This is a genomic window from Gemmatimonadota bacterium (assembly GCA_040388625.1).
Classification (GTDB): domain Bacteria; phylum Gemmatimonadota; class Gemmatimonadetes; order Gemmatimonadales; family Gemmatimonadaceae; genus Fen-1247.
Map to the genome: position 1 here is coordinate 1 of JAZKBK010000006.1, position 115,343 is coordinate 115,343.

Genomic DNA, 115,343 nt, shown 5'->3' on the forward strand with positions numbered 1-115,343 from the left:
CAGCTCCCCGGAGCTGCGCACGGATCCTGGCATCAGGGCACGCGGGCACGGGGACCTACCCCTACAGCGTTCACGTGGCACGCTATGTTCGATACGAACCGAACGCCGTCTCCGGTGTTTTAAATGGAACGATGGGCAAGCCCCATCGTTCCAGATTACTCTTTACCTTTCACCTTCATGCCTCCCATATCATCACGTGTCCGCTGGGGAACCGCGGTCGCGGTAGCATTCATCGGCGGCGTTCTTCTGGCGTCCGGCAAGGGATGGACGCGACTTGGCTTCGCTCAGGATGGCTCAACAGTCTCCGCCATCGCCCCAGGCGGGGCGCCGGCAGCCGGTTTCTCCTCGATTGCAGACCACGCCACGCCGGCCGTTGTCTCGATTCAGGTAGACACCAAGAACCGCGCACCCACGCGCGTCCGGCAACAGATTCCGCGCGGCATGCTTCCGCCCGGGATGGAACAGTTCTTCGACTTCGGTCAGCCGCAGGCCCGTCCATCGGTGGAGGAAGCCAGCGGCTCTGGCTTCATCGTTACCAAGGACGGCTACATCCTTACTAACAATCACGTAATCACCGGCGCCGATCACACGACCGTCGCCGATCAGATTCACGTGAAGCTCATGGATGGCCGCGTCTTCGCCGCAAAGGTCATCGGACACGATCCATCGACGGACGTTGCTGTCCTCAAGATCGACGGCAACAACTTCCCGACGATCCCGCTCGGTGATGATACCAAGGCCAAGGTTGGCGAGTGGGTAGTCGCAATTGGAAATCCGCTCGGCGTTCTCGACTTCACCGTCACCGCCGGCATCGTGAGTGCGAAAAATCGCTCACTGCCTGGACTGCTCGGCAGCGATCGCTACGCGATTTCGGATCTCATCCAGACCGACGCCGCAATCAATCCCGGCAACTCCGGCGGCCCGCTCATAAACACGCGCGGCGAAGTAATCGGAATCAACAACGCCATCGCGAGTGAAACCGGCTACTACGCGGGATACGGATTCGCCGTCCCGATCACGCTCGCGAAGAAGGTCATGGACGACCTCATCGCACACGGTCACGTCAGGTTCGGAATTCTCGGCGTTCAGATAAGCGAGGTGGATGCAGATGCAGCCGCCGTCGCGAAACTGGATCACGTGTACGGTGTCCTCGTTCAGGGATTCAATCCTGACACACCGGACAATCCTGCACGCAAGGCAGGATTGCAGGAAGGCGACGTGATCATCAGCGCCGACGGCCAGCCTGCGGATCGCGTGAGCTCGCTGCAGCGTGTAATACGCAACCACGCGCCAGGCGAGACCGTGCATCTCGAGTATGTCCGCTACGGCAAGAAGATGGCTGTAGACGTCAAGCTCGCACCGCGGCCCTCCGACTCGACGACTGCGACGCAGGCGAGCGCCAACCCAACTTCCACCAAGGGTGTCGCGGGCGCCAAGCTCGGCGCCACGATCGCACCACTCCCGCCGCCGGATCAGCGTCCCGCCGGTTTCCCGAACCACGGTGTGCTGGTCACCGACGTTGTCAGTCTGGGCACGTCATACGGCAAACTGCAGCCGGGAATGGTGATCACCGAGGTGCTGTACCCGACACCGCGCAAACAGGTCAACTCGGTCGCTGATCTTCAGGGCGTTCTCAACTCGATGAAGGCTGGCGACTACATCAGCCTCAACGTCGCGCTTCCTGACGGCCGCGGCGGCGTGCAAAACGCTGTGGTGAACATTCGCCTGGGCCAGTAGCCAGGCCATTACCATTGGAAAGCGGCCGGGATGCGTAATCGTATCCCGGCCGCTTATTTTTCGTTTTGCATCACGCGAGGATGGCGAAATTGGTAGACGCACCAGCCTTAGGAGCTGGCGGTTAACACCATGGGGGTTCGAGTCCCCCTCCTCGCACTGATCGGTCCTGCGTGGACTTCGCGTCAACTTTAGTTGCACCCGCCAGACGCGACTCGTACTGTTCGCCTGTGTGCCAGTTCCCGATCGATCAGACCAGAAGACGCACAGCTGCATGCCAGCGTCATCTCCAACACTCCGACGCGGCATGAAACTGCGGGAACGTGTCCTCGTTGCGATGAGCGTGCTTGCGCTCCCTCTCGCCTCCATAAAAGCACAATCGGCAGCCAGCGACAGCATCGCCGCGGCTTCATCGAATTCGTCCGTACCCACCACCGGCGCGCAGGCTGATTCGACCCCGCCCTGGATCACGAAGCGTGAGTTGCTTGGCGGCGGAATATCGGTACTGGCCACCGTTGCGGTCGCCCCTCTGGACAAGCCGGTCTCTGCAGAGTTCCAGGAAGCGGGCTGGCAGAAGGACGAGCCTTTGCACAGCGCCAGTCAGGCGCTCGCGTTCGCCGGCGGCCCGGGACCGTTCCTGCTTGGGGCGGGATTCATCGCGGCCGGTCGCCTGTCAGGGAGTCCGCGACTCTATGGCGCGGGGATGCACCTCACCGCGGCTGTGCTGCTTGCGGCTGGCGTGACAGCCCTGGGAAAGGGGATTGCCGGACGCGCCCTTCCAGGAGTGAAGACATCGGAAAGTTTCGCATGGGCTCGTGGGTTTCACAGAGGGAACGGTCCATTCGTGTCGTTCCCGTCCGGCCACACCGCCGCAGCATTCGCAATGGCCTCGGCGTTGACCGGAGAGACCGCAGCCTGGCGTCCGGGGCTCGCGCGCTACGTCGGCCCGTTTGCCTACGCGACGGCGTCGGCAATTGGATTCGCTCGCCTCTATCAACACGTGCATTGGGTGAGCGATCTGCCGCTGGCAGCTGCCATCGGCACATGGAGCGGGATCTCGGTCGAAAGCCACGTGCATCACAGCGGCCGACGCGGCGTGATAGCCGCCGTCGCGCGCTGCGCAACGCTCCAGCCGAGTCCGGAGGGAGGCGTGTTGGTGGGCGTATCGCTGCCGTTCGTCGCAACCGGCAGATGACGGCTGGGGTGGCACCGGACTGACGCGACGGGATATGCCCCCGCGACCGTTATATTCCAGCGATGGAGATACAGCTCAACCCCAAGACCACCACCGGCGTCGAGCGCGCCGTTGAAGTGACAGTTCCAGCCTCGGAAGTGGCCGCGGCTGAAGAGCGCACCACCAAACGCTATGCCTCCCAGGCACGGCTGCCCGGCTTCCGGCCCGGCAAGGCCCCGGCGGCCGTTGTGCGCAAGAAGTTCGCTGAAGCGATCCGCAACGAGACGATCGAATCGGTCGTGCGCGAGGCCTACAAGGAGATCGTCGAAAAGGACAACATCCAGGTAGCGTCGCAGCCGCACATCCACGATCTCAAGTTCGAGGAGGGCTCGCCGCTCACCTTCGAGTTCCATTACGAGGTCCGGCCAACGGTCGAGCTCGGGCGAACCAGCGGATTCAAGGTGCGCCGCGAACCCGTGACCGTCACCGACGAACAGCTTCAGGAGCAGATCGACCGCCTCCGCGACGAGCACGCCGCATGGGCCCCCGTAGAAGGCAAGCCAGTCGAAGGCGACATGGTGAGCGTCGGTCTCTCCGTCGCTGATGACGAAGGCAAGCTCGCCGAGCCGCGCGACGTATCGCTCGTGCTTGGCGACGGCAAGGCGATCGCCGGAATCGAGGAGCTGATCATGGAAGCGGGTCCGGGCGAGACGGTCGAGCGACCGGTTCGGTGGCCGGAGGATTTCCCTGAAGAAGCGCAGCGCGCGCAGACCAAGACGGTTCGCGCAACCGTGCACGAAGTGAAGCGCAAGTCTCTCCCGACTCTGGACGATGCATTTGCACGCGAGATCGGTGACTTCGATTCCGCCGATGCACTCCGCTCAGCGGTTCGCCAGGACATGGAGAAGTTCGCGCAACGTGAATCGGAAGCGCACGTGCGACAGGGTCTCATCGACCAGGTGATCGCTGCAAATCCATTCGACGTTCCGCGCAGCTGGGTGGGGCAGCTGGTGGATAACTACGCCGAGACGTATCAGGTTCCCGCGGACCAGCGTGCGCAGTTCGACACCGAATTCGCGCAGGTCGCGGAGCGACAGATCAAACGCGACCTGATCGTCGACGCAATTGCAGAACAGGAAAAGCTCACCGCTTCCGAGCGCGATCTCGACGACAGGATCGCGGAGCAGGCGACGGAGCGTGGAGTCGAGCCCGGGCAGCTTTACGCAGCGCTGGAAAAGGGCGGCAGATTGAAGGATCTGGAGCGGACCATTACGGAAGACAAGGTGTTCAAGTGGTTGGTTGAACGAAACGACATTGTGACAGAGGCCTAGTCATGGCGATTTACGCACCATATGTAATCGAGCGATCTTCTCGCGGAGAGCGCACCTACGACGTTTTCTCACGTCTGCTCATGGACCGCATTGTGTTCCTCGGAACGCCGGTCACCGACGACGTAGCGAACGTCATCATCGCGCAGCTGTTGTTCCTGGAATCGGACAATCAGGAGCGCGACATCCACATGTACATCAACTCGCCGGGCGGCTCTGTTTCCGCCGGAATGGCGATCTACGATACGATGCAGTACCTCAAGAGTCCCGTGAACACGACGTGCATGGGAATGGCGGCGAGCATGGGCGCGTTCCTGCTCATGGCAGGCCGGAAGGGCAAGCGGTTTGCGCTTCCCCACTCGCGCATCATGATCCACCAGCCGTCGCAGAACGGTGGCGGCGGATCGGCATCTGACATCGAGATTCAGGCGAAGGAGATTCTATTCCTGCGCGAAAAGCTGAACTCGTTGATGGCCAAGCACACGGGTCAACCGTTGGAGCGCATCGAGCGTGACACGGACCGCGATCGTTTCCTTTCGGCGGAAGAGGCGAAGGAGTACGGCCTGATCGACGCTGTGATAACGCACCGCGGCGAGATGATCGAGACGTCCAGCCAGCCGCAGGTTACAGTCTAGCGGGGATGCATGTAGCCCGTCGTTCCCGCGAAAGCGGACCCGGAGTCGCCATTCCTGCGAAAGCGGGAATGACGACCGATGGACCGGTCCCCGCTTTGGCGCGGGATGACAACCCTTGCTTGTGAATTAATTCACAAGACCGATACCCGTTAAGAATGGTTGACCGCGCCATGCCCGGGTATTTGCTTTCAGACAGATATGTCCACCGATAAACACCTACGCTGCTCCTTCTGCGGCAAGTCCAAGGACTCGGTCCGGAAATTCATCTCCGGTCCATCGGTCTACATCTGCAATGAGTGCATCGCTCTCTGCAACGAGATCCTGCAGGAGGATGAAGAGCGCGAGGTAGCCGATGCGATCACGCAGGTTCCCTCACCCCAGGAAATCAAGGACGTTCTCGACCAGTACGTAATCGGCCAGGAACAGGCGAAGAAGGCGCTGGCGGTCTCGGTGTACAACCACTACAAGCGCATCAACGCAACTGCGGTAAAGGACGACGAGGTCGAGCTCGACAAGTCCAACATTCTGCTCATCGGCCCCACCGGTACGGGCAAGACGTTGCTGGCCCGTACACTGGCGCGAATCCTCGACGTCCCATTCACCATCGCCGACGCAACTACTCTCACCGAAGCTGGCTACGTCGGTGAGGACGTCGAAAACATTCTGGTCCGGCTGCTCCAGGCTGGCGACTTCAACGTCAACGACTGCGAGCGCGGCATCGTCTACATCGACGAGATCGACAAGATCGCGCGCAAGTCGGAGAATCCCAGTATCACGCGCGACGTGTCGGGAGAAGGCGTTCAGCAGGCGCTCCTCAAGATCATCGAGGGCACCGTTGCCTCTGTCCCGCCACAAGGCGGACGCAAGCATCCGCAGCAGGAATACATCCAGATCAACACGAAGGACATTCTGTTCATCTGCGGTGGCGCCTTCGACGGTCTCGAGAAGATCATCGAATCACGCATGGGCCGGCGTCAGATCGGGTTCGGCGACAGCGACGCGAAGCAGGCCGCGTCCAAGAACGCTTTCGCCAACGTCGAGCCTGACGACCTGCTGCGCTTCGGGCTCATCCCTGAGCTGGTCGGCCGTCTTCCGGTAACCGTCGCGCTTGACGCCCTGGACGAAGAGTCGCTCGTGCGGATCCTCAAGGAGCCGAAGAACGCTCTCACCAAGCAGTACCAGCGCCTGTTCGCCCTGGAAGACGTGAAGATATCCTTCGAGGAGAACGCCCTGACAGCCGTCGCTACCAAGGCACTCAAGCGAGGCACCGGCGCCCGCGGCCTTCGCGCCATCCTGGAAGAGGCGCTGATGGATGTCATGTTCGACATTCCGGCGCGCGACGATGTGGTGGAAGTGCGCGTCACGGAGTCGTGCATCACGAACAAGACGCCCCCGTTGTTGGAGTTGAGCCCCGTGAGGCGCAAGAAAGAAGCGTAGTTACGTGGATTATGTAGGGGCAGGCCCCCGTGCCTGCCCCGCCGTACGACGACGATTTCACCCGAAACGATCTGGCGCGCGATTCGATCCCCGGCCCGGTTCAACGCCGCGCGATTCGATCGCCCACGATTCGATCCCCGGCCCGGTTTGACCATGCGCGATACGTTCCCCGGCGCGATTCGACCCCACCCGATACGACCCCCGCCGATGATCCCGATGTGATTTTTGGTGCATGGTGCGCGTGAGACGTCCGCGGCATCAGCGCGGGCAGGCGCGGGGGCCTGCCCCTACGGTGTCGTCATCCATGGGGGGAACGGTGCAGGGCTATACGATGGCGCCCGTGGCGTACCGTCATCACCGGCGCCCCATCCGGCTGCTAGCTTTCCTGTAATGCCACCCACCAAAAGCCGCGCACGCGGCGCCTCCCGCACCACTGCCGAAGCGCCGGCGCCCAGCGAGCCGGCTACGGAGACCTCGCCCGACGCGCGCACCCTTCCCGTGCTCGCGCTCCGCGACGTGGTCTTCTTTCCGAATGTGATCATGCCGCTCCTCATCGGACGGAAGTCATCACTCGGCGCGCTGGACGAGGCGGGGCTCGGCTCGGGCGACGTCCTGCTTGTCGCACAACGCGACGCGTCGGACGAGGAGCCGGGCGGGCCGGATCTGTTCCGCACCGGCGTGATCGCTCGCGTGATTCAGCTGAGCAGACTGCCAAACGGGAGCAGCAAGGTCCTTCTCGAGGGACGCGAGCGCGCCCGCGTGACGAGATTCGTACGCAGACGGCGCGGGATTCTCCACGCAGACGTGCGCTTGGACCCTCTCGTCGCCTCCGGCCACGAAGATGCACGACTCACCGACGCCACCGCGCGGCGCGCAGTCGCCCTGTTCGAGGAATACGTCGAGCTGCAGCGCCGGATTCCGTCCGAGGTAATCGCTCTGGTGCAGAGCGCCATCACACCGGAACGCCAGGCGTACGGCATTGCCGCGCACGTTCCGGCCGCACTGGAAGTGCGCCAGCGGATTCTGGAATCCGCCACACTCGAAGATGCGTTCAGCGCAATCACCGTACTGCTCGCCGGCGAGATCGAAGTGCTGCGCATCGAGCGCAAGCTGGACGACGATACGCGCGGCGCGATGTATCAGACGCAGCGCGAGTTCTATCTGCAGGAACAGCTCAAGCTCATCCACCGCGAGCTTGGCCAGGATGACGCCGATGACGTGAGCGAGCTGGAATCTTCGCTGCAGGCGAAGGCGCTTCCGGAACCGGTGCGAATGCGCGTGCAGCGCGAATTGCGTAAGCTGCGCCGCATGGCCCCCACATCGCCCGAATACACGGTGTCGCGCAACTTCCTTGACTGGATCGGTGCCCTGCCCTGGGATGAGCGCACAACCGAAACCCTGGAGGTGGCGCACGCGCGACGTGTGCTGGATGAGGACCATTACGGCCTGCAGGACGTCAAGGACCGCATTCTCGACTTCATCGCAGTGCTGTCGCTCGTCGGCCGCATCGACGGCCCCATACTCTGCCTCGTCGGGCCGCCCGGCGTCGGCAAGACGTCGCTCGGGCGATCCATCGCGCGTGCGCTTGGCCGCAAGTTCGTCCGCATGTCGCTCGGCGGCGTGCGTGACGAGGCGGAGATTCGTGGACATCGGCGCACCTACATAGGTTCGATGCCGGGCCGGGTGATTCAGGCGATGCGGAAGGCCGAGGTAGTGAATCCTGTGATACTGCTGGACGAGATCGACAAGCTCGGGCTGGATTACAGAGGCGACCCCGCGGCTGCTCTTCTCGAGGTTCTGGATCCGGAGCAGAACTCGGCATTCAACGATCACTATCTCGAAGTCGATTACGATCTATCGCAGGCCCTGTTTGTAACAACGGCGAATTCGCTCGCCACGATCCCCGACGCGCTGCGCGACAGAATGGAGATCATTCGCGTGCCTGGTTATCTCGATCAGGAAAAGCTCGCAATCGCACGCAAGTATCTCGTTCCGCGCCAGTTGGAAGCGAATGGTCTCGACGTGAGTGAGGTGAAGCTCGACGCCGACGTGTTACCGGCGATTCTCCGCTCCTACACACGCGAGGCCGGAGTGCGCGAGCTGGACAGGCAGATCGCGAAGCTTGCGCGCAAGCTGGCGCGTCGTCAGGCGGAAGCGGGCAACCAGTCGATTGCATCGCAGCACGTCGCTGCGTCCGATCTCCATGGCATGCTCGGCGTGGAGCGCTACGACGCGGATCTCGCGAGCCTCGAAGACAAGATCGGCGTCGCTCGCGGGCTGGCATACACAACGGCCGGTGGTGAGACGCTCGAGATCGAGGTGAGCGTCGTGCGCGGTCGTGGCAAGATCTCGCTCACGGGCACGCTGGGCGACGTGATGAAGGAATCAGCATCGGCAGCGATGAGTTATGTGCGCGGCCGCGCCGATGAGCTTGGTGTGGCGGCGGATTTCTATCGCACGCGAGACATCCACATTCACATCCCGGACGGCGCAACGCCGAAGGATGGGCCGAGCGCTGGTATCGCGATCGCGACCGCGGTTGCGAGCGCGCTGACAGGGATTCCGGTGCGCGGCGATCTTGCCATGACGGGTGAGATAACGCTGCGCGGGCGCGTGCTTCCGATCGGGGGTCTCAAGGAGAAGTCGGTCGCAGCACATCGGAATCACGTAGTGGACGTGATAATCCCGCATGCCAATGCGCGTGATCTCGAAGAGCTGCCACAGGAAGTACGCGACGCGATTCGCTTCCATCCAGTGAAGACGATGGACGAGGTACTCAAGCTCGCACTTCGCGGCGCGTCGCCTGACGTTACTGCGCAACGCACACGGAAGCGTCCACGCAGTCAGGCGGTCGCGGCCGTGAGCGCGCATTAGTGTCTGCGATGGCATCCACTGATCCGCTGGTGATTCGCTCGCTCGAGTTCGTGGGAGGACTGGCGAGCGTCGGCGGATGGAGACCGGACCTCGATCTCCCGGAGATTGCGTTTGCGGGCCGATCCAACGTCGGCAAATCATCGCTGTTGAACAAGCTGCTCAAGCGGCGCAGCTTCGTGCGCGTGAGCAAGACGCCGGGCCGCACTCGCGAGATCAATTTCTTCAAGGTGAATGGCACGTTTCTGCTCGCCGATCTTCCCGGTTACGGGTATGCCAAGGTATCGAAGACGAGATCGGCTGAATGGGGTCCGTTGATCGAGTCGTATCTGCGCAGCACCAGACAGCTCCGCGGTGTGGTGCAGTTGCTCGACGTGCGCCACGACCCGACCGAAGACGACCGTCAGATGCTTGATTTTCTTGCCGAGGTCAGCGTCCCCGTCATGTTCGTCGCAACCAAGACCGACAAGTTGTCGCAGGCCGCGGCGACGCGGCGCGTGCAGGAACTCGCAATCATGCTGCAGGTGGACGAGGATCACATCATCCCGTTCAGTGCACAGACAGGCACGGGACGTGATGAGCTCGCGGAGGCGATTTCCGGCTTGCTTGCTCCGGAGCCGGCTGCTTGACGGTCAGCCGGCGGCTCGTCTCCGGGCTGATGGTGCTTGGCGCGGTTCCGTTCACTGCCTGCACCACCGTTCCCAGCTCGGGTCCTCAAGCTTCGGTACCAGTGTCGGGAGTACCGCAGGCCGACACCGCAGGCATCACTCTGCTTCCGCCGGGCTACGGATCGTTGCGGCAGGACGACCTGTCGTTGCACATCGACGCCGGAACGGTTCTCGTGCGCGCGCTGCCACTGGACGAGGCGCTGATTCGGTTGCTGACGCCGGACTCCTATCGTGCGCTGCACGATCTCAAGGAAGGAAGTCGCGCCGAGATCGAAGCGATCGCCCGTCGCTATGGGGGCCGGCCGGTGTCCGTGTGGCTGATATCGTTCTACGGCGTCGAGCCGAATGCGCGATTCACTCCTGGCGACCTCATCGTAACGAGCGGCGGCCGCGACTTCCGTCCGTACGACATTCTCGCACTGACAGTCGGCTTCGGCGAGAACCGCCTGAGGCAGCGCGAAACGCAGAGCGCGTTGTACGTGTACGACGGTGATGTGCAGGTGAACCAGCCCGTGTCCATCGCATATCAGGGTTCAGTCGACAACAGTTGGGATCAGACGCTCCAGGTGATAGAGCGCGAGCGCGCGATGGTGCGTGCGCGGTCCGGAAAACCGAATTAGCTTACCATCCTACCATGGCGATTCTTCCATTACGAAAGCTTGCCGACTCTCCCACTGAACCGCTGAAGCGCGCGTTTCTGGAGGAGATCGAAGATGCACTCGATGCAGCCGTTGATCGCAACGAGCTGTGCAGAAAGGTGCTTTGCTCGTTGAGCTATCCGGAGTACGCAGACGGATGGGAAACGGCGGTTGAAGACGAGTCGCTTCTATCAGCGACCCGGCTGGCTCTGCTGGCGCTGGATCCGCGCAACATCACACTCGAGCCGGAATATTACGCCGAGTGTGACGGAGCAGCATTCGCGCTGACCAAACCGCTACTGTGGTTGTGGTATTCGTTCGATCGCACTCCCCTCGGTGGTCAGAACGTCGATCTCGGTATCAGGTTACGACGGATTCTGGCCCAGCGTATTTTCCGGAAGTGTGGCGAGAACTTCAAGGCGTTTCAGAACGTCGAAGTGTCGTTCGGCTACAATCTCGAAGTCGGCGACAACGTAGTGGTTCATCGCAATGTGCTGCTGGACGACCGCGGCGGCATCGTGCTGGGGGACCGCGTATCGATCAGCGATTTCGCGAACATCTACAGCCACACTCACAGCATCGTCGACCAGCGCGACGTCACCGACGCCGTGACGCGAATCGATAACGACGTGCGCATCACCTACCATGCGACGGTTCTTGCCGGGGTTCATGTGGGAGAGAACGGGATGGTCGGTGCGGGCGCGATCGCCACGAAGGACGTTCGGCCGTACCACGTGCACGTCGGAATTCCCGCCAAGAGCATTCGCGTCAAGCCCAATGCTCCGGCCGACGTATTCCACCTGACGACTATCAAGCCACCAAAGCCATGATGATGGACGCTGACCGGTTCCTGCAAGGTCAGACTCTTGAAGAGTTTGTGACGACAGCGATGAAGTACCAGGAGCTATGGACACTCGGCGCGAAGCGCGCAACCGTCCCCGCCGACGTCATCGAGCAATTCGATACACTGCGGACGCCCGTGCGTCTCATCGCGCTCAACGAAGACTGGTGTCTCGATGCGGTTGGAGTCGTGCCGTACGTCTCGAAGCTCGCCGAGGAGCATCCGCTCGTGGAGTTTCGGAGCTTCGGGCGAGACGCCAACCCGGATCTGATGGATGCGCATCTCACTGGCGAATCTCGATCCATCCCGGTCGTAATCGCGTATGATGCTGACTGGAACGAGCTGGGCTGGTGGGGTCCGCGCCCTGCCGAGCTTCAGGAATGGGTCAGGACCGAGGGCGACCTGTTGCCCAAACCAGAGCGGTATCACTACATGCGACAGTGGTACGCGCGCGACCGCGGCGCGACGTCGCTGCGCGAGATCGCCGACATGGTGATGAACTCGCTGGACGCGCGCACTGCGGCAACGGGATGACGTGAAAGGACGACGTAGAAAGGCGATGTAGAAGGATGATGTACGGCGCGTCCCGCTTGCGCTGTGACCAGTCCGTTCGGCGTAGCTTGTCGGTCGGAGGCTCTCGATGGAACGCGCAGCACAATCGACCGACGAATGGATTCTACCAGTATTGCGCGAGCTGCTGACGTCGGCCCAGCTCGCAGCGATCGCAAAGGACACGACGGCGAGCAAATGGTGCGTCGCTGTCTCCAGCGGATTCACGACTGACGACGCGATTCTGCGCGCCATAGCGCGACGAACTCGGATGCGCGTAGCCGGCGCGCTCACGTCGTCGCCACAAGCCGTTGCGCGTGTTCCGGAGCGACTTGCGCGGCGATACTCGATTCTGCCGCTGTCGGTCTCTGCAAGTACGATAGACGTGGCCACCGCCAATCCCTACGATCTCCACTGCGAGCAGGCGATCGCGTTTGCAGCCGGTCGACGAGTACGAATGTCGCTCGCGCTTCCGGCACGGATAACCGAGCGCCTGGAAGAAGTGTATCGGCCCGCATCGGTGGTCGAGCGGCTGCTGGCGTCGGTTGGGCCTGTCGCCGTGCATCAGGTCGAGCCCGAGACAGATCCAGCAACAGCAACCCAGCTCGCCGACGGTGCGAGGGAGAGACCGATCATCAAGCTGGTCGATCATATCGTCGCGGAGGGAATTGCGGCGAGAGCGAGCGACATTCATCTCGAGTCCGAGGAAGACGCAATCTCGGTTCGCTATCGAGTGGATGGCGTGTTGCGAACGGCGATGACTCTTCCGCGCGCAATCGGACTGCCACTCGTGTCGCGCGTCAAGATAATGTCGCGACTCGACATTGCCGATCGGCTGCGCCCGCAGGGCGGACGGGCGTTGGTGATGGTGGAGGGTGAGCGAATCGATCTCCGCGTGTCCACGCTTCCGGCGGCGCACGGTGAGAAAGTGGTGATCCGCATTCTCGATGCGCGTGGCGGCGTTCGCTCGCTCGACGCGCTCGGCTTCGACGACACCGATGCAGCGCGGCTGACGCGGCTGCTCGAAACGCGTGAAGGATTGATTCTCGTGACGGGCCCGACCGGCTCCGGCAAGACCACCACGCTGTACTCTGCCCTGCACTCACTCGTATCACGCGGATTGAACGTCATCACGGTCGAAGATCCGGTCGAATACCGGATTCCGGGGATAGTGCAATCTCAGGTGAACGAGAAGGCCGGTCTGACGTTCGCCGCGGCGCTGCGATCGATCCTGCGACAGGACCCAGACGTAATTCTGGTCGGGGAGATCCGCGACGCGGAAACGGCGGCGATAGCAATTCAGGCTGCACTTACGGGACACCTCGTCTTCGCGACCCTTCACACCATCGACGCCGCGAGCTCCATCACCAGGCTAGGCGACCTCGGCGTCGATCCGGCGAAAACCGGAACGGCGCTCAAGGGAGTGGTAGCGCAGCGGCTGTTGCGCCGTATGTGTTCCGCCTGCGCGCGCGACAGCGATGAGCCGATTCCACCTTCGCTCTGGGATTGCATCCCGAACGGTGCGCGGCTCAAGGCGGGCGCCGGCTGCGACGTCTGCGCTGGAACGGGCTTCAGAGGCCGCATGGCGGCAGTCGAGTTGCTGACGATGACTCCGACGCTCACACGTCTCATAGTGACGAGCGCTCCAGCGCCCCTCATCACCGCCGCCGCGCGCGCCGATGGAATGCGCTCGCTCTGGACCAGTGGCGTCGCGCGAATAATGAGTGGCGAGACGACCGCTGCCGAAGTGTCACGGGTGCTGGACGCCGAGACGAACAGGGCCGGTGACGGCGATCAGGCCAGTGCAGAGCAAACAGACGATTGGCCTTCACGGGACGCCAAATTGCCTGCGATGTCGCCATATTCCGAGCATGGTACACAACCCGGAATGCCCGAGCGGCGCGTGGGGACAGATTCGATGACGCGAATCGAAGTTGGCGTGGTGGATGTCTACGTGATCGACCCCCAGACCGAGACGTGGAGAGTGCTGGCGCTACGGCGAGGAACCGGAACTCGCTGTCCCGGCGCCTGGGAGGCAGTCCACGGCCGGATCGAGTCCGAAGAGACCCCGGAGGACGCGGCGGTGCGCGAAGTGCTTGAGGAGACCGGACTCACGATCCGTCGACTGTACAACATCACCGTGCACTCTTTCTATCTGCATCAGACGGCGCGCGTGGAAGTTGCGATCGTGTTCTGCGCGTTCGTCGACAGCGGAGCGATCGTTACGCTCGGACAGGAACATGTCGAGTACACGTGGCTGAGCATGGAGGACGCAGCGTCGCGATTCCTATGGCCGCGCGCGACGCAGGCGCTGGGTGAGATACGACAGTTGTTGGGGAGTGGCGATGCGGGACCGGCTGAGGATGTGCTGAGAGTGTTGTGAGGAGAGGAGTGTCACTTTCACTCTGATTGCGAGACATGAACGAGGAAAGTCGAACGAATCGTGCCCGTTTGCACGCAGGACGATGCCTGTTGCTCGAGTTCGTCGCACTTGTCGCGTTGTCCGTTATTTGGTGTGGCGTGGCTTCTTCCCAACAGATCAGCGGAGCCGTACGTGTCAGCGCTCCAGCGGTTGCGTTGGACGAAACGAGCGTCGTGCTTGTCGACTCCTCCGGCGTCGTTGCCGCTGTTAGTACCACGGGCAGCAAGGGTAACTTTACGCTGCATGCTCCGAGGGCTGGTAGATACCGGATCCGCGCCCGTCGAATCGGTTTTCTTCCCGATTCCTCGGCTTACATCACGTTGAGCGCCGATCAACCGTCGCCACGCATCACTCTTTCGTTAAGCCCATTCCCTTTCCAGCTCGCGCGTGTGGGCGTTGAGGAAGCCCGTCGCTGTGTAATCGCGCCACAAGCAGGTGTAACCGTGTTCAGGCTATGGCAGGAAGCTCAGAGCGCCCTCACGGCAACGATGGCTACCTCACAAGACGTCCACACGGGCTTTGTGTTGCGTCGATTCGAACGGAGGCTGGACCCCCGCACCGGTCTAATCGAGGAGTCGCGTTCGTGGGACTCCCGCACGACCACATCGGAGCCATATGCGAGTATCCCCGCGGAGTCTCTGGCGACACACGGGTTCGTCGTTCCGGACGGCAAAATGCTGGTATACTACGCGCCGGACGCCCGCACCTTGATCTCCGATGCATTTGCAAGGACGCACTGCTTTCACCCGAGGGAAGACGGAGCACACCCCGATCTCATAGGGCTTGCGTTCGAGCCGACGAAGCAACGCGAGCGGGATCGATCCGTCCGCGACGTATCTGGCACATTGTGGCTCGATCGCATCACGCTGGCTCTCAGAACGCTCGACTTCGAATACCGCGGCAACTCCGGAAGTGCGATGGATACCGACGCTACACCAACCGGACATCTCCAATACGCACAATTGCCGACCGGCGCGTGGATTGTAAATAGCTGGCTGATCCACATGCCGGTCGTCACTGTCGTGTCCACTATAATGGCCCCGAACGGCCTCTCGTCGGAGACGGGAGCGATTACGCTTGTCCGCACTAACGCGAGACGCGTCGAAAGTGTCTGGGAAGCTGGTGGTGATGTGGAACACACCCTGGCGGTCGCGTGGCCCCGCGATTCGTCGAACGCGATATCCCCGTATGGCGCCATTCACGGTAGCGTTGTTGACACGACGTCGTCCGGGGCACGCCAAGGCATCCAGGATGTCCGCGTCACGTTGCGCTCCACGCGCCTCGCTTCGGATTCCACGACACTCTACTCCGTATTTACCAATGCTGCTGGTAGCTTCGCGATCGAGCATATCACACCGGGTGCGTATTCCATTCGAATGACATCGGCGCGCCTCGACACATTGGGAATCGACATCGCCGCGCGGCAACTAGATGTGGGGCCAGCGACACTGCAATCTTCGGCGACAATCATCCCAGCGGTTGCGGAGGTGGTGCACAACATGTGTCAGAACAGCCTGCCGCCCCGCGAAGCGCTGCTTCACGGAATCATCCATAATTCAACTGACGATCCCGTACCCGGTGCGCGCATCGATGCGTCCTGGTTTGCGATCGCAGATTCGCGCCGAAGCCATTTCGCGGCGACGACGCATACCGTTGCGACATTTTCCGATGCTCGAGGTGCGTACGTGATCTGCGGAATACCGACGGATCAAGCGTTGAAGATCGTCGTGACGGACCGCGCCGGAGGAAGTACCACGTCGACAACCCTCACCCAGAAGGCGCGCGTCGGCATGGCAAATTTCTCGCTGCCTGGTGGTCATGTGCTTCCATCGGAGCAGCCCCTCTCCGGCCGCTAAATCGTCACTCCACGCTGAACGCGAACGGCTGAATTACCAACTGCCTCACCGGACATCCACCCGTCCTCGTCGGCTCGTACGCTGCCGTGGAAGGCCGCTCGCGTAACGACTTGGTGAACCCGTTCTACGTCGCATGGTTCTGAGCCTGCCGAGCACGGTGAGAGGTCGGGGCGGCGTTCGCGTCCCGCTTACGATTACATCACTCTGTATCGTACCGCGACGTAGCCGGTCCGCGGCTCTCCTGGTGCAACGATATGACCCGCAACGAGCTCAGGATACGCACGGTCGAACACGTTGCGAGCGCCGATGTCCAAAGTGGTTGCATGGTTGAGACGTACGCTGGCCGTGGCGTGTAGCAAACCGTATGCTCCCAGAACGACACCTGGCTCGTCGAAGGGCGAGTACGGACCAACCCAATTCCCGCTCACTCGGATGGTCCATGGAGCGTCTGCACTCGCACTCGGCGAGACGTCAAGTGCGGCCGATCCGACGTACCGCGCTGTATTGTATACTCGAAGCCCATTCAGCACTACAGCGGGTCCGTTTGGATCGTCTCCTGGAACGACCTGATTCGTGTATCGCGCGTCGTTGAACGTCCAGTCGCCGCTCAGCGTAGCGAACGAATTTACGGGTGCATGTAAGCCGAGCTCAATGCCTTGGCGCTTGCTTGCACCGCCACTTATAGAGCCAGCAGTAAGTGGATTGAAAGTCTGTTCGTTGCTGACATTCATCCGAAATAGAGCGGCGGATGCAGTGATGTGATCGACATCGAGCTTTACGCCGCTCTCGTACGCCCATACCGTGATTGGCGCTAACATCGGATCTGCGAGCACACCGTCCGTGGACCGGAAGCCGCGTGATGCGTTGGCATACAGGGCGACCTCACGCGTGAGACGCACGAGCGCCCCCATTTTGGGCGAGAACACACCGTGCGCGCCCGAGGCCGTCTCACCGCCAGCGACATCGGGAGTCGAGCGCGTGTCGAGAATATCGTAGCGACCTCCCAAGTCGAGCCGGAGGCGTCCGATCGTAGTGCTTGACGCAACGAACAACGCGCCAGAGAGTTGTCGCCCGGTAAATAACGCGTTGACAGAATCGCGCGCCCGCGCCGTGGTGAAGTAGTTCTGATAACGAGCATCGTCGAGTCTACCTTCGGTACCGACGGTGATATCCGTGTTCGCCGTGGTATATGTCACGGCACTCGTAAGACCAAAGCCGGTTCTCGAATCTTCTTCTTCGGTCTGGCTACCCGTACCCTCGAACTGCCCGCCCGCGGGTGGAATAGTGAGAAACAACTGCCAGCGGCCCTGCGTGGCGTACGCTGTCGTTCGCCAGATCAGATCGCCGCCAGTGACGCGTAGACTCACCCGCTCCTGGGCACGCCGCTTGAATCCGCCGTCAGTCGGATTCGACACGATGTCATACTGATGAGCCCGGAACTCGCTCTCACTCAGGTAGCCTGGTGAGCGCCAGCGCGCCCCATAGAGCTCGATCCCGCCGTCCAGGGTGACGTTCGGTGCGAGACTGCGCACGATGCGCGCGTGCCCCTGAGTGAGATCGCTGGCGCTGTTGGGGCGGAAACCATCTTCGTGGCGCGCGCGCAAGCCGAACACGCCGCCGCTGGATCCGTGATCGAATCCAGATAGTACTGTTGCGTCCGCGAGGCCATTCGAGCCGCCACTCGCAACGAGTTGCGTTCCGGTCATGCGCTCGACGGTGCGAACGTTGACAACTCCAGAGATGGCGAAGTTGCCGAAGAGTGGGCTCACTGGGCCTTTGATGATGTCGATGTCCTGGATTGCCAGCGGGAAGAGCAGACTCCAATCATTGTAACCCTCTGCGTGGCCGTTAACGGGCTCGTTGATCGGCACGCCGTCAACCCAGAGCGCGAGATCGGTCGAATGATCCGAGCTGAAACCGCGGAGTGATGCGTCTGACGCGAAACCAGGTCCCTGGCCTTGCTGATGAACCTCGACGCCTGCGGTTTGGCGCAGCAGCTCCCATGGAGTCGCGGCGGGCGTTAACTCGATGACGCGCTGCGAAACGTGCGTCGAGGTTGAAGGCGATCCCTGATCGGCTGGTGCAGCCGTGATCGTGACTGCGTGCAGTTGCGCTGCACGCGCGGTGGAGTCCTTCCGCGTTGAATCAGTCACCTGCGCCTGCACGGCGCTTGTGACCGAACTGATGGCGATACAGAGCGTCGCAGCAGCGATGCCCGCGCGCCCGAACAGAATATTCGGGATCGAATGGATGAATCGATGAATCATTGTGTCGCGATGAAATCCGAGAGCTGGGCACGGCGGGCGCCGCACGAGGCGATCTCGGCGATAGCTGGTGAGAACGACTACGCTATCGGATCGGGAGGGCCGTTCGCGAAGGGAAGACGATGAGCTGGCCGCGCCGGTGCAAAAAACGTCGCACGATCCGGCGCGAGGGTCGAAGCATCCGCGCTGATGACGGATGGAAACGCAGCCGCAAATGCAGGTCCGTCACAGGTGGGCGCTGAAGGACAGCTGCAGGCAGAGCCGCAGCAGTCGGGCGACGAACCATCGGGATGGTGCTGGCCGCCCCCGCGCTTGGTCCGATCGTGGCTCGCAGTCGAAGCATGTCCGCAGTCGCTGCCCACATCGGCGGCCATATCGCGCATCTGCGGCATTCCGGACATTGCGACCATTGCAGCCGCGTGCATTCCCGTTTGAATCGGGAACACGACCGCGAACACGATGGCGCAGAGCGCCCACCCGAGACGAACCGACCATGACCGGTGCACGTGGTTGAATATAGCAACCGCGGATCCGCGGTGCTCGGACGCATGGCTGGCGCTTCCATTGAGAGCATGACCGAGAACACCGAAACGACAATACCCGAGTCGGCGCGGAGTTCAGCTCACTCCTACAGAATCGGCCAGAAGTCGCGACTCACATCGAAATAGAAGCTCCATCGCCCATCACGCGTCCCGCGCGCAACATCGAAGCGCAGCAGATCGAACACGCTGAGCAAGCCCACGCCCGCGCTCGGATACCATCCCTTGCCATCGACCCACGCGGTATGAACGAACGGCGCCAGCGTCGCGGTCGCCGGTGCGCGTCCCCACTCGCCGAGCGGCACGGGGATGAATGGAACCTTCGCTCGCCACTCGACGTGCACCGCACCAGCGCGCTCGCCAACGAGTGAGTGAAAGTCATACCCAGGCGCCGTTACCGGTCCGCCGAGTGCGATGAGAGACTGCGGCGGAGTCCGGGTTCCGCTCGTGAGACCCGCCGCCAGCATCGATATCGCCAACTGTCCGGTAGAGAACGTACGAGTCGCCGCAACGGTGCCGACGCCCTTCCCCGACTCGGTCACGAAATGCGCTAGCGCATCCTCTCGATCATGCAGCGCCGAAAGCGAGAGCGCCGCTGATGCGTCCATTCCGAATAGATCGAAGCGCGGTGCGTCGAGTCTGAGCGTCGCTCGCGCTTCTATCAGCGATGTCGCAGGCTGCGGTGGAGCGAAGTGCCCCGACGCCGGTTCTCCATGATCGGTGGCCATCGCCTGTCTCTCCACCGCAAACTCGAATGTCGGACGCAACGACATTGCGGTCGGCGCAAAGAACGAGAGCGACCCGCCGCGTGCGCTGAAGAGACCGGTGTAGTCGCTGCCGTACTCCTGCGTCGCAAAGCTGTTGATGAGACCCGAGCGCTCGGGAACCACAGACACGTCGTGCAACGCACGATAGGCCGCGACGCTGACCCCTGCTCCGCTATTCGACGAATAGGTCAGCGCAGCGTGCGGCTTCCAGTCGCGATCCGAAAAGCCATAGCCGGCGCCGGCGTTGAGAGCCAGACGCGGTGCAGCATACACGGTGGCAGCCGCCCCAAGCGCGATTCCCTCGACGCGATTGACATGAACGAACTGCGACACTGAAGAGCCAGCCAGCGCCAGCGTGCGCGCACGCTCCACCGTCCGTGCACGCACGAGATCACTCACCTCGCTATGAAGCTTCGCAACGTCCGAGCTGGCAAACGACTGCACATCGGGTGGAATCGAATCGAGCACCGTCCCGGGGAACTTGAATCCAGGGGTCGTAACCTCGCCGCTCCGCGTAACTACCGCGCCCGGCGCAATCTCTATCTCGGGACCCCGATCGAACACCGCATCGACCGGCACGTTCACGTCATAATCCGAAATCTCCCAGCGTCCCCGAATTATCCCGCGCGCTGGGTAGTCCAGCCACGTTCCCGTCCTCCGGATCTCCACTTCCTGCCGCCTCGGCAACCAGAACCGCCCCTCGATCAATCCGCTCTCGAGCACGACAGAGATATCCTCCAGGTCCTTGTCCCTGTACGCTGCGCGCGTGAACCCGATCGCCATGCGCACAACAGATCCGCTCTGCCGGTCCACGTACACGGATCCGATCGCACGCGCAGCATTCTGGTCCTTCGGCCGAAACCGCAGCTGTACCACGTCCAGCGTCCGGTCGCCCAGCCGTATCTCCAGCGAGTCGCCAACGGCAAAGTCGTAATCGTTGAGTCCGGATGGCGATAGCGGATGGGGGACGTCCTGTACCTCGTCGCCGTCGCCAATCCTGATGAAGCTCGGGAAGTTGTTCTGCACTATCCCGAGATGGTCCCGGTGATAATTGATGTCGGTCGGCAGGACCAGTGTATCGCGGCGTCCCTTGATCAACTGTTTGCTGAGCGACGGCGCCTTCCAGTAGATATCCGACGCGATCTGGTCGGCGCGGACTATCTTCGGAGGATCGGGAAAGCCCTTGCCCAACTGGGCAAGAAAGGTCAAGTAACCCCTGGCCTCCGCCTTGTAGCTTTTTAGCCCGCTATCGGCGAGCTGAGCGGCACGAACCGCAGTCGCGTGAGTCGCCAGGCTCTCGGCGCGCGCGGAGTTCCAGTCCTGGGCGGCGATGGCGACGGGAGCGAGAAGAATTACCAGCCCCGTTGTCATGGTGCGCTTCATCCCTCAACTTAACGCATGGATTTCGACCGTTTCCGCGCGCATGCAGCGACAGCCGGGCTCGTCCCCGTCTGGCGCGACATGCTGCTGGACATAGATACGCCCGTTTCCGCCTTCGCAAAGCTCAGGCGGGGAGGCTTCGCCTTCCTTCTGGAGTCAGCTCCGGCGGGCAGCGAAACGTGGTCCCGCTACACCTTCATGGGCACGGAGCCGCGCTCGGCGTGGTCGCTGTCGGATGGAGTCGTCTCGGACTGGTCGCCCTCCCGCGGCTGGCACACGGAACGCCAGGTCGTTGACCCCCTGGCTGATCTGGAACGGCTGGTAAAGGAGCACGTGCCGGCACACGTGCCGGAGCTCGGCGTGTTCTGGGGCGGCGCAGTCGGCTACCTCGGGTATGATGTTGTACGCGCGATAGAATCGCTCCCGAATCCGCCGCGTAAAAAGCTCGACATACCCGACGCGTTGTTCGTCTTCACGCGTGGCCTCGTGGTGATCGACAACCTGCGCTCGCAGGGACGACTCATCGTGTCCGTGCCCGTTCCCCGCGATGCGAGTGAATACGAGCTGCGAGAGTTGTACGACGATGCGCAGGCGGAGCTCGACGCGATCGCCGCGCGTCTGCTCGATCCTTCTCCGCTCGAGCCTCTCTCACTCGGTGCGCCAACCAAGGCGCTGATTGGCAAATCGAACTACGAGCACGACAGATTCATCGCTGACGTCGAGCGCATCAAGGAATACATTCGCGCCGGCGATTGCTTCCAGTGCCTGCTCGCGCGTCGCATCGACGTCGAGCACGACTTCGACAGCTCGGATCTCTACCGTGCATTGCGCGCCCTGAACCCATCGCCGTACATGTACCATCTCGACCTCGACGGTACGGAACTCGTCGGCAGCTCTCCCGAGCTGCTCGTACGGCTTGCGAATCGCCAGGTAACCGTACGCCCGATTGCAGGGACGCGTCCACGTGGAAGCACGGCGGAAGAGGACGAGCGGATGACGACAGATCTTCTCGCCGACGAGAAGGAGCGCGCCGAGCATGTGATGCTTGTCGATCTGGGGCGCAACGACGTCGGGCGCGTCGCGGAGTACGGCACCGTGGCGGTGAGTGACTTCATGTGCGTCGAGAAGTACTCGCACGTCCTTCATATTGTGAGTCAGGTCGATGGAACCGCGCGTCCGGAGATCGGCGTCGCGGATGTACTGCGTGCGACCTTCCCTGCCGGCACGATGACAGGCGCGCCGAAGGTGCGTGCGATGGAGATCATCGATGAGCTGGAGCCGGAGCGCCGCGGCGCTTACGCGGGTGCGGTCGGATACATCGGCTGGGGCGGCGAGCGCATAGATCTCGCGATCACGATTCGCACGTGCGTGATTGCGAACGGAGTCGCTTCCGCACAGGCAGGCGCCGGAATCGTCGCTGATTCCGTTCCGGAATCCGAATGGATCGAGACCGAGAACAAGGCACGCGCAGTATTGACGGCGATCGCGCAGGTCCGCGCCGGTATTGCACCGCGGCAGGTAGTCGCGCAGGATGGCGGATGAGCTCGGATCTGATCCCGATCACCGGCTATGAGCACATAACCGTCGCAGGCGCGAACATTCTGGTGGCGCGCGCGATGGCGGAGACCACGCGCGCGATTCTGGAACACGACACGCTGTACACGTACGCGTCAAAGGTGCCGGACGCGCTGGTGTTTCAGGGACGCGCGCCAGTGTACGCGATAAACTTCCCGCCGCTGTCGGGCCGCGTCGCAGTGCGTCATGTGATGCGCGGCGGCTTCGTCGGCCGGTTGTTGCACGACCGGTTCCTTCCGCCTACACGTGTGGCCCGCGAGCTGACCGCCGCATTCCGTCTGCGGCTCGGCGGCGTTCCCACGCCGGAGGTACTCGCGGTCGGCACGTATCCGGCTGGCGGATTCTTTCGGCGCGCCGATGTGGTTACGCGGTTCGTCGAGGGCAGCGCAGATCTTTCGGCGGTGTTTGGCGATGTGCGCAACGACGCACAACGACGCCCGATCCTCGATGCGGTCGCGCGGCTCCTGTCGCGGCTGACCGCAACTGGCGCGCAGCATCCCGATCTCAATCTCAAGAACGTGCTCATCACATCCGGCGATGACGGATACATCGCGCACGTACTGGATGTCGATCGCGTGCACTTCCACGTTCCGGGAGATCCGCTGGTCGCTCGCGCCAACATCGAACGCCTCATGCGCTCTCTGCGCCAGTGGCGTACGCGCCTGGCGCCACGCACCAACGCATTGTCCGACGAGGACATGTCGTACCTGGCTCTGACAGCGGCGGCGCAACCAGCGTGAGTCGAGCCGACGTTCGGTTGGACAGAATATGTATCATGCTCATGTCCGCCGCGGGAGACGTGGTGCACGCCCTCCCCCTGGTGACCGCGCTCAAGCGATACCGGCCGGCGTGCACCGTTTCATGGATCCTCCAGGCAGTACCGGCCACCATGGTACGCGGCCACCCATCAGTCGACGAGATAATCGAGTTCGACAGATCGCTCGGTATCCGCTCCTTCACCGATCTGCGTCCACGGCTCCGAACGCACGAGTTCGATCTTCTGATCGACCTCCAGGTCTACTTCAAGGCCGGTATCGTTACCGCACTCGCTGACGCGACCGTGAAACTCGGCTTCGATCGCGCTCGTGCACGCGATCTCAACTGGCTCTTCACGAACAGAAAGATTCCACCGCGTCCCATACGGCACGTCCAGGACCAGTACCTCGAATTTCTCGAGTATCTGGAAGTGCCATATGCACCGCTCGAATGGAACATCGGGCCATGGGCCGGAGAGCGCGCGTGGCAGGCGGAGTGGATTTCACAGTTCGAGCGTCCCGTTGCCGCCGTCGTAATCGCCACGAGCAAGCCTGAGAAGGACTGGCTTCCCGAACGCTGGGCCACTGTGTGCGACGCACTGTATTCCGATTACGGATTGCAGCCCGTACTCGTGGGCGGCCGCTCCGCACGAGAGCTCGATGCGGAACGGATTATCAGAGAGCGCGCTTCGACTCCCATTCGCTCCGAGCTTGGTAGCGGCCTGCGGAAGCTCATCAGCATTCTCGATGCATCCGCGCTGGTGCTGGCGCCGGACACCGGTCCGCTTCACATGGCCGTGGCCATGAACCGACCCGTAATCTCGTTACTCGGCTACACCAACCCGAAACGAACAGGCCCTTACCGGCGCTTCCACGATCTCATGATCGATGCATACGCGAATGACGGAGAGAATTACCTCCCGACTATGGAGAACCGGCCCGGCCGCATGCCGCGCATAACCGTCGACGACGTCCTGGCACGCGTCGAAGTCTGGCGGCAGCAGTACTCGGCGTTGCGTTGACCGCATTAGGTTCGAACGCCTATTCCTCCCAGGCCCTCACACCCGCGACGATCCGATTCAACACCGCCACATCGCCGGCATAAACGATGGCACGCGTAGGTGGGGAACGGATGCATCCGTGCCTGTCACTCGGAAATAATTCCGCAATCTCGGTTACTCACCCGGCCCGCGCCCACCGCGGCCGCCACGACCCGCACCACCGCCGAACGCCGGCGGATTCTTGATGTTCTCAGGCACCTTCTTCCACTGGTCCGGCGTCAGAATCTTCTGAACCTGAGCCATTGCCGCGGTCAGATTCTGTCGGCCTGCGACAATCTGCGGACGGATCTTCGACATGATCGCCTGCGGATTCCCCGAGCCCTGCTTCGCAACTTCCGCTCGGATCTGCGCGCCAAGTGCAAGCGCCTGCGCAGCAAGCGTATCGGAGACAGTCGTTAGTTGCGTCACCTGTGCATCGCTGAGGTTGAGCGAGTCGCGCATCTGTATGATCTGCGCAACCGGGTTCTGCATCGCCGACGACGCGATCGACGAGCTGTCCGTCCGCGCAGCGAATATCTGCCTGAAGCGATCGCGGGGATCGGGGCCCAGTGCCAGCCTGGCCTGCAACGCAAGCACGAATGGCTGACGATACACCGCACGTGCTGAGTTGTTGGAGCCGAAGCGACCGTTCACATCGTAGATGAACTGCTGCTTGACCGGATCGAACCCGCGTACGTAGAGCAGCGTCGGGTCGGCGCGATTGAACTGACCCCAGCCACGCAGGTTGCTGCCGTGGAGCAGCTGGTCCAGACCGGCGAGCACGTTGGATCCGACGAGTGAGAACGTCATCTTGCGATGCAGGTTGAAGCCATCGGGCCGGAAGTTCATCTGCATGTCGAGCGACGGTGTCCACGGACCGCGGCAGCTGTTGCGTCCCGCCACAGTCCCCAGCTGCGACGTAAGACAGTCGCGAATATTGGACGGCGAGCCCGCAATCAACTGCTTCATTGCGGAGGCAAGCGCGGGATCGGCAGTCGTTGCGGGATTGAATATGAACGCGCGGTCGTTGTGCGAGCCGTCGCCGTTGATGTCGCCCGATACCATCGGGGTGAACGGCGCGCCGGAGCTGAGACGCGCGTTCGCTGTAATATCGAGCCAGTCCTTGACCGGCTTCGTGAAGTAGGTCTGAATGGTATTGCGAATGTCCTGATCGCCCGGCGCCCATTCACTGATGTTGGGATTTCCACCAGTGGTCGGTGATGCGAATCCCTGGGCCGCCGAGCAGCAGGTGAACGACGATTGGTCACGGGTACGCTGCAGCGTGTACGCAAATGTAAAGAACGTTCCGCCCGACGTCGCGCCGTTCAGAGACAGCGTCAGTTGGCGCGTATCGCTCTGCAGTCCGGAAGTGAGCTCGAGCACCTGACCATATTCCGGATAGATGCGCGATCCGCCCGACGTTACCTGACCGGTGCCGGTTACTATCGCAGCCGCCGGTGCATAGACCGGCCGATTCCCTTCGTCGGCGAGACTGAACGCCGGCGAAGTCTTGAGGTTCAGATCCTGCACGCCATAGAGTGCCACACCGCGCGCGTAGCTCGCGTCGGCCGACAGGGTGATGTTGCCAATCAGCCTGTGCTGAAGTCCGAGCGAAGCGCGCCACGAGCGGGGTGCCTCGAAATCCGGAGCGAACAGTGTGACAGAAGGACTGACCGACGAGAAATTCTGCGGTATCGAGGTATTACCTACGCATGCCGTTGGAGCGGTTGTCGGATCGCCGAGATAGCTCTGCCAGTCCGGCATCGGCACGGCCGGCCCGATGCACGACACCTGCTGCTCGGTGTCGATCAACCCAGTGGCGCCTGCCGCAGATGTGAACAATCCTGTTGGAGTCTTTGCGCGAAACTCGCCGATTCCGCCGCGAAGCAGAAATGCCGGCTGGAATTGCGCGAACGGATCGTTGGGATTCGGCTTGGTGAGATTGATCGAAAATCCGGCACGCGGACTGAAGTGGACCTCCGTTGGAAAATCGTTCGTGCGAAGACCGAATTTGGATTCGACATCGGAGTTGAGCGGCGGTGCGTCATCCACCTTCGTCCCCTCCGCGCGGACGCCATACACAAGCTGCACCTGGCGGTTCGGGCGCCACGTGTCGCCCAGGTACACCGCGCCTGCAACCGTCTTGCCTGCGCGCTCCTGAGACAGGAGGGTTCTGCTGTAGCTGTCCGGTGTATCGGATAGCAACGCGCCAAGCGAGTTGTAGGTGAACGTCCCAAGCCTGTTGTTGGTCACGTTCTGGCGGAACGTATTGAGATCGAACAGCGTTCCGAGGCGAACGCGATGCGTGCGATCCTTGCTGAGATACGAAACTTCGTCAGCCGCCTCGATCAGTGCAGAGCTGCCAGCTTGCGGGAAACCTGGATTGCCGCCGAAGCTGATCACGCTGAGTGCCTGAGTTCCATCCGCGAGCGGCGAACTGATCCGGACGCGTCCAGATGGGAGCGTCAGATATCCTTCAGAGTGATTGTTGTCGCGTGAATAGTACGTCCGCAGCTCGTTGATTATACCACTCTCGAAGTTGGACGTAAGCGTCGCCGCGATACCGGCTCCGGTTGTGGTGCTGGCGCCCGCGCTGGATGGAAGTGCGTAGGGATTGGAGCGCGTTGGATCCTGCGTGCTGCCCCGGTAGTCACCGCGAATCGTGAGACTGTTGGCATCGTTCACGAAATAGTCGAGACGGAGGAGGCCGACCGTGTTGTCGCCGATGCGCCGGTCCGGTACCGCTGCGGGAGAGGGAATTCCGAGCGCCCTCACCTGCGATTCGAAAGCCTGCACCGAAGCCGGATCGAGTCCGAGCGTGGACAACGTTGCCGGTGACGACGCCAGGAGTGATTGCACCGGATCGCTGCGCCTCCGCAGTTGCGCAGATCCGAAGATGAACATCTTGTCCTTGATGATCGGGCCGCCGAGTCCCGCGCTTATCTGATCCTGCAGATACGTCGGTGAAACTGCAGCGCTGTCCGCTCCTTCGAATTCGAGCACCGGATCGCGCCGGGAGTAAGTGAAGCCGCCAGTGAGCTCGTTTGTTCCACCACGCGTCGTGGATGCGATCTCGCCGCCACTGAACTGGCCCTTGGATGGATCGTACGTGTTCGTCACCACGCGCGTGCTGCGCAGTCCTTCCGCAGGGACGGAGAAGCTCCCGAACGAGAGACCGTCGAGTGTCGTGTTGTTGAGCGTCGATCGCTGACCCGCAACGGAAAACGCAGCGGCCGTAGTGTCATTACCGGCGATTCCAACCACACCTGGCGCCATTGCCGCGATCGCCGAGATGTCGCTCATGTCGACCGGTAGTCGCTCGAGCTGCTCGGATGAGAGCGTGCGCCCGCTTTCGCCAGGTGTGGGCGGCGCCCCACGGTCGCGCCCACCGTTGCGCGCCGTTACGGTGACTGTCGACAGCTTCGCTGCGACCTGCGTGCCGATCTGCACGTCGGTCACGAGCCGATCCTCGTCGCCCTGCCGCGCGACGTTGCGCGAGATTGGCGCGAATCCTATCGCGCGAAACTCGATACGGTACTGACCGCCGCCATCGGGAAAGAGAATCGTGTATCGCCCTTCGGCGTCGGTGCGCTTGGTGCGCGTGATCCCACTCTCTGCGGACTTCACAGCCACGGTCACGTTCTCGAGTGGCTTTCCGTCAGGGCCGAGCACGCGACCCGTCACGATGTCGGTGGTGCTACCTATCTGCGCCTGCGCCGGACGGGAATTGATCCCGATACCAAGCAGTACCGCGGCGAACAGGACGAACGACTTGCGCATGACCGCATTTCCCGCCCCGCAGGGCGGGGCAATCTAGGTGTGTCGCGTCGCTCCGCCGAAGTGATAGCGAACGCGAAATTTTTGCATCAGCTCTACCAGTCGGACCAGCGACAGACCCATCACTGCGAAATAGTCGCCGTCGATGCGTCGTACTATCGTTGCACCGTAACCCTGAATACCGTACGACCCCGCTTTGTCCATCGGCTCGCCGGTCGCGATGTATTCGCGAATTTCATCGCTCGACAAGCTTCGGAACGTCACTGACACATCATCTACGGAAGACTCCAATTCACCGTTGAACGCGCAGGCCATTCCTGTCAGTACAGTGTGAGTTGCACCGCTCAGATCCGAAAGCATCCTGCACGCGTCGTCTTCTGTACGCGGCTTACCCATCACCCTTCCATCCAGAACCACAATCGTATCCGCGGCTATGACCAACGCGCCGGGATGCCGCGCCGCTATCTTGGACGCCTTCTCCCGCGCAAGCCGCTCGACGTGCGCCGCAGGCCGTTCTCCGCCGTGCATCGATTCATCGATGTCTGCAGGATCGACCGTATGCTGAATGCCAATCAGTTCCAACAGCTCGCGCCGGCGCGGTGACGCAGACGCGAGAACGAAGCGGGGCTCATTCATCTAGAAAAGCCCCACTTGTCCTTTTACCGACGCGATCAATTTTGCCGGGTCGTATCCGACGCCCTGCCTGAAAACCAATTCGACCTTTCTGATGTCAGAGACGTTCGTGGCCGGGTCGCCGTTAATGACGACCAGATCCGCCTGCTTGCCGGTGGCGATCGAACCGATCTCGCTCGCTCGCCCCAGATACGTCGCGCCGTTCAGTGTGCAGATCCTTATCGCTTCGAGAGGCGTGAACCCGCTCCCCACGAGCAGCTCGACCTCACGCTGGTCCGAGTAGCCGGGAATGACCCCGCCCGCTCCGGTCGGATCGGTTCCCGCTATCAACAGACCGCCAGCGCGCGCGAACTGAAGCTCCATCGCACGATCCTTCGCGAACAGTGTCGAATAGATGGAATGGTCGTTCCCCTGGACCGTCGCGTAGAACTTCTCGAATCGTTGCTTGAGTATTGGGTCCAATACATCCAGACCTGGCGGCATCGGCTGGCCGGGAGTGAACGTCTCGAATACCGTGAGGGTGGACGTTATCGCAACGTGATGCGCGATCAGATCGGCGATCAGCGATTTGAACTGCGCGCTGTTGGGATCGACAGCGGCCATCGACGCCATACCGGCGGCCTGTCCGGGGCAGACGTCGGGCTTCTTCGACGTATCAAAATCCGTTGATACAAAGAAGCCGTGCTCCAGATCGTCGATCCCTGCCGCAATCGCTTCGCGGTAAGTCACCGAGCAGAGGTGTCCCGTGATCTTGAACCCGCGCTTGTGCACTTCGTCTACCGCAGCCGCAAGCTCTGCGCGAGTGATGTTCATGTACGCCTTGAACGACGTCGCCCCCGCGTCGGCCCAGAAATCCACCATCCGACGCGCGTCGCTCGCATCCTTGAGCTCGTGCATCTGGCCGATGCCGAGCCCTGGCCCCTGCAGATACGGCGCGCTCGCATCGATCCACGGACCAGGTTTGTCCCCATTCCTTATCGCGCGCGCAATGTTGATCTCGCCATAGCCGTTCATGTTGCCGCCCGTGCGCATGGACGTCACACCGCCGGCGAGATACAGACGCGTGAAGCTCTCCGCCACATTGCCGTACACTCCCGGACCCGTCGGATAAAACAGATGCTCGTGCATCATCACGAGCCCGGGAATCACCGACTTTCCTGTAAGATCCATCACCTGCGCGTTCGCCGGCGGCTTGATCGCCGCGCTGTTCCCCATCTCGGCGATTTTCCCGTCACGCAGAATCAGCGTCTGGTCGACACGCGGTTGTGCGCCAGTTCCGTCGATCACGCGCACGTGAGTCAGCGCAACTACTGATGTGTCGACGGTAACGTACTGCCGCACGTTGCGTGACAGTACCGGCCGCTGCGCAGCCATCACGTTCGGCGCAGTGATCATCGGCGCCGCGAGCGCCAGCACCAGCGCGCGCGCCGCCATCGGAGGATGTTTCGAAGTCTTCATGCAGGGACATTACGCTGTCACATGACCGCCGTCCACCGGCGCGCCGTTCCGCAACGGCTCTGCAACGGCCCTGCGACGGCCCTGCGACGGGTCGAGCGCCTCCGTGTGCCTCGCTACCCGGCGACAACCGCAGAGCGTTCCAGCAGCAACGTCACTGGGCCGTCGTTCACCAGCTCGACCTGCATGTCGGCACCGAACTCGCCCGCGGCTACGGGGAGGCCGCTGTTCGCCAGCGTGACGAGGAATTCCTGATACAACGGAATCGCGACCTCGGGCCGCGCCGCGTCCACGAATGATGGGCGGCGGCCCTTTCGAGCATCGCCGTACAGCGTGAACTGCGACACGACCAGAATCGACCCGCCAACGTCCGCGACCGACCGGTTCATCTTCCCCTCACCGTCTCCGAAGATGCGGAGGCCGAGCAGCTTCTCGGCCATCCAGTCGACCTCGCGGCTCGCATCGTCGTGCGTGAAGCCGACGAGGAGCATGAGTCCGGTGCCGATCTCTCCCACCACCCTACCGCCCACGCGCACCGAGGCGCGCGACACCCTCTGAACGACCACTCGCATTGGTCAAATCTGGCCCGTCGCGTGCAGCGGCAGCAATGGGCCTTCCGTCCGCGCCTCTTGCCGCCCATTCTCCGCCCGTTCTTGACATATCAATATTTCTTGATGTATCATTGAGCGAGCGCCTCGCATCGCTGATCTCTTTTGTTGCATATATCAACCAAACTTGATGGAAGCAAATACTTTAGGCTGGTCGCCGACGTCCGCCATGGACGCGCCTGTCCTCCGGCGCCTGTCCCGGCTGGATCGCTTCCTCCCGCTCTGGATATTCGCCGCGATGGTGAGCGGCATCGCGCTGGGACGGGCGTTCCCGGGACTGGGCGCGCTGCTCGACCGGGTGCAGGTGGCCGGCGTGTCGGTGCCAATCGGCATCGGACTGCTCTGGATGATGTACCCCGTGCTCGCCAAGGTGCGCTACGAGAGCATCGGTGCGCACGTGGCCGATCGGAAACTGCTGGGCACGTCGCTGGTGCTGAACTGGGTGATCGGCCCCGTCGTCATGTTCGCGCTGGCGTGGTTGTTACTTCCGGATCTGCCGCATTATCGCGACGGACTTGTTCTGATCGGGCTCGCACGGTGCATCGCGATGGTACTGATCTGGAACTCGCTTGCATGCGGCTCGGCAGAGCTTGCCGCTGTCCTCGTCGCACTCAACTCCGTCTTCCAGATTCTCACCTACTCGGTTCTGGGGTGGCTCTTTCTCACGGTCGTCCCGCACTGGCTTGGAGCTGACACGACTGCGCTTCACGTGTCGATGTGGCAGATCGCAAAGAGCGTTCTGATCTTCCTCGGCATTCCACTCCTCGCCGGCTATCTCACACGACGGACGATGGTGGCGAAACGCGGCGAGACATGGTACAACGAGAGCTTCATCCCGCGCATCGGTCCGACTGCACTGCTGGGATTGCTGTACACCATCGTGCTGATGTTCGCGATGCAGGGAACGCGCATCCTTCAGCTTCCGGTGGACGTCCTGCGAATCGCGATCCCACTGGTAGTGTACTTCTTCATAATGTTCGGGCTTGCCTTCGTGCTCTCGATGAAGCTTGGCTTCAGCTACGCCGAAACGGCGTCTCTCTCCTTCACGGCCGCTGGCAACAACTTCGAGCTTGCGATAGCCGTGGCCATCGCGACATTCGGCATTGCCTCCGGTGAAGCGCTCGCCGCAGTGGTGGGTCCGCTGATCGAAGTGCCTGCACTGGTCGGTCTGGTTTACGTGTCGCTCTGGGCGGGAAGGCGCTATTTCCAGACGTCGCCCGCAACGACATAGAGGCGACGAATCATGCGTTACGCGCTCATTTCAGACATCCATGGGAACCGGCCGGCGCTCGAATCCGTGCTCGCCAGCATTCGCACGCGCGATGTCGACAGCATCTACCATCTTGGCGACCTCGTTGGATACGCCCCCTGGCCAAACGAAGTCTGCGAGATCATCGCCCGCGAAGGAATTGCCGGTGTCGCCGGCAATTACGACTCGACAGTCGCAAATGACTACACGCACTGCGGCTGCCGGGCCGAGGACCCGCATCAGGAAGAGCTTGCGCACCAGAGTTACGAATGGACACGGGAGCACGTCAACGCAACCACCAAGGCATTTCTTCGCGCACTTCCCTTCCGCATCGACATTCGTCCAGCGGGAGGACATGTCGCCGGGCCGACGGTGACGCTGGTGCACGCAACACCACTCAACAACCTCATCTACGTCGATGAGAGTCGGCCAGACGCGTTCCTGACGAAGATGGCGGACGTGGCCAAACTCAAAAGGGGCGATGTGCTTGCATTCGGGCATACACACAAGCCGTGGCGCCGGACGGTGGGAGGAGTGCATTTCATCAATACGGGAAGCGTCGGACGGCCAAAGGATGGTGACTGGCGAGCCGGCTACATTCTGCTCGACGTCGCCGCGACAACGGCGCGAGCCGAGGTAGTGCGCGTCGAATACGACCTCGACGAAGCGATGAGCGGCATCCGTGACAGCATGCTTCCTTCGGAGTTCGCAGAATTCCTGGAAACGGGCGGTAAACCGCTCGCGGCCAAGGTTCCCCGCACCGACGACTCATGAAACTTCTCGCCAAGTACCTCAAGCGCTACTGGCGCCTGGTCCTGCTGGCGCTGCTTCTCGCGGCCATCAACCAGGTGTTCTCGCTGCTCGACCCGTTGATCTTCCGGTATGTAATCGACAACTACGCAACGAAATTCCGCCAGTACACCACCATGCAATTCGTGCGCGGTGTGTCGGTCCTGCTGGCAGCGGCGGTCGGTGTGGCTTTCGTGTCACGTGTAGCCAAGGCATTCCAGGATTATTTCGTCAACGTAGTCACGCAGCGCGTCGGTGTCGATCTTTATTCCGACGGAATTCGATACTCGCTCGAGCTGCCATACTCGCTATTCGAAGACCAACGCAGCGGTGAGACGCTCGGAAAGATCCAGCAGGCGCGGCTCGACGCCCAGCGGTTCATAACGGCAGCCGTGAACGTTCTCTTCACTACGATCGTGGGTGTCGTCTTCGTGATGGTGTACGCGTACAAGGTTCACTGGTCCATCGCACCGGCTTTTCTGCTCACGGTTCCACTGCTTGGCGTTCTCAGCTCGGTGCTGAGCCGTAGAATCAAGCGCGTGCAGGAAGTGATCGTCGCCGAGACGACCGCGCTCGCCGGCGCAACGACGGAATCGCTCCGGAACATCGAGCTGGTCAAGAGCCTCGGTCTCACGGAGCAGGAGGTTACGCGCCTCAATTCGACGACCGAGAAGATCCTCAAGCTCGAGCTGAAGAAGGTGCGCTATCTCCGCAGTCTCAGCTTCATTCAGGGAACGTGCGTGAATCTGCTGCGAACGTCGATCCTGTTCCTGATGTTGTACCTCATCTTTGCACAACAGATATCCGTCGGCCAGTTCTTCGCATTGCTCATCTACTCGTTCTTCATATTCGGCCCCTTGCAGGAGCTGGGGAACGTCATCAATACCTACCGCGAGACCGAAGCGTCCATGGCGAATCTCGAAACGGTATTTGCGATACCGCCGGATCCGCGTCCGGAGCATCCAGTGGAGATCGGCCCGCTCACCAGTCTTGCATTCGATCACGTAACCTTCCAGCATCGTTCGGCGAATGCGCCAGCGCTTGTCGACGTCTCGTTCCAGACGGAGCGCGGCCAGACGATTGCCTTCGTCGGTCCGTCCGGCGCGGGGAAGTCCACGCTCGTGAAGCTTCTCCTCGGCCTGTATCATCCGCTGGAGGGCCGGATTCTATATAACGGCACATCCGGTACTGAGGTCGAGCTGGATGCACTGCGTACGCGCATCGGACTCGTAGCGCAGGACGCGCAGCTGTTTTCCGGAACGATCGCCGAGAATCTGCGATTCGTGCGACCCGACGCTACCGACGCCGACTGCATGCGCGTGCTGCACGAGGCCGCTGCGGACAGTCTGCTCACACGTGCAGATAAGGGCCTCGACACGATGATCGGCGAAGGGGGCGTGAAGGTGTCGGGTGGTGAGCGCCAGCGGCTCGCCATTGCGCGCGCGCTACTGCGACGCCCATCGCTGCTCATCTTCGATGAAGCGACGTCGGCGCTCGACTCGATTACCGAAGAAGAGGTGAGCCGCACGATCCGCGACGTCGCGACGCGGCGCGAGACGATCGCGATACTCATCGCGCACCGGCTGTCCACGATCATGCACGCAGATACGATCTATGTGCTCGAGCGCGGACGCATCGTCGAGTCGGGACGGCATGCCGATCTGCTGGAGCAGAAGGGATTGTACCACGCGATGTGGCGTCAGCAAGTCGGAGAGCGGCGATGGCCTTCGGGTACGCCCGCGCCACATCTCCAGCCGGCGCTGACCACCTAGCGGCGTGCAGCCAGGCCCTCCGCGCGGGCTGATTCTAGCGGCGTACCATGCGGTTTTTTCCGCGCTTGACATGCCCGTGCGCGGCCCTAGCTTCTCCACCAAGTCCACAATTGAGAGGAAATCATGCGCACCCGGCTAGCCTTGGCTGGAACGTTTGTGTTCGTTATTGCTGGCTGTACACCAAAGGAAAAGGCGTCGGTCGCGAAGACCGACTCGACGACAGCGGCTACAGTTGCAACAGCCGCGCCCGCGACTGCGACCGCGCCCAACGTGGTCACGGTTCAGGCCAAGGATTTCTCGTACGATGGACCGTCCGAGATTCCCGCAGGCATGACGACATTCAAGCTCGTCAACGACGGCAAGGACCTGCACCATCTCACCATCATCCGACTGGACAGCGGGAAGACGTTGAAGGATCTCGAGGCTGCGCTTGCTCTTCCGGCCGCCCCGCCGACGTGGGCAGTGCCGATGGGCGGTCCTAACGCCCCGGACCCGACCAAGCAATCCAACGCGACGCTCGACCTCACTCCCGGCAACTACGCGATGGTCTGCTTCGTGGACGTTCCGGGCGGCGTACCGCATTTCGCGAAGGGAATGATCAAGGCCTTTACCGTCGGAGCCGCGCCCGCTGGCGCAGCCGCGACTGCGCCGGTCGCGGATGTGGACATCAAGCTCGTCGACTACGGATTCGATCTCTCAAAGCCGCTGACAGCTGGCACGCACACCTTCGCGGTGACCAACGGCGCGTCGCAGCCACACGAGGTGGAGCTGGTCAAGCTCGCACCCGGCAAGACTGTGGAGCAGCTGCTCGGATGGATGCAGAAGCCGGCCGGTCCGCCACCGGCGTCCGCTATTGGCGGCGTCGCCGGCTTCATCGGAGACACCAACTACTTCACGGCCGATATCACGCCCGGACAGTATGCGCTGATCTGTTTCCTCCCGGACGCAAAGGACGGAAAACCGCACTTCACGCACGGCATGACCAAGACGATCACGGTCATGTGATATCCGGCCAGGATGCGAGCGGTCAGTCGTTCGACTGACTGCCGAATCGGCACCGATACGCGCTGGCGGACACTCCGTCGGCGCGTATCTTCTTTTTCAGTCCTGTTCACCCTCTTGCGGGAGATCTGCCGATGTGGAGTGACTTCAAGGCATTCATCATGCGCGGCAACGTACTTGACCTGGCCGTTGCGGTAGTGATCGGAGCGGCGTTCGGCGTTGTGGTAAAGTCTCTCGTCGACGACGTGATCATGCCACCCATCGGCCTCCTGCTGGGCCACGTTGATTTCTCCAACCTGTACGTGCTCCTGAAGGATGGCGTAAAGTCAGCTCCGCCTTACGCCTCGCTCGCTGATGCGAAAGCAGCTGGCGCCGTGACGCTGAACTACGGAATATTCGTCAATAACATCATCACGTTCCTCATCGTCGCACTCGCAATCTTCCTGGTCGTGCGCTCGGCAAACAAGGTTTACAAGAAGCCCGCAGCGGCTGTCACCACCAAGCCGTGCCCGTTCTGCGCGATGGACATCCCGATCGCGGCAACCCGGTGCCCGCACTGCACGTCGGAGCTGAAAGCAGCGTAGATCGCTGCGACCGTCGTCGTCGTCGTCGCAAACGAGAAAGTGCCGCGTTCCCACTCGGAACGCGGCACTTGTTTTGTATCCCTCACGTATCGGACCGCAAGAATTTATAAAGATTCTCGTACGCAATAACGCCCACGAACTGCGTCCCTGTCGCGTATCCATAACGTAAAGTATGCTTACACGCCACAATTCCTCACCCTTGCCAGGACCGCTGCATGAAACGGGGTCGTCTGACCATTGCATTGATTTCGGGAGCTTCGCTGCTCCTTACCGGACTCATCACCATCGCCGCGGTTCCTCCGCGTCACGTGACGCCCGCGCCGATAAAATCCGATCTGTTCGCCGGTCTCGTCTGGCGTAACCTCGGCCCCTTCCGCGGCGGACGCGTCTCCGCAGTCTCCGGCGCGATCGGTGAACCCGGTGTGTTCTACGCCGGCTATCCACTTGGCGGAGTCTGGAAGACAACCAACGACGGCCACACCTGGTTTCCGATCTTCGACGCCGTCAAGGAAGCGTCGTCGGTCGGCGCAATCGAAGTCGCTCCATCTGACACGAACGTGATCTACGTCGGAATGGGCGACATGATTACCGGCGGCGGAATCAATGAGGGTAACGGCGTCTACAAGTCGACGGATGCCGGCAAGACCTGGACTCACCTGGGGCTCGACGCGACCAAACAGATTCCATCGATCATCGTCGATCCGCACGACCCCAATACCGTGATGATCGCGGCGCAGGGTAACGTCCACGCCCATTCCGACATGCGCGGCGTATTCCGCAGCACCGACGGCGGCAGGACGTGGACAAAGACTCTGTACGTCGACGACTCCACCGGTATTCAGAAGCTGGCGCGCGCGTACGATCAGCCCAACGTCATACTCGCAACCACAGTGCGGCACTACATCGCTCCCGGAATACCGAGCGCTAGCACGCCGCGCCCCGCTGGCGGCACCGCGCTGTACAAGTCGACCGACGACGGACTGACGTGGAAGGAGATCAAGGGCGGCGGGCTTCCCGCGCTGTCGGGCCGCACCTCGGTTGCGATCGCGATGCACACCAACGCGCAGCGCATGTACCTGGTCGAGAACTCCGGACTCTATCGCTCCGACGATGGCGGCACGAACTGGCGCCAGATGGACTCGACCGACAAGCGCATCGCCAATGGACAGGGCGGCTACAACTGCGGTGTGTACGTCAACTCGCAGAACCCCGACATCGTCTACGTGGTCAGCACGTCGAGTTACATCTCCACGGATGGCGGAAACACATTCACCGGTTTCAAGGGCGCACCTGGCGGCGACGATCCGCAGCAGATGTGGATCGATCCCACCAACGGCCAGCGTCTCTTCTTCGGCGAAGACCAGGGCGCAACGGTGTCACTCGACGGCGGACGCACGTGGAGCCCGTGGTACAATCAGTCGACCGAGCAGGTGTACCACATATCGACGGACAATTCATTTCCGTACTGGGTATACGCGACGCAGCAGGACGCAGGCGCCGTTCGCACGCTGTCGCGCGGCAACCTGGGTGAGATCACCAGTCTCGACTGGAGCCCGGTACCCGGATGGGAATGGGGCACCATTGTCCCGGATCCACTCAACCCGAAGATCGTCTACGCAAGCGGATCCGGCATCGTCAAGATCAGCTACCCCAGCGAGCAGTGGATCAACGTCAGCCCCGCTGCCGACCCGAATACGGAATCACGCACAACGTCGTCGCAACCGGTCATGTTCTCGCCGCTGAATCAGCACGAGCTCTTTGCCGCGTTCCAGTACGTCGCGTCGACTACCGATGGAGGCGTCACGTGGAAGAAGCTGAGCCCCGACCTGACTTACGCCAAGGGAGAATCGCCGCCAGCAGCGGGCGCAGGCCCGCGCGGCGAAGGCGCCGCAGCGCCCAATCGCAGCGCGATCGAATCCATGTCGGTTTCAGGCGCGGCCGCCGGAATGATCTGGGTCGGCACCAATAACGGACTCATCAAGCTGACCCGCAATCATGGTGCGACGTGGGAAGACGTCAGCATCGCGAATCTCCCGAATCGCGCTCGTGCCGACATCTCCGGAATCGATGCGTCGCATCAGGATCCGGCAACCGCGTACGTCGCAATCGATTATCACACGATCGGCGATTACAAGCCGTACTTCTACCGCACGCACGATTACGGCAAAACGTGGACGCAGATCGTGAATGGAATGGCGACGGATCAGTCCAACGGCAGCTTTGCACGCGTCATTCGCAGCGATCCGAAGAAGCCCGGCCTGCTCTTCGCAGGTACCGAGAGCTCCATCTACGTCTCATTCGATGACGGCGACAACTGGCAGTCGCTGATGCTGAACCTGCCCAACACGTCGTACCGCGACATCACGTTCCACGGCAACGATCTCATCGCCGGCACTTACGGCCGCGGAATCTGGGTGCTCGATGACTACACGGTGCTTCGTCAGATAACGCCCGCGATTGCCGCCGAGCCCGTGCACTTCTTCAAGCCGGATGAGACGATTCGCGTTCGCCGCAATGTGAACGCCGATACTCCGTTCCCGCCGGAAGTCCCGCACGCGCTGAATCCACCCGATGGAGTAGTCTTCTACTACTCGCTCGCGTCCACTCCGTCGTCACCGGTGACACTCGAAGTGCTCGACGCATCCGGAAAGGTGGTTCGGCACATGTCGAGTGTTCCGGACAAGCCGGTGAAGGAAGCCGCCGTGCCGCCAGAGCCCAATTTCTGGATCGCGCCGCCCCAGGCGCTCTCCGCGAATGCGGGCACCAATCGCGGCAACTGGGACCTGCGTCACGATGCCCCGCCAGCCTTCACGCACAGCTTCGAGATCAACGCAAACCCGGGCCTCACACCCGCATCTCCCGAGGGCCCAATGGCTCCCCCGGGAACCTACACCCTCAGACTGAACGTGGACGGCAAGACTTACACGCAGACTGTGACCGTGAAGAACGATCCGCGCTCACCCGCGACCGTAGCAGCTGTAGTTGCTCAGCATGACCTGCTGATGAAGCTCGACGCCGGCGCGAAGGCGTCGTGGGACGGATACAATCAGGTCGAAGCGATGCGTACGGCCGTCGCGGCCCTGGCAAGCGCCAATCCGTCCGGGGAAGCAGCGTCGGCACTCAAGGCGTTCGACGCAAAGCTCGAGACGGTTGCGGGCTCGACGACCGGCGGACGCGGTTTCTCGCGTGGCGGCCCACCGCCACCGCCGAATTTCGTCCGTGTAAACGGAGTAATGGGACGCGAGCTTGGCGCGCTCGACAACGGCGACATGGCCCCCACGGCTGCCACGCTTCGTGGATACGCCGCGGACTGCGCACAGTTGGCGACAGTGCTCAGGAACTGGCAGGCAGTTAACAGCAAGGATCTGCCTGCGCTCAATGCCACTCTGGCGAAGAGCAACATCGCGCCGGTGCACGCGGCTTCTTCACCGCCGTCGATCCCGGCCTGTGGTGCCGGTCTCTCCGCACACGATAAACGAACGGTGGAAACCCACACCGGCACTACGGTGTCTCACTCCAAGGCCGACGAAGATGGGGACGGCGATGAGGGACCAGATCCGGCATAGGACACGCTCAGGATCCACACGTATTATTCGGCAGTGATGCCGTCAACGGAGGGAATCCATGGATCCTGATGCAATAACCTTTGCGTTCGTGATGGTCGTGTGCGTGCTGTCGCTCGGCTGCCTTGCGGTCATCGGGACGTGGACGTTCCGCGCGTTCCGTGGCCACAAGGATCCCGAGCGTCTTCCGCAGCAGAATTACGACGAGCGATTCGCTCAGCTTCAACAGTCGGTCGATGCGATCGCCGTTGAAGTTGAGCGAATCGCGGAAGGGCAACGCTTCAGCACGAGGCTGCTCAGCGAGGGTGCACGCGTACCCGTCGACATGGAGGATAGATGAGCTATAGCGGAGACGTTTACGACAACGAGCCGCGCCGCCGCGGACCGGTCAACCGAACGATGCAGGCAGCCAAGGCGGGAGCCAGCTTCGGCTCCGCCCTGGCGATCGTCATTTCATGGAGCGAGCACCACTCCATCATCTGGGCCATCATCCAGGGCTTCTTCTCCTGGTTCTATGTCGTCTATTACGCACTGACGCGATAGCGCCTCCGTGAAGAGCGAGTCCATCTCGGCGTAATCGACTGCATCGGCCAGGAATCCGGCGAAGCTTCCACACGATAATGCCCGAGCGGCGCGCTGCACCGCAGCAGCAGCCGCTCGCGCTATCCCGGATCCGACACTCACGCGCGCGACACCCAACTTCTCGAGGGCCCGAACGTCGGGCCCGCTGGCGCTCGCAAGCACATTGACTGGCAAACCCGCGTGTTTCACGATGTCACGTATGACGTCCGGACTCCGCACGCGTGGCACGAACACGCAATCCGCGCCGGCAGCGCGAAACACATCCAACCGCTCGAGACAACGCTCCAGCCGCGTCTCTTCATGACCGACGGAGAGCCAGAACACGTCGGTTCGTGCGTTCACGACCGCGCCGTCACGGAGACCTGCGCCGCTGTCCGCTGCCTCCCGCGCAGCAGCTATCCGCTCGCGTTGGAGTGATATCTCGAACAACGGTGAATCGCCGCCATCGCCAGTTGCATCCTCGATGTTCACGCCAACAGCACCGGCGTCGATCGCCAGCCGCACCGTTTCTGCGACAGATGCCGGCGAAGCGCCGTACCCCGCTTCGATGTCGGCCGTTACAGGCAGGCTCGTAGCAGACGCGATTCGCTCGACCGCCGCAAGCATCTCATCGCGCGGAATCCTCTGTCCGTCGGGATATCCGAGCGACCATGCGATCCCCGCGCTCGTCGTCCCGACACAGTCGAATCCAGCCATCTCAAAGAGACGCGCGCTGACCGCGTCCCATGCGTTAGGAACTACGAGAATGATTGGAGCGTGATGTAGAGCGCGGAAAGCCGCGGCGCGGGAGTGAGATGTCATCGTCCGGGAAGATTAGCCTTCCCCTGCGGCCATGCTTCGGTTACCATCGAAGTATGCCCGACACGCCCGACATGGCCTTCGTGGCCGGTGCAATTGCCGACCCTACCCGGGGCCGCATGCTTATGTCCCTCATGCGCGGCCACGCTCTCACAGCCACGGAACTGGCCCTGGATGGCGGCGTGACAGCATCGACAGCGAGCAGCCACCTTGGGCGCCTGATGGACGCCGGGCTCGTCTCAGTGACACGCCAGGGCCGCCACCGCTACTTCCGAATTGCGCGTCCCGAAGTCGCCGAAATGCTCGAAGGGATGGCCAATCTGGCTACTTCCGGTGGCTCCACGATCACGACCGGCCCACGGGATCCCGCCCTCCGCCACGCCCGCGTCTGTTACGACCATCTTGCCGGCGAGACCGCCGTCCGGCTTCTCGTGCGCATGAGGGAGCAGGAGCTGCTGATCGGCGACGATGAGTCGTTAGTGCTCAGCCCGCGCGGGGAGACATGGGCGGCCGCACTTGGAATCGATCTCCCCGCTCTGCGCACCAGACGACGGATGCTGTGTCGTCCTTGCCTCGACTGGAGCGAGCGACGCACCCACCTCGCGGGCTCACTGGGCGCCGCGATCCTCGAGCGCATGGTGGCGCTACGTTACGTGCGCCGAACGTCCGGTCGTGCAATTACGCTTTCCGAGAATGGTGCGCGGCTCATCGACCGCCCCGATACGTTCATTCGCGACAAACTCCTGTGTCGCGCGGTGTGATGTCCGCTACTCGACCGTGACCGACTTGGCGAGGTTGCGCGGCTGGTCCACGTTCGAGCCGCGCTTCACGGCGATGTAGTACGCGAGAAGCTGCAGTGGCACCGACGCAAGAATCGGCGTAACGAGATCGAGCGTTTCAGGAATCCTGAACTCGTAATCGATGAGCCCCGCCAGCGACGGCTCGGGCCGGCTCGTGATCGCGATGACCTTGCCCTTGCGTGCTTTCACTTCCTGCACGTTCGACACGACCTTTTCGAACACCGAATCGTGCGGTGCGATGAATACGACCGGCATCATCTCGTCTATCAACGCGATGGGGCCGTGCTTCATCTCGGCAGCAGGATAACCTTCCGCGTGGATGTAGCTGATCTCCTTGAGCTTGAGTGCACCTTCAAGCGCGGTCGGGAAGTTGTAGCCGCGACCGAGATACAGAAAGTTGGACGCGCGCTTGAACTCTTCCGCCAGCGCTTCGATTTCCTCGGCGCGATCGAGCACGTTCTGAACCTGTCCCGGCAGCGCCTGCAAGGCCTCGACGATCTCGCGCCCGCGCACAGGGGACAGCGCGCGTAGTCTCGCAAGCTTGAGTGTGAAAAGCAGCAGCGCAGTAACCTGGCTGGAGAATGCCTTGGTGGACGCGACACCGATCTCCGGTCCCGCGTGGATGTACGATCCGCCGTCCGACTCGCGCGCGATCGTGGAGCCGACGACGTTCACGATTCCCAACGTGCGAGCACCGCGATGCTTGGCCTCACGCATCGCCGCGAGCGTATCTGCCGTTTCGCCGGACTGCGATATCACTATGCACAGCGTGCGGTCCGTAACTACTGGGTTGCGATAGCGAAACTCGGACGCGTATTCCACCTTGGTTGGAATGCGCGCGAGATCCTCGAGCATCATTCCACCGATCAGCGCAGAGTGCCAGCTCGTGCCACATGCAGTGAGCACGATGTTGTCGAAGCGAAGCAGATCCTCGTCGCTGAGGTTGAGTCCGCCGAGCTTCGCGGTGCCGGTGTCTGCCAGCAGACGGCCGCGCATGGTATTCTCGATCGTCTGCGGCTGCTCGAAGATCTCCTTGAGCATGAAGTGCGGATAGCCGCCACGCTCGATCTGCCCCAGATCCCAATCGACCTTGCTCACGCTGCGACGCATCTCGCGCGCATCGTTGTCGAACACGCGATATCCGTTGCGGTCCAGCACGGCTATGTCGCCGTCATCCAGATACACCACCTGGCGCGTGTGCGCGAGAATCGCCGATACGTCGCTCGCTACGTAATATTCGCCCTCGCCAAGCCCGATGAGGAGCGGACTTCCCTGGCGCGCGGCAACGAGCTTGTTGGGATCTCGACTCGACACGACAGCGATCCCGTACGTGCCCTCGATCTGCGAGAGCGCGTCCATCACGGCCTGCTCGAGCGAGTCCTCGTACGCTTCCTGTATCAGGTGCGCGAGTACTTCCGTGTCCGTCTCCGACACGAACTTGTAGCCGAGTGCCTGAAGCTTGCTGCGGAGAAGCGAGAAGTTTTCGATGATGCCGTTATGCACTACCGCGACGGTGCCATCCATCGAGACGTGCGGATGCGCATTGCATTCGTTCGGCGCGCCGTGCGTTGCCCAGCGCGTGTGAGCGATTCCAACGCTGCCGGCTATCGGCATGGCGTTCATGACGGTCTCCAGCCGCGAGATCTTGCCCGCAGCCTTCCGCGTCTCGACCCCGTTGCCGTTCATTACGGCGACTCCGGCCGAGTCGTAGCCACGGTACTCGAGCCGCTTGAGGCCCTCGAGAAGCAGCGGGCCCGCGCCCTTGTCACCGATATAACCGACAATTCCGCACATGAATATTTATGTCTTGTTTGGGGAACGCCACTCGAATTCGGGCGGCTGCGACATCCTGCCCAATTTAGGGGCCGCGCACTTGGGTTGCTACGCCAGGATGCTGAACGGGCGGATGATCGACTGGGACCGATCGTCCGCCCGCTGAGGCTCAATTACACCGTTCCTAGTGATCCTGTTTCGCTGGCATGCTGCTTCCCTTGCTTGGTGCCGGCAGCTGGCCGACCGCGGGGGCGCTTCGCATCGGCGGCGGACTCGAGCCCATCGGTCGAGGCGCCTCGAATCTAGGCGCCGCCCGCTGATGCTCGCCCATGCCAGGGTTGGGGGAGAACCCGGGGTTCGGCGGAAGTCCGGGATTGGGCGAAAGTCCGGGATTGGGCGAAAGCCGCGGGTTGGGCGCCAGCGTCGGCGATCCGCCAATACGGGCGTCCGGGTGCTGATGCCGCCACTCCTGTCTCTGGTCCGGCGAATATGGCGTGCGCAGACCGTTGTCTTGGCGCCGCGCACGATCGTGCGCTCGTCCGGACCCCTCGAACAGCTGCACCTGAGAGCCCTCCGCCGCGGCCGACGTAGCGGCCTGCGCCACAGCCGCATCACCATTGGCTGCGGTGATGATCATCGGTCCCTGCCCCTCACCTGTCCGCGCCCGTGCAGCACGTTGCTGGGCGGCAGCTGCGCGATCACCGACGATAGTTGGAAGAACCGTTGGCGCATTGGCGAAGGAAGGCGACGCGGACTGCGCATCCGCCGCAGCCGTGCGCTGCGGCGGACGCAGTACCTGCGCGACCGGAAGAACGTGCTGCTGGCCCGGACACCCGGAGAACGGGTAGTCGATCGGAACCTCGCGAGCCGTGCCATCCGCGCACAGAACGCGGGCGAGTTGCGTCCGTCCACGCGCACTGCCATCGACGCTCGGCCACAGGATGTACACGTCGGAATCCCACGAGTCGTCGTCGCCCAGAGAGACCGCATTGTTGAGCAGAGCGTCGAATGCGACGTCGGAATAGAATGACCGCGATTCCTTTTCGCCGACTGCGGATGCGAGAGTCATCGGCTTGTGTACGTAACGCGCTACATCGAGCGGGTGCCTCGATGCGACCATGTAGAGATACACCGGTCCGTTACCGTGAGCGAGTGGCCCGAGAACAACGTTGTAGACGTCGTTGTCGAACGACGCGCCGATCAGCTCGTCGCTGTTGTATCCGGACCTGTGCAGTTTTTCACGTTGATCGACCAGCGGATACAGCAGCCGCACACCTGCGCCCGGATAAACGAGGAACGCAGCAACGTATGCAGGTTCGCTCAGCACGTAACGGATCGGCTGATGTGTCTCCGGTGACGGGGGCAGCAGCATCAGCGTGAGACCCTGCCCTCCCTGACCCGGCAACCGGTCGCTGGTGCTGGCCTGCGCACCAAGCGCGCCGGCCAGCAGTGGGACGCAGGCAATAAGTGCTGTCATCCTCATAACCGCCTCGTGGGTAGATCCATCTGTCCCCAACTCAGGGCAATCTGCGTGCCCCACGGCATCATCCTTCTCTTGAATAGTACGCGCGAATTGTGAAAATGCTACACGAAATTCTGCTCGGATTTCAACTCACGAATTTGACAGCTTCTCGACAGCTTCTCTACCCGCACGAATGAGCGCTTGCGCCTCGGCGTGCGTCGGCGCTTCAGCTATGACGCGCACGATCGGCTCGGTGCCCGATGGCCTTACGTGAACCCATCGATCACGCCACGATAGTCGCATTCCGTCCTGCGTATCGATGTTCGCATCGGGAAATGCGGCGCGAAGACTCCTGTATACAGAATCCAGAGGTGCCGACGGAAGTTCGAGCTTGTCCTTCACGATCGAGTAACGCGGATACTCGCTCACGATCGCTGAGAGCGGACGGTTTTCCTGATGCAGCAACTGCAGGATCAATGCGACCCCGACCGGTGCGTCGCGTCCGAGATGCATCTCGGTGAGAATGACTCCGCCGTTTCCTTCACCGCCGATGGCCGCCTTCTCACTCCGCATGCGTGTCGCGACGTTCACTTCTCCGACGGGAGCGCGCACAACAGTGCGTCCCGCACGCTCGGCTACATCATCAACAATTCTGCTGGTCGAGAGATTCGTTACAACGGGACCTTCGCGATGTCCGAGCACCACGCTCGCCGCGAGTGCGAGCGTGTAGTCCTCGCCGATCGCCTTGCCATCGTTTGACACGAGCGCGAGACGGTCGACGTCCGGATCGACTGCGAATCCCACCACTGCGCCGCTGCTACGCACAAGCGCCTCGAGCTCGCCGAGATTCTCGGCGACCGGTTCCGGTGGACGTGGGAAGCGGCCATCGACTTCCATGTTGATCGACGATACCTGGCAGCCGAGTCTGTCGAGCAGATTCGGCATGAAACGACCACCTGCACCACGCACACAATCGAGCGCGACGTGAAAATTGCGTCCACGAATGCCTTCGACGTCTATGAATGGCAGAGCGAGGATCGCGCTGATGTGTCGCTCGATCGCAGCGTCATCACGCTCGATGCTGCCGAGTCTGTCCCATGTTGCACGTGGGAAACTGCTCTCGACCACTGCGCGCATCTCGCGCGCTTCATCACCGTCGAGAAACAGCCCGGAAGATCCGATGAACTTGAGCGCATTCCACTCTATCGGGTTGTGGCTCGCCGTAATGCCGAGTCCGCCGGCTGCGTGGTGATGCTCGACCGCGAGCTGAATCGTAGGGGTCGGCACGATGCCGATGTCGATGATCCGGGCGCCCACACTTTCCAGGGCAGCGATCACCGCATGATGAAACATCGGTCCGCTCACCCGGCTGTCGCGGCCGAGTACGATCGTTTTTTTCGATGGGTCGCGCGAAAGCGCCCAACTGCCGAATCCGGCGGCGAATCTGGATATGATCTCCGGCGTCAACGCCTCGCCGACGCGCCCGCGCACACCGGACACGCTTACCATCAAGCCTGGATAGGATGTCATGTCTGTGAAAAAGCTGATGCCCGCGCGAAAGGCACGGGCATCAGTCAAATCTACGTAGTATGGCGAAGAACCGAACCCATACGCTTATGGGTCACGCGATCGATCTACTTGCGACGACGCACCATCGGCACGAGGCCGATGAGGCCGGTCGCGAGGAGAGCCATGGAGCCTGGCTCGGGCGTGGACGTGATGGATCCCGCCGTGTAGAGCAGTGTTCCCTGCACCTGCGCCGAGCCTTCGCTCGGGAACACGTGATCGGCGACCGAGAGCTGCAACGTGCCACCATCACCGTACGTGAACACGTTCTGCAGTCCGTTGTTGGTGAAGTCGAGCGTCACGTTGTTGGCGCCCTGAAGCTTGCCCGAAACAGTCGCGGCATCGTTCTGCGTCACGCCGGGCGGATTGGTGAACGCCAGCCACAGGTTGAAGTTGTCGTTGACACCCGATCCCGTGTTTGGTCCGGTTACGCCGAACAGACCGAGGTTCACAGTCTGGGCAACTCCACTGGTGAGACTGTAGGAGCTGCTTCCCGCGCCGGTGAAGCTGAAGAAGCCGTCAGCGGACGAGTGCGTGCAGCCGCTGGTCGGAGTGCCGGCAAAACAGCCGGTGGTGCTGAACGTTACCGACTGCTGGGCGCTGGCGGACGCAGCGGTCATCACAGCAAAGGCTGCAGCGGTGGCGATCTTGGTGGCAAATCCCATCTGGTCGCTCCATGTAGTTTGAATTTCGTGTCGCCTGCAGATCCAGGTGACACACACATGCTGTAGCGCTGCTGCAACGGAAGTGTCGCGCACGAACAACAGATTGTGTCCTGCACAATCACCGGGACTTTCGCGTTTTCCCTATGAGAAACGCCGATATCGGCTTGTGTAGTGTTGTACGCTATCGCACTAACGATGCCAGGCCGACGATGGCCATCATTGGTGTGGAGACGGCAATATTTGCCGTGGGGGGGAAACCGCTCTAGCTCGCCAGCTTTTCGCGCCGAATTACTCTGATAAACGCCGGCGCAAGCTCGGGATCGAACTGCGTCCCGGAACAGCGCGTAATCTCGGCAACAGCATCCTCAGCGGACATGTAGCGGCCGCGGCGATATGCGCGTCCGCTCGTCATCGCATCGAAGGCGTCGGCAATGCCGGCGATTCGCGCTTCCATCGGAATGTCCATTCCGGCAAGTTTGTCCGGAATGCCGCGTCCGTCGAACCGCTCATGATGCGAGCGCACGATGCTGAGCGCGACGGGTTCCTCGCCAAGCAACGGTGAGAGAATCTGCCAGCCGAGCATCGGATGCGTCATGATGTGCTGGTATTCCTCGTCCGTGAGCGGGCCTTCCTTGTTCAGCACGGCCTCGCGCACTCCAATCTTGCCGATGTCGTGCACCTGGCCGCCGAGCTCGATCTGCCGGACCATCGACTCCGAAAGCCCGATCTCACGCGCCAGAAGCGACGAATACTGGCTCACGCGAATCGAGTGTCCCCGGGTGTACTGGTCCTTCACCTCCAGCGCCTGCACCAGCGCCTGAACGCCACCCAGGAACAATTCCTCCAGGCGGCGGGCCTGGGTCGCAACCAGCCGCTCCAGCCCGTTCTGATAATCGCGGTTCTCCAGAATGAGCCGGCGCTTCTCCATCGCCTGCCCCACCCTGGCCAGCACTTCTTCGAGGTGGAACGGCTTGGTGAGATAATCCATTGCCCCGCTGGCAAGGCAGCTCAGGGCAAGTTCCACATCGGCGACAGCGGTGATGAGAATCACGGCCAGATCGGGGTATTTCGCCCGAGCCTGGCGCAGCAGTTCGATGCCGTCCATCCTCGGCATCCGAAGATCGCTGAGCAGGAGGGCCGCCGGCACGGAGTCCAGGCGCTCCAGCGCCTCGACGCCATCCGCGGCTTCGAGGCACGTGAAGCCGTCGCTCGTCATCAGACGGACGAGCACCTGCCGGAGGCGAGGCTCATCGTCCGCGATGACACAAAACATCGGCTCAGGCGCCGTCACGTCATCACCTCCTTCATATTTCTAAGAGGTATTCTAGCTTCCGATCCAACCCCCTGCCATGACGAAGATCTTCGACGAGGACATGTCCGCCGCCTTTGGGACCCGAGCGATCCACGCCGGCCAGCGCCCTGATCCGCTTTCCGGCGCGATCATGACGCCCATCTACCAGACCTCCACCTATGTCCAGGAGGGACTCGGCGTCAACAAGGGCTACGAGTACGCACGTGGTCGCAATCCCACGCGCGAAGCACTGGAGCGCAACGTCGCCGCACTCGAAGGCGCGAAATACGGCTTCGCCTTCTCGAGCGGTATGGGCTGCCTCGATTCCATCATGAAGCTGTTCAAGTCCGGTGATCATTTCGTCGTGGGCGAGAATGTCTACGGCGGTACATACAGACTGTTCGACAAGATCCTGCGCAACTACGGCATGACGTTCTCGTACGTGGACACGCGCGATACGCAATTGATCGCGGATGCGTGTACCAGCACTACCGCTGCAATAATCATCGAGACGCCGACCAACCCGCTCATGCGTCTCACCGACATCCAGGCCGCCGCCGACGTCGCGCACTCGCACAAGGCGCTGCTCATCGTCGACAACACGTTCGCGTCGCCATACCTGCAGCAACCGTTCACGCTCGGCGCGGATATCGTCTGGCACTCATCGACCAAGTATCTCAACGGTCACAGCGACATGATCGGCGGAATCGCGCTCGTCGATAACGACGATCTCGCGGCGCGCCTGCAGTTTGTTCTCAACGCCGCTGGCGCCGTACCCGGACCGATGGATGCGTGGCTCGTTCTGCGCGGGACAAAGACGCTGCACCTGCGCATGGAGCGGCACGACAGCAACGGTCGCGCGATCGCTGCATGGCTCGCAAAACGCATGGGTGAGGACAGAGTCTTCTACCCGGGGCTCGACTCCCATCCGCAGCACGCGCTGGCGGTGAAGCAGATGAAGGGATTCGGCGGGATGATCTCCATCGAAACGGGGAGCCGCGACGCGGCTGCACGCATGCTCGGCCGAGTCCACGTGTTCTCACTCGCCGAATCGCTCGGTGGCGTGGAGAGCCTCATCAATCACCCTGCCGAGATGACTCACGCGTCGGTCGAACCGGCACGCCGCGCCCAGCTTGGAATTACAGAAGGACTGGTGCGACTGTCGTGCGGAGTCGAAGATGTCGGCGATCTCATCGCCGACCTGGACCAGGCGCTCAGATGACAGGTGGCCTGCCAGTTCCCGCTCCGTCGCCACGACGCACGCTAACGGGCATCGCGCCGGTAGCGTGGGAGCACCCGGCTGACCGGGCAGCGCTGCAGACGTTGCGCGCAATCCCCGGACTCGACGAGCTCGTGCGCAGGGTGATGAGCTTCCTGGGTGAGCGCGGGGTGCGGCAGTTGTTCACGGCGGATTCCGTGCGCGTCAACGAGCGCCAGCGGCCCAGGCTCCATGCGTTGTACATGGAAGTCCTGGAAACACTCGACTGGCCCGAACGTCCGGATCTGTTCGTTACGCAGACTCCGTTCGTCAACGCGATGGCGGTCGGCTTTGAAAAACCGTTCATAGTTGTACACACCGGCGCGCTCGGAATTTTGGACGAGCCGCAGCAGCGCGTGTTGCTCGGCCACGAAGTCGGTCACGTCATGAGCGGACATTCAACGTACTCGACGCTCGCACTGCTCTTTCTGTCGTTCGGCTTCAACGCGATTCCCGGACTCGGCCTCATTGCTCTTCCAATTCAGCTTGCGTTGCTGGAGTGGTATCGCAAGGCCGAGTTCTCGGCGGATCGCGCAGGGCTGCTCGCATCGCAGGATCCGATTCAGGCCATGCGCATGTTCCTCCTGTTCGCCGGTGGCAAGGGCGACGCGACCGAGACCAATCTCGACGAGTTTCTCGCGCAGGCTCAGGAATACGAAAGCGATAGCGGTGCGATTGATCTACTGTTCAAGCTTCTCAACGTTTCCGGCCGCACCCACCCGTTCAACACCGTGCGGGCCGCCGAGCTCCAGCGCTGGATTCAGGCGGGCGGCTACGATGCGATTATCAATGGCGAATACGCGAGGCGAGGCGCACCGAACGAACGCCCGCTGACCGACGATTACGCCGATGCTGCCGGATATTACGGCGAGAAGATGAAGGGAATGATGAATCAGGTGGCCGATGCGGCGCGACGTGCGACCGATACGATGAACAACGTGTTCCGCAACGAGGACGAGTGAAGGTTCTGATAGTTGGCGGTGGCGCGCGCGAGCACGCGATCGCATGGAAGCTGTTGCAGGATGATCCGACGCTCGACCTGATTGCCGCACCTGGAAATCCCGGGATCGCCACCCTTGCGCGATGCGTCGCGATTCCCGCGGACGACATCGTTGCGTTGTTGGCGCTCGCGCGCGCCGAGCGACCCGATCTCACCGTCGTCGGCCCCGAAGCTCCGCTGGATGCGGGAATCGCTGACGCATTCCACGCCGAAGGCCTGCCTCTCTTCGGGCCGACGCGCGCCGCGGCGCGTATCGAGACGTCCAAGCGATTCGCGAAGGAGCTGATGCTGCGCGCCGGTGTTCCCACTGCGCGTGCGAGTCATCATACGTCGGTCGACACAGCACTGCGCGCCGCTCACGCGATCGGCGCGCCCGTAGTGATCAAGGCGTCGGGACTTGCTGCAGGAAAGGGTGTCATCATCGCCGAGACAATGGCGGAAGCCGAACGCGCGATCACGGAGATGCTCCAGACTGGAGCGTTTGGCGATGCCGGCAAGGAGATTCTGGTCGAGGAGTTCATGTCTGGCGAGGAGATGTCCGTCTTCGCCGTCTGTGATGGCCAGCATTCGCGGCTGATGATCGGCGCGCAGGATCACAAGCGTCTCGAAGATGGGGACATGGGGCCCAACACCGGCGGGATGGGCGCGTATGCGCCGGTATCGCTCGATACGACATCTCTGCAGGCGCTCGTCAAGGTGACGATCATCGACCGCGTACTCGCTGCGATGCGAGACGACCACTCGCCATTTTCGGGCCTGTTGTACGCCGGACTGATGCTCACGGCAACTGGGGTGAAGGTCGTCGAATTCAACTGTCGCTTCGGCGATCCGGAAACGCAGGCATTGTTGCCGCTCATGTCGAGCTCGCTGTTGCAACCATTGCTCACGGTCGCTCGCGGCGAATCACTGGTCGATACACCGGAGTTCGAGTGGCACGCCGGCTCCAGCGTGACTACTGTTCTCGCGGCCGCGGGCTATCCGGGAAAGGTTCGGAAGGGTGACCCGATCTCCTTCCCCGAGCCGGAGGACGGTGTTTACGTATTTCACGCAGGTACGAGAGTGGCGGACGGGATGAAAGCACAGCGTTCCGACGAGCCGCCAGTGGTCACGGACGGCGGACGCGTGCTGTCTGTGACCGCTGTCGCGCCTACACTCCACGCAGCGAGCAATCACAGCCGGCGCTACGCGGAGCGCATCCGGTTCGCGGGCAAGCAGATCCGACGCGACATCGCATGGAGGGAGCTCGCGAGAGAGATGCAGCTGTCCGACCACAGGACGAATGCCTGAGCTGCCCGAAGTCGACACGATCGCGCGAGGTGTGAACGAAGCGGTCGCCGGCCGCACCATCGAAGCGGTGGGGCTGCCGCGCCCCGACGTATTGCGCGAGGTGACGGCGCGCACCTTCGCCAAACGTGTACGCGGCACGCGGATTACCGGCGCGAACCGACGAGCCAAACACATCGTCATTTCCCTCGACACGGGAGACTCGCTGGTAGTGCAGCCGCGGTTCACCGGCGCTCTGCTCGCCACGCGAGGCAGCGAGCTCACCGATTACGACCGCACCTACATCGCCGTGATGCTGGGTCTCGACTCCGGCTTCGTTCTGGCTTATCGCGATGTCCGGCGGCTGGGAACTGTCGCGTTGATGGATCCGACGCGACTTGTTGACTATTTCGGCGAGCTGGGGGAGGAGCCGCTGGAGGAGGGATTTACGGCGGAGCGTCTTTCCGCTATTCTTCGCGCGTCGCGGCAGCCCGTCAAGAAGGTGATCATGGATCAGTACAAGGTCGTTGGCGTCGGCAACATCTACGCAAACGAAGCGCTCTGGCGCGCCGGAATCGATCCGTCACGAATGGCGAAGGACGTCACGCCGGCGGAAGCTGCCGACCTGCGCAACGCGATAGTGTCCGTGCTGCGAGAGGCAATCGTGGCGGGAGGGTCCAGCATCCGCGATTACCGAAACGCGAGTGGTGAGGCTGGCGAGTTCGTGCAATTCCTGTCGGCGTACGGCCGCGCCGGAGAGCCGTGCCACCGTTGTGGCGCGAAACTGATCGGAACACACGCGATCGATGGCCGCCAGACAGTGCTCTGCGCGCACTGCCAGCACTGACGACGCGCATCCCGATGGCAAGGAAGTCACGCGCGTACACGTTCAAGGAGCCGACAAGCGACGAGCAGCTCGCCGCGATGCGCGCTGTGGTTCGCGAATCTGCCCGCAACGAACCAGGAGTCTATCGTATGATCGCCGAGAACGGCGAGATCGTGTACGTCGGCAAGTCGAAGCAGATTCGCTCCCGTCTGATGAGCTACTTTCGCGCAGCGTATCCAGAAGACAAGGGCGCGCGCATCCTGCGTGACGCGACCCGCATCGAATGGGACTACGAGCCGAGTGAATTCGCCGCACTGTTGCGCGAGCTGAGACTGATCAAGCAATACCGCCCAAGATTCAATGTGGCGATGAAGCGCGACGCCAGGCACTACTCGTTCATCAAGATCTCGCGCGGCGCGGCTCCAAAGCTCAACGTCGTTCGCGGCGCTGGTCCCGATGACGCAGCGGTGTATTACGGCCCATTCGTCGGCGCACAGCGCGTGAGCGAGGCGGTGCGCGAGCTGAATGACGTGCTGGGACTTCGCGATTGCCGGAGCGACATGCCGATCTACTTCGCCGATCAGCGCGAGCTCTTCCAGCTGGGGCGCACGCCCGGATGCATTCGGCACGAGATCCGAAAGTGCCTCGGACCCTGTGTCGGTGGATGCACCGTCGCGGAGTACGATCACCAGCTTGCGCTTGCACGTGCATTTCTCGAGGGCTCCGATGCCGGACCGGCTGACACACTCCGTCGTCAGATGGAGGCGGCGAGCAACGCACTGGAATTCGAGCGCGCCGCGATCTTCCGCGACAAGCTGTCGCGCCTCGAAGCTCTGCGCGAGCAGTTCGACCGGCTACGCTTCGCCGTGGAGTCGCTCTCTTTCGTTTACAACGTGGAAGGCTTTGACGGCCGCGATCGGACGTACGTCATTCGCCGCGGCATCGTACGAGCGGAGCTGGACAGCCCAAAAACTCGCCGCGACAAGGCCGCAATGCGCCGGCTGGTGGACGACATATTCGGCGAAAAGCCGACAAGCTGCTCGTCCATCCCGACTCATGAGATAGACGAGCTGCTGCTACTGTCGAGTTGGTTCAGGAGATTTCCTCAGGAGATGCAACGCGCCAGCCGCGTTGCCTGAGAGAGGGAGAGACTACTTCTTTTCGGAGTGCTCGTCGCTGGCCCTCTTCTCCGTCGCCCGGGGATCAGGCTCGCCGGTGCTCGCATCCAGCACCGCTTCTGTAGAGTCGGGCGAGTCCATGCCACGGCCTACCGTACGACTGCCAAACTTCTCCGCTCGTTTTTCCGCGGACGACTCGTCGTGAGCGCCGGCGTGAGATTTGCTTTTGTCCCTGTCGTTCATTCGAACCTCCGTAAAATTTCCGTCTAACCAGAAAACCGTGGATGTGCATTCATCATGCCCGGATGGATCGCCCGCTGAGCACCTCGTGCATCGCGGCTCGCAAGCCTGAACGCTGATGACGCCGAGTCGGAGGCGCGCTGAGCTGTTCCTGCTCTTCTGCCTACCCCTCGCCCAGGCGTGCCGGCGCGAGAAGCCTGCGACCATAACCACTGCTCAGCTCGATTCGCTCCCCGCCCCGCCGCCGCTCCCCTTGTCCCACTTCAATATTCCGCTGGTGTACGACTATACACCGGTACTGGCGGTCGTCGAGCGAGCAGTTCCCAGGAAATTCGGATCGATCGATAGCGTCCGCATGGTCGGGAACGATCCTAACAGGCATTACGCGTACGAGGCGGTACGCGGTCCGTTCACGACCTTCGGAAGCGATAACGAAGTACACCTGCGCGCGACTCTTTCGTACGCAGCGCGCGGGTATTTCAAGCCGCGTTTCGGCCCCACGATCAGTGCAGGCTGCGGTGGCGATTCGGCGGCCGACCGCCCGCGCGTAACCGTCGAGCTCATCACGCCATTGACACTGACATCGGACTGGCACCTGTCCTCGCGTGCGCGCATCGGTCGACTTGGCCCGGCATCCAGCGCCGACAGAGACCGGTGTACGGTGAGCATAATCCGCTACGACGTCACGCAACGTGTGATAGATGCCGCACACGATGCACTCAACTCGCACCTGCCGGACATCGACCGAAAGATCTCACGCGTCGATCTTGGCAGTCATTTCGAGGAGTGGTGGGGTCTTCTCAACAAACCGATTCGCCTCACCGATAACGTCTGGTTGCTGCTCGGACCGGAACGGCTCCGCATGGGTGAGGTGAGCGGCTCGGGCGACGACCTGATAGTCGACGCCGGCCTCGATGCACGCCCACGAATCGTTACCGGTGCCGAGCCGCATATGAACGTTCCGCCTCTCCCGCCCCTCGCGCGCGACACCGCGGCAACAGGATTCCACATCGTGCTCGGCGGCCTCATGAGTTACGCCGACGCGTCCAAGACGATCACGGATGCGCTGAGGGGAAAACCAATCACGGAAGGAGGCCGAACGGTGACGGTGCAGAGTGCACGCGTGTCGCCGCTGCCTCAGGGTCGTCTCGCGCTTGCAGTCACCTTCACGGGTGATGCCAATGGCACACTGGTCTTCGCCGGCAAGCCCGCTTACGATCGGAGTGCGGGCGAGTTGCGCGTGCCGGATCTCGATTACGACCTGAACACCGACAGCGAGATCATCAGCGCGTACAGCTGGCTCCGGTCCGACGCGCTGCGCGAGCTGTTCAGAGAGAAGGCTCGGATCCCAGCCGATCTTCTCATCGCCAAGGGACGATCGCTTCTCAGTGACGGACTCAACCGCAAACTGGGCGATGCCGTAACGCTATCGGCGCAGGTGGACTCGGTGGACGTCGCGGGGATATATGTAACCGCGCCTGGCATCGCTGTTCGCGCGGTCGCAAGCGGCAACGCCGGGATGAAGGTGAAGCAGAAGAAATAACGTAACCATGTGGTTACGTATCCTGTTCGACTCCCCAGCGGCGGCAGAGTGAATGCTCGACACCCATCTGGTCCAACACACGGGCGACGACGAAGTCCACCAACTCCGGTATCGACTTGGGTTGATGATAGAATCCCGGGGCGGCAGGAAGGATCACAACGCCTTCCCTGCTCAGTTTCAACATGTTCTCGAGATGAATGCTCGAAAGCGGCGTCTCACGCGGCACCAGAATGAGTTTGCGTCGTTCCTTGAGCGCCACATCCGCGGCGCGCTCGACGAGTGACCGTGACGAGCCGGCAGCGATCGCGCTCAGCGTTCCCATCGAGCACGGACAGATAACCATCCCAGCACTTCGTGCAGATCCGGATGCCGGAGCCGCACCACGATCCGCGTCGTCGTAAACGGTGATGAGGTCATCCCAGGCGCGGCCACCGACGGCATCGCGAAGTGCGCCGACAGATTCGATTCCGGTTTCCGTCGACAGCAGCCGGAATCCGTGGCTCGAGACTATCAGCGATACGCGTTGACCGGCAACGCATAGCTGCTCCAGCAACCGCACCGCGTACGGCGCTCCGGATGCACCCGTGATCGCAACCGTGAAAGGAATGCGCGGCCCGACGCCACTCATGATGCAACCCGCTCGGCGAATACGAACCCGAAGTACACGATGCTGATGATGCCGTTCATCGTGAAGAACGCCGCATCGAGTCGACTGATGTCACCAGGCTTCACGAGCGTGTGCTCGTACAGGAGGAGGCCGGCTGCGACGACGACACCGGCCGTGTAGATCGCGCCGCCGCCCACCGCGAACCCCACCGACGCAAGCGCGATGATCGTGATCGCGTGCAGAACACGCGCTGTCAGCAGCGAGCCGCGCTCACCCCATCGGACAGGAATCGAGTGCAATGCGTTGCCGCGATCGAATTCGACGTCCTGAAGCGCGTAGAGAATGTCAAAACCCGCGACCCACGTCGCGACCGCGATCGCGAGCACACACAACATCCACCACGGACTGGCCCACGTCCCCGTTACCGCCAGATAACCGCCGACTGGCGCGATCGAGAGTCCCACGCCGAGCACAACGTGCGACCAGCGAGTGAATCGTTTGGTGAAGCTGTAGAAGAAGACCCAGCCCAGTGCGATCGGTGCCAGAAGAAAGCAGACGTGATTGAGCTCGAATGCGGCGAACAGGAACACGCCGCAGGCGACCGCGACCGCGATCATCGCCTCGGTAACGCCAAGCGCGCCGCTTGGCAGCTCACGCATCCGCGTTCGCGGATTCAGCGCATCGATTTCCCGATCCGCTATGCGGTTGAATCCCATCGCCGCGAACCGTGCCGCGGTGAACGCGATCACGACCCAGCCGACCTCCCGCAGCGTTACAGGCGTGTGATAACTCGCGAGCACGACGCCGACGAGCGCGAAAGGCAACGCGAAAAGCGTGTGTGGAAGTTTCACGAAGTTCACGTACCTGACCACCCGCGATACACCATGAAATGTCTGCCCTTCGCGTGCTGTCATAGCCCGAGCTCGCTCCACATCGCGTCGACCCGTGCTTTCGTGGCGTCGTCCATCGCGATTCGGGCCGGCCAGTTGCGCGTGAATCCTTCCTCGGGAAACTTGCGCGTCGCGTCTATCCCCATCTTGGATCCATATGTGAATGCTCTGCTCGAATGATCCAGAACGTCCATCGGCCCCATTGTAAAGCGAGTATCGCGCTCGGGATCGATGTTATTCAGCGCAACCCACCATGCCTCGAACGGGTTGCGAACGTCCACGTCTTTGTCCACGATCACGAGCACCTTCGCGAGTGACATGAGTCCCTGCCCCCACATGGCGTTCATCACCTTGTACGCCTGCCCCGGGTACTGCTTGTCGATCGAAACGAAGACGAGATTGTGGAATATCCCTTCCGCGGGCATGTGGTAGTCCACGATTTCCGGGATCGTCAGCTTGAGCAGCGGCAGGAAGATCCGCTCGGTGGCATGGCCGAGGTAATAATCCTCCATCGGCGGCACGCCGACGATGGTCGTTGAATAGACCGCATCTCTGCGCATCGTCACAGCCGTGACGTGAACGCGCGGATAGTAATCGGCCTCACTGTAGAATCCAGTATGATCTCCGAACGGACCCTCGACTACGAGATCTTCCGAAGGATCGATGTATCCCTCGAACACAAAATCCGCCTCGGCCGGCACTTCCAGGTCGCATGTAACAGCTTTTACCAGCGACACTGGCTCCTTGCGAAGGAATCCTGCAAAGATGAACTCGTCCACCGTGGGTGGCAGCGGAGCGGACGCCGAGTAGATCGACGCCGGATCGGCGCCAACCGCGATGCACACGGGCATTCTCTCCCCGCGCGCGGCCATCTCGCGCCAGTGCGCGGCTCCCACCTTGTGGCGCTGCCAGTGCATCTTGAGCGTGTTGGGCGAGTCATACTGAACGCGATACATGCCGACGTTGCGTATTCCGCGCTTGGGATCCCGGGAAATCACCATCGGCAGCGTGACGTACGGGCCGCCATCTTCGGGCCAGCAGGTAATGATTGGAATGTTGCGCAGATCTATCCTGTCGCCCTCGAGCACGATTTCCTGACAGTGCGCCGCACCGGAGCGAATGCGGGGAGGAAACTTGGCCACCTCCATCAACCGCGGAAGCAGAGACAGCTTGCCGATGATCCCTTCGGGAACTTTGAGGTCCATCAATGCGGTGATGCGCGCACCGATATCGTCCAGGTCCGTGACACCCAGCGCCATCGCCATCCGGCGCATGGATCCGAAGAGATTGATGGCAACCGGATATGTCGATCGGCGGCCGTCGTCCAGGATGACATTCTCGAACAGGAGTGCCTTTCCGCCGCCGGCCTGTTTCATCACTCTGTCGCTGATCTCGCACAGCTCGAGCTTCGCCTTCACCGCATGACGGATTCGCACAAGCTCACCCGCTCGTTCCAGCTCAGCAATGAAGTCACCAACCGAGTCGAGCGTCATCGGTTAGTGCTTCTCACCGATGTGGATTGCGACCACGCCGAAAGTGTACGAGCGCCAGCGCACGGATTCAAAGCCTGCGTCGCGCATGCGCTGCGCAAGATCGATTTCCGACGGGAAGTGTGCAACGGATTTTGGAAGGTAGTTGTACGCACTGTGATGCCGCGCCACGGCGTTGCCGATGAGCGGGCAGAGATGATTGAAGTAAAGCCGATAGATCCAACCGACCAATGGGTTCTGTGTAACACCGAATTCGAGAATGACAAAACATGCGCCGGGCCGCAGCACGCGATAGACCTCACGCAGCGCCGCGTTGAGATCCACCACGTTCCGGATTCCAAAGACGACGATTGCACCGGCCGCGAACTCGTCGGTGAACGGAAGGTCCAGTGCGTCGGCAGTAACAGGCCGTACGACGTCGCGCGACACCTTTCCCAGTCCCGCGCGCAGCATCGGCTCGGCGAAATCAGCTGCGACGACGGAGCCATGGAAGTTCGCGAGCGACGCGATCTGCGACGAGATATCGAGCGTTCCGGCGCACAGATCCAGATATGTCGCACCAGGATCGCGCGCGATATTGAGATCGCGTATCGCCTTCCGACGCCACCACTGATCCAGCCTGAAGCTGATGATCCGATTCACGCGATCGTAATGCGGGGCTATGTCGGAAAACATCTGCTTGACATAGCCCCTCTTCACCGCGGCACCGGTCGCAGCGGCGTCCGCGGTCGCGCGTTCGGTTTCCAGTGCCGTCATGTCACCAAAGTTGCCCGCCGCGCCAGATACAGGCAAGCGGAGGATGTCTCAACTCGCGAATGACTGCCGCACGAGTCCTGCGAGCTGCGCGAGCGCCTTCGCCGCACCCGAGTCCGGCTCTGCGACGACGATCGGGCGTCCCGAATCGCCGCCCTCCAGCACGCGCGGATACAGCGGAATCTGAGCCAGCAGTGGCAGTCCGAGCGAGTCCGCCAACTTCTGTCCTCCCCCCGATCCGAACAACGCACTTGGTTTTCCACAGTGCGGGCACTCGAAATAGGACATGTTTTCGACGATGCCGATTATTGGAACGCCCACACGCTCGAACATCTTCGCGCCACGCAGCGCGTCGCCGGCCGCCACATCCTGCGGAGTGGTAACGACCAGCGATCCATGCACGTGAGTCGCCTGCACGAGCGATAGCTGTGCGTCACCGGTGCCCGGAGGCATATCGACGATGAGATAGTCGAGCTTGCCCCACGCGACGTCGCGGAGGAATTGATTGATCACCTTCATGATGATGGGTCCACGCCAGATCGCCGGCTGGTCCGGAGGAACGAGAAACCCAAGCGATACGACGCGGACGCCGAAGGCTTCGTGCGGCACCATCCTGTCGTGGTTGTCGAGGCGCGGCGGGCCGTCCAGTCCCAGCATGCGCGGCACGTTTGGACCGTAGATGTCTGCGTCCATTATTCCCACGCGAGCGCCGTCCCTTGCCAGCGCGACCGCGAGATTGACTGCGACGGTGGACTTGCCCACACCGCCCTTTCCGCTCGAAACGGCAATGATGTTGCCGAGGTCAGGGAAGGCAACCGGAGTCGGCGGTGCGACCGTTTTCGGGGTGGGAGCCTGATCCATTACCGGAAGCGCGCGGCCCCGGGGAGTGTCTTCTGTCATACCCAAATGTAAATGCTGCCGTCGCCATCCCGCGGCACGACGCCTCTGCGTCGGCGCCTGGGAGCCCACCGGAATGCTCATCTGCGCGAACGAGGGAATCCCTGCGCTCGATCTCCGGGTCCAACGAGTGACCGGAACGCCTCGACGACGGGTCGGTTCCAGTCTTCGCGGGAAGGGCGAGGGGCCGATCCCTACCCCCTTGACCCGATATAACACCGATATATCTTAGACCTAACGATATATCGTACGATATATCAAACTATATCTTCGAGAGGAAGTCAATCATGCCAGGATTTGATTGCGGCGCCGGCTGGATGCGCAGAGGGATGTGGAAGGGAAACTGGGGCTTCGATGGCTCCCAGTTCTGGGGAGCCGGCCCGTGGCGTCCACGCGGCGGACCGCGTAGCGCTCGCGTGTTCGACCAGGGCGACCTCAAGTACGTGATCCTGCAATTGCTGGTCGAGAAGCCGCGCCACGGCTACGAGATCATCAAGGCAATCGAGGAGCGCTTTGGCGGGGCGTACTCGCCAAGCCCGGGGACCGTATACCCCACGCTCACGATGCTGGAAGACATGGGGTACGCCCGCGTGACGCCTGAAGAGAGCGGCAAGAAGGTGTACGAGATAACTGACGAAGGTCGCAAGTATCTCGAAGAGAATCGCTCGGCAGTCGATGATATCTTCTCACGGATCACCGAGTTCGCGCAGAGCATATTTGGTGAGCCGATGATGCAGGTACATCGCGCCATGAAGGATGTGGGACGCGCCGTGTACGTTCAGAACGCGAAGCGGACTCCGGAGCAGCTCAAGCGCATCTCGGATATCCTCGAGCGTGCTGCCGCGGAAATCTCGACGGTCGTCTAGCTGCACAACCGGTCGCCGTCAGCAGACGGAAAAGCCCGTGCAATCGATGCACGGGCTTTTTCCTTTCGCCTGGCTCACTCGGGAAGACGCGGCTCTGCAAACGCCGGCCACGGGCGAACGCCCGCGACCGCAACAATTAGCGACGTGCAGTCGCGTCGCTGGTCAAGAGCCGATCCGTTATCATGTCCGCCATGCGTGCGGCGTCCGCCGTCGGGTCGTTCGTCAGCACGATCACTACGGCGTGCCTGTCCGGAATCCGTACGAACGCGTCGCGCTTGCCATCGGCTGCACCGAACGCGGAAAGCCGCGCCACGCCATGGTACGTGTCTGGTTGCCAACCCTTCGCGTGGTCTGCGCCGGCGTAGCTCCGTGGGTCTTCGAGTCCCAGCGCGAGTCGATAAAGTTCGTCCACATCGGATTCCACTCTACCGTCCGCTGTCGCTACCGTTCGATGCAGGCCGATCGGCACACCCAGCTGACGCGTGACGCAAGCCTGAAGTGGCGTTGACGGTGCGGCCACTCGCGCACCCGCACCGGTTTCACCAGCCTGCGCACGATCGGCATTGGCCGCCGGCAGTTGCGCGCACAGCGCCGAAAATACCGCCGACATCGCGCCAAGTTGAAACTGAGGAAGCGTTGTAGTCGGCATGTACTTCGTCTGCGGCGGCACGCCGTAGGACCGGTCGACGAACACCTCGCCGTTCTGCGCGACGAGCACCGTTGCGCCGCCCGCGGTCGGATCATCGTATTTGCGGAAGAGCGAGTCGACGAATGCAGCACTTACGCGTGGATCGTCGGCAGCACGGTGCAGTACGTGGCGAGCGCCAAGGTCATACCTGTCACCTGGATGCAACGTGAGAAACGGCTTGCCGGAATCCGTCGCATCCCTGCCGCCATACACGAATGCCTTGTCGCGGCCGATGACAGTCGCCGTATCACCGCGCACTACCCACGCCGTTCCTTCGTCCTCGGACATCCCGAGCAGATTCGGGTGCGACGTCATGATCGAGTCGGCGAGATCGGCCAGGCGCTCCCGGGCGACGACATGCTGGTCGATTCCAACGTTGCGCAGATACGCGAATCCCTTCTCATAGCCTGGATAGGCCATGATCCGGTTGTCGTTCGATGGCGCACCCCGAATGAGGAAGTCGCCGAGTATCGACGCACCAGCCGACGATCCGCCGACGACGCCACCGCGGGCGAGTACGTCTCTGAATGCCTGCTCCGTCTTCGTACCAGCGTATGCGTCGACGAGATGAAACTGTCTTCCACCCTCGAACCAGACGCCGCCAGCGTGCTCGAGCACCGCTGCGAACGAATCCGCGTCCGCAAGCTTCCGGTCTGTCGTGAAGAGAACGTGTACGTTCCTGGCGCCAGCGTTCTTCCACATGCGCGCTCCCGGCGCGTCCTGTCCGTACGATGCCGCGCCGCCAGCGTTCGGCACGTCGACGATCAGCGCGTCCGGTCCGCCTGCGGCCTTGATGAACGCGTCAGTTATCTCCGGGCCGAGCGCGCCGCCGCCAACCACGATCACTGTTCCGTGCGGGGGGCCGACTCTCGTTGCAGTTGATGTCTGAGCCTGCATGACGCCCGAGACGACAATCGCCGCGGCGATTATGCGATGAACGATGAACACACGCCCTCTCATCAAGGAAGTATTGCGGAACATTGCCGGTGGGCGCCGCTATTCCGCCGTAGCTGGCCCCAGATACAGTCGCGCCGCGGCGATCACGCGCTTCTGCACCTCGTCGAGACTGCCCTCCACCATTGCACCCGACGCCTTCACGTGCCCGCCGCCGCCGAATTGATGCGCAAACTCGTTCGCGTCCACACCACGCGTGGTGCGAAATGAAATCTTCACGCGATTGTGGCCGAGGTCGCGAAAGAAGATCGCCATGCGCGTTCCGGCGACAGACCGCGCATGCTCCGCGATCCCTTCGAGATCCTCCGGCCGTACGTTGTGCTTCTCCGTCGCGCCAGCTGGAACCGATATCCACGTCAGACCGTAGGTCGAATCGACCTCGAGCGTTGCAAGCGCTTCGCGGAGCAACGTGAGACGGCCAACCGGCATCGACGCGTAAATGCGCTGGTACATCTCTTCGGGCTCGACACCTTCTGCCAGCAGCTGCGCCGCTACCGCGTGGCACCGCGGCGACGTGTTGCTGAAACGGAAGCCACCGGTATCGGTAACGAGCGCCACGTACAGTGAATTCGCAATCGCGGCCGTGATGTCGAACCCCAGCACGAGTCCAACGTCGTACACGAGCTCGCCAGTCGCGCACGCGGTCGTATCCGACAGTATCTCCTCACTCGGCGGGTCATCGCTCGGGACATGGTGATCGATCACCAGCTTCGGCACCTGGAGCCCGCGAACGACATCAGCGAGTTTTCCAAGTCTGCGAAGGTCGGCGATGTCGAGCACGATGACGACGTCCGCCTTGCGCATGACATCCGCGCCACCGTCGCTCAACTCGACCATGCGTACGTCGTCGCCGAGCAGAAAGCGAAACATCTCGGGCCATGGCGTCGGATTGACGATGGTGACCGTCATTCCTCGCTGCGCCAGCATCCGTGCGAGAGCAGTCTCCGAGCCGCAGCCGTCGCCGTCGGAGTTGATGTGGGTGGATAAAACAATCGAGCGTCCCGCGCGCAACTCGCGCGCGAGACGCTCGATAGCCGTCCGGCGGGCGGCCGGAACGGCTAGAAGATCACGCACCAACCTTTTCGGCCCGCCCGAGCTTCGAATGGCTCTTCCCGTAGAGGAAGTAAATCAGGAGACCGAGTGCCATCCATACGATCAGACGGATCCACGTATCGCTCGGAAGCGATCCCATGAGCGCGCCGCAGCTGATGATGCCGAGAATCGGAACGAGTGGAACGAGCGGCGTACGGAACGGACGCTCGAGGTTCGGCTGACGATAGCGCAACACGATCACGCCAGCGCAGACGATGACGAATGCGAGCAGCGTGCCGATCGAGACGAGCTCTCCGAGAAGACCGATCGGAAAGTAGCCGGCGATGACCGCCGCGACGACGCCTGTGAGGATCGTCGTGACGTACGGCGTCTGGAATTTCGGGTGAACCTTGCCGAACACGGGCGGGAGCAGACCATCGCGTGCCATCGAGAAGAAGATGCGCGGCTGTCCCATGAGCATCACCAGCACGACCGATGCAAGACCGGCGATCGCGCCGATGTTGACGATCGGGCGCATCCACGCGAGCGCAGGACCGGCGGCTGCAATTGCGACGAACACCGGATGCGGCACGTCGAGTGTCTTGTAGTTGGCAAGACCCGTCATGACGAGCGCCATCAGGATGTACAGCACGGTGCAGATCGCGAGCGACGCGAGAATGCCTATTGGCATGTCGCGTTGCGGATTCTTCGCCTCCTGCGCAGCCGTGGACACGGCGTCGAAGCCTATATACGAGAAGAACACGACACCCGCCGCACGCGCAACGCCGCTCCATCCAAAGTCACCGAAGTGGCCCGTGTTGGCCGGTATGAACGGATGCCAGTTCGCCTTGTTCACGTATGCGAAACCGAAGGCGATGACCAGCAGTACGATCGCGACCTTCACGATCACGATGATGTTGTTGAAGTTCGCCGACTCCTTGATGCCCACCACCAGCAGGGCAGTCATGAGCAGCGTGAGCACGATCGCCGGAACGTTGATGACGCCCTGCACCGCGGTCAGACCCGGAGCGCACGTGGCGAGCGTGTCGGTGACGATCTGGTTGGTCGTCGGTGATATACACAACGTCGACTGCACGAGATGGTGCGTCCCAACCACTCGCAGCGGAGCCTGGGCATACTGATACGGGATGTGAAGCCCGATCTCGTTCATGAATGCCGTGAAGTAGCCGCTCCAGCCTACCGCTACAGTCGCGGCTCCGAACAGATACTCGAGGATCAGATCCCAGCCAATGATCCAGGCGATGAACTCGCCAAGTGTTGCATAACCATAGGTGTACGCGCTTCCGGCGATGGGAATCATCGCCGCGAATTCGGCGTAGCAGAGGCCGGCGAAGAGACAGCCTATTCCAGCCAGGATGAACGAGTAGACGACTCCCGGACCGGCGTGTTGCGCTGCTGCGGTTCCGGTAAGGACGAAAATTCCTGCGCCGATGATGGCGCCAATGCCGAGCGTTGTAAGGTTGAGCGCGCCAAGCGCGCGGCGCAACGTTCGCTCCTCTCCCTCCCCACTCGCTTCAGCCTGAAGCAGCGCGATGCTCTTCCGCGACCCAAGTCCCATGTAATCCCCTCGACGAGTTCCTGCATCCGGGGCCCGCACGCGAACAGACGCGGCGGCACCCCGGATCGTGTGTGGCACAATCCAGAGCCCTGCCTGCAACAAACTCCGACTACGATGTCTTACTACGGTGAACGGTTGCCGTGCGTTGGTGGCGCCCCTGCTCAGTCACACTGGGGAAGGCGACAGCCGAGCGCTATCGTCCGTCAAACCGAATAGTTCGGTGCCTCGCGCGTAATGACCACGTCATGTGGGTGCGATTCACGCAATCCGGCCGCAGTGATGCGAACAAATTCGGTCTTGGTCCGGAGTTCGTCAATAGTCCCGCAGCCAGCATACCCCATTCCAGCCCGTAATCCGCCCACCATCTGGAACAGGACGTCGGCAGCCGGCCCCTTGTACGGGACCCGTCCTTCGATCCCCTCCGGCACCAGCTTCTTGGCAGACATCTCACCTTCCTGGAAGTACCTGTCTGCACTTCCATCCTGCATCGCGGCAAGGCTGCCCATGCCGCGAATCATCTTGAAGCGACGGCCTTCCATGAGAATAGATTCGCCTGGACTTTCCTCGGTTCCCGCGAGCATCGACCCCATCATGACGCTCGATGCGCCAGCGGAAAGCGCCTTTACAATGTCGCCCGAATACTTGATGCCGCCGTCGGCGATAATCGGCACGTCTCCGGCTCCGTCAACGGCATCGAGCACCGCCGTGAGCTGCGGTACGCCTATTCCCGTCACGACCCGCGTGGTGCAGATCGAGCCCGGCCCAACGCCGACCTTGATCGCGTCGACACCACGCTCCGCCAGCGCCCGCGCACCCTCGCGAGTCGCAACATTGCCCGCGACGAGCTGGACGTCGGGAAACCGCTCGCGAACGTCGCCCGTCGCCCGGAGCACGCCATCGGAGTGCCCGTGCGCCGTATCGATGATGAGAACATCGACGCCCGCATCGACAAGAGCTGCGGCACGAGCCTCGTAGTTGGTCGCACCGATCGCGGCAGCAACGCGCAGCCGTCCGTGCTGGTCCTTGTTGGCGTTTGGAAATTCGCGCCGCTTGTGAATGTCCTTGACGGTGATGAGTCCGCGCAGATTTCCATTCTGATCCACAACCGGGAGCTTCTCGATACGATGCGCCCCAAGTATCTGCTCGGCTTCATCGAGCGTTGTGCCTACGGGCGCCGTGACGAGATTCTTCTTCGTCATCGCGTCCTGCAGCGGGCGATCGAGATTGGATTCGAACTGCAGATCGCGATTGGTGATGATTCCAACCAGGCGTCCGCCATCGACGATCGGGACGCCCGAGATCTTGAAGCGATTCATCAACGCAACAGCCTCGCGCAACGATGCGGAAGGCGACAGCGTTATGGGATCCAGAATCATTCCGCTTTCCGACCGTTTCACACGATCGACCTCGGCGGCCTGGCGATCGATCGACATGTTCTTGTGGACGACGCCGATACCTCCAGCGCGCGCCATGACGATCGCCATGTCGGACTCGGTGACGGTGTCCATCGCCGCCGAAACCAGCGGAACGTTGAGCGTGATACCGCGCGTAAAGCGCGAAGAGGTTACGACGTCCCGGGGATGAACCAGAGAATGCGCGGGGAGCAGCAGAACGTCATCGAATGTGAGCGCGGGCTCTGAGCGAATCCGCGCGTACCCGCTCGGCAGTCCTTCGTCCTGCCGGATAGACAAAGACCCGCCGCCGGCATCAACCGGTCTAGCGGGCCTGGAATTTTGCAAAGTGTGTGGCGCCATGGACTAATGTATCACACTCGACCAATCGTCCGCAAACGCCGGCGAACCCGTCGCGGAAGGAAAAATGAGGCCGCACCCAGCACCCGCTCGAGGTTGAGCTCGTCGAGCTCGTCCGGATCGCCCATCCAGTGCTCCAGAATCACCTCGCGCCCGGCGCTTTTCAGCAGTTGCCGTATCGCCAGCACCAGAACGAAAACGTCGTCCACCTCTCCGATCAGCGGGATGAAGTCCGGGAACACATCCTCAGGAATCAGCACGTAAGCCACGGCTCCGGCGACGAGCAGCTTGTCCAGCAGCTCGACCCTGGGGTCAGTTATCAGGCCGTATAAAAGCCGAAGAAAGTTCGGTAGCTCGCGAACGGCGTCGATGACGGTACGCTTGTGGCCGGTGGCGGGCCGCGCGGCGCTGGGCCGGCGCCGGCGCGATCTCGGGGTTGTCGTTTCCATTGGTTCCTCAGGCGATGCGAGAGCTGTGCCGTACGCTCAGTAGATGTAAACGGGCGTCCCGACCGCAACCATCGGGTAGAGCGTTTCGACGTCCTGATTCAACATTCGCACGCAGCCGTGACTTACGGATTGGCCCACCGAGCTTGGCTCGTCGGTTCCGTGAATCCCGTACCCGTCGCCCAGATCGAGTCGCCTTGTGCCGAGCGTGCCCAGATAACGCCGCTGGACGGTGCCGAACGGTGGGACGATGAGGTTGCCCTTGGCAATGAGCTCATGGCCTTCCTTCGGCGCCGGTGCCGGCTGGCCGTCCGGCATGATAACCTCGGATCCCTGGACCGTGTAGCCGTCGTAATTCTGGCCACGCTCCAGATGCACCAGCCCGACGCCGCGCGCGCGTGCCTGCTCGACATAATGCCAGTCGGGTGGCACCCACGCCGGATTGGAGTCCTTTGACTGTACCACCAGGCGGCCACGGGGCGTCTCGAAACGCCAGTGTTGCCCGCTGCTGCCGCCGACGAGTTCCTTGCCACTCGCAGTTGCGACAGGCGCGGTGAACAGCACGCTGTCACCCTGCTTGTACCACAATCTGTGGTCGGCAATGCTGATGACGATGTACGGTGAATTCGCGTTCGGCGCTGGCGCCTCGACCAGCTTGCGCATGCTGTCGGTTTCAACGCCGGCCTGCGCGCGCAGTGTGCTCAGCAGGTCGAGATTGTCGTTGAACACCATGCGGTTGACGTCGCGCTCGAATCTCAGCTCCGCGGTATCGTGCAGCAGCTTTACACTCAACAGAATGGCTACGGCGATGCCGAGTATGAGCAGCCACGCGATGGCGACCCCGTGTCGAAGGAATTTCAGCATCAGTAGAAGTACACGCTCATTCCAGCGCTGACATTCGGCAGAATCGCGCGAAGATCAGCTGGGTCCACGCGAACATTGCCGGCGGCGACCGCATCGGAGTCCGCACCTGCATAGATGCGCGCATCACCGTTGAGCACGAGGGCTGGCGCGTCGCCGCCTATCACCTGCTGCACCGTGCGCTGGCCGCGCGGCAGAGTCATGGCGGTGGTATCGCCAGCGCTCGTCTTGAATCCCGGCACCTTCGCAGGAGCGAGCGCTACACGCATCACACGTAGCAGTGCGCCATCTCGCTCGAGATACATGACGCCGCTGTCCACTGCGATCGACAGATGCAATCGCGGATCGAAGTGCGCCTGGCGCTTGGCGAGCTCGATTGCAAGCCGCACCTTGTCCTGTTCCTGCTGCACGACGATATCGCTCTTTTTTCGCTCCGCATCCGTCATGCCGGAACGGAGCCGCGCGATCTCCTGCCCATAGGCGGCGCGTCTGTAGAACAACCACATGTCGCCCGCGACGAGGAAGAGAAACACGACGGCAATGATCTTCAGGAATGTCGGATATGCTTCCCTGAATCCTTGCCAACCTTCACGCCGTCGGTCGCCGCCACGTGCTGTGGCACGGCGGTCGCCCGGGTCCTGCGGATCGTGCGAATCGGTCATCTAATTCGGCGAAGGGTCTGAATATCGAGGATGGGAATGCCGACAGGATCGCTGCGTCCATCGCGCACTCGCGCAGTGACTGTGATCCTCGCAAGAGGCTGCAATGCACGAGCCGTGCCCATGAGCGACGGCGGCACTACAAGATACAGCAATGCATTCTCGGAATTGGGCCCCCGCGCAAGGATGTATGGCTCCTCGTCCGCAAGTCCATGGCGCAGCGGATCCGCCGTTTGCAAAGCGAGGAACTCCACGTTCCACATCACCATCTTTCCACGCGTGCCAACTGGATCCGCTCTCAGATCCGCCGCGCTCAGGTTTGCGCGAAATGCGGTATCGGCTGGAACGAGCACTGAATCCGGCACCCATCCCTCGATGCGTACGCGCGACCAGCCGCGATCGCGAGCAATCACTTCGACGTTCGCAGTCTTCTGCAACTGTCCGATCGCAGCTGACGAGGGCGCATCGCGCAGCACCGATGGAACCGCGAGGTTGTATGAATCGTTGCTGGCTGCCGGTGCGACCGCGTCAGACGCAGCGGCAGCGGCTGTGGGCGAAGGCGCTGGTGACTTGGCGCGCGACGCCGCCTGGGCGCCGAGCGGAGCGCCAGATGGAATCGCAGCTGCAACGGCCAACGCCGCAAATGCGACGCGCACCGCGCGACCGATCGTCTCGTTTCGCACCATTGCCGAATCGGACACGCACGGCACGAATCCGCCGCCGTTCTGGTGCGCATTCACGTACAGGTGACGCATGAGGGGAGGACGCGTAGATTAGACGGTTTCGTAGTTCTTTCCTTCATTACACCCAACGAGCGAACATGGCAACGACCGGGCAGCCCCGAAAGGCTGGAGAAGCTGAGCAATCCGGCGGTCAGGTCGCCCTCATCGTTCTCGACGGCTGGGGCTTCCGCGCTCAACGCGAAGGCAACGCGATCGCACTGGCTCAGACGCCCACGTGGGATACACTCTGGAGCCTGCGCTCGCGCTCTCTCCTGGAAGCGTCCGGCCTACGAGTGGGACTGCCCGCGGGACAGATGGGTAACAGCGAGGTCGGTCACCTGAACCTCGGTGCGGGCCGCGTCGTCATGCAGGATCTGGTTCGCATCTCTGCCGCCATCGCCGACGGGTCGTTCTTCCGGAACCCGGCGCTCGTCGCCGCCTGCGACGCGGCGAGGCGCGGTCACACGCTCCATGTCATGGGCCTGCTCGGCGGCGGCGGCGTGCACGCAATCGATGCACACCTCCGTGCCGTGATCGACATGGCGGAGCGTCTCAAGGTGCCGCGCGTTGCACTGCACCTGCTGACCGATGGACGCGATACCCTTCCCCAGTCCGCGCTCGGATACCTGCGTCAGCTACTCGAGTACGCAAACGGCCGAGCACAGGTTGCGAGCATTGGCGGGCGGTACTACGGGATGGATCGGGACAAGCGCTGGCAACGCACCGAGCTGTTCTATCGCGCGGCCGTCGACGGCGTTGGTCCGTCTGCAACCGACCCGATCGATGCGGTGAAACACGCCTACGACGACGGCGTGACCGACGAGTTCATCCTGCCCGTCGTAATCACGCACGACGGTGCACCTGTTGCACCGATGCGCGACGGCGACGCCGTCATCTGCTTCAACTACCGGTCCGATCGCATGCGCCAGATCGTTCGCGCGATGACCGACCCCGGCTTCGACGGGTTCGACATTTCAAAGCGTCCGTCGCTCACGGTCACGACCATGACGCAGTACGATGCAACGTTCGACGTGAACGTGGCGTTTGCACCGTTCTCGATGTCGCGCATAGTCGCCGAAGTTGTTTCGGAAGCCGGCAAGTCCATGTTGAAGACCGCCGAGACGGAGAAATATCCGCACGTGACATATTTCTTCAATGGCGGAGTGGAACCGCCATATCCCGGCGAGGACCGACGCCTCGTTCCCAGTCAGAAGGTTGCAACGTACGATCTCGCACCGGAGATGAGCGCGCGCGGCATAGCCGACGTGCTCTGCGCTTCGCTCGATAAACGCGAGCACGACTTCACTCTGTGCAACTTCGCCAACGCAGACATGGTCGGGCACACCGGCTCGATGCCGGCCACGATCGCTGCTGTCGAAACGGTCGACAGCTGTCTCGAACGGATCATCCGGAGTGCACGCAAATCAGGAACGCGCCTCGTCATAACCGCCGACCACGGCAATGCGGAGATGATGATCGACCCCGAGACCGGTGGCCCGCACACGGCGCACACGAGCAATCCGGTGCCGATCGTATTCTTCAACCCCTATGGAGACGATCCAGCTCTCCGCGGCGGCGGCGCGCTCTGTGACGTCGGACCCACGATCCTCGGTATGCTGGGCATCGAGGCACCACCAGAAATGACCGGGGTAGATCTTTTCCGCCTCGAGTCGTGAAGCCTACTAAAATTACGTACATGTCAAAGATTCTCCGCGCTATCGCTCTCCTCTCGCTGGTCGCCGGCCCGTCGGGACTCGCCGCCCAGGTAGTGGTGGGTCACACGCCCGAGACGAGCCCGTACCGCGACATCACCGCTTCACAGCGGTTGACGATATTCGGCGGCTATTTCAACGTACAGAAGGACGAGGTCGGCGCCACGCCGCAGAGTGGCACCAGCATCGGTCTGCGCTACTCCATACCTGTGGCGGGTCCGGCGGATTTCTACGCCCGTTTCGAGCGCGTCAGCTCGCATCGCGAGGCGTTCAATCCCACAAAGCCCGCTGAAACGCGCTCACTCGGGACGCAGAACCTGGGATTGTACATCGCCGACCTCGGCTTCGACTTCAATCTGACGGGCCGGCGGACCTGGCATGGAGTGGTGCCGCTGCTCGGCTTCGGGCTCGGTATCACCAGTGCGCCGACCACGACCGCGGACGACCCGTACGACTTCGGAACTCAGTTCTCCTTTTCGCTCGAAGGAGGCATCCGCATCAATCCTACAAACTCCTGGGAAATCAGGTTGAACGCCAAGCCGACCTTCTATCAGAATCACTATCCGACGCAATACTACGCCACGCCGACTGGTGGCACTCCGCTGCTGGACAAGTCCACGGCTCGCAGTGGCTTCAGGCACGGTATCGATTACACCGCCGGTCTGTCGTTCCCGCTGTTCCGCTAGCGTCGCGGGCATCCGCCTTGCACGGTGAGCTTTCAGGAGGCTCACAATGCCACGCGATTTTGAAGATATTTTCGACACCGAAGACATGGACCCGGACGAGCTCAGGCGCCTCGTGCGCGAGACTCTCCGGGAGAGTCGATCAATCGATCCGTTGGACATCACTGTCCATGTCCGCCACGGAAAGGTCATACTCGTCGGCCGCGTCGGGACCGATACCGAGAAGCGGATCGCCGAGCGTGTGGTCGGCGACCGGATAGGACTGACCAACGTTGAAAGCCAGCTCGTTGTGGACCCGATCCGCCGCGCCACGAGTCCGGAGGCGGCTGACGAGAACGTCAACGATGAGGAGGCCCACGAAGGGCTGTTGCTCGGCGACGCACCTCGCTCCCATTCCGACAGCAGCGACCACCTGGCGGAGCACGCCGAGGACGAGCTGCTCGGAACCGTGGACAGGACGGAAGCGATAGAGGACGGCATCCCCTGGATACCGCCTGAGAGCCCGACTCCGGAAGGCACGGATGAAGCAGGGTTCCCACCACGCGACGCAAATCTGGATTCGTTTTAATCGCGCACAGGGTGCAGATTTGATCGCGTATGCCTACCTGCACCCTGACACGCCGCGTGAAATTTGCCGCGGCACATCGGTACCGCCGCCCCGAATGGGACGACGCGCGCAATGAAGCGACTTTCGGTGCCTGCGCCTGGCCCAGCTACCACGGCCACAGCTACACCTGCGACGTCACAGTGGCCGGCGAAATCGATCCCCTTACCGGATTTATCGTGGATCTCGGAAAACTCGACGCGATTCTCAGGCGCGAGATTGTCCAGAGGTTCGACCATCGCAACATCAACGTGGACGTCCCCGAGTTTGCCGACGGACGACTGATCCCGTCCGGGGAGAACCTCGCACGCTTCATTCTGGATCGCGTACAGACGTCGTTGAAGACCGATGCACGCGTCGTTTCGGTCACCATTGCAGAGGACGACACCTTGTCGGCGACATATGCAGCAGATTGACGGCGCCCTGATCGCGGAAGTGTCGCGTGTACGCATGCGCGCGATCGCAGCGTGGCTGGCGCCCGTTTCACTCGCCGCCGCAACTGCATGCGCACCGGCCCCACGCACCGGCGCGATACCTGCAACGGCACACGGACGAGCCGCTCTCGAAGCGCGGATCGACACATGGATCGGGAATCCGATCTTCCGAACGGCCGAATGGGCAATTCTCGTAGTGAATCCGCAGAGTGGTGACACCATCTACGCGCACGATCCCGCGCTGCTGATGGTCCCTGCATCCAACATGAAGATCATCACATCTTCCGTTGCACTCACACAGCTCGGCCCGGACTTTCGTTTTTCCACGACGTTTGCAAGACACGGCGCGCTCGCCAACGGAGTCCTGAACGGCGATCTGGTGGTGACCGGCCGCGGAGATCCGACGCTGAGCAACCATATGCGCGGCAACGCGAGCGCGGCTATGGACACTCTCGCGGATTCGATCGTCGCGCACGGCATTCGCGAGATCACGGGACACATCTATTCGGGCGCCGACAACTTCCCCGGTCCTGCGGTCGGCGCAGGCTGGGACTGGGACGATCTCGATTCGTCGGACGGAGCCGGCGTCGACGAGCTGCTGTTCAACGAAGGAATGTCGCGCGTGGTCGTGCACGGACCAGCTGGTGACAGCACCGTGAAGTCGGCGCCCGCGGCAATCCCCACGCAGGACTACCTCCGCGAGTTGCAACTCGCACTCGAACGGCGTGGTGTGCATACGACGCTTGGAGTCGGGGAAAGCGTCGTTCCGCGCGATGCGGTTCCGCTCGACACTCTGTTCGTCGTCCAGTCTGTGCCGCTGAGTCAGATTCTTCCGTACTTTCTAAAGCCGTCGCAGAATCAGATGGGCGAGGTCCTCATGCGCACGCTCGGTCTCGAACGCACGGGCGTTGGTATCGCTGACAGCGGCATCGCTGTCGCGGGCCGCCAACTCTCGGCGTGGGGAATTCCGCGCGACGGTTACCAGCTGCATGACGGAAGTGGAATGGCACGCGCCGATCTGATTTCTCCGGAAACGATCGTGCGAATATTCGACCGAATGCAGGCAAATCCCAACTTCGCAACGTTCTACAACGCGCTCCCGATCGCCGGAGTCGACGGCACGATCGCGCGCCGCATGATCGGAACACCTGCGGCGAACAACGTACACGCGAAGACCGGCTCCCTGCACTGGGTCCGGTCGCTCTCAGGCTACGTAACCGACGCCGATGGTGAACGGCTCATCTTCAGCGTTCTCGCCAACAAGTGGACCACACCGCCTTCCGCGGTAACGATGACGGCCGACTCGATCGCGGCGGCGCTGGCGTCGTACCACAAGTGAGTAGCGTTTGAGTCGGGGAGCGGTCAGCGCCGCCGAGGCATCGGAGCAGATTCTCGCCTCGGTCGAGCGCATGCCGGTCGAATGCGTTCCGCTCTCATCCGCGCTCGGTGCCGTGCTCGCCGAACCAGTCGCCGCACGTGCCAGCATTCCTCCATGGCGCGCGTCGTCGATGGACGGATATGCGGTGAGAGCGAGCGATATCGCCCGCGTCCCGTGCACGTTGCGCGTCATCGGAGAGGTTGCGGCTGGCAGCGAGGCGCCAGTATCAGTGAAGACCGGGGAGGCCGTCAGAATCATGACCGGAGCCCCCGTTCCGGCAAGCGCCGACACTGTTGTGCGCGTGGAAGACACCGATGCCGGCTCGGAACTCGTCGAGATCCGCAATTCGCGCGATGCGGGACGCAACGTGCGCCCACTCGGCGAGGATTTCCTCAAGGGAGACGTGATCCTCAGGGCGGGCGAGTATGTGAGTCCCGCGGCGATCGGCGTGCTCGCGTCCTCCGGCATCGCGACTGTCGCAACCTACCGCCAGCCTACCGTATCGATCGTTTCGTCAGGCGACGAGCTGGTTCGCGTCGAGGGTTTCGACGCGGTGATGAGCGGCAACCGCATCGTATCATCGAACAGTTATTCCCTCCCGGCGATGGTGCGCGAATCGGGCGGACGGCCCCGCGATGGCGGCATCACGCGCGATGATCCGCTTGCACTGCGCAACGCGATCGAGGGTGCGATGGCGTGCGATCTCCTGATCACGAGTGGCGGCGTTTCCGTCGGTGATCATGACTTCACACGCACAGTCATGAAGGATATGGGTGTCGACATCAAGTTCTGGCGCGCGCGTATCCGGCCAGGCGGCCCTGTAGTGTTCGGTATCATCGATGGCCGCCCCTGGATCGGACTGCCGGGTAATCCGGTGTCCGCAATGGTTACGTTCGAGCTCTTCGTGCGGCCAGCGATTCTCAAGATGCTTGGCGAGACGCTGATTTTCCCCGCAACACGAATCGTGACACTCGACGAGCGCATCTCATTGATCGGCGACCTGACACACTACCTGCGCGTAGTGCTGACCCAGCGCGACGGCGTGGATCACGCGCGCCTTACCGGTACGCAGAGCTCAGGAGCGCTGACGTCCATGTTGCGCGCCAACGCGCTGCTCATAGTTCCCGAGGGCCAGCACGAGTGTCATCCGGGCGAGCAGTTCCGCGCGATTCCCCTGCGGGACTCCGTATTTCGGTCAGCAGTCTTCCCCGCGTGACGCGAGCGCTGGCAGGCGCCAAGCTTGTCGCCGATCTCGAGCGACGCTTCGTGACTGTCAACGACGACGTCCGCGTAGGCGGCAGGGACGTCAACATTCTGCGGCCGCGCAGTGCGGAGGACCTCATCAGCGAGAGCGATTTCGACCGGGACGAGCGATTGCCGTACTGGGCCGAGCTGTGGCCATCATCGACCATTCTGGCCAATTTCATCGTCGCTCATAAGAGACCCCGCGGCCGTGCCATAGAGATTGGCGCAGGCGTCGGACTCGTGAGCATCGCCGCCGCGATCGCAGGCCACGCGATCACCGCGAGCGATTATTATGACGACGCCCTGGCATTCGCGCGGGCGAATGCGTTTCGCAACCTCGGCCGGGAGATCGACACCGCTCTCATCGACTGGCGCCATGTGTCACCGGACGTCGCGCGCTTCGATTTCGTGCTCGCCTCCGACGTGCTTTACGAATCGCGCTACGCACCACTCGTCGCGAGTGTAGTCGACCGGCTGTTGGCCGCAAGTGGCGTCGCCTACGTGGCCGATCCCGGCCGCGTTGCTGCGAATGCGTTTGCCGACGCGTGCGTGGACCTCGGACTTGCGATACGTACCACCGCTACCCGGCCATATCAGGCCGGTGATGTGCGGCAGACCATTACGGTCTATGAGGTGACGCGACCGTAACGCCCTGTTCTACAGCAGTTGCTGTGCAACGACCTCGGAGATGTCGTACACCGGAACGTCGGAATTCTGGCCCTTTACGCCATCGCCGATCATGGTCATGCAGAAGGGGCATGCCACTGCGAGGACGTCTGCACCTGTAGCGAGAAGTTCCTCGGTGCGCTCGGCGTTGATGCGCTTGCCGACGGTCTCTTCCATCCACATTCTTCCACCGCCGGCGCCGCAGCAGAGTGCCTTGCTGCGCGTGCGGGGCGGCTCTACGAGTGTCATCATCGGCAGCGAACGTCGCAGTGTCTCGCGCGGTGCCTCGTACACGTCATTGTAGCGGCCAAGGTAGCAGGAATCGTGATATGCCACGGTCAGCTGCTTGCCCTCGCCGTTGAGCGGAAGGCGGTTCTCCTCCAGCAGCTTCTCGATGTAAGTCGAGTGGTGGATGACTTCATAATTGCCGCCAAGCTGCGGATATTCGTTACCGATCTGATGGAAGCAGTGCGGACAGTTGGTTACGATCGTCTCGACGCCGTAGCGGTCCAGCGTCTCGATGTTGTCACGCGCCAGCAGCTGGTACAGATACTCGTTCCCCATGCGGCGCGCAGGATCACCGTTGCACTTCTCTTCCTGACCGAGAATCGCGAAACGCACGTGTGCCGCCTGAAGCACTCGGGCAAACGCGACCGCGATCTTCTTCGCGCGATCGTCGAACGACCCCATGCATCCGACCCAGAAGAGCACCTCCGGGCGTTCGCCGCGCTCTATCATCTCGGCCATCGTGGGGATGTCCATTCCTTCCGCCCACTTGCCTCTGTCTCCTGGATTGAACGCCCACGGCGATCCGTTGCGCTCCATCGACTCGAACGCCGGCTGAATCTCCGGCGGAAAACGCGATTCCATCAACACCAGGTTGCGCCGAAGCTCGTTGATGATGTCGAGCTGGTCGATCGATACCGGGCACTCCTGAACGCATGCACGGCAGCTGGTGCACGCCCACAACTCCTCTTCCGTGATGTAGTTGTCCAGCAGCGTATTCTGCAGAGTAGCCGTGACGGTCGCGTCTCCTGCATCGCCGCCCTCTCCAGCGACGAGCTGCGGATGCTCGAATTCGCCGAAATCACCCGTCGCAAGCGGCGCAAGCTCCATTAGGCGCTGACGCGTGTTGATCATGATCTTGCGCGGGCTCAACAGCTTGCCCGTGATGTGTGCCGGACATACAGCCGTGCAGCGCCCGCACTCCGTGCAGGAATAGCTGTCCAGCAGGTTCTTCCATCCAAGCTGCGTCACGTCCGAAGCGCCGAACTGCTCGACACCCTCGGCTTCCAGATCCATGTAGCTCATCGCTCCCTTCACACCGGGTCCACTCGTGTTGGACAGGTAGGTGTTGGGCAGCGACGTGAGAACGTGAAGATGTTTGGAGTACGGCAGATAATTCAGAAAGATCAGAATAAGTAGCGCGTGGAACCACCAGCTCGTCGCGCGGCCAGCTTCCAGGCCCCACGTGGGCAGCCCGGTGAGCGCGTGCGACAGCGCAAGCGAGATCGGTTGAAACACCGTGCCGGTACCGGGATGCAGCGCGAACTCGAACGCACCCAGCGACAGCAGGCTCACCATCAGCGCGCCGATCATCGATAGGATCAGGATCGCGTCGCCCGAGTGAACCTTGTCGCCCTGAAGCCTTGCAGGCTTGACGACTATGCGTCGATACAGCAGCACCGTAACGGCCGCGAGCACCAGCAGCGCAAATAATTCCTGCGACAGGGTGTACAGCGCGTAGATGGGCGCTGGCAGGATCATCGCGTAACTGAAACCGGGGAACAGCCCGCTGATTATTATCTCGGCGGTGCCGATCGTCAGCACCACGAAGCCCCAGAACACCGACGCGTGCAGCGAGCCGGCAACTGGATCGCGCAGGATCTTTGTCTGACCGAATCCGATCAGGAAGAGATTACGGATCCTTGTGGCAGGATTATCGCTGCGGTCGTCCGGACGGCCGATCGTGCGCATGTACCGTACGAGGCGCTGCGCGTTGTAGGAAAAGAACGCCAGCGCGACCACCACCACGAATATGAATACGCCGCGTCCAATGGTCATCGCGCGAGCCTCCTCGGTGCGTTCGGCTTGTTACGGTTCACCCGCGGGCCCTGGCCTCCTTGACCGCTGCTGTGAGCGCGGGAACGACCTCGAAGAGGTCACCGACGATTCCGTAATCGGCGATCTTGAAGATCGGTGCTTCCTTGTCCTTGTTGATCGCGACGATCGTCCTGGATGTGCGCATTCCCGCGAGATGCTGGATCGCGCCCGATATGCCGACTGCGACATACAGATCCGGACTTACCAGTCTCCCCGTCTGCCCGATCTGATCGCTGTGTGGACGCCAGCCCTCGTCGGTCACGACACGCGTCGCACCGACCGCAGCATTACCGAAAGCGGCTGCAAGCTCTTCCACCAGATGGAAATTCTCGGGTCCCTTGAGTCCGCGACCGCCGCTGACGATTACCGGCGCCTCGCCAAGATCCAGTTTCGTGCCACCACCGAGCTTTACTTCCTTCACCACCACACGCGATGCGTCAGGATCACCGACCGGAGCGGCGTGCTGAATCGTTCCGGCGCGCGGACTCTCCACCGGAGTGAACATGTTCGCCCGTATCGCCACCAGCGCGGGATTGGATGCGATCTTCACCGTCGCGAGCACCTTGCCGATGTTCACCGGATGCTTCACGATTACCGCGTCACCATCCAGCTTGATGTCCGTAACATCGGTGACGAGGCCCACGCCGAGCTTCGCCGCGACGCGCGGTGCGAGATCGCTACCGAGCGCGGACGTTGGAAAGATCGCGACGCGATATCCGCCAGTGCGTACGCGCTCGGCGACGATCGCTGCGACAGCTTCCGGATTGTACTTCGCGAATGCGGCATGCTCGGCGACAACCACCTCGTCCGCTCCGTACTTCGCGAGTTGCGCCGCGCAGTGCTCGATACCCGTCGCACCGGCGACGAACGCGTGTACCTGACCACCAGTGGCGTCGGCTACCGAACGTGCCGCGGTTACGGCCTCGAGCGCTATCTTGCGAAGCTCGCCGTTACGGGTCTCCGCAAATGCAAATACGTTTGCCATGATTATAGAACCTTCGCTTCAGTCTGGAGCAGTCTCACGAGCTCCGGTACGGCCGCGACGCCTTCGCCGATGATGCGTCCTGGCGCGCGCTCAGGGGGTAGTTCCATCTGCGTCACAGTGACGGTCTGCACACCCAGCTGTGCTGGCTTTACTTCGAGCGGCTTTTTCTTTGCGGCCATGATCCCCTTGAGCGCGGGATAGCGCGCAATGTTCAATCCCTGATCGATCGTCAGAACTGCCGGCAATGGAAAGTCGACGAACTCCTGCCCGCCCTCGATCTCGCGCTTGGCAGATCCCGTCCGTCCGGATATTTCCAGTTTGGAGATCGCCGTGACCAGAGGCAGTCCCAACAGCTCGCCAACCATGGCACCCACGACCCCATTGGACGAATCAGCCGATTGCTTGCCGAACAGAATCAGATCATAACCGCCATCCTTGAGCTCCGCCGCCAGCGCACGTGCAATCGCCAGCCCATCGAACGGAATGTGGTCGGCCTTGAGCTCCACGCCGCGGTCGGCACCCATCGCGAGCGCCTTGCGGATCGTCTCCTGAACCGCATCGGTCCCCAGCGAAACAATGACCACTTCGGTGGCGGCGTCCCGGTCCTTGATCTGTAGAGCCGCCTCGACCGCCCACGAGTCGAAGTCGTTCATGTCGAACTTGAGGCCGCCCTCGTCCACCGCGTTTCCGATAGCGGCAATCTTGAAGCGAACGTCCATGTCCGGGACGCGCTTGATGCACACGGCAATTTTCACCGCGGATATTCTCCTGGATGAATCGGTATTGAAGATCTTTCCACCGCATGGCCCGTAAGGACCTGACTTAATGTAACGGGCACGGACGGCAGTCGGGGAGCCTGGCTATCCCTCCGCAACCGGGTTCCGTCCGGCGCCAGGGCTGGATGCACCAGAGCCCCGCGAATCGGTTGATTCGCGGGGCTCTGGTGCGCCACTATGGATGAGCCAGGTCAGGCTCCCGTTTTATTGATGTTCGGGTTGTTGTTCCTCTCCACGTCTGGCAGTGGCAGGCACATCTCGGTGCCGTACGTTCCGCCATGCAAGTAGGCGACGCCAGCGGCCGGAACCTGTGGAAGGTTGAGCCGTCGGATGTCGTAGGCGCGCGTTCCCTGGAGGAACAGCTCGCGGGATCGTTCGTCAATCACCTGGTTCTTGATCGCCGTCGCATCTGTGCTCTGGAATGCGCCGGGCAGCCCCGCCGCGATCCGAAGCTTGTTGATGATGTTGACTGCGACCTGCCCTCCCTCCGCTTCGGCGATGATCAGCTGCGCCTCCTCGTAGCTGCCGATGCGAATCGGCGCATCGCCCGCGCGATACTTGTTGCTCACGATCAACGGCGTATGATTGTCCGCCCCATTCTTCCCCGTGGTTGAATCCGCGATGCGGGTATCAGGCACCGTACCACCACTCGCCGTCGGAACCGTCAGACCGATGAACTGTGGCGTCACCGAGGCAAGTTTGGAGTTGAATTGAGCGTATACTCGGTTCGTCCGCACGCTGCTTGCGATGTCAGCCGTCGCATTGTAAACGAATCCGGGCGGCACCTGCTTGGCATCGACATCCGCACCGGTCAGGTTTCCCTGATCCAACCGCGCGCGTGCACGACCCATATACGCGAGCGCGGTGAGCGTCGGATCATTGGCAGCTTGAGCCGCAGTGAGGCCGTCGCTGAACTTCTGCTCCGCCTGCGCAAGTACCTCGAGCGACGTAAGCTCCGGCCCGCGATCGATCGCCGCGCTGCAGAACAGCTCGCCAAGCATGATCCGATCGTAGCCAGCGTAGATAAGCGCCTTCGCCAGGAGATCCTGGCGACCAGGTACCTGTTGATCCGTCCAGGACTTCAGCAGCGCTGACACCGTGTCAGCCGTGTAACGCGCGGTCGAGATCGGCGTGTAAACGCCGGGAGTAGTGTTGTCGCACGTGTTCGTCGAGTATGCGCCGTCGCTCGTCTGTACATCCCGCCTATCGTACGGCCAACGCGACGCGGTAATCCCGACGTCCACGAGCTCATCGCTCAGGAGTCCGCCGACGGCGACGAAAGCGCCGTAACCGCACTCGAAATTTCCAACCGTGCTGTTCACAAGTAATGTCGCGAACGCCGGGTCTTGAAGCGATTTCGCGTCGATCTTGTCCGGCGCAGTAACGTGCAGCGCGTCATTGATCGAGTTGCAGGCAATGAACGTCGCTGATACCACAGCGACTGCCAACAACCCCGCGATCGATCGCGCGTCCCGCCGCAAGCGGCGAATATTTATCGTCGTCATTGTCAGAAGGTAAGGTTGAGGGTGGTCGTGTACTGACGGAGCTGTGGCAGCACAGCCTGATCCCATTGGCCTGCTCCACGCGAGCCGCCCTGGAACGAAGCCTCCGGATCGAGCCCCGGGTACTTGGTCCACGTATGCAGGTTGCGGCCTGCCACCGTCAACGAAGCTCCCCCGACTCGAAGGTCCCTGACCAGCGACTGCGGCAGCGTCCACGTGAGCGAGAGTTCGCGCAACTTCGCGAAGCTCGCATCCTGAATCACGCCACTCGGCGCATTTGTGCCGAGCGCGTACGCACCTACGAGCGCCGGTGAGAATTCAGTTGGGTAGAAATTAGCACGGCACAGTCCGAAGATCTGGCAGCGCACGCGCTCATCACCGTTGAGTTTCTTGAATCCAGTCTTGTAGTCGACAAGCGCAGATGCCCGGAAATTCGTCAGGAACCGAACCGAGGTATTCACCGAGCCCTCTACCTTTGGAATCGTGCGCCCGAGATAGACATTCGGAGCACTCGCGCACGCGATCGTACCACCCTTCCCGTCGGAGCAGAGAATGTTCGACACCTTTCCGGTAGTCGGATCCACCGTCGACGTTATGACGTTTCTCGCGAACCACGAGAATAATGGATAGCCGAGCCGGTTCTGGATGTAGGTGGACGCCTGCAGGAACTGGTTCCCGCCGAGGTTGTCGACCTTGGAGTCATTGGTCGCCATGTTCCACGTGATGTCCCACGAGGCAGTCTTGGTCTGAATCGGAGTTCCGCGCAGAGACAGTTCCATACCGTGACGGAGAATGCGACCGGCGTTGATGTACTGCGAGTTCAACCCGAAGCCAGTCGACGGCGCCACCGGAACCTGCAATATCTCGTTCTTGGTGCCGCCCGTGTAGTACGTGAACTCGACTCCTGCACGATCGTGCAGGAACCCGGCATCGAACCCAAGCTCGGTCTCGTAGCCGCGCTCGGGCTGCAGATCCGGATTTCCAATCGTGCTCGGCGACACACCCGTAGGTGTGGTCGTGTACGACTGGATGCTCACGAACAACGGTGGCGCCTCGCCCGACTGCCCGTACGCAGCACGCAGCTTGAGCGCCGACACGAACGGAACCTTGAAGAACGGCTCGTCACTCAACACCCACGATGCGCTGAAGTGCGGATACACGACGTTCTTGAAGTTCTTTCCGAACGAGCTGTTCTGATCTGACCGCACACCGGCCGAAAGGAAGAAAAGATCGTTCCACGCGAGTTCTTCCTGCCCGAGGATGCCGAGCGAGTTGTTGTCACGCGTGTATTCATATGCGTCCTTACCCGTCGTCGTCGAGCTGAGCGCCGAGAGGCCAGGTGCCGGAAAGTCGCTCCCCGATCCGCCGGCGTACCTCGCGTTGCGAAGGTACATGTCACCGCCGATCGTCGTGTTCGACATCAACGACGATGTGATCGGCGCCTTCACCGTCGCATGGTAGCTCGTCGTCGTGATCGTATTATCGCGGAAGTCGACGGCCTTGTACCCCGAGTCCGCATCCGTCCCGAAGAAATACGATAGATCGTGATGCACCGTAGCGAGGTTGTCGTTCTGTTCGTGCGCGTAATCGGTGCCGACCGTGAGCTGCTGCGTGAACCACTTCGCCGGAGTGTGCGATATCTGAACGCTCCCCGTGAAGCGGTTGTATAGCTGATCGAAGTAGTACTCCTCGTAATACGCTTCTGGAATTCCGCTGTCGAACCCTGCATTCGGCAATCCGAGCGTCGCCGGAGTCGAGTAGAAGCCGGAGAACATCAGGCCACCGCAGCCAGCTTCGCAATTCAGCTTGGTAGTACCGCGTACGTAGCCGCCACTTCCGGAGATGTCGAGCGTGCTGGATGGAACCATCCGCACGTTGCCGCGCCCACCGTACTGGATCTGCGAATTCGTCGGCTCGACACCCTGATCGCTGTGTACCTGACCGCTGAGGTAGTACTGCACCGTCTGCGATCCGCCGCTCACCGCGAGCGAGCTCTCGTTGATGCGCCCGTCCCGGAAAAGCGGCTTCCCGGAATCGGCGCGGAACTGCGCGATGTTCTGGCTCACGATCGTACCGACCGGCTGTCCGGTGCACAAGGGATTCCCACTCCCCGCTGCAACCATCTTGGCGCTGCACGCAGCATAATTCGTCGGAAAACGGCCGATAACGTCGGCGAAGAACGCCTTGCCCTGCTTCGTCGTGAAATCCCAGCGCGGCTTGCCCTGCGCCCCGCGCTTGGTGATGATCTGGATGACGCCGTTCACCGCGTCAGTTCCGTACAACGCCGTCGCCGCTGCCCCACGAACTATCTCTATGCTCTGTATGTCGTCCGGGTTGATGTCGTTCCACCGCGAAGTCGTGCTCGCGCCGAATGACTGGTTGGCAGGGCCTGTGCCCTGTGAATTGTCGATTCGTACACCATCGACGTAGATGAGTGGATCGTTCGATAGAGATAGACTCGATCCGCCGCGAATTCGAACCGTCGCGCCCGAACCCACGGCGCCTGAGTTCTCGAGGATCGTGACGCCCGGAGCTCGCCCATTGATCAGCCCTTGCATGTCCTGAACAGGCGCTGTCTTGACGATGTCCGCTGCCTGAATCTGCGCGACGGATACACCAACGGATCGCTTGGAAACCGCGCCCGGCGTTCCCGTCACGACCATGCTGTTCAGCTCGACCGCGCGCTCCCTCATGCGCAGCACCAGGTCAGTCGCGCCCACACGCACGCGCTGCGTCAGCGGCGCAAATCCGATCCGTCGAAGAGTCAGCGTCACGCTGTCGCCGCTGAGTTGCATAATCCGGAACCGTCCCGAAACATCGGTCGACGCGCCACGTGTGCCAGACAGGATCTGCACGCCCGATATGGGAGTGCCACTCCCTTCCGTCACCACCGTGCCACCTACCGTACCTGCCTGCCCAAAAACAAGTTGCGGGGCAAGCACCGCGCAAAACGCGATACAGCCCCGCACCATCCAGCCTCTGGCGATTCGATTTGACCATGAAGTCACGTCGCTCGCATCGAAACGCAATCCCATTTACCCTCCCGCATTGGTAATTTGGTGGCGCAACGCGCAACACCAATGCGCGCGCAAATACTCTATCGCAGCACGCAACAACATGCACTACGCTCCCGCCCTGCGCCAGTGTGTATTGTTACGGCAAAAGGCCCCTTTACCGGGGTAAAAGGGCCTTTCCGCGAGGTTAATGGTTTCTTAGTGCGCCACTACTCGAACGCCGATAGCCCCGTCACCGCCTGTCCAATGATCAACGTGTGAATGTCGTGGGTGCCTTCGTACGTGTACACGCTCTCGAGATTCTCCATGTGTCGCATCGCGCCGTACTCCGCGAGGATCCCGTTGCCACCCAACAGTCGCCGAGCCTCACGCGCGATGTCACACGCAACGTTCACGTTGTTGCGTTTCGCAAGCGAAACCTGTTGCGGCGTGAGCCGCCCCGCATCCTTGAGTCGCCCGAGATGGAGCGCGAGCAATCGACCCTTCGCGATCTCCGTCACCATCTCGGCAAGCCGCGCCTGCTGCAACTGGAAGCCACCTATCGCGCGACCGAACATCACTCTGTTGCCCGCGTACGATAGCGCTTCTTCAAAACAGTACATCGCAGCGCCGATCGCACCCCACGCGATTCCATATCGTGCCTGAGTCAGGCACATGAGCGGACTCTTGAGTCCACCGGACCTGGGAAGCAATGCATCACCAGGCACGTGCACATCCTGCAGCGACAGCTCCGACGTGTCCGACGCGCGCAACGAAAGCTTGCCCTTCTGATTCTTCGCGCTGAATCCGGGCGTCGATGTCGGCACCACGAATCCGCGAATCGAATGTCCATCGTCGTCGCCATCTTCGGTCTTGGCCCAGATGATCGCGACGTGCGCGGTGGATCCGTTCGTGATCCACATCTTCGCGCCATTGATGATCCAGCTCCCGTCTGACTGCTCGCGCGCGCGCGTTATCATCCCCGCCGGATTCGATCCATAATCCGGCTCGGTCAGCCCAAAGCACCCGATCGTCTCGGCCTTTGCCATCGACGGAAGCAGCCTTGATTTCTGCTCGTCGGAACCGAACGCGAATATCGGATACATCACCAGCGCGCCCTGCACCGATGCGAATGACCGTACGCCTGAATCGCCACGCTCGAGCTCCTGCATGATCAGCCCATAGGCGACGTTGTTCAGTCCGGCACAGCCGTACTGCTCCGGCAGATTGGCGCCGAGCACGCCGAGCTCCGCCATTCCGGCGATGAGCTCCTTCGGAAAACGCCCTTCTACATAGGCGTCGCCGATGATGGGAAGGACTCTATCATCGACGAACGCGCGGACGGAGTCCCGTACCGCGCGTTCCTCTTCTGATAGAAAGGAGTCGATGTCACAGAGATCGAGAGGGTTCGTAGGCATCCCGAAAGATACCGCGACACCACCGTTTCCCGCACCCGGTTGGACCGCGCGCCCAGCCCCCCTCTAGTGCTTGCTCCGCTTCCCTGCTCGCGCCGCCAGCCGCGGCTGTGCTCCTCCACCCGCCGGACGAGTCGCCCTCGCGCTGATGCCGACTTCGATCGCCTTCTCGCGGAACGCCTGACCGTGATCCAGCGCCATGCCGTTCTCATCCTGCCACTGGTGCACCATCTCGTGCACCAGCGTGTGCAGCACGTCGTCCCACGAATCCCGCTCGATGTGGCGCAGCGACATCGCGATCTCGGCCGGCTGCCCTCCGCCCGCAACCATATAGTGGCCCAGCCGGTTCTTCATCCGTCGCGATAGACGGATCTTCACCCGGCCGAGCTTCGCATCGAACAGCGCAGCATTGTACCCCGCGTGCTCGATCTGAAGCGCGCTGATCATTGCGGCGTCATCCGCGCGCGATCCGCTCGACCGTCGCTTGCGATGGATCCGCACGACGTCCGGACGCGGCGGCGCAGGGCGCGCGATTTCCATTCGCGGCTCCTCCACCACGGCCGCACTGAACAGCTCGCACTGCATCCACAACTGCCGCAACCGCTCCAGCTTGAGCCTGCCGCTCAACGTTCGAAGCAGCGCTGCGGTCCTGGAATGAACTCTCCTTCTCCGTCCCATATGAATGTCACAACCGTGATGCTTTGAGGTTCTATAGTGATGACGTTGTACGACGATGGACGCCCGCCCCGCGAACGGTTCGATACCGTCCCCGCAGTCGATACGACCACGCCCTTACGTGGATGCTCGATGAAGTTCACCGCTTCCTGATGATCGTGGCCGCACAGCACCAGCTCCACGCCCATCTCCGCGAACTTGTTCAGGATGCGCGGCGTGTGCTTTAGGCCGTACCGTTGCGACAGCTCGCCCGCAACCGGGTTGTGATGCATGACTACGACCTTCGCGGCGCCAGGCGGCGCATGCTCGAACCTGTCTCTCGCCTTGCCGATCTGCGCCGGCGTAAGGTCGCCGATTATCGAGATGTCGCGCGGGTTGAGAGTCAGAGTGCGCGCCGTCACCCCGTGCGCTGTGTTCAGTCCAACGAAGTACGCCCCGTCGATCCGGAGCGTCGGTTCGAGATCCCCCGAGATGTACTGACGGTAATTTGCATAGACTTTTGTTTCATCGCCGATGCCGACCGGCGCAAACCACCACGCAACGTCATGATTCCCCGGGACGGTGATTACCGGGCAGAATTTCCGCGCATCCCTCAGAAATACAGCCGCACGCTGAAATTCCCCTGCCCTCGCCCGCTGCGAAAAATCGCCCGATGCCGCTACGGCGTCGAACGAACGTTCGGAAATCGCGCGCTCAATTGCGTCGATCTGCTCCAGCACCGCCGGCCGGCCGAAATGCAGATCCGAAACGTGCAGAATCGTCGTCATCCCGGCGCCAGCGACCTAATTGACTGGTGACGCGATCAGATCTGCCAGGCGCGATGCTAGATCGGCCGCGATCGCCGGCGAGAACTTCGTCATCTCCGCTCCAGCAAGATCGCCGGACCACTGCACCTGCGACCGGCGCGCATCGATGATGACAAGGTGTAGCATCGCATGACCGACACCTTTCGACCCCACGAACCGCATCTCTACCGGGAACAGCACATAACGAGCGTCCGTTAATGCGATAAGCGCGCGCAGTTGCGACGCCAACGGCTCCCGGAGCTGCCACTCGGCCGCCTTCTGCCCCGAGCGAACCTCCTCGGCCGCCAGCGACGTGGGATCGGGAGCGTAGCCCTGATTTCGCGCAACTGATCGGATCAGATCCGGCGCCATCGTCCAGTGCCGCTTGAGCCCCCGCTGCGTCAGTGCGAACGCGATCTCGTCATCCACCGTATGCAGGTAGGCCCGCGACGGTGGCGCCTGCTGAGACCAGCCGAGTGAATCGGCGAACGTCAGATACTGCACCGGGAGGACCAGCATCTGCTCGGAGGCGAGTCGCTCCAGGGGACGTTGCTGCGGAGGTGGCGTGCCGCCCCGCGCCGCCTGAGCAGACAGCGGTGATGCGCATAGCATCGCAGCAAGCGTAGTGAGGGCTAGCTTCATTGCAGAAAAGTTAACCTGAGATCATTTTCACCGCGCCTCCAATTCACGCCGGATCAGCCCAATAAATGCGCAACTCCGCCCGATCGCTCTTCACCCTCGCATTCGCGATTCCCGCCGCACTCGCAAGCCAGGCGCCCACATCGGCTCCCGCATCATCCCCGGCCACCCAGTTCGACTTTTCGATCAGGAACATCATGCGCGGGCCGGAGCTTTACGGCACGCCACCAACCGATGTCAACTGGTCAACCGACAGTCGCTGGATCTATTTCAACTGGGTCGCGCCAGGTAGCAGTTGGCGCACTCAGCCCGCCACATACCGCGTCCGCGCTGTCGATGGTGCCAGCCCCGAGAAACTCACGCTGGCACAGCGTGACTCTGCGGGACCGTACACCGCGCACGCAGTCGTATCCGCTGATCGACACTACGGCGCAATAGAGTTCGGCGGCGATATCTATCTCATGGACTACCGCACTCACACTATGCGGCGACTGACACATACGCCGGCGCGCGAATCCAATCCGATCCTGAGCACTGATTCCAAGCGCATGTACTTCGTACGCGATGGCAACGCATTCTCGATCGATCTCCCCTCAGGTCTCACGACGCAACTGACCGATCTCAGAACCGGCACCGCGCCCAAAGATACCACGGCACCGACGACGCCACAGCGCAAACGGCTCGCACAGCAACAGCGTGACTTGTTCAACGTGATTCGCGAACAGACCGCGGACGACAGTATTGCAAAGGCCGAGCGGCGCCGCGTCGATTCGTTGAGAAACCCGGAGCCAGTGTACGTCGGAAGCGATCGCTCGATCCAGTCGCTGACCGTGGCACCCGACGGACGTGGCGTGCTGGTAATGCTGCGTACGCCCGCCAAGAGTAGGCCTGTCGAAATTCCCTACTGGGTTACGGAGAGCGGGTATACGGAGCCACGCAAGGGACGCACCGTCGTCGGCGACGGCCAGACGCGCGTCGAGATGATGTATCTCTCGCTGCCCAGCGCAAAGCTCACCAGGCTGCGTCTCTTCGCCAATGATTCGCTCGCGAGTTTCGTTGTCGTCAACGGGTGGAATGCGAACGGAACCGACGTGCTGTTATCGGCATTCAGACCCGACAACAAGCAACGCGTTCGCTATACCCTCTCATCCACGGATACGACCTTGCACGCAGTCGAGACTCTGGACGACACCGCCTGGGTGGGCGGTCCGTGCAGTGCGTGCGCCGGCTGGTACGACGGCGGCCGTCGTGTCTGGTACGTCTCCGAAGCGACTGGCTACGCACACCTGTACACAGCCGCCGCACACGGCGGCGATGTGCATCAGCTCACCGCCGGCAAGTGGGAAGTCCGCGACGTCTCGCTGTCACCCGACGGCAGCACGTTCGATCTCATCACAAACGATCCATCACCATTCGACGAGCACCTCTTTTCCCTTCCTGTAACCGGCGGCACGCTCACACGCATAACGACGACACCGGGACGCCACGCGGCCGTAGTGTCGCCGGATCGCAAACTGGTCGCCGACGTTTACTCGTACGTGAATCGTCCGCCCGACCTGTATCTGATGTCGAACAGGGCCAACGCACCAGAGCATCAGCTGACCGTCTCGCCCGCCGCCGAATTTCTCTCGCAGAAGTGGTTCGCACCACCTATCGTGATGGTTCCTGCATCCGACGGAGCCAGCGTACCAGCGCACGTGTACCGACCGGAAGATTTTGGCGTGAAACCCAATGGCGCAGCGGTGATATTCGTGCACGGTGCGGGTTACCTCCACAACGTCGGTAACTTCTGGTCGGAATACCCGCGCGAATATCTGTTCAACATGTTCCTCGCGCGCCACGGCTACGTTGTGATGGACGCCGACTATCGCGCGTCGGACGGCTATGGTCGCGACTGGCGCACCGCGATCTACCGACACATGGGCGGCCGCGATCTTCAGGATGAAGTCGACGTCTCCAGGTACATCACCGCAACGTATGGTATTCCGGCGAAGCGCATTGGCATATACGGCGGGAGCTACGGCGGTTTCATGACGCTCATGGCGCTCTTCACCGCGCCGGATTATTTCGGCGCCGGCGCTGGACTCCGTAGCGTCACCGACTGGGCGCACTACAACAACGGCTACACCTCGGCGATCCTCAACCTCCCGCAAAACGACACGCTCGCCTACCGTCAGTCGTCCCCAATCTATTTCGCCGAGGGGCTCCGCGCTCCGTTGCTCATGGCACACGGAATGGTCGACACCAACGTCAACTACGAGGATATCGTCCGCCTCACGCAGCGCCTCATCGAGCTTGGCAAGACCGACTGGGAGCTCGCGTCGTATCCGGTCGAGAGCCACTCATTCCTGCGCCCCGATTCATGGACCGACGAGTACACACGCATCTTCAAGCTGTTCGAGCGCACGATCGCCCAGCCGTCTACTTCGACGGTGCACTGACGACAGGGTTCACGAACACGATCCCCAGCGAAGCGATGAACGCCAGCGCCGCACCCAGCGCGAATGCAGCGGGTGCGCCTGCGCGGTCCCACACCGCGCCGAATATCAGCGACGCGGGAAGCGCGCCGATGCCGATCGCGAGATTGTACCAGCCAAGTGCTGTGCCCTTTCGCTGTGACGGCACCATGTCCACCACCATTGCCTTCTCTGTACCTTCCGTCATGCCATAGTACACGCCGTAGACCGCGAACAGCACCCACGCCTGCCACGCCGAGTGCGCCAGGCCAAACGCGAGATAAACGGCCGCGTACAGCAGCCATCCCCCGATGATCAGTGGCTTGCGCCCGATCCTGTCCGACAGCCCGCCGCCATGCGTTCCAGTCGTCGATTTGATGAAGTTGAGCAACGCCCATAGCACCGGCGCCAGCGCGATCGGTACCCCCAATTGACTCGCACGCAGTAGCAGGAACGCATCGGTCGAGTTGCCGAGCGTGAAGGTGAAGACGACTGCGAGATAACCCCAGAATCGCGACGGAAGATCGGCGCCGAACATGTGCGGCCGATCGGAATGCGTGACCGGGTGCGGAACGTCGCGCACGAACACCCACAACACCAGCACCGCGAGCGCGCCCGGAATCGCGGTCAGCCAGAAGACCGTTCGCAAGGGCGTGTGCCATTCATACAGCACGCCGAACGCAACGAGCGGCCCGACCACCGCACCGGCATTGTCGGCAGCCGCGTGAAATCCGAACGCACGGCCGCGAATCGATGGATCGACCGACTCGGCGATCAAAGCATCGCGCGGAGTGGAGCGTATTCCCTTGCCGATCCGATCGGTAACGCGAATCCCCAGCACCTGCGCCGCGGTGTGCGTCGCGGCTGTGAACGGTCGTATGACGGACGCTATCACGTAGCCGGCGAGCACCAATCCCTTGCGTGACTGAACACGGTCCGACCACCAGCCGCTCGCCAATTTCAACAGTGCCGCTACGGACTCCGCAGCGCCCTCGATGACCCCGATGAAGCTCGCGCTCGCTCCGAGCACGGAAGCAAGAAACACGGGCAGAAGTGGGTACATCATCTCCGACGCGACGTCGGTGAAGAAACTCACCGTGCCGAGGGCGATGACGTTGCGTCCAAGCTTCTGCCGTTCAGCCATCAGCCTGCACCGGTCATGTTAGGAACGACAAGGGGAGAGCGGCTGCTCTCCCCGTAACTCGCCGGCAGAAAAGCCACGACTAGTTATGGCCGCCGCGCGGACTCACCCTGACCTCCGAGTGATCACCGATCGTGATCTCTCCGGAGACGCCATCGACGACGGTGTGATGGCCCACCAGCGAATTCGTGAGCGTCGACCTTTTTATGCTGGCGTACGTCTCGATGATCGTATCGGAAAGCGTCGAGCCGTCAACCGTCGTTCCCTCGCCGATCGATACGTTCGGTCCCACGATCGAATTGCGAATCGTGACGCCGGTTTCGACATACACAGGATCCAGGATGGTCGAGTTCTCGACCGATTGCGGCGACCGCGCGCGTCCCCTCTCCAGCATCGCACGGTTGGTCGCGAGCAGCGTGTCGATCTTCCCGGCGTCGTACCAGCCTGCAACATCGACCACACGTATCTTGGCGCCGTGATCGATCATGTACTGGAACGCGTCGGTGAGATACCACTCGCCGTTGTGTGCCGGTTGCGTGAGCACGTGCGCGATCCCCTCATACAGCAGCTGCCAGTTCCTGATGTAGTAGAGCCCGATGTTGGCGCGCTTTGAGATCGGCGTCGTCGGCTTCTCGACGATCTTCGTCATGAAGCCGGACTCGTCCGTCACCACCACACCAAATCGCTGATAATCCTCGACTTCCTTCGTCCAGATTATTCCATCGGCGTCGGACGACTCGATGATCGAGAGATCGGCATCGAAGATCGTGTCGACAAAGATGATCAGCACCGGCTGGTCCACGTAATCGCGCGCGAGCGCAACCGCGCCGGCGGTGCCGTCCTGCACCTTCTGGTCGATGAACGCTGACGGAATGTCGGTCGATGTGCGCGCGAACTCCTCGACCTTTTCCTTGAGATGTCCCGTGATGTAGATGATCTGCTCGACGTTCGGCAGTGTCTTCACGTCGTCGAGCACGTATTGCATCACCGGCTTGCCCGCGACGCGCAGCATCGGCTTGGGCGTCACATACGTATGCGGACGAAGCCGCGTTCCCTTCCCCGCAAGCGGGATGATAACTTTCACTCGGCCACCTCAGTCAGTAAGGGCAGGCCCCCGTGCCTGCCCTCAGTACGACCACGATCTGTATCGTCCAGCGCGTACGGGGAGGCCCCCGTGCCTGCCCACAGTACCTCGGCCTCTACGGCGCCTTCGTTCCCTCTCGTCCGTACCGATCCTTCAATCTTACCACATCGTCGAGATGCGGTGTCGATGCCTCCAGCACGTCGCAATCCGTCACGGCTTCCATCTGATGCACCGTCCCGGGCTCGTTTCTGAACGACTCCCCCGCCGTGAGTGAGATCTCCTTCAACTCCGCATCGGCACTGTCTCCGACACGATAGATCATCTCACCGCTCAGCAGAAAGATCGTTTCGTCCTTCTGCTCATGATACTGCACCGATAATGCCTGGCCAGCCTTGATGTGAAGGATCTTGCCGACGTACAGCGGTGTGTGCGCCCAGATCACCTCGTGACCCCAGGGCTTTTCCACGTACCTGACCTCGCGCTTGCCGCTCATCGCAAGTTATGGGGAAATGCGCATGCGCGTCGCCAGCTTGCTCAGCCGGCGACTCACCGAACCGTCCATCACCGTGTTGCCAACCTTGACGATGATCCCGCCCATGATCGATGGATCCACCGATATCCGCGGCATCACCCTGCTGCCCAGCACGCGCGAAAGCTGCGCGCCGATGTTCGCAGTCTCTTCGTCAGTTGCGGGCCGCGCAAGCGTGACCTCCGCGTGCACCCGTCCCTCCTGCTGGTCCAGCAGGTTCGCATACTCGGTCGCGATCTCGGGAATCATCATCTGACGACGATTGTGCACCATCGTCTGAAGAAAGCGGAGGAACACACGCGGCACACGATCACCGAACGCCCGCGACAGGATCTCGTTCTTGCGCTCGTACGAAACGCGCGGGGACTCGAGAAACAGCTTCACGGTCGCATCCTGAGCGATCGCGTTGGCGACGTCACGGATCATGACGCCAAACCCTTCCCGGTTCTCAGCCTTGGTCGCCAACGCCAACAGTGCCTCGGCGTAATTGCGCGATACCGGGTTGGAGCGCTCCTGCATCAGACGCCCGCCCTGGGAGCGGCCGTCGAGCTCGGAATCGAGGCGAGAAAGCTCTCGACCAGTTGGCGGTTGGACTGGTCGTCCAAATTCTTTCCGATGACGCGCGATGCGCCAGCAATCGCAAGATCGATCGCTTCGAGACGCAGATCCGCGATCGCACGGTCACGCTCCGCGACGATCTCACGCCGCGCGCGATCCAGCAGCTCGCCAGTCTCGCCATGCGCATGCTCGATTATGGTCCCGCGCACCTGCTCCGCCGCGGCACGCGCATCGGCAATGATCTTCTGCGCCTCGTCCCGCGCAGCAGCAATCTGCTCGCGCTGGTCCTGCAGGAGACGATTCGCGTCGTCGCGATCGCGCTGAGCAGCGTCGATGGCGTCCGAAAGCGCCTTCTCCCGCTCCTCGACCGCCTTGGTGATCGGCTTGAACGCGTACTTCGAGAGAACCAGCAACAACACGATGAAGATCACCAGCGTCCAGACCATCACTCCGCCGTTTGGCGAGAGCAGGCCGCCCGAGGGAGCCTCGGCCGTGTGTTGAACGGATTCCTGCAGAAGGAAGAAATGCATGAGTGGCACTATTCAATTCAATGAGATGTAGGGTCACGCCCCCGTGCCTGACCCGCTATGCCCAACCACGTCGAGCCCCGTAGGGTCAGGCACCGTGCCTGACCCTACTTGAAACGAACGCGCGAAAATCGCGTTAGAACGTGAACTTCTGCTGAATCACGAACGAGACGACGATCGCGAACAGTGCAACACCTTCGACCAGCGCCGCGAAGATAAGAGCCGCGGTCTGGATCTGTCCTGCACGCTCCGGCTGACGCGCCATTCCGTCCATCGCCTGTCCGCCAACCTTGCCGATACCGATGCCAGCGCCGATCACGGCGAGACCTGCACCGATACCAGCACCCATCATGCCCCACGCGCCCGCGTATTCCTTGGTCGCGCCAACCGCTGCCTGAAGCAGAGGAAACATCATTTGAACCAGCTCCGAATAAGTCGTATGACCGGATTCTCAACGCGCTCCGGCACGGCGCAACCCGTCAACGGGACCACGTCCCAACGGGATTCCCGGGTCGAGCCCGGTACAACCATATCGTCATTCCCGCAACTGCGGGAATCCATCGTTAGTGCGCCGCCGTCCTGATCTGCCCTATGAACACCGCCGACAACAGCGCGAAGATGAACGCCTGCAGCAGCGACACGAATATCTCCAGCAAAGAGATCGCAACCGCCATCGCCAGCGGAGCCGGAGCGACTATGTAGCTCTTGAACGTAAAGATCAATCCGATCAGCGCCAGCAATACAACGTGGCCCGCGGTCATGTTCGCGAAAAGTCGGATCGCCAGCGCGAACGGCTTGGTGAACTTTCCAACGATCTCGACCGGAGTCATGATGAACGTCATGAACGACTTGACCGGCACAGGCACGTCGTGCGGCCAGTAGACGATCGTGTTGATGTAGCCCGCACCCTGCTCCCGCATTCCCGCAATCTCGACCACGACGAACGTGATCAACGCCAGCGTCGCCGTGACACCGATGTTACCCGTCGCCGTCGAGCCATACGGGATGAGACCGCACAGGTTCGCGAACAGGATGAAAAAGAAGAGCGTGAGGATGAACGGCGTGAACTTGTCGCCCTTGGGTCCCACGTTCGGGATCACCACCTCGTTCCGGAGGAAGAGCACGAAAGCCTCCATTCCATTCCCGAAACCCGAGGGAGCCCGAGAGCCGCCAAAGGTCGTCCTGGCGTGTGCCCGCGCCGCCATCAGCATCGTGATGAGGCACAGCACTGCCGCGATCCCGAGCCACACCACATGCTTGGTCGGCGACATGTCGATCAGGAGCGGTCCAATATGGATCGGCGTCCAGCGTGGCAGCGCCAACTCGCACACGAAGCCCGGATGCAGGCACGGATAGTCGATCGCGTGCGCGTCCGAGATGTGCGGCGTGATGATGTCGATTGCAGGACCGGCTTGCAGCATCTATTTGGTAAGCAAGAAGGGTTCGAAGAGCGTCGTGACGAACAGAATTACCACCAGAGACAACAGCGCGGGCGCCATTTGAAGACCCAGGGCGGGGATTATCGCGAAGCCGTACACCAGTACCGCAAGCAGCCGGAGCAGCGCTCCCATCCCCCATCCAACCAGCAGCCGATCCTTTCCGAACGACCGTCCAATCAGCACCGCGAGCACCTGTACCACCACCGCCACTCCAACCGAGGTCCAGATCGCCCGACTCATCTCGCCAGTCATGATCCGCCGGCCCCCGGTCCCTTGCCCTCGCCGTCCTGTGCCGCCATGAGCTTGCGATACATGCTGTAGAAAGCTCCGCCCGCTCCCACGAAAACACCGATTATCAGCAACCACGGCCCCGTCCCGAGCCGCCCGTCCAGCCATTGACCGGCGTAGCCGAAGAGAAGTACCGAGGCCGCGAACTGAAGCCCGATTCCGGCGAAATCCGACGCCGATGGCGCACTCCCCTTGTCCCGCACGTGCCTGAAATTTAACGAGCTTGTGAAAAAAAGTTCAAGCGGTATGGCCTATATATGCACTGACCAGATGTTTAACATTCAGTTGCTCCAAATCCCGATTTGTGATCCCAGCCTAACTGCCGATACTCCATGCAGTTATCTGTTGCCGAGCGCTTGCTGTATCGTCTATCCGTTGATAACTTTGGCACTCGCGACGACCGTCCGACAACCGCCTTCCAGCGTCGCTCCTAGCATGGAAAACCGCTTCATCATCACATCCCTTTGCGCTGCCGCGCTCGTTTACGCGTGCGGACCATGGGTGCATTCGCAAACTGCAAGCTCGAGTCCCGTAACACCCTCGAACAGGTCGTTTCGCGCATCGACAGGTCACAAGGCGCCCGCAGACGTTGCAACCGAGCTCGATCTCGCACGCAACGGTTCACGTGTCGATTTCGCGCTGCGTGTGACCAACAACACCAAGAAGACCGTCGAGCTGCGCTTCCCCAATGCGCGCACGCATGACATCGCCGTTCTTGATTCCACCGGCAAGACGATCTGGCGCGCGAGCGCCGGAAGAATCTTCACTCAGACGATGCAGGCCCTCACCGTCAAATCGAGTGACACGCTTACGATGGAAGACAGTTGGGACACCAACGGCGCGCACGGCGCATACACCGCCGTCGCATTACTCGCCACCGACACGCATCCAGTCGAAAGACGCGTAGCGTTCACGCTTCCGTAACCTGAAGCAGCGCGACGTCGAGATGCTGTCGAGATGTTGATCAAACGCGTCGCACTTCTTCCAGCAGTTCTTCTCTCTGCAGCGTTGGCCTTGCTCGCAACGCAGGCGTGCGCACACAACAACATCAGCAGCGAACCGCCCGGCGTTACCTCCGAGCAGAAGATGTACGTCGCCGGAGAGTTGCGCACGTACTTGCTGCACATACCGGCACACTACGACACCATACGTAGAGCGCCGCTCGTGATAGTGTTGCACGGCCATGGCGAGAGCGCGGAGAACTTCGAGAAGTATACCGGCATGAGCGACAAGGCAGACGCCGAGGGTTTCATCGCCGTCTACCCGCAAGCACTCGGCGATCCCAGCGACTGGCACACCGCGATAGACGGTCCGTCAAAGCGTGACGACATCCGGTTCGTGCGGGGGATAATCGATTTGCTCGAGCACAGATACCGCATAGATCGCCGTCGCATCTACGCAGCCGGACACTCCAACGGCGGCATCATGACATACCGTCTCGCGTCCACGCTGTCCGACAAACTTGCCGCTGTTGGCGTTACCGCGGGCTCTATTGGAATGGTTGACGAGAAAGGCGACACGCTGCGCATCGCACCGCCGTCGCATCCCGTGTCGGTGATTCACTTTCATGGAATGCAGGACCAGGACGTGCCGTACGGCGGCGGCCCCGAATCCGACGGACCCGACAACATCGTGTCTGTCAGGAACACGATCGGCTTCTGGCTCAACGCCGATCATTGCGACGCGAAGCCCGCCTCGCGCACCGTCTCGGCCGACAGGAACGTCATCATCGACGCGTATCATCCGTGCGCCCAGGGAACCGCCGTCGAGCTCTATACCATTCTGGATGGTGCGCATCGCTGGCCCGGCGACGACATCCCGTGGTATACGTTTCCCGGTCGCGACGACTCGGACATCGTCGCCACCGACGTGATGTGGACCTTCTTCGCCGCACATCCCAAGGTCGATTGATTGTTGGGGCAGGCCCCCGTGCCCGCCCCTTCACCCCCGTAGCCCGACCCTTGCATCATGTGTCGTCATGACCCAAGCCCAACGCAAGCATCTCGAGAGCCGCCTCCTCCAGGAGCGCGACCGCATCAATCAGCTCCTTTCCCGCTACGCAGCCCAGAACGAGAACGAGGACGACCAGGACCAGGCCGGCGACCTCACCAAGATGCCCCTGCACATGGCCGACCAGGGCACCGACACCATGCAGCAGGAGCTTGATGCCGTGATGGTAGACCGCGAGTCGAAGACCCTCGCAGAGATCGACGCCGCGCTCGAGCGCATGTACAACCATCCGGAGCAATTCGGGATCTGCGAGAACACAGGCAAGGAGATTCCGTTCGCACGGCTGGATATCGTACCGTGGGCAAGGACCTGCTGACCGAGACCGGTCCGTCCAAGCACCCGGATTCGGAGGCGCCAGCCTAATTCCCTCCCAAGGCGCACCGTTAGAAAATCATCGGTTCGTTTTCGAACGATGATTCGAGTCATTATCTTCCCCGCTCCTCCTCCATGGAAGGGGCATTCTTGGTCGTCCTGCACGCTCTTGGGCAGTGCTTAATACGAACCGCGATCACCACGATCAGCCCGCGCGCGGACATGTGCTTCGCGCTCGGCTCCTATCTCACGCGCGAGCGCGGTAATCGGGTTCCACGCCGGCAGATCGAGAAGCTCTTCTGGCCTGCCACGCGCGCCGCCGACGCGTCGCACTCGCTCAGTGAGCTGATCCACAAGCTGCGCCGCAAGGGTCTGCACATCCAGCGCGACGAGTCCGCCTGCATCTGGCTTCCACGCGACGCCGCCTCGATCGATATCGATCACCTGAGCACGGAAGAGCCAGCCCGGCTCGCAGAGCGCGACCTGTCGATCCTCCCCGGATATTCACCCCGAGCCTCGTCAGCATTCAATGATTGGGTCGACGAGTGGCGTGACGACTTGCATCTGCGGCTGTTGAACATCGTGGTTGCGGGGATGACGCGCGCGAGCGCATCGGGCGACTGGCCGGTCACTCTCTCGCTTGCCAACAAGGCGCTGAAACTGGACCCGGAACATCCATCCGCGCTCCTCGCGCGTGCCCGCGCCGCCGAGCATCTGGCACGCCAGAACCGCGAGTCTCGACAGGCCGCGGTTTCCGGCTCAGCCGCAGAGCCCGCCGTAGCGCAGTTGCGTGAGAGTGCATCCGCCGCCAAATGGCCCGACCGGAGAACCGTCGCCGCAGCCAGCGATGACACGACGCTTGTTGGACGCACCGAATCCATGGAGCGACTCCAGGCGCAGGCAACCCGGACATTCAACGGAAAGGTGAGCTCCGCCTACATCTCCGCGCCGACCGGCGTCGGAAAGAGCCGCCTGATCCGTGAATTCTCCGCATGGATGCGCAACAGGAACGCCGTCACCTGCACCGTATCGTGCGGCAACCACGACGCGAAGCGGCCACTCTCGGCATTCGTGCAGGCAGTACCGCGCCTGCAAACGTTGCCGGGTGCTGCCGGATGCGCACCCAGCACGCTCGCCTGTCTCAACCGTATCACGCACACGTCGGGCGATGACGCATCGACCATGGCTTGTGACGAGACACTGTACGAGTCGACGTCGACGCGAGCCGCCGTCGTCGATCTCGTCGAAGCGATTGCGGACGAACAACCCCTGCTGCTCGTTGTCGAGGATGTACACTGGATCGACTCGGCATCGTGGGCGCTGTTGCGAACGATTGCGACTACCGCGCACGGACCCGTGATGATCGTGTGTACCTCGCGTGTGAAATGGCGGGATACCGCGTGGGGTGAACCCGACACCTTTGCCATCGAGGAGCTCTCCGCCCTCGATGCAACCGCGGCGCGCGCGCACATGTCAAATCGACTCGCGAAACGCGGCCGCAGCACGGACGACAGCTTCATCGATTGGTGCGTCCGGACTTCTGGCGGCAATCCGTACTTCATCGAGGAGCTGGTCAATTTCTGGATCGCGACCGGTGAGCAGTACACGGCCCCACCTTCACTCATCGCGCTCGTCGAGACGAGGGTCGCCAACCTCAGACCCGACGCACTCCGCGTGCTCCAGGCTGTCGCCATACTCGGCAAGAACAGTACGGTGGAATTGCTCCAGGAAGTGCTCCAGTTTCCAACGCACGTGCTGTTCTCTGCGATCGAAGCACTGAGCGAGGCCAGCATGCTCGCAATTGGAGAGGGTGCAACGGAGCGGGCCGCGTCGGTGCTCTGCCGTCACGACATTGTCCTGCGTGCCGCCACCCGCGGGCTGTCCGCCCCTGGACGTGCATTGCTCCACCACGCCGCAGCCAGCGCCCTCGAGGCAGTCGCGACCGCGACGCGCTCGGCTGAATTGTTCTGGGACTGCGCCGACCACTGGCAGAGCGCCGGCCAACCCGATCGTTCGACACTGGCCGCCGTAGCGTGTGCCCGCCATCTCCACGACATGGGGCTGGTCGACGAGGCAGTGAACCGGTGCAGCACTGCACTTCAGACGTGTCACGGTAACACCAATCGAGCAACTCTGCTCCGTGTCATGGCGCAATCTCAGTACGTGGCTCACGACTGGGAATCGTTTTGCGAAACGGTCAACCTGGTGCGGTCACTGGAAGGCACGCCCGGTATGCTCGCACCGATCCATGACGACTTGGAATTGTACCATTTGAATGCTCAGAGAAGTCTGCATCGCGATTGGCAAGCAGTACTCGAGGCATCGGTGCGGTGTGTCCGGTCGCAGACTGCGGACGCGGTTCATCGCGTCAAGGCCGCAATAATCGCGCTCAAGATCGGCACAAATCTCGGAGCAATGGGAGCGATGGATGCTGCTTACACGGAGGCAGCAGATCTGGCTCGGTCGCCCGATGTCAGCGCCATGGACCGCCTGTGTCTTACGATGATTTACAATGCGATTCGCGGGGATCCGCAAATTTGCGCGACGGCTGCCCGTGAACTTCTAGCGCTCGCCGAGCGGACGCTTGCGCCAATGCACCGACTTCCTGCGATGGTCGATTGCGCGAGCGCCTTAAGACGGTTTGGCGCCGTCGGCGAGGCTGAAGCGGCGTACGACGCTGTGTTCACCGCAGCGTCATCTCTTTCTTGCTACGATCAACTTGCGGACGCATGCCACTGGTTAATCGAGATGCATCTCGATTCCGGACGCGTCGATGTCGCTCGTCAGTGGGTGAAACGCTACTATTCTCTCCGCAGACCCGCCGCTGAGCTGCAACGGCAGCGCCACTTACGACTAGCGATCGCTCGGACGTACTTGATGCAGTCCAGATGGCAAGCAGTCGCCGATCTCATCGACCCCCCGGGCGAGGAAGCGCTCTGGTGCGACCGGGTATCGATGCTCCGAAGCAGTGCTCTTGCTGTCAAGATACGCCTCGAGATCGGGCGCAGAACGTCGCGTCGGGCCCTCGGGGACTGGATCGCCATGCTCAGCGAGTTGAATGCTTCGCTACGATCTGGAGGCGCGCAGGACTACGAGACGTTTTCTCTTTACTTGGGATATTGCCAACTGAGAAAGACGGCTAGTGCGGCAGAACTGCTTCGGCACTATGTCGACCATGAACGACGCGATACAACGCCGCTCGCAGTCGAAATCGTCGAGGAATTGGCGCGGTTGGGTATTATGCCTGCGACGCCAGACGCAGTCTCGGGACTTCCTGAGTATGTGGAAGCGACTGATGCGATGAGTATCTGAATAGCTCGTCGAATCGCCCGCTGCTGAGAAGCGCATCACAGATAGCAGGATCAAATTGCCGGCCGCGATGTTTCATCAACTCCGATCGTACGGCCGTCGCGTCCAGTGCCTTTCGATACGGCCTGTCAGATGTCATCGCGTCGATGGTATCGGCGAACATGATGATGCGCGACGCGAGGGGTATGCGATCACCAGCCAATCCATCAGGATATCCGGTCCCATCCCAGTTCTCGTGGTGGTGGCGTACGGCGGGAACAATGTCGCGCAGTTGAGACACCTTTGAGACCAGCTCCTCACTCTTGATCGGGTGCGTCTGCATCACTGCGTTCTCCTCGTCAGTGAGCCGACCAGGCTTCAGAAGAATCGGCGCGAACACCTCGTGGATCTTACCCACATCGTGCAACAGCGCGGCAATACCGACGCGCTTTGCCAACGTTGGGCGGAGTCCGATGATCTGAGCAATGACCTTCGCGTGCTCGGAAACGCGACGTGAGTGACCTGACGTGTACGGATCCCGCGCTTCAATCGCCGCGACCATCAGTTCCAACAGTTCCTGGTTCGCTCTGTCAAGCTGCAAGTTGACATTGTATAGCTCACGCAACCCAAGAAGCGACACGGCAACGACGAACGCACCAGATGCACCATACTTCGCATAAACCCAGGCAAGGACGGCGATTACCGGCAGGGCAATCAAGTCGTATGCCAGCGTTCCCAGGTTGTTCTCCGTCCAAACATCCCAGAACCGCCGTCCCTCGCTTAGCGATACGACGCCACTGACGGATAGGCTATTCACGGCTGAGAATGTAAGGAACAAGGCACCGAGCGCGACATACGGGAGCGTTCCGCCATCGAGTACCGAGCTGCCGCCAAACAGCCCATATGCAAGGATCGCTAGCGAGACCGACAACGTGTGCTGGCAGATATTGAACACGGCGCGCGTCAGCGGGCGACGACGTACAACCTGTACAACGATTGAAACACACATTACGCCGACCGCAGTTGCCCAGTCTGGCGATATCGCCGCGCTCGCGAGGAACGGCACGAAAGAGACAGATCCTGCGACTGTGCCGGCGGCGTTGCGCGATAATGTGTGACCCATGAGGTGCGTGATCAACGCAATCACGCTGAGGGTCAACACTGCGCGAATATGGGCGGCGTCAACGGCAGGCCCATCCCAAATAAGTAGCGCGACTGTAACGCTTGCTAGAAGCGCTATCGCAAAAATGTACGTTTGAACTGGTCGTTTCATCATATATACGAGGACCCCCGTCCGCGACCCTACGCCCAATCTTGCGTTCCGCCGCCCGAAAACATAGCGACAAAAAAAGCTGCAAAGAAACTCATGTCCGCGTCACCTCCCATCCGTTTTGTCACGACGCTTGCGCGCGTGCAAACTGCAAAGGTTGGCTCCGCTCGTTCCTACCTAACCTACCGTCTCAACTCCGCTAGGTCGGGGAACGGGGGTTTTGTTTTGATTAGTCTATAGTTCTTCTCGAGGTAAGCATCAGGTCGCGCATGATTACGCGCCGTACTCCAACCAACGGTTCGTTGCATCCAGCACGGCGAGTACCGACGCCGTTTCTGCGCTATCACTCACTTCGCACGTTCCAGCAAGCAACCGGACTTCGCGTCCGTGTCGCACCGCAACGCCAACGAAGATGAACTTCCTGTCGAACGCTTCAAATACGCGCACACCTTCGAGCCCGAACTGACGGTCCTTCGAGTCAGCGTCTCCAATCGCGAGACATGCTGCACGAGCCGCCAACTCCAGACGCGCACGGTCGCCATCGACTCCGCGCGCCTCACCGATGAACGACGTTCCATCCTTGATCAGCGACACGCGACACGACACACCGCGCGCTCTGGATCCGCGGACTTCCACATCCTCGAAATAGATCCGGCGGCGCGGCCCGTCCAGCCCAGGCGTAGGCGTGTAAACACCCATTCCCTCAGTATCGGCAGCGCTCCGACTTTTCGGAGGCGCAATTGGCGATGGGGTGGACGTCGGCGGCGGTGCCGGTTTCGGCTGTGGCGGCGGCGCCTCGCTCACCGCTGCTATCGACACGCGGCGATGATCGATCCGCAAGCCAAGGTGCGCGAACAGGGCACTCTCGACGTTGCGCACGGTCTGCTTGGCGGGCACCTCGGACGTCGTCAGGATGTGCACTTCCTGAATCGACCCCTCGCCGTTATCCACGACCCGCACGGACACCACCCCGGGCAAAGTGCGGATCAACTCTTCGGCTTGCTCCCCGAGCCGTGCGGGCGTCACAAATGTAGTCACGCGTTTAAGGAACTAAAGTTTGGCTACGCGAGACGATAGTCGCCCCCGCAGATGCCACCCGACGATAGATGACCCGTAAGACACAAGCCCGCCAAGAAGGGGAGCTTTCTCCCTCCTTTGGCGGCCATCACAAACTGTGGCCACATACCGGTTTAGGCAATAGTGGCGTAGCCATCCGGAATGTCGTAATCACGTAACTTCCGGTACAGCGTCCGCTCACCTATCCCTAGAAGTTCGGCAGCTCGACGCCGATTCCCATCAGTTTCACGCAACGCGGCTTCGATCGCCCCTCGCTCGATCTCCGCCATGGTCATTCCAGGCGTTATCGTCAAAACATTTGGGGCGGGCGGTGCCGCCGGCTCGAGAGCTGCCATTGCCGGGGCAAGAGAGCGCGGTTCCACACCTCCGCCAACAGCTGATCCGGCGCCTGCGCTGTTCTCATCCACCCGCCGGCGCAGCTCGTCCAGCTGCAGCCTCAGCTCGACCAGACTGTGGACGATGAACTCCAGCTCGCGCGCGCCAGCCCCCCCACCCGCTCCGCCTTCACCGCCGCGCATTACCGGTGGTGCTATTCTCACCGGCAGCAAGCTCGATCTTTCCCGCACCTCTGCCGGTATGTCGGACGCGGTAATCTCCCGGCCCGGAGCCAGCACCACCATGCTCTCGATCAGATTCTTGAGCTGCCGCACGTTCCCGGGCCACGCATAATCGGCCATGATCTGCATCGCGTCCGCCGAAATGCCGTGGAACGGCCGGTCGTGCTGCGCCGAAAACTGCCGGACGAAGCGACGCACGAGTAACGGAATGTCGGCGCGACGCTCTCGCAGCGGCGGTAGATAGATGCTGAGAACGTTGAGCCTGTAGTACAGGTCCGATCTGAACCGGCCCTCTTCGACGAGCTGACGTAGTGGCTGATTCGTAGCGGTCACGACGCGCACGTTGACCTTGATCGGCGTCGTTCCTCCGACCCGCGTCACCTCACGTTCCTCGATCACGCGCAGCAGCTTGACCTGAGTCGCTGGCGGCACGTCGCCGATCTCGTCGAGGAACAGGGTCCCCGTATCAGCGAGCTCGAAGCGGCCGATGCGACGCTCGGCAGCGCCGGTGAACGCTCCTTTCTCGTGACCGAACAGCTCGCTCTCGAGCAACGTTTCCGGCAGCGCACCGACGTTGACGGCGATGAACGGCCGCGACCGGCGTGGACTCAACTGATGAATTGCACGCGCGACCAGCTCCTTGCCAGTGCCACTCTCGCCCTCGATCAGAACCGTGCTGGACACGGGCGCCATCTGCTCCACGCGCACGAGAACTTCACGGATCGCGTCCGACTGTCCCACGAGCCCGGTCGATTCGGCGAGCCGGCGACGCTCGAGCACACGCTTCACTGCATCGAACAGATCTTCCGCGACTACGGGCTTGGTGTACACGTCCACAAAACCGATCGCACGCAACCGCTCGATCAGTTGCGGGTCGGCGACGTCGGCGAGACCGATTACCGCAATTCCTTCCCAGAGCTGGTCGCGCACGACCTGGCGCACCGCGGGGTCGGCGATGTTTCCCGTCAGCACGATCAGCTCCGGCCGCGTGCGACGAATCTCGGTCGCGAGATTGTCCACAGCCGAAACCATCGAGGTGGTGATGCCGGCGGCTTCGAGCAACGCGTTGAGGCGCACCGCGGGCTCCACGTCGGCGAGCGTGATCACCACGGTCGCACCGCCGCTACGCGCCATCACCGCTCCGATTCTCGGTTGGATGCTCGGTGAAACGCCCACTCAGAATGTCGCTCGCATGCGACACCACCGGCTCCAGGGTAGCCAGCCCGTCGCGTACGCCGCCCGGCGAGCCGGGAAGGTTCACGATCAACGTTCGTCCGCGCACGCCGGCGATACCACGCGAAAGCGACGCACGCGGAAAGCGCGTCGCGTGATCGCGTAGCCGCTCACCGAATCCGGGGGCCTCCGCCGATATCACGGCACGTGTTGCTTCAGGCGTCACGTCACGTTTCGCCAGTCCGGTGCCGCCGGTCGTGACGACGAGGTCGCATGCGCCGCCGTCGCAAACTGCGATCAGGGCGCGCACTATCTCGACGGAATCGTCAGCTGTTACGACACGCGATATGACAGTGTCGCCGCGTGCAGCGGCCCACTCCGCGATTGCATCACCCGACAGATCGGCACGCGTTCCACGGGCAACGGAATCCGAAACAGTGACAATGACGATGTTCAACGATGCGACGCGTTCTTGTAGAATGGCATCTTCTGCACAACCGCCGGAAGACGCTTGCCTCTTATCTCGACTTCGAACTCAGTGCCTTCCTTCGCCGCCGCGAGTGGCAGATACGCAGTACCGATCGCAATACCGAGCGTCGGACTCATTGTGCCGCTCCTCACCTCACCACTCGCCGCGCCGTCGCACGAGACGGGATATCCGTGCCGCGGGAATGCGCGGTCCGGCATCGTGAAACCGATGAGCTTGCGTGGAATTCCCGCCGCCTTCTGCCGTTCGAGCGCTTCCTTCCCCACAAAGTCACCCTTCTTGAGCTTGACCAGCCAGCCGAGTCCTGCTTCGTACGGCGTGGTGCCGTCGTCGATGTCGTTGCCATAGAGTGCCATTCCCATCTCGAGACGCAGCGTGTCGCGCGCGCCAAGTCCGGCCGGCGTGACGGAACCCTCGCTCATGAGCGCGTTCCACATCTCGACTGCACGCGATGCGTCGAAGTAGAGCTCGAAGCCATCCTCGCCTGTGTAACCGGTGCGCGACAGAATGACCCCCGGTACGCCCGCGACGGTCGCAACCTGAAAATGGTAGTACGCAATATCGTCCAGGTTCACGTCTGTGAATCGCGCCATGACCTCCTGCGCACGGGGCCCCTGAAGTGCGAGCAACGCGATACGATCGCTCACGTCCTCGATACTGCAATCAAAGCGATCCATGTACGCACTGATGTGCGCGAGATCCTTGTCCTTGTTCGACGCGTTGACGACCATCATCAGGTGATCCGGGAACCTGTAGACGAGGCAATCGTCCACGATCGTTCCGCCTTCATTCAGAATCGTGGAGTACTGCGCCTGGCCGACAGCCAGAGCCGCCACGTCGTTCGTCGTCACGTAATTCGCGAAGTCGATCGCCTGCGGCCCGCGGATCATGAACTCGCCCATGTGGCTCACGTCGAACAGCCCCACGTTCTCACGCACGGACTTGTGCTCTGCAGTAATGCCGGCCGGATACTGGACCGGCATCTCGAAGCCCGCGAACGGCACCATCTTGGCGCCGAGCGCTATGTGGACGTCGTGTAATGGAGTGCGCTGGCTCAAAGCTTCTCTCCTCCCATGAGTACTGCCATGATCGCCTTCTGAATGTGAAGTCTGTTTTCGGCCTCGTCCCATACGCGGCTCTGTGGGCCGTCGATTACGTCCGCGGTAACTTCCTCGCCTCTGTGTGCCGGCAGACAGTGCAGAAAGATTGCGTCCTTCGCTGCGCGGGCCATGAGCGCCGAGTCAACGCAGAATCCGCGGAAGGCTCTCTCGCGTACCGCCTGTTCTTCTTCCTGCCCCATGGATGCCCATACGTCGGTCGTGACGACGTCAGCGCCGTTCGCGGCCTCGGCTGGATCGCGCACGACGCTCACCTTCGCGCGCGTCCGTGCACGTGCGATCAGGGCCGCGTCGGGATCGTATCCTTCCGGACAGGCAAGTGACAGCTCGAAACCGAGTACGTATCCCGCGTTGATCCAGGAGTTCGCCATGTTGTTGCCGTCGCCGATCCATGCAACCTTGCGCCCCGCGATCCCGCCGAGTTGCTGACGCACCGTGAGGACATCGGCGAGTACCTGGCACGGGTGCAACAGATCCGTGAGGCCATTGATCACAGGAATCGTTGCGTCCTTCGCGAGCGCCTCGACGTCGGCGTGCGCGAAGGTGCGGATCATTATGCCGTTCACATAACGCGAAAGAACCTTTGCGGTGTCCGAGATCGGCTCGCCGCGGCCAAGCTGCACGTCACGCGGCGACAGGAACAGCGCATGACCGCCGAGTTGATAGGTCCCGACTTCGAACGACACGCGCGTTCGTGTCGACGCCTTCATGAAGATCATCGCGAGCGTCTGGCCCGCGAGTGGCTTTTTGGTGTAAGTGCCTGTGCGCATCGAATCCGCCAGCACGAACAACGATTCAAGCTCGGCGGACGAAAAATCGGGAATGGCGAGAAAGTCGCGGTGTGCTGTGGTCATCGGTCCGAATTGCGGGAAATGTCTACTGGTTCTGCCTCATCAATTCTAGTGGACTCAGGCGGCCGCGCGAACGATAGTTGTGAAGCTCGCGGATGCAACGCGGCGCCCGTTCACCGTGGCGCGGCCCTTCAGATGAGCTATGCCACGCCGGAAGCTCTCCAACTCGACGCTCAGAACGAGGGTGTCACCGGCCACTGCCGGGTCACGGAGACGCACCCGCTCGATCGCCGCAAAATAGCCCACCACCCCTGCACGGGCATCCACCAGCCCGAGCAGGAGCGCCGCAGATGTCTGTGCCAGCGCTTCGATCGCAAGAGTGTTCGGCATCGCCGAATCTTGCGGGTGCCACGCCGCCCCGAACCACTCGCCGCCCGTGACACGCTTGATTCCCTCCACGCGCCGTCCGGGCTCGATCACGTTGATGGAGTCGACGAGCAGGAACGGGTATCTGTGGGCCAGAACGTTGAGGATCGCCGCCGAATCCATCAGCATGTCAGTGCCTCAAAGGATGTACCGTCGCAGGTCCTCGTCTTCCACCACCTTCGCGAGCCGCGACTTAACCATCGCCGCATCGACGTTCACCGGCTCCTTGCAGCCGTCCGGAAGCTCGTACAGTACATCCTCGAGCAGCGTAGTCATCACCGTATGCAGTCGTCGTGCACCGATGTTTTCCATTCGATCATTGGCATGTGCGGCCGTTCGCGCAATCTCCGCAACGCCGTCGGTCGTGAACGTCAGCGACGCACCTTCGGACTCGACGAGTGCGGCGTACTGCTTGGTGAGTGCGTTTTCCGGCTCCGTCATTATGCGCACGAAATCAGCTTCGGTGAGCGGCTTGAGTTCGACGCGGATCGGGAAACGACCCTGCAGCTCGGGAATGAGATCACTGGGCTTGGACACGTGGAACGCGCCGGCGGCCACAAACAGGACGTGGTCCGTCTTCACGTTGCCGTACTTGGTCGATACAGTCGAGCCTTCGACGATCGGCAACAGGTCACGCTGTACGCCCTCGCGTGAGACGTCGGGGCCGCCGGTGTCGCCCCGCTGGCCCGCGATCTTGTCGATCTCGTCGAGGAAGATGATCCCCATCTGCTCGACGCGTTCGAGTGCGTCGGTCACCAGCTCGTCCTGATCGATGAGTTTCCCCAGCTCTTCATCCATCAGGATTCTGCGCGCTTCCGGCACCTTCACCGTACGCTTCCGCGTACGCTTGGGCATCATGTCGCGGAGCATGTCGGAGAAATTCTCCATTCCTTCTGGTGCTCCCTGCGGCACCATCATGTCGAACATCACCGGCGCGTTCTGCTGTACTTCGATTTCGACTTCACGGTTGTCCAGCTCTCCCGCCAGGAGGAGCGCCTTGAGCTTGTCGCGGGTGCGCTGGTAACGATCGCGCGCAACTTCCACTTCCTTCGTCACACCGCCGCTCTCGGAGACGAAGAACACCTGCTCGTCGTTTGCCGCCGTCTGAACGTCGCTCGCCGGTTTTGCCTCTTCCGGCATGGGAAGCAGCAGATCAAGGAGCCGATCATCGACACGCTCGTTCGCGAGCTCTTCCACTTCGCTCTCCCGATCGTCGCGGACCATGCTGATCGCCGCCTCTACGAGATCGCGAACCATCGATTCGACGTCGCGGCCCACGTATCCGACTTCGGTGAACTTGGATGCCTCGACCTTTACGAACGGAGCGCCGGCGAGCTTTGCCAGGCGACGCGCGATCTCCGTCTTTCCGACGCCGGTAGGACCGACGAGTATGATGTTGTTGGGCGAGATCTCATCGCGAATCGAGTCCGGCGCACGCTGTCTGCGCCACCGGTTCCTGAGCGCGATCGCCACCGCGCGCTTCGCGTCTCCCTGCCCCACTATGTAACGATCCAGCTCGCGAACGATCTGCCGCGGAGTGAGATCGGCCAGCTTCGCCAGCGCCTGTTGCGTGCGTGGTGAGGCCATGGCTATGCTCCCGGCTCGATGATGGTGATGTTCGTATTGGTATAGATGCAGATCTCGCCGGCGATCGTCAGCGCGCGCCGCACGATGTCGCGCGCATCGAGTTCCGTGCTCTCGACCAGCGCTCGCGCTGCGGCGAGCGCATACGTACCGCCAGACCCGATTGCGAGAATTCCGTCGTCCGGCTCTATGATGTCGCCGGTTCCCGAGATGATGAAGCCATGCTCGCGTGACGCAACGACCAGCAACGCTTCGAGTCGCCTGAGAACCCGGTCGCTTCGCCAGTCCTTGGCAAGATCGACCGCCGCCCGCGGAAGGTTGTCCGGAAAGCGCTTCAGCTTTTCCTCGAACTTCTCGAATAGGGTGAACGCGTCAGCCGCAGCGCCCGCGAAACCGGCGAGCAACCGGCCGTTCTGGAGCGTGCGAACCTTCTGAGCGTTGGATTTCATTACCGTGTCGCCGACGGTGACCTGACCGTCGCCGCCGAGTGCGACCTGACCATTGCGGCGCACGGCCAGGATCGTCGTGGCGCGAATGGTCGGAAGTATGCTGTGCATACCTAAAGAAATAGCCGTGCGCCCCCTTTTTGCACTCTGAGATGACGGAGCGGCCGGATTGGCTGCAGCCAGCCGGATGGGACGAGACAACGGAGCAATCGTGAGCGTCTATGAAGTGCCAGTACTGCTGGGCGCGGTAGTAATCCTGATGGGACTCGGCATCATCTGGGATTCCTGGGGCCCGCAGACGATTGGCCCGATGCGGGATCGGCGCCGCCGCCGCCGAGCCACAATCGACCTCAAGGGCGAATTCGTCGCAGGTGTAGGAATCGTGCTACTAGGTGCTGCGCTGATTGGCAGCGACTGGCGCTTCGAAACCGTGACCATACTGGCCGGTGCCCTCTGTATCCTCGTAGGGGCACTAAGGAATCGGAAATATTTTCGAGAAGTGTTCACTTTCCGGGGTGCCGCGCGACGTAACGATGATATAATACAGCCAAAACCGGGCAAATTGCGAATTCGATAATTGACGACCTGTATGGATTCTATACAACGATATTCAGTACCATAATGTACCGGCAAGCTGTTTGCACTAAACCGTACCATGGATACTTACGACGAAAATCTGCTCCTCCGCGCGCTCCCGTCCGCGTCGATCAAGCGACTCGCTGAGGATCTCGTAATCATCAACACCCCCACTCACGCCGAACTGTACGGGCCCGGCGACATGGTGAACCGAATCTATTTCCCTCTCGATTCGGTGATATCGATGACGGCCCCCCTCGGCGCGACACAAGGCGAGGTTGCGACGGTCGGCCAGGAAGGGATGATTGGCCTGCCGACAGTTTTTGGCACCGAGATGGCAAACATGCGCTTCTTCGTCCAGATCGGCGGAAGATCCGCTGTCATGACTGCGGACCGGTTTACCGAGCTGCTCCGGTCCGACGATAATCTCCGCACGGTGATGCTGCGCTATGCCCACGCGATGTTCACCCAGATCGGACAGTCGGTAGTGTGCAACCAGCGGCACTCGCTCCGGCAGCGTTGCGCACGATGGCTCCTGATGACACATGACAGGGTTCCGGGCGATCAGTTCCACCTCACGCACGAAGCACTCGCCGTCATGCTTGGCGTTCGCCGCGCTGGCGTCACGGTCGCGGCGGGCAACCTCCAGAGAGCCGGACTCATTCGATACCGGCGCGGAGAAATAACAATCGTCGACAGAGAGGGGCTGGAGAAGGTCTCCTGCGAGTGTTACCGGCTCGTAGCCGACGTCTACGACAGACTCGTTGGCCAGACGGGGTACAAGGAGAGCGCGGCGTAGAGATGCGGACCGGAGGTCGTCATTGCCGCGAATACGGGAATGACGAGCTTTCTACTCCTCCTCACTCGCGTGCCACGCCATTTCCGCCTCATCCGGCGGCCGTAGCAACAGGTCCAGCGCCAGCCACATCAGCCGCGATACAGGATAGAGAACGATCGGTGCTGCGATCATCGCGACGATCAACGAGTATTCGACGCCGGCCCACGGCACGTTCGGCCACATCACGATCACCACTACGAGAAGCACCAGCGCGAAAATGATTTCCGCCAGCACGATGTTGAAGAACATCCCGCCGAGGAAATAATCATCGGCCTCGCCGCGATCGAGCCGGATTCCGCACTGCGCGCAGCGATGCTGCAGCTTGAACCACGTGCGCAGGACCCTGGCCCCACCGCAATTCGGACAGCGCAGCCTGAGTGCACGTGCGAATTCGCGCACGACGTCCCGCATCCGGGGCATGACTATCTCCCCCCGGCTGCTCATCTCGCCCAGATCCGCAACGCGCATCACTTCCGCGAAGCGCCACACCGACTCAAGCAGTCGAGCGGCCGGTTCTTCCGGGAAATCCGCCGCGATCTCGCTTCGCCTTATCTCGCCGTCGGCCGCTGTGAAGAACAGAAATAGCCCGGACGCTTCCGCGTTCTGCGGACGAGCATCGCCATCGACAGCTTCGTGGCGACGCTCCACCGTCCATGACTTCCCCTGAACAAACAGGTACAACGCCATCAGCGAGGGCTGCACGCTAGGCGCGCGGGTGGGCCGACTTGTACGCCTGCTTGAGGCGCTCGACACTGGTATGCGTGTAGATCTGCGTCGTCTGCACCGATGCGTGGCCCAGCAATTCCTGAACCGCACGGAGGTCGGCTCCAGCATCGAGCATGTGCGTCGCGAACGTGTGTCGCAGCGAGTGCGTGGATAGACCCGAGCCCTCGCTCACCAGATCCAGCAGAGTTGTGACAGCGTTCTGGAGCGCACGCGTACTGATCCGGCGCCCCCTCGCCGACAGAAAAAATGCTGTTCGATCGCCAGTTGGTCCGATGACGCGTAGCAGCTCGTCCCGCTTCGATTCGTAATTGCGGAGAGCAAGCGTCGCGCGATCACCCAGCGGAACGATGCGCTCCTTTCGGCCCTTGCCGCGCACCTTTACCTGATTGGCCAGCAGATCCAGAGAGTCACGGTTGATGCCGCGGAGCTCGGATAATCGCAAACCCGCGGAATAGAACAACTCCAGCATCGCAAGATTCCGAACGTCGGTGAACTTTCCATCATGGGCGCGCGTTTCCGCAGCGCTGAACAACGTGCCCATCTGAGCAATGTCGAGATATTCGGGCAGGTACTTGTCGCGCTTCGGCGCTGCAACGGCACGTGCTGGATTTGCCTCGACGATCTCGTTTCTGTGCAGGTACTTGTAAAACGATCGCACTGCAGACAGCGACCGACCCGCCGAACGCTTGCTGACTCCGCGACGCACGAGATGCGCCAGAAAGCCGCGGATTGCGAGCCGATCCAATCCCTGCCACGACCAGCTCTCGACACCGTAATAACTGCCAAGGTATGCGGTGAACTCGGCAAGGTCGCGCGTGTAAGCCTTGATGGTGTTGGGCGATACGTTCCGCTCCTTCTCCATGTGCTCGAGAAACTCCGCGACGCGATCGATCTCTTCGCTCATGCCGACGCCGCCACCGGCTCGATCGACATCTCGTCCCGCCAAGCGCGCATTTCGCGCACAGCCCGTTCCGCCATGCGCTCCTTCTTCAAGCGCTTGTCGCGAATGCGCTCATCCAGATCATCCACCAGACCGAAGTTCGCATTCATCGGCTGGAAATGCCGTGGATCCGCCTCTCGCAGATAACGGTAAAGCGCGCCGAGCATCGTGGTGCCGGGCGGCACGATCGGGTCGAGGCCACTCATGACGCGTGAGAGATTCATGCCGGCAAGCAATCCGGAAGCTGTACTCTCGGTGTATCCCTCCACGCCGGTGATCTGGCCAGCCAAAAAGATCTGCGGGTCATCACGTAACGTCAGCGCCGACGTGAGCACGCTCGGCGAATTGACGTACGAGTTGCGATGGATCGACCCGTAACGCAGAAACTCCGCGTTCCCGAGTCCCGGGATCATGCGAAAAACACGCTGCTGTTCGGGTATGCGCAAGCGCGTCTGAAATCCAACCAGGTTCCACAGACGTTCGGCGCGATCCTCACGTCGCAACTGAACCACCGCATGAGGTCGCCTTCCCGTTCGCGGGTCCGCAAGTCCGACCGGCTTGAGCGGGCCAAAGCGCAGCGTCTCACGGCCGCGCGAGTTCATCTCTTCCACCGGCATGCAACCGGAAAAGTACGGAACCTCGTCGAACTCGTGACCGTGAAACTGATCGGCAGCGGCCAGTGCGTCGGAGAACGCGTTGTACTCGTCCTCCGTCATCGGACAGTTGAGATAGGCGCCCTCGTCGTCAGCGCCGTCCATCGTCTCCTTGCCGTATCGCGATGCAGTGAAGACGACCGATTCATCGATGGACTCGCGCGACACA

Annotated in this window: 101 protein-coding genes, 1 tRNA gene and 1 pseudogene (1 of these 103 running past the window's edge); 46 read left to right on the forward strand and 57 right to left on the reverse strand. The window is 61.8% G+C overall.

The genetic code is table 11. The features are described from left to right. The first annotated feature begins 177 nt into the window (after window positions 1–177). The 12 genes from V4529_13600 (at window position 178) to V4529_13655 (ending at window position 14,258) form a co-directional block, all read left to right on the forward strand. Window positions 178–1,737: a trypsin-like peptidase domain-containing protein gene (locus V4529_13600; protein MES2359363.1), complete on the forward strand. Its 1,560-nt coding sequence runs from the start codon at window positions 178–180 to the stop codon at window positions 1,735–1,737. Between the two features lie 74 nt (window positions 1,738–1,811). After that, window positions 1,812–1,893: transfer RNA gene (locus tag V4529_13605), tRNA-Leu, on the forward strand. A 148-nt stretch (window positions 1,894–2,041) separates the two neighbouring features. Further along, complete coding sequence (locus V4529_13610) at window positions 2,042–2,929, forward strand: phosphatase PAP2 family protein (GenBank protein MES2359364.1); 888 nt, start codon at window positions 2,042–2,044, stop codon at window positions 2,927–2,929. Window positions 2,930–2,991: 62 nt separating this feature from the next. After that, window positions 2,992–4,239, forward strand: coding sequence for a trigger factor (gene tig, locus V4529_13615; protein MES2359365.1), 1,248 nt, complete (start codon window positions 2,992–2,994; stop codon window positions 4,237–4,239). A 2-nt stretch (window positions 4,240–4,241) separates the two neighbouring features. Continuing rightward, entirely contained in the window at window positions 4,242–4,871 is a 630-nt protein-coding gene (locus V4529_13620; GenBank protein MES2359366.1) for an ATP-dependent Clp protease proteolytic subunit, read from the forward strand. A gap of 198 nt (window positions 4,872–5,069) precedes the next feature. Continuing rightward, window positions 5,070–6,308, forward strand: coding sequence for an ATP-dependent Clp protease ATP-binding subunit ClpX (clpX, locus tag V4529_13625; protein MES2359367.1), 1,239 nt, complete (start codon window positions 5,070–5,072; stop codon window positions 6,306–6,308). Between the two features lie 390 nt (window positions 6,309–6,698). Continuing rightward, window positions 6,699–9,182, forward strand: a complete 2,484-nt coding sequence (lon, locus tag V4529_13630; GenBank protein ID MES2359368.1) for an endopeptidase La — start codon at window positions 6,699–6,701, stop codon at window positions 9,180–9,182. Window positions 9,183–9,190: 8 nt separating this feature from the next. Beyond that, complete coding sequence (gene yihA, locus V4529_13635; GenBank protein MES2359369.1) at window positions 9,191–9,808, forward strand: ribosome biogenesis GTP-binding protein YihA/YsxC; 618 nt, start codon at window positions 9,191–9,193, stop codon at window positions 9,806–9,808. After that, a complete protein-coding gene (locus V4529_13640; GenBank protein MES2359370.1) occupies window positions 9,805–10,467 on the forward strand; it encodes a hypothetical protein in 663 nt (220 codons plus the stop codon). The genes yihA and V4529_13640 overlap by 4 nt, the downstream gene beginning before the upstream one ends. Before the next feature lie 14 nt (window positions 10,468–10,481). Continuing rightward, complete coding sequence (locus V4529_13645; GenBank protein ID MES2359371.1) at window positions 10,482–11,315, forward strand: acyltransferase; 834 nt, start codon at window positions 10,482–10,484, stop codon at window positions 11,313–11,315. After that, entirely contained in the window at window positions 11,312–11,860 is a 549-nt protein-coding gene (locus tag V4529_13650) for a thioredoxin family protein (GenBank protein MES2359372.1), read from the forward strand. Before V4529_13645 ends, V4529_13650 begins: the two co-directional genes overlap by 4 nt. Before the next feature lie 106 nt (window positions 11,861–11,966). Continuing rightward, the gene (locus V4529_13655) at window positions 11,967–14,258 is read left to right on the forward strand and encodes an ATPase, T2SS/T4P/T4SS family (GenBank protein MES2359373.1); all 2,292 of its coding nucleotides are present in this window, start codon (window positions 11,967–11,969) and stop codon (window positions 14,256–14,258) included. A gap of 17 nt (window positions 14,259–14,275) precedes the next feature. Here the strand turns inward: V4529_13655 and V4529_13660 are convergent, their stop codons facing one another. Continuing rightward, window positions 14,276–14,542 carry a hypothetical protein gene (locus V4529_13660; GenBank protein ID MES2359374.1) on the reverse strand — a complete coding sequence of 89 codons (267 nt, stop codon included), beginning with the start codon at window positions 14,540–14,542 and terminating at the stop codon, window positions 14,276–14,278. 429 nt (window positions 14,543–14,971) lie between these two features. Between V4529_13660 and V4529_13665 the strand changes: the two genes are divergently transcribed. Continuing rightward, the gene (locus V4529_13665; protein ID MES2359375.1) at window positions 14,972–16,153 is read left to right on the forward strand and encodes a carboxypeptidase-like regulatory domain-containing protein; all 1,182 of its coding nucleotides are present in this window, start codon (window positions 14,972–14,974) and stop codon (window positions 16,151–16,153) included. A 194-nt stretch (window positions 16,154–16,347) separates the two neighbouring features. Here V4529_13665 and V4529_13670 read toward each other — a convergent pair whose 3' ends face one another. Then, window positions 16,348–18,420, reverse strand: a complete 2,073-nt coding sequence (locus tag V4529_13670) for a TonB-dependent receptor (GenBank protein MES2359376.1) — start codon at window positions 18,418–18,420, stop codon at window positions 16,348–16,350. A 186-nt stretch (window positions 18,421–18,606) separates the two neighbouring features. On the opposite strand from V4529_13670, the gene V4529_13675 reads away from it, so the two are divergent. Beyond that, on the forward strand, window positions 18,607–18,852 hold the full coding sequence (locus V4529_13675) for a hypothetical protein (GenBank protein ID MES2359377.1): 246 nt from the start codon (window positions 18,607–18,609) through the stop codon (window positions 18,850–18,852). Window positions 18,853–19,045: 193 nt separating this feature from the next. Here the strand turns inward: V4529_13675 and V4529_13680 are convergent, their stop codons facing one another. Further along, entirely contained in the window at window positions 19,046–21,094 is a 2,049-nt protein-coding gene (locus V4529_13680; GenBank protein ID MES2359378.1) for a hypothetical protein, read from the reverse strand. A 27-nt stretch (window positions 21,095–21,121) separates the two neighbouring features. Between V4529_13680 and V4529_13685 the strand changes: the two genes are divergently transcribed. Genes V4529_13685 through V4529_13695 form a run of 3 tightly spaced genes read left to right on the forward strand, consistent with a single transcriptional unit; the run spans window position 21,122 to window position 24,455 of the window. Then, the gene (locus tag V4529_13685) at window positions 21,122–22,645 is read left to right on the forward strand and encodes a chorismate-binding protein (GenBank protein MES2359379.1); all 1,524 of its coding nucleotides are present in this window, start codon (window positions 21,122–21,124) and stop codon (window positions 22,643–22,645) included. Further along, window positions 22,642–23,418, forward strand: a complete 777-nt coding sequence (locus V4529_13690) for a lipopolysaccharide kinase InaA family protein (GenBank protein ID MES2359380.1) — start codon at window positions 22,642–22,644, stop codon at window positions 23,416–23,418. The genes V4529_13685 and V4529_13690 overlap by 4 nt, the downstream gene beginning before the upstream one ends. A 35-nt stretch (window positions 23,419–23,453) precedes the next feature. Next, the gene (locus tag V4529_13695; protein ID MES2359381.1) at window positions 23,454–24,455 is read left to right on the forward strand and encodes a glycosyltransferase family 9 protein; all 1,002 of its coding nucleotides are present in this window, start codon (window positions 23,454–23,456) and stop codon (window positions 24,453–24,455) included. A gap of 153 nt (window positions 24,456–24,608) precedes the next feature. Here V4529_13695 and V4529_13700 read toward each other — a convergent pair whose 3' ends face one another. The 4 genes from V4529_13700 to dtd form a co-directional block, all read right to left on the reverse strand. Then, on the reverse strand, window positions 24,609–28,253 hold the full coding sequence (locus tag V4529_13700) for a carboxypeptidase regulatory-like domain-containing protein (GenBank protein MES2359382.1): 3,645 nt from the start codon (window positions 28,251–28,253) through the stop codon (window positions 24,609–24,611). A gap of 33 nt (window positions 28,254–28,286) precedes the next feature. Further along, window positions 28,287–28,886: a Maf family protein gene (locus V4529_13705; GenBank protein ID MES2359383.1), complete on the reverse strand. Its 600-nt coding sequence runs from the start codon at window positions 28,884–28,886 to the stop codon at window positions 28,287–28,289. After that, window positions 28,887–30,341, reverse strand: coding sequence for an amidohydrolase family protein (locus V4529_13710; GenBank protein ID MES2359384.1), 1,455 nt, complete (start codon window positions 30,339–30,341; stop codon window positions 28,887–28,889). Window positions 30,342–30,454: 113 nt separating this feature from the next. After that, window positions 30,455–30,910 carry a D-aminoacyl-tRNA deacylase gene (gene dtd / locus V4529_13715; GenBank protein MES2359385.1) on the reverse strand — a complete coding sequence of 152 codons (456 nt, stop codon included), beginning with the start codon at window positions 30,908–30,910 and terminating at the stop codon, window positions 30,455–30,457. A gap of 166 nt (window positions 30,911–31,076) precedes the next feature. Between dtd and arsB the strand changes: the two genes are divergently transcribed. The 7 genes from arsB (at window position 31,077) to V4529_13750 (ending at window position 40,245) form a co-directional block, all read left to right on the forward strand. Beyond that, window positions 31,077–32,177 carry an ACR3 family arsenite efflux transporter gene (gene arsB, locus V4529_13720; GenBank protein ID MES2359386.1) on the forward strand — a complete coding sequence of 367 codons (1,101 nt, stop codon included), beginning with the start codon at window positions 31,077–31,079 and terminating at the stop codon, window positions 32,175–32,177. A gap of 12 nt (window positions 32,178–32,189) precedes the next feature. After that, a complete protein-coding gene (locus V4529_13725) occupies window positions 32,190–32,969 on the forward strand; it encodes a metallophosphoesterase family protein (GenBank protein ID MES2359387.1) in 780 nt (259 codons plus the stop codon). Next, window positions 32,966–34,756, forward strand: a complete 1,791-nt coding sequence (locus tag V4529_13730; GenBank protein MES2359388.1) for an ABC transporter ATP-binding protein — start codon at window positions 32,966–32,968, stop codon at window positions 34,754–34,756. The genes V4529_13725 and V4529_13730 overlap by 4 nt, the downstream gene beginning before the upstream one ends. 123 nt (window positions 34,757–34,879) lie before the next feature. Further along, window positions 34,880–35,761, forward strand: coding sequence for a hypothetical protein (locus V4529_13735; protein MES2359389.1), 882 nt, complete (start codon window positions 34,880–34,882; stop codon window positions 35,759–35,761). A gap of 131 nt (window positions 35,762–35,892) precedes the next feature. Continuing rightward, the gene (gene mscL, locus V4529_13740; protein MES2359390.1) at window positions 35,893–36,342 is read left to right on the forward strand and encodes a large conductance mechanosensitive channel protein MscL; all 450 of its coding nucleotides are present in this window, start codon (window positions 35,893–35,895) and stop codon (window positions 36,340–36,342) included. 215 nt (window positions 36,343–36,557) lie between these two features. Next, window positions 36,558–39,908, forward strand: a complete 3,351-nt coding sequence (locus V4529_13745) for a hypothetical protein (GenBank protein MES2359391.1) — start codon at window positions 36,558–36,560, stop codon at window positions 39,906–39,908. 58 nt (window positions 39,909–39,966) lie between these two features. Next, window positions 39,967–40,245 carry a hypothetical protein gene (locus V4529_13750; protein MES2359392.1) on the forward strand — a complete coding sequence of 93 codons (279 nt, stop codon included), beginning with the start codon at window positions 39,967–39,969 and terminating at the stop codon, window positions 40,243–40,245. Window positions 40,246–40,535: 290 nt separating this feature from the next. Here V4529_13750 and V4529_13755 read toward each other — a convergent pair. Then, window positions 40,536–41,288: pseudogene (locus V4529_13755) on the reverse strand (isocitrate lyase/phosphoenolpyruvate mutase family protein). Window positions 41,289–41,359: 71 nt separating this feature from the next. Here V4529_13755 and V4529_13760 point away from each other — a divergent pair. Beyond that, window positions 41,360–42,046: a winged helix-turn-helix domain-containing protein gene (locus V4529_13760; GenBank protein MES2359393.1), complete on the forward strand. Its 687-nt coding sequence runs from the start codon at window positions 41,360–41,362 to the stop codon at window positions 42,044–42,046. 6 nt (window positions 42,047–42,052) lie between these two features. Here V4529_13760 and glmS read toward each other — a convergent pair whose 3' ends face one another. The 5 genes from glmS to V4529_13785 form a co-directional block, all read right to left on the reverse strand. Beyond that, the gene (gene glmS, locus V4529_13765; protein MES2359394.1) at window positions 42,053–43,879 is read right to left on the reverse strand and encodes a glutamine--fructose-6-phosphate transaminase (isomerizing); all 1,827 of its coding nucleotides are present in this window, start codon (window positions 43,877–43,879) and stop codon (window positions 42,053–42,055) included. A 163-nt stretch (window positions 43,880–44,042) separates the two neighbouring features. Further along, complete coding sequence (locus V4529_13770) at window positions 44,043–45,335, reverse strand: hypothetical protein (GenBank protein MES2359395.1); 1,293 nt, start codon at window positions 45,333–45,335, stop codon at window positions 44,043–44,045. A 135-nt stretch (window positions 45,336–45,470) separates the two neighbouring features. After that, window positions 45,471–46,850 carry a phosphoglucosamine mutase gene (gene glmM / locus V4529_13775; protein ID MES2359396.1) on the reverse strand — a complete coding sequence of 460 codons (1,380 nt, stop codon included), beginning with the start codon at window positions 46,848–46,850 and terminating at the stop codon, window positions 45,471–45,473. 104 nt (window positions 46,851–46,954) lie between these two features. Further along, entirely contained in the window at window positions 46,955–47,551 is a 597-nt protein-coding gene (locus V4529_13780) for a PEP-CTERM sorting domain-containing protein (protein ID MES2359397.1), read from the reverse strand. 262 nt (window positions 47,552–47,813) lie between these two features. Continuing rightward, window positions 47,814–48,842, reverse strand: coding sequence for an HD domain-containing phosphohydrolase (locus tag V4529_13785; GenBank protein MES2359398.1), 1,029 nt, complete (start codon window positions 48,840–48,842; stop codon window positions 47,814–47,816). A 58-nt stretch (window positions 48,843–48,900) separates the two neighbouring features. Between V4529_13785 and V4529_13790 the strand changes: the two genes are divergently transcribed. Genes V4529_13790 through V4529_13810 form a run of 5 tightly spaced genes read left to right on the forward strand, consistent with a single transcriptional unit; the run spans window position 48,901 to window position 54,328 of the window. After that, window positions 48,901–50,064, forward strand: a complete 1,164-nt coding sequence (locus V4529_13790) for a cystathionine gamma-synthase (GenBank protein MES2359399.1) — start codon at window positions 48,901–48,903, stop codon at window positions 50,062–50,064. Beyond that, on the forward strand, window positions 50,061–51,062 hold the full coding sequence (locus V4529_13795; GenBank protein ID MES2359400.1) for a M48 family metallopeptidase: 1,002 nt from the start codon (window positions 50,061–50,063) through the stop codon (window positions 51,060–51,062). The genes V4529_13790 and V4529_13795 overlap by 4 nt, the downstream gene beginning before the upstream one ends. Then, window positions 51,059–52,387 (forward strand): phosphoribosylamine--glycine ligase, encoded by a 1,329-nt coding sequence (gene purD / locus V4529_13800; protein MES2359401.1) that lies wholly within the window; start codon window positions 51,059–51,061, stop codon window positions 52,385–52,387. The genes V4529_13795 and purD overlap by 4 nt, the downstream gene beginning before the upstream one ends. Then, a complete protein-coding gene (gene mutM / locus V4529_13805) occupies window positions 52,380–53,210 on the forward strand; it encodes a bifunctional DNA-formamidopyrimidine glycosylase/DNA-(apurinic or apyrimidinic site) lyase (protein MES2359402.1) in 831 nt (276 codons plus the stop codon). Before purD ends, mutM begins: the two co-directional genes overlap by 8 nt. A gap of 14 nt (window positions 53,211–53,224) precedes the next feature. Then, on the forward strand, window positions 53,225–54,328 hold the full coding sequence (locus V4529_13810; GenBank protein MES2359403.1) for a GIY-YIG nuclease family protein: 1,104 nt from the start codon (window positions 53,225–53,227) through the stop codon (window positions 54,326–54,328). 12 nt (window positions 54,329–54,340) lie between these two features. Here V4529_13810 and V4529_13815 read toward each other — a convergent pair whose 3' ends face one another. Then, window positions 54,341–54,550, reverse strand: a complete 210-nt coding sequence (locus tag V4529_13815; GenBank protein ID MES2359404.1) for a hypothetical protein — start codon at window positions 54,548–54,550, stop codon at window positions 54,341–54,343. Between the two features lie 115 nt (window positions 54,551–54,665). On the opposite strand from V4529_13815, the gene V4529_13820 reads away from it, so the two are divergent. Then, entirely contained in the window at window positions 54,666–56,090 is a 1,425-nt protein-coding gene (locus V4529_13820) for a DUF4403 family protein (GenBank protein MES2359405.1), read from the forward strand. Window positions 56,091–56,103: 13 nt separating this feature from the next. Here V4529_13820 and V4529_13825 read toward each other — a convergent pair whose 3' ends face one another. Genes V4529_13825 through V4529_13845 form a run of 5 tightly spaced genes read right to left on the reverse strand, consistent with a single transcriptional unit; the run spans window position 56,104 to window position 60,730 of the window. Beyond that, complete coding sequence (locus V4529_13825; GenBank protein MES2359406.1) at window positions 56,104–56,718, reverse strand: flavin prenyltransferase UbiX; 615 nt, start codon at window positions 56,716–56,718, stop codon at window positions 56,104–56,106. Beyond that, the gene (locus tag V4529_13830) at window positions 56,715–57,611 is read right to left on the reverse strand and encodes a UbiA-like polyprenyltransferase (protein MES2359407.1); all 897 of its coding nucleotides are present in this window, start codon (window positions 57,609–57,611) and stop codon (window positions 56,715–56,717) included. The genes V4529_13825 and V4529_13830 overlap by 4 nt, the downstream gene beginning before the upstream one ends. Beyond that, on the reverse strand, window positions 57,608–59,080 hold the full coding sequence (locus V4529_13835; protein MES2359408.1) for a menaquinone biosynthesis decarboxylase: 1,473 nt from the start codon (window positions 59,078–59,080) through the stop codon (window positions 57,608–57,610). The genes V4529_13830 and V4529_13835 overlap by 4 nt, the downstream gene beginning before the upstream one ends. A gap of 3 nt (window positions 59,081–59,083) precedes the next feature. After that, window positions 59,084–59,833 carry a ubiquinone/menaquinone biosynthesis methyltransferase gene (locus tag V4529_13840; GenBank protein MES2359409.1) on the reverse strand — a complete coding sequence of 250 codons (750 nt, stop codon included), beginning with the start codon at window positions 59,831–59,833 and terminating at the stop codon, window positions 59,084–59,086. Window positions 59,834–59,881: 48 nt separating this feature from the next. After that, complete coding sequence (locus tag V4529_13845) at window positions 59,882–60,730, reverse strand: Mrp/NBP35 family ATP-binding protein (protein ID MES2359410.1); 849 nt, start codon at window positions 60,728–60,730, stop codon at window positions 59,882–59,884. A 284-nt stretch (window positions 60,731–61,014) separates the two neighbouring features. Here V4529_13845 and V4529_13850 point away from each other — a divergent pair, with 284 nt between their 5' ends. After that, window positions 61,015–61,593 carry a PadR family transcriptional regulator gene (locus V4529_13850; GenBank protein ID MES2359411.1) on the forward strand — a complete coding sequence of 193 codons (579 nt, stop codon included), beginning with the start codon at window positions 61,015–61,017 and terminating at the stop codon, window positions 61,591–61,593. A gap of 136 nt (window positions 61,594–61,729) precedes the next feature. Here the strand turns inward: V4529_13850 and V4529_13855 are convergent, their stop codons facing one another. From V4529_13855 to V4529_13890, 8 genes are all read right to left on the reverse strand, one after another. Further along, entirely contained in the window at window positions 61,730–63,229 is a 1,500-nt protein-coding gene (locus V4529_13855) for a Type 1 glutamine amidotransferase-like domain-containing protein (GenBank protein MES2359412.1), read from the reverse strand. 48 nt (window positions 63,230–63,277) lie between these two features. After that, window positions 63,278–64,309: a bifunctional oligoribonuclease/PAP phosphatase NrnA gene (locus V4529_13860; GenBank protein ID MES2359413.1), complete on the reverse strand. Its 1,032-nt coding sequence runs from the start codon at window positions 64,307–64,309 to the stop codon at window positions 63,278–63,280. Beyond that, window positions 64,302–65,846, reverse strand: coding sequence for an amino acid permease (locus V4529_13865; GenBank protein MES2359414.1), 1,545 nt, complete (start codon window positions 65,844–65,846; stop codon window positions 64,302–64,304). Before V4529_13865 ends, V4529_13860 begins: the two co-directional genes overlap by 8 nt. A gap of 203 nt (window positions 65,847–66,049) precedes the next feature. Then, window positions 66,050–67,531 (reverse strand): IMP dehydrogenase, encoded by a 1,482-nt coding sequence (gene guaB / locus V4529_13870; GenBank protein ID MES2359415.1) that lies wholly within the window; start codon window positions 67,529–67,531, stop codon window positions 66,050–66,052. 80 nt (window positions 67,532–67,611) lie between these two features. Next, window positions 67,612–68,046 (reverse strand): DUF1232 domain-containing protein, encoded by a 435-nt coding sequence (locus tag V4529_13875; GenBank protein MES2359416.1) that lies wholly within the window; start codon window positions 68,044–68,046, stop codon window positions 67,612–67,614. 36 nt (window positions 68,047–68,082) lie between these two features. After that, window positions 68,083–68,907 (reverse strand): L,D-transpeptidase, encoded by an 825-nt coding sequence (locus V4529_13880; protein ID MES2359417.1) that lies wholly within the window; start codon window positions 68,905–68,907, stop codon window positions 68,083–68,085. Next, window positions 68,907–69,566: a hypothetical protein gene (locus tag V4529_13885; GenBank protein ID MES2359418.1), complete on the reverse strand. Its 660-nt coding sequence runs from the start codon at window positions 69,564–69,566 to the stop codon at window positions 68,907–68,909. Before V4529_13885 ends, V4529_13880 begins: the two co-directional genes overlap by 1 nt. Further along, on the reverse strand, window positions 69,563–70,318 hold the full coding sequence (locus V4529_13890; protein ID MES2359419.1) for a hypothetical protein: 756 nt from the start codon (window positions 70,316–70,318) through the stop codon (window positions 69,563–69,565). Before V4529_13890 ends, V4529_13885 begins: the two co-directional genes overlap by 4 nt. 65 nt (window positions 70,319–70,383) lie before the next feature. Here V4529_13890 and gpmI point away from each other — a divergent pair, with 65 nt between their 5' ends. The 7 genes from gpmI to V4529_13925 are packed head-to-tail and all read left to right on the forward strand — an operon-like array spanning window position 70,384 to window position 76,989. Continuing rightward, window positions 70,384–71,961, forward strand: coding sequence for a 2,3-bisphosphoglycerate-independent phosphoglycerate mutase (gene gpmI, locus V4529_13895; GenBank protein MES2359420.1), 1,578 nt, complete (start codon window positions 70,384–70,386; stop codon window positions 71,959–71,961). Between the two features lie 20 nt (window positions 71,962–71,981). Next, complete coding sequence (locus V4529_13900; protein MES2359421.1) at window positions 71,982–72,683, forward strand: outer membrane beta-barrel protein; 702 nt, start codon at window positions 71,982–71,984, stop codon at window positions 72,681–72,683. Window positions 72,684–72,729: 46 nt separating this feature from the next. Further along, window positions 72,730–73,248 carry a BON domain-containing protein gene (locus tag V4529_13905; GenBank protein ID MES2359422.1) on the forward strand — a complete coding sequence of 173 codons (519 nt, stop codon included), beginning with the start codon at window positions 72,730–72,732 and terminating at the stop codon, window positions 73,246–73,248. Window positions 73,249–73,277: 29 nt separating this feature from the next. Beyond that, the gene (locus tag V4529_13910) at window positions 73,278–73,700 is read left to right on the forward strand and encodes a 6-carboxytetrahydropterin synthase (protein MES2359423.1); all 423 of its coding nucleotides are present in this window, start codon (window positions 73,278–73,280) and stop codon (window positions 73,698–73,700) included. Further along, the gene (gene dacB / locus V4529_13915) at window positions 73,687–75,057 is read left to right on the forward strand and encodes a D-alanyl-D-alanine carboxypeptidase/D-alanyl-D-alanine-endopeptidase (GenBank protein MES2359424.1); all 1,371 of its coding nucleotides are present in this window, start codon (window positions 73,687–73,689) and stop codon (window positions 75,055–75,057) included. The genes V4529_13910 and dacB overlap by 14 nt, the downstream gene beginning before the upstream one ends. Window positions 75,058–75,064: 7 nt before the next feature. Further along, complete coding sequence (gene glp, locus V4529_13920) at window positions 75,065–76,312, forward strand: gephyrin-like molybdotransferase Glp (protein MES2359425.1); 1,248 nt, start codon at window positions 75,065–75,067, stop codon at window positions 76,310–76,312. Further along, window positions 76,309–76,989 (forward strand): methyltransferase domain-containing protein, encoded by a 681-nt coding sequence (locus V4529_13925; GenBank protein ID MES2359426.1) that lies wholly within the window; start codon window positions 76,309–76,311, stop codon window positions 76,987–76,989. Before glp ends, V4529_13925 begins: the two co-directional genes overlap by 4 nt. Window positions 76,990–76,998: 9 nt before the next feature. Here V4529_13925 and V4529_13930 read toward each other — a convergent pair whose 3' ends face one another. The 9 genes from V4529_13930 to V4529_13970 all read right to left on the reverse strand — a co-directional run bounded on the left by V4529_13930 (window position 76,999) and on the right by V4529_13970 (window position 88,883). Then, a complete protein-coding gene (locus tag V4529_13930; GenBank protein ID MES2359427.1) occupies window positions 76,999–79,071 on the reverse strand; it encodes a heterodisulfide reductase-related iron-sulfur binding cluster in 2,073 nt (690 codons plus the stop codon). 37 nt (window positions 79,072–79,108) lie between these two features. Then, entirely contained in the window at window positions 79,109–80,095 is a 987-nt protein-coding gene (locus tag V4529_13935; GenBank protein MES2359428.1) for an electron transfer flavoprotein subunit alpha/FixB family protein, read from the reverse strand. Window positions 80,096–80,097: 2 nt separating this feature from the next. Next, window positions 80,098–80,850, reverse strand: coding sequence for an electron transfer flavoprotein subunit beta/FixA family protein (locus tag V4529_13940; GenBank protein MES2359429.1), 753 nt, complete (start codon window positions 80,848–80,850; stop codon window positions 80,098–80,100). Between the two features lie 212 nt (window positions 80,851–81,062). Further along, entirely contained in the window at window positions 81,063–82,376 is a 1,314-nt protein-coding gene (locus V4529_13945) for a RagB/SusD family nutrient uptake outer membrane protein (GenBank protein ID MES2359430.1), read from the reverse strand. A 2-nt stretch (window positions 82,377–82,378) separates the two neighbouring features. Further along, window positions 82,379–85,408, reverse strand: coding sequence for a SusC/RagA family TonB-linked outer membrane protein (locus V4529_13950; GenBank protein ID MES2359431.1), 3,030 nt, complete (start codon window positions 85,406–85,408; stop codon window positions 82,379–82,381). 188 nt (window positions 85,409–85,596) lie between these two features. Then, window positions 85,597–86,784, reverse strand: a complete 1,188-nt coding sequence (locus V4529_13955) for an acyl-CoA dehydrogenase family protein (GenBank protein MES2359432.1) — start codon at window positions 86,782–86,784, stop codon at window positions 85,597–85,599. 63 nt (window positions 86,785–86,847) lie between these two features. Beyond that, window positions 86,848–87,408, reverse strand: coding sequence for a SprT-like domain-containing protein (locus V4529_13960; protein ID MES2359433.1), 561 nt, complete (start codon window positions 87,406–87,408; stop codon window positions 86,848–86,850). Further along, window positions 87,405–88,223, reverse strand: coding sequence for a metallophosphoesterase (locus V4529_13965; protein MES2359434.1), 819 nt, complete (start codon window positions 88,221–88,223; stop codon window positions 87,405–87,407). Before V4529_13965 ends, V4529_13960 begins: the two co-directional genes overlap by 4 nt. A gap of 15 nt (window positions 88,224–88,238) precedes the next feature. Further along, window positions 88,239–88,883 (reverse strand): hypothetical protein, encoded by a 645-nt coding sequence (locus tag V4529_13970; protein MES2359435.1) that lies wholly within the window; start codon window positions 88,881–88,883, stop codon window positions 88,239–88,241. Between the two features lie 65 nt (window positions 88,884–88,948). On the opposite strand from V4529_13970, the gene V4529_13975 reads away from it, so the two are divergent. Then, window positions 88,949–91,321, forward strand: a complete 2,373-nt coding sequence (locus V4529_13975; protein MES2359436.1) for a prolyl oligopeptidase family serine peptidase — start codon at window positions 88,949–88,951, stop codon at window positions 91,319–91,321. Here V4529_13975 and V4529_13980 read toward each other — a convergent pair. From V4529_13980 to V4529_14020, 9 genes are all read right to left on the reverse strand, one after another. Beyond that, window positions 91,302–92,480, reverse strand: a complete 1,179-nt coding sequence (locus V4529_13980; protein ID MES2359437.1) for an MFS transporter — start codon at window positions 92,478–92,480, stop codon at window positions 91,302–91,304. The genes V4529_13975 and V4529_13980 overlap by 20 nt on opposite strands. Before the next feature lie 79 nt (window positions 92,481–92,559). Next, the gene (locus V4529_13985) at window positions 92,560–93,561 is read right to left on the reverse strand and encodes a sugar phosphate nucleotidyltransferase (GenBank protein MES2359438.1); all 1,002 of its coding nucleotides are present in this window, start codon (window positions 93,559–93,561) and stop codon (window positions 92,560–92,562) included. 115 nt (window positions 93,562–93,676) lie between these two features. Continuing rightward, on the reverse strand, window positions 93,677–94,054 hold the full coding sequence (locus tag V4529_13990; protein ID MES2359439.1) for a cupin domain-containing protein: 378 nt from the start codon (window positions 94,052–94,054) through the stop codon (window positions 93,677–93,679). A 6-nt stretch (window positions 94,055–94,060) separates the two neighbouring features. Next, entirely contained in the window at window positions 94,061–94,609 is a 549-nt protein-coding gene (gene atpH, locus V4529_13995) for an ATP synthase F1 subunit delta (protein ID MES2359440.1), read from the reverse strand. After that, window positions 94,609–95,178, reverse strand: coding sequence for a F0F1 ATP synthase subunit B (gene atpF / locus V4529_14000; protein ID MES2359441.1), 570 nt, complete (start codon window positions 95,176–95,178; stop codon window positions 94,609–94,611). Before atpF ends, atpH begins: the two co-directional genes overlap by 1 nt. Before the next feature lie 133 nt (window positions 95,179–95,311). Beyond that, window positions 95,312–95,587, reverse strand: a complete 276-nt coding sequence (atpE, locus tag V4529_14005; protein MES2359442.1) for an ATP synthase F0 subunit C — start codon at window positions 95,585–95,587, stop codon at window positions 95,312–95,314. 151 nt (window positions 95,588–95,738) lie between these two features. Then, window positions 95,739–96,596 (reverse strand): F0F1 ATP synthase subunit A, encoded by an 858-nt coding sequence (atpB, locus tag V4529_14010; GenBank protein MES2359443.1) that lies wholly within the window; start codon window positions 96,594–96,596, stop codon window positions 95,739–95,741. After that, on the reverse strand, window positions 96,597–96,866 hold the full coding sequence (locus tag V4529_14015; protein ID MES2359444.1) for a hypothetical protein: 270 nt from the start codon (window positions 96,864–96,866) through the stop codon (window positions 96,597–96,599). Then, the gene (locus V4529_14020; GenBank protein ID MES2359445.1) at window positions 96,863–97,105 is read right to left on the reverse strand and encodes an AtpZ/AtpI family protein; all 243 of its coding nucleotides are present in this window, start codon (window positions 97,103–97,105) and stop codon (window positions 96,863–96,865) included. Before V4529_14020 ends, V4529_14015 begins: the two co-directional genes overlap by 4 nt. A 232-nt stretch (window positions 97,106–97,337) precedes the next feature. Between V4529_14020 and V4529_14025 the strand changes: the two genes are divergently transcribed. From V4529_14025 to V4529_14040, 4 genes are all read left to right on the forward strand, one after another. Beyond that, entirely contained in the window at window positions 97,338–97,826 is a 489-nt protein-coding gene (locus V4529_14025; protein ID MES2359446.1) for a BsuPI-related putative proteinase inhibitor, read from the forward strand. A gap of 33 nt (window positions 97,827–97,859) precedes the next feature. Continuing rightward, on the forward strand, window positions 97,860–98,813 hold the full coding sequence (locus V4529_14030; GenBank protein ID MES2359447.1) for a PHB depolymerase family esterase: 954 nt from the start codon (window positions 97,860–97,862) through the stop codon (window positions 98,811–98,813). Between the two features lie 67 nt (window positions 98,814–98,880). Then, window positions 98,881–99,228 carry a TraR/DksA family transcriptional regulator gene (locus tag V4529_14035; GenBank protein MES2359448.1) on the forward strand — a complete coding sequence of 116 codons (348 nt, stop codon included), beginning with the start codon at window positions 98,881–98,883 and terminating at the stop codon, window positions 99,226–99,228. Window positions 99,229–99,359: 131 nt separating this feature from the next. After that, window positions 99,360–102,536: an AAA family ATPase gene (locus tag V4529_14040; GenBank protein MES2359449.1), complete on the forward strand. Its 3,177-nt coding sequence runs from the start codon at window positions 99,360–99,362 to the stop codon at window positions 102,534–102,536. On the opposite strand, the gene V4529_14045 is transcribed toward V4529_14040, so the two are convergent. From V4529_14045 to hslV, 9 genes are all read right to left on the reverse strand, one after another. Then, entirely contained in the window at window positions 102,463–103,674 is a 1,212-nt protein-coding gene (locus V4529_14045; GenBank protein ID MES2359450.1) for an HD domain-containing phosphohydrolase, read from the reverse strand. The genes V4529_14040 and V4529_14045 overlap by 74 nt on opposite strands. A gap of 381 nt (window positions 103,675–104,055) precedes the next feature. After that, entirely contained in the window at window positions 104,056–104,820 is a 765-nt protein-coding gene (locus V4529_14050; GenBank protein ID MES2359451.1) for a hypothetical protein, read from the reverse strand. A 152-nt stretch (window positions 104,821–104,972) separates the two neighbouring features. Beyond that, complete coding sequence (locus V4529_14055) at window positions 104,973–106,550, reverse strand: sigma-54 dependent transcriptional regulator (protein ID MES2359452.1); 1,578 nt, start codon at window positions 106,548–106,550, stop codon at window positions 104,973–104,975. Continuing rightward, a complete protein-coding gene (locus V4529_14060; GenBank protein ID MES2359453.1) occupies window positions 106,540–107,046 on the reverse strand; it encodes a MogA/MoaB family molybdenum cofactor biosynthesis protein in 507 nt (168 codons plus the stop codon). Before V4529_14060 ends, V4529_14055 begins: the two co-directional genes overlap by 11 nt. Continuing rightward, window positions 107,043–108,134, reverse strand: coding sequence for a glycine cleavage system aminomethyltransferase GcvT (gene gcvT, locus V4529_14065; protein ID MES2359454.1), 1,092 nt, complete (start codon window positions 108,132–108,134; stop codon window positions 107,043–107,045). Before gcvT ends, V4529_14060 begins: the two co-directional genes overlap by 4 nt. Beyond that, window positions 108,131–109,048: an ornithine carbamoyltransferase gene (gene argF, locus V4529_14070; protein ID MES2359455.1), complete on the reverse strand. Its 918-nt coding sequence runs from the start codon at window positions 109,046–109,048 to the stop codon at window positions 108,131–108,133. The genes gcvT and argF overlap by 4 nt, the downstream gene beginning before the upstream one ends. A 54-nt stretch (window positions 109,049–109,102) precedes the next feature. Further along, the gene (locus V4529_14075; GenBank protein ID MES2359456.1) at window positions 109,103–109,540 is read right to left on the reverse strand and encodes a 3-hydroxyacyl-[acyl-carrier-protein] dehydratase FabZ; all 438 of its coding nucleotides are present in this window, start codon (window positions 109,538–109,540) and stop codon (window positions 109,103–109,105) included. Window positions 109,541–109,549: 9 nt separating this feature from the next. Next, on the reverse strand, window positions 109,550–110,998 hold the full coding sequence (gene hslU, locus V4529_14080) for an ATP-dependent protease ATPase subunit HslU (GenBank protein MES2359457.1): 1,449 nt from the start codon (window positions 110,996–110,998) through the stop codon (window positions 109,550–109,552). A gap of 2 nt (window positions 110,999–111,000) precedes the next feature. After that, a complete protein-coding gene (hslV, locus tag V4529_14085) occupies window positions 111,001–111,552 on the reverse strand; it encodes an ATP-dependent protease subunit HslV (protein ID MES2359458.1) in 552 nt (183 codons plus the stop codon). A gap of 100 nt (window positions 111,553–111,652) precedes the next feature. Here hslV and V4529_14090 point away from each other — a divergent pair, with 100 nt between their 5' ends. After that, window positions 111,653–112,018: a hypothetical protein gene (locus tag V4529_14090; GenBank protein ID MES2359459.1), complete on the forward strand. Its 366-nt coding sequence runs from the start codon at window positions 111,653–111,655 to the stop codon at window positions 112,016–112,018. A 78-nt stretch (window positions 112,019–112,096) separates the two neighbouring features. Continuing rightward, complete coding sequence (locus tag V4529_14095; GenBank protein ID MES2359460.1) at window positions 112,097–112,816, forward strand: Crp/Fnr family transcriptional regulator; 720 nt, start codon at window positions 112,097–112,099, stop codon at window positions 112,814–112,816. Between the two features lie 51 nt (window positions 112,817–112,867). On the opposite strand, the gene V4529_14100 is transcribed toward V4529_14095, so the two are convergent. The 3 genes in view from V4529_14100 to trmFO are tightly spaced (at most 1 nt apart) and all read right to left on the reverse strand, a layout consistent with a single transcriptional unit that may run on beyond the window. Next, window positions 112,868–113,557: a DUF983 domain-containing protein gene (locus V4529_14100; GenBank protein MES2359461.1), complete on the reverse strand. Its 690-nt coding sequence runs from the start codon at window positions 113,555–113,557 to the stop codon at window positions 112,868–112,870. A 1-nt stretch (window position 113,558) separates the two neighbouring features. After that, window positions 113,559–114,485 (reverse strand): tyrosine recombinase XerC, encoded by a 927-nt coding sequence (locus V4529_14105; protein MES2359462.1) that lies wholly within the window; start codon window positions 114,483–114,485, stop codon window positions 113,559–113,561. After that, window positions 114,482–115,343: the 3' portion of a methylenetetrahydrofolate--tRNA-(uracil(54)-C(5))-methyltransferase (FADH(2)-oxidizing) TrmFO gene (gene trmFO, locus V4529_14110; GenBank protein MES2359463.1), read on the reverse strand. Its footprint extends 494 nt past the window's final position; the window shows 862 of its 1,356 coding nt (coding positions 495–1,356); its start codon lies off the right edge, out of view; its stop codon occupies window positions 114,482–114,484. Before trmFO ends, V4529_14105 begins: the two co-directional genes overlap by 4 nt.

Excerpts from the sequence above, each read along its gene's own strand:
- V4529_13600 (MES2359363.1), top strand. The coding sequence starts at position 178 with ATGCCTCCCATATCATCACGTGTCCGCTGGGGAACCGCGGTCGCGGTA.
- V4529_13610 (MES2359364.1), top strand. The coding sequence starts at position 2,042 with ATGAAACTGCGGGAACGTGTCCTCGTTGCGATGAGCGTGCTTGCGCTC.
- tig (MES2359365.1), top strand. The coding sequence starts at position 2,992 with ATGGAGATACAGCTCAACCCCAAGACCACCACCGGCGTCGAGCGCGCC.
- V4529_13620 (MES2359366.1), top strand. The coding sequence starts at position 4,242 with ATGGCGATTTACGCACCATATGTAATCGAGCGATCTTCTCGCGGAGAG.
- clpX (MES2359367.1), top strand. The coding sequence starts at position 5,070 with ATGTCCACCGATAAACACCTACGCTGCTCCTTCTGCGGCAAGTCCAAG.
- lon (MES2359368.1), top strand. The coding sequence starts at position 6,699 with ATGCCACCCACCAAAAGCCGCGCACGCGGCGCCTCCCGCACCACTGCC.
- yihA (MES2359369.1), top strand. The coding sequence starts at position 9,191 with ATGGCATCCACTGATCCGCTGGTGATTCGCTCGCTCGAGTTCGTGGGA.
- V4529_13645 (MES2359371.1), top strand. The coding sequence starts at position 10,482 with ATGGCGATTCTTCCATTACGAAAGCTTGCCGACTCTCCCACTGAACCG.
- V4529_13650 (MES2359372.1), top strand. The coding sequence starts at position 11,312 with ATGATGATGGACGCTGACCGGTTCCTGCAAGGTCAGACTCTTGAAGAG.
- V4529_13655 (MES2359373.1), top strand. The coding sequence starts at position 11,967 with ATGGAACGCGCAGCACAATCGACCGACGAATGGATTCTACCAGTATTG.
- V4529_13660 (MES2359374.1), bottom strand. The coding sequence starts at position 14,542 with ATGCAGCGTAAAGTTACCCTTGCTGCCCGTGGTACTAACAGCGGCAAC.
- V4529_13665 (MES2359375.1), top strand. The coding sequence starts at position 14,972 with ATGCTGGTATACTACGCGCCGGACGCCCGCACCTTGATCTCCGATGCA.
- V4529_13670 (MES2359376.1), bottom strand. The coding sequence starts at position 18,420 with ATGATTCATCGATTCATCCATTCGATCCCGAATATTCTGTTCGGGCGC.
- V4529_13675 (MES2359377.1), top strand. The coding sequence starts at position 18,607 with ATGACGGATGGAAACGCAGCCGCAAATGCAGGTCCGTCACAGGTGGGC.
- V4529_13680 (MES2359378.1), bottom strand. The coding sequence starts at position 21,094 with ATGACAACGGGGCTGGTAATTCTTCTCGCTCCCGTCGCCATCGCCGCC.
- V4529_13685 (MES2359379.1), top strand. The coding sequence starts at position 21,122 with ATGGATTTCGACCGTTTCCGCGCGCATGCAGCGACAGCCGGGCTCGTC.
- V4529_13690 (MES2359380.1), top strand. The coding sequence starts at position 22,642 with ATGAGCTCGGATCTGATCCCGATCACCGGCTATGAGCACATAACCGTC.
- V4529_13695 (MES2359381.1), top strand. The coding sequence starts at position 23,454 with ATGCTCATGTCCGCCGCGGGAGACGTGGTGCACGCCCTCCCCCTGGTG.
- V4529_13700 (MES2359382.1), bottom strand. The coding sequence starts at position 28,253 with ATGCGCAAGTCGTTCGTCCTGTTCGCCGCGGTACTGCTTGGTATCGGG.
- V4529_13705 (MES2359383.1), bottom strand. The coding sequence starts at position 28,886 with ATGAATGAGCCCCGCTTCGTTCTCGCGTCTGCGTCACCGCGCCGGCGC.
- V4529_13710 (MES2359384.1), bottom strand. The coding sequence starts at position 30,341 with ATGAAGACTTCGAAACATCCTCCGATGGCGGCGCGCGCGCTGGTGCTG.
- dtd (MES2359385.1), bottom strand. The coding sequence starts at position 30,910 with ATGCGAGTGGTCGTTCAGAGGGTGTCGCGCGCCTCGGTGCGCGTGGGC.
- arsB (MES2359386.1), top strand. The coding sequence starts at position 31,077 with ATGGAAGCAAATACTTTAGGCTGGTCGCCGACGTCCGCCATGGACGCG.
- V4529_13725 (MES2359387.1), top strand. The coding sequence starts at position 32,190 with ATGCGTTACGCGCTCATTTCAGACATCCATGGGAACCGGCCGGCGCTC.
- V4529_13730 (MES2359388.1), top strand. The coding sequence starts at position 32,966 with ATGAAACTTCTCGCCAAGTACCTCAAGCGCTACTGGCGCCTGGTCCTG.
- V4529_13735 (MES2359389.1), top strand. The coding sequence starts at position 34,880 with ATGCGCACCCGGCTAGCCTTGGCTGGAACGTTTGTGTTCGTTATTGCT.
- mscL (MES2359390.1), top strand. The coding sequence starts at position 35,893 with ATGTGGAGTGACTTCAAGGCATTCATCATGCGCGGCAACGTACTTGAC.
- V4529_13745 (MES2359391.1), top strand. The coding sequence starts at position 36,558 with ATGAAACGGGGTCGTCTGACCATTGCATTGATTTCGGGAGCTTCGCTG.
- V4529_13750 (MES2359392.1), top strand. The coding sequence starts at position 39,967 with ATGGATCCTGATGCAATAACCTTTGCGTTCGTGATGGTCGTGTGCGTG.
- V4529_13760 (MES2359393.1), top strand. The coding sequence starts at position 41,360 with ATGGCCTTCGTGGCCGGTGCAATTGCCGACCCTACCCGGGGCCGCATG.
- glmS (MES2359394.1), bottom strand. The coding sequence starts at position 43,879 with ATGTGCGGAATTGTCGGTTATATCGGTGACAAGGGCGCGGGCCCGCTG.
- V4529_13770 (MES2359395.1), bottom strand. The coding sequence starts at position 45,335 with ATGACAGCACTTATTGCCTGCGTCCCACTGCTGGCCGGCGCGCTTGGT.
- glmM (MES2359396.1), bottom strand. The coding sequence starts at position 46,850 with ATGACATCCTATCCAGGCTTGATGGTAAGCGTGTCCGGTGTGCGCGGG.
- V4529_13780 (MES2359397.1), bottom strand. The coding sequence starts at position 47,551 with ATGGGATTTGCCACCAAGATCGCCACCGCTGCAGCCTTTGCTGTGATG.
- V4529_13790 (MES2359399.1), top strand. The coding sequence starts at position 48,901 with ATGACGAAGATCTTCGACGAGGACATGTCCGCCGCCTTTGGGACCCGA.
- V4529_13795 (MES2359400.1), top strand. The coding sequence starts at position 50,061 with ATGACAGGTGGCCTGCCAGTTCCCGCTCCGTCGCCACGACGCACGCTA.
- mutM (MES2359402.1), top strand. The coding sequence starts at position 52,380 with ATGCCTGAGCTGCCCGAAGTCGACACGATCGCGCGAGGTGTGAACGAA.
- V4529_13810 (MES2359403.1), top strand. The coding sequence starts at position 53,225 with ATGGCAAGGAAGTCACGCGCGTACACGTTCAAGGAGCCGACAAGCGAC.
- V4529_13815 (MES2359404.1), bottom strand. The coding sequence starts at position 54,550 with ATGAACGACAGGGACAAAAGCAAATCTCACGCCGGCGCTCACGACGAG.
- V4529_13820 (MES2359405.1), top strand. The coding sequence starts at position 54,666 with ATGACGCCGAGTCGGAGGCGCGCTGAGCTGTTCCTGCTCTTCTGCCTA.
- V4529_13825 (MES2359406.1), bottom strand. The coding sequence starts at position 56,718 with ATGAGTGGCGTCGGGCCGCGCATTCCTTTCACGGTTGCGATCACGGGT.
- V4529_13830 (MES2359407.1), bottom strand. The coding sequence starts at position 57,611 with ATGACAGCACGCGAAGGGCAGACATTTCATGGTGTATCGCGGGTGGTC.
- V4529_13835 (MES2359408.1), bottom strand. The coding sequence starts at position 59,080 with ATGACGCTCGACTCGGTTGGTGACTTCATTGCTGAGCTGGAACGAGCG.
- V4529_13840 (MES2359409.1), bottom strand. The coding sequence starts at position 59,833 with ATGACGGCACTGGAAACCGAACGCGCGACCGCGGACGCCGCTGCGACC.
- V4529_13845 (MES2359410.1), bottom strand. The coding sequence starts at position 60,730 with ATGACAGAAGACACTCCCCGGGGCCGCGCGCTTCCGGTAATGGATCAG.
- V4529_13850 (MES2359411.1), top strand. The coding sequence starts at position 61,015 with ATGCCAGGATTTGATTGCGGCGCCGGCTGGATGCGCAGAGGGATGTGG.
- V4529_13865 (MES2359414.1), bottom strand. The coding sequence starts at position 65,846 with ATGGGACTTGGGTCGCGGAAGAGCATCGCGCTGCTTCAGGCTGAAGCG.
- V4529_13875 (MES2359416.1), bottom strand. The coding sequence starts at position 68,046 with ATGGAAACGACAACCCCGAGATCGCGCCGGCGCCGGCCCAGCGCCGCG.
- V4529_13880 (MES2359417.1), bottom strand. The coding sequence starts at position 68,907 with ATGCTGAAATTCCTTCGACACGGGGTCGCCATCGCGTGGCTGCTCATA.
- V4529_13885 (MES2359418.1), bottom strand. The coding sequence starts at position 69,566 with ATGACCGATTCGCACGATCCGCAGGACCCGGGCGACCGCCGTGCCACA.
- V4529_13890 (MES2359419.1), bottom strand. The coding sequence starts at position 70,318 with ATGCGTCACCTGTACGTGAATGCGCACCAGAACGGCGGCGGATTCGTG.
- gpmI (MES2359420.1), top strand. The coding sequence starts at position 70,384 with ATGGCAACGACCGGGCAGCCCCGAAAGGCTGGAGAAGCTGAGCAATCC.
- V4529_13900 (MES2359421.1), top strand. The coding sequence starts at position 71,982 with ATGTCAAAGATTCTCCGCGCTATCGCTCTCCTCTCGCTGGTCGCCGGC.
- V4529_13905 (MES2359422.1), top strand. The coding sequence starts at position 72,730 with ATGCCACGCGATTTTGAAGATATTTTCGACACCGAAGACATGGACCCG.
- V4529_13910 (MES2359423.1), top strand. The coding sequence starts at position 73,278 with ATGCCTACCTGCACCCTGACACGCCGCGTGAAATTTGCCGCGGCACAT.
- dacB (MES2359424.1), top strand. The coding sequence starts at position 73,687 with ATGCAGCAGATTGACGGCGCCCTGATCGCGGAAGTGTCGCGTGTACGC.
- V4529_13930 (MES2359427.1), bottom strand. The coding sequence starts at position 79,071 with ATGACCATTGGACGCGGCGTATTCATATTCGTGGTGGTGGTCGCGCTG.
- V4529_13935 (MES2359428.1), bottom strand. The coding sequence starts at position 80,095 with ATGGCAAACGTATTTGCATTTGCGGAGACCCGTAACGGCGAGCTTCGC.
- V4529_13945 (MES2359430.1), bottom strand. The coding sequence starts at position 82,376 with ATGACGACGATAAATATTCGCCGCTTGCGGCGGGACGCGCGATCGATC.
- V4529_13950 (MES2359431.1), bottom strand. The coding sequence starts at position 85,408 with ATGGGATTGCGTTTCGATGCGAGCGACGTGACTTCATGGTCAAATCGA.
- V4529_13955 (MES2359432.1), bottom strand. The coding sequence starts at position 86,784 with ATGCCTACGAACCCTCTCGATCTCTGTGACATCGACTCCTTTCTATCA.
- V4529_13965 (MES2359434.1), bottom strand. The coding sequence starts at position 88,223 with ATGACGACGATTCTGCACGTTTCGGATCTGCATTTCGGCCGGCCGGCG.
- V4529_13970 (MES2359435.1), bottom strand. The coding sequence starts at position 88,883 with ATGAAGCTAGCCCTCACTACGCTTGCTGCGATGCTATGCGCATCACCG.
- V4529_13975 (MES2359436.1), top strand. The coding sequence starts at position 88,949 with ATGCGCAACTCCGCCCGATCGCTCTTCACCCTCGCATTCGCGATTCCC.
- V4529_13980 (MES2359437.1), bottom strand. The coding sequence starts at position 92,480 with ATGGCTGAACGGCAGAAGCTTGGACGCAACGTCATCGCCCTCGGCACG.
- V4529_13990 (MES2359439.1), bottom strand. The coding sequence starts at position 94,054 with ATGAGCGGCAAGCGCGAGGTCAGGTACGTGGAAAAGCCCTGGGGTCAC.
- atpH (MES2359440.1), bottom strand. The coding sequence starts at position 94,609 with ATGCAGGAGCGCTCCAACCCGGTATCGCGCAATTACGCCGAGGCACTG.
- atpF (MES2359441.1), bottom strand. The coding sequence starts at position 95,178 with ATGCATTTCTTCCTTCTGCAGGAATCCGTTCAACACACGGCCGAGGCT.
- atpE (MES2359442.1), bottom strand. The coding sequence starts at position 95,587 with ATGTTTCCTCTGCTTCAGGCAGCGGTTGGCGCGACCAAGGAATACGCG.
- atpB (MES2359443.1), bottom strand. The coding sequence starts at position 96,596 with ATGCTGCAAGCCGGTCCTGCAATCGACATCATCACGCCGCACATCTCG.
- V4529_14015 (MES2359444.1), bottom strand. The coding sequence starts at position 96,866 with ATGACTGGCGAGATGAGTCGGGCGATCTGGACCTCGGTTGGAGTGGCG.
- V4529_14025 (MES2359446.1), top strand. The coding sequence starts at position 97,338 with ATGGAAAACCGCTTCATCATCACATCCCTTTGCGCTGCCGCGCTCGTT.
- V4529_14030 (MES2359447.1), top strand. The coding sequence starts at position 97,860 with ATGTTGATCAAACGCGTCGCACTTCTTCCAGCAGTTCTTCTCTCTGCA.
- V4529_14035 (MES2359448.1), top strand. The coding sequence starts at position 98,881 with ATGACCCAAGCCCAACGCAAGCATCTCGAGAGCCGCCTCCTCCAGGAG.
- V4529_14040 (MES2359449.1), top strand. The coding sequence starts at position 99,360 with ATGGAAGGGGCATTCTTGGTCGTCCTGCACGCTCTTGGGCAGTGCTTA.
- V4529_14055 (MES2359452.1), bottom strand. The coding sequence starts at position 106,550 with ATGGCGCGTAGCGGCGGTGCGACCGTGGTGATCACGCTCGCCGACGTG.
- argF (MES2359455.1), bottom strand. The coding sequence starts at position 109,048 with ATGACCACAGCACACCGCGACTTTCTCGCCATTCCCGATTTTTCGTCC.
- V4529_14075 (MES2359456.1), bottom strand. The coding sequence starts at position 109,540 with ATGCTGATGGATTCGGCGGCGATCCTCAACGTTCTGGCCCACAGATAC.
- hslU (MES2359457.1), bottom strand. The coding sequence starts at position 110,998 with ATGGCCTCACCACGCACGCAACAGGCGCTGGCGAAGCTGGCCGATCTC.
- hslV (MES2359458.1), bottom strand. The coding sequence starts at position 111,552 with ATGCACAGCATACTTCCGACCATTCGCGCCACGACGATCCTGGCCGTG.
- V4529_14095 (MES2359460.1), top strand. The coding sequence starts at position 112,097 with ATGGATACTTACGACGAAAATCTGCTCCTCCGCGCGCTCCCGTCCGCG.
- V4529_14105 (MES2359462.1), bottom strand. The coding sequence starts at position 114,485 with ATGAGCGAAGAGATCGATCGCGTCGCGGAGTTTCTCGAGCACATGGAG.